This window comes from Kitasatospora sp. NPDC088861, assembly GCF_044750105.1.
GTDB lineage: Bacteria > Actinomycetota > Actinomycetes > Streptomycetales > Streptomycetaceae > Kitasatospora.
In genome coordinates this window covers 536,524-649,017 of the sequence record NZ_JBIVJF010000002.1, presented here as the reverse complement: position 1 = coordinate 649,017, position 112,494 = coordinate 536,524, and the positions used below count along the sequence as shown (strand labels likewise).

At 74.1% G+C, this 112,494-nt stretch carries 96 protein-coding genes and 1 pseudogene (1 of these 97 only partly in view); 53 read left to right on the top strand and 44 right to left on the bottom strand.

What is annotated here, in order from left to right; translation table 11 throughout:
* The 3 genes from ACIP37_RS06560 to ACIP37_RS06550 all read right to left on the bottom strand — a co-directional run.
* Window positions 1–228, bottom strand: partial view of a DUF6114 domain-containing protein gene (locus ACIP37_RS06560; protein WP_244293257.1) — the start only. 303 nt of this gene lie to the left of the window's left edge; only the first 228 of its 531 coding nucleotides appear in the window; the start codon lies at window positions 226–228; the stop codon falls past the left edge of the window.
* A 2-nt stretch (window positions 229–230) separates the two neighbouring features.
* Window positions 231–887 carry a DUF6230 family protein gene (locus ACIP37_RS06555; protein ID WP_363584787.1) on the bottom strand — a complete coding sequence of 219 codons (657 nt, stop codon included), beginning with the start codon at window positions 885–887 and terminating at the stop codon, window positions 231–233.
* A gap of 142 nt (window positions 888–1,029) precedes the next feature.
* Entirely contained in the window at window positions 1,030–1,782 is a 753-nt protein-coding gene (locus ACIP37_RS06550; protein ID WP_363584785.1) for a TetR/AcrR family transcriptional regulator, read from the bottom strand.
* A gap of 387 nt (window positions 1,783–2,169) precedes the next feature.
* On the opposite strand from ACIP37_RS06550, the gene ACIP37_RS06545 reads away from it, so the two are divergent.
* The 3 genes from ACIP37_RS06545 to ACIP37_RS06535 all read left to right on the top strand — a co-directional run bounded on the left by ACIP37_RS06545 (window position 2,170) and on the right by ACIP37_RS06535 (window position 5,409).
* Entirely contained in the window at window positions 2,170–2,841 is a 672-nt protein-coding gene (locus ACIP37_RS06545) for a Tat pathway signal sequence domain protein (protein WP_363584783.1), read from the top strand.
* Window positions 2,842–3,106: 265 nt separating this feature from the next.
* Window positions 3,107–3,985, top strand: coding sequence for a MoxR family ATPase (locus tag ACIP37_RS06540; RefSeq protein ID WP_363584781.1), 879 nt, complete (start codon window positions 3,107–3,109; stop codon window positions 3,983–3,985).
* Window positions 3,982–5,409 carry a VWA domain-containing protein gene (locus ACIP37_RS06535; RefSeq protein WP_400843395.1) on the top strand — a complete coding sequence of 476 codons (1,428 nt, stop codon included), beginning with the start codon at window positions 3,982–3,984 and terminating at the stop codon, window positions 5,407–5,409. Before ACIP37_RS06540 ends, ACIP37_RS06535 begins: the two co-directional genes overlap by 4 nt.
* Before the next feature lie 29 nt (window positions 5,410–5,438).
* On the opposite strand, the gene ACIP37_RS06530 is transcribed toward ACIP37_RS06535, so the two are convergent.
* Together ACIP37_RS06530 and ACIP37_RS06525 are read right to left on the bottom strand one after the other, a co-directional pair.
* A complete protein-coding gene (locus tag ACIP37_RS06530; protein ID WP_400843473.1) occupies window positions 5,439–6,113 on the bottom strand; it encodes a DUF4328 domain-containing protein in 675 nt (224 codons plus the stop codon).
* Between the two features lie 458 nt (window positions 6,114–6,571).
* Window positions 6,572–7,480 (bottom strand): MBL fold metallo-hydrolase, encoded by a 909-nt coding sequence (locus ACIP37_RS06525; RefSeq protein WP_400843392.1) that lies wholly within the window; start codon window positions 7,478–7,480, stop codon window positions 6,572–6,574.
* Between the two features lie 218 nt (window positions 7,481–7,698).
* On the opposite strand from ACIP37_RS06525, the pseudogene ACIP37_RS06520 reads away from it, so the two are divergent.
* The 4 genes and pseudogenes from ACIP37_RS06520 to ACIP37_RS06505 all read left to right on the top strand — a co-directional run.
* A pseudogene (locus ACIP37_RS06520) lies at window positions 7,699–7,920 on the top strand (hypothetical protein); the annotation flags it as partial.
* Entirely contained in the window at window positions 7,907–9,298 is a 1,392-nt protein-coding gene (locus tag ACIP37_RS06515; RefSeq protein ID WP_400843389.1) for an amidase, read from the top strand. The pseudogene ACIP37_RS06520 and the gene ACIP37_RS06515, both read left to right, overlap by 14 nt.
* A 121-nt stretch (window positions 9,299–9,419) precedes the next feature.
* Window positions 9,420–10,001, top strand: coding sequence for a TetR/AcrR family transcriptional regulator (locus ACIP37_RS06510; RefSeq protein ID WP_363625455.1), 582 nt, complete (start codon window positions 9,420–9,422; stop codon window positions 9,999–10,001).
* 118 nt (window positions 10,002–10,119) lie between these two features.
* Window positions 10,120–10,320: a hypothetical protein gene (locus ACIP37_RS06505; protein ID WP_063346158.1), complete on the top strand. Its 201-nt coding sequence runs from the start codon at window positions 10,120–10,122 to the stop codon at window positions 10,318–10,320.
* Between the two features lie 63 nt (window positions 10,321–10,383).
* Here ACIP37_RS06505 and ACIP37_RS06500 read toward each other — a convergent pair whose 3' ends face one another.
* The 3 genes from ACIP37_RS06500 to ACIP37_RS06490 all read right to left on the bottom strand — a co-directional run bounded on the left by ACIP37_RS06500 (window position 10,384) and on the right by ACIP37_RS06490 (window position 16,299).
* Entirely contained in the window at window positions 10,384–11,352 is a 969-nt protein-coding gene (locus ACIP37_RS06500; protein WP_363584761.1) for an alpha/beta hydrolase, read from the bottom strand.
* Window positions 11,353–11,511: 159 nt separating this feature from the next.
* Window positions 11,512–14,889, bottom strand: coding sequence for a S8 family serine peptidase (locus tag ACIP37_RS06495; RefSeq protein WP_400843386.1), 3,378 nt, complete (start codon window positions 14,887–14,889; stop codon window positions 11,512–11,514).
* 558 nt (window positions 14,890–15,447) lie between these two features.
* Window positions 15,448–16,299 (bottom strand): siderophore-interacting protein, encoded by an 852-nt coding sequence (locus ACIP37_RS06490; protein ID WP_400802734.1) that lies wholly within the window; start codon window positions 16,297–16,299, stop codon window positions 15,448–15,450.
* Window positions 16,300–16,381: 82 nt separating this feature from the next.
* Between ACIP37_RS06490 and ACIP37_RS06485 the strand changes: the two genes are divergently transcribed.
* Window positions 16,382–17,197, top strand: coding sequence for a TetR/AcrR family transcriptional regulator C-terminal domain-containing protein (locus ACIP37_RS06485; RefSeq protein WP_400843383.1), 816 nt, complete (start codon window positions 16,382–16,384; stop codon window positions 17,195–17,197).
* Between the two features lie 8 nt (window positions 17,198–17,205).
* Here ACIP37_RS06485 and ACIP37_RS06480 read toward each other — a convergent pair whose 3' ends face one another.
* Window positions 17,206–17,403 (bottom strand): hypothetical protein, encoded by a 198-nt coding sequence (locus ACIP37_RS06480; protein ID WP_363373336.1) that lies wholly within the window; start codon window positions 17,401–17,403, stop codon window positions 17,206–17,208.
* A 220-nt stretch (window positions 17,404–17,623) separates the two neighbouring features.
* Between ACIP37_RS06480 and ACIP37_RS06475 the strand changes: the two genes are divergently transcribed.
* The 3 genes from ACIP37_RS06475 (at window position 17,624) to ACIP37_RS06465 (ending at window position 19,818) form a co-directional block, all read left to right on the top strand.
* Window positions 17,624–18,913 (top strand): D-alanyl-D-alanine carboxypeptidase family protein, encoded by a 1,290-nt coding sequence (locus ACIP37_RS06475; protein ID WP_400803784.1) that lies wholly within the window; start codon window positions 17,624–17,626, stop codon window positions 18,911–18,913.
* A complete protein-coding gene (locus ACIP37_RS06470) occupies window positions 18,910–19,320 on the top strand; it encodes a PPOX class F420-dependent oxidoreductase (RefSeq protein WP_363625447.1) in 411 nt (136 codons plus the stop codon). The genes ACIP37_RS06475 and ACIP37_RS06470 overlap by 4 nt, the downstream gene beginning before the upstream one ends.
* Window positions 19,321–19,404: 84 nt before the next feature.
* On the top strand, window positions 19,405–19,818 hold the full coding sequence (locus ACIP37_RS06465; protein WP_363584751.1) for an NTP pyrophosphohydrolase: 414 nt from the start codon (window positions 19,405–19,407) through the stop codon (window positions 19,816–19,818).
* An 82-nt stretch (window positions 19,819–19,900) separates the two neighbouring features.
* On the opposite strand, the gene ACIP37_RS06460 is transcribed toward ACIP37_RS06465, so the two are convergent.
* Window positions 19,901–20,338: a hypothetical protein gene (locus ACIP37_RS06460; protein WP_363584749.1), complete on the bottom strand. Its 438-nt coding sequence runs from the start codon at window positions 20,336–20,338 to the stop codon at window positions 19,901–19,903.
* A gap of 467 nt (window positions 20,339–20,805) precedes the next feature.
* Between ACIP37_RS06460 and ACIP37_RS06455 the strand changes: the two genes are divergently transcribed.
* From ACIP37_RS06455 to ACIP37_RS06445, 3 genes are read left to right on the top strand one after another with little or no spacing between them, the layout of a single operon-like run.
* Window positions 20,806–20,970 carry a hypothetical protein gene (locus tag ACIP37_RS06455; protein ID WP_350879799.1) on the top strand — a complete coding sequence of 55 codons (165 nt, stop codon included), beginning with the start codon at window positions 20,806–20,808 and terminating at the stop codon, window positions 20,968–20,970.
* Window positions 20,967–23,270 (top strand): heavy metal translocating P-type ATPase, encoded by a 2,304-nt coding sequence (locus ACIP37_RS06450; RefSeq protein ID WP_400802742.1) that lies wholly within the window; start codon window positions 20,967–20,969, stop codon window positions 23,268–23,270. The genes ACIP37_RS06455 and ACIP37_RS06450 overlap by 4 nt, the downstream gene beginning before the upstream one ends.
* The gene (locus tag ACIP37_RS06445; protein WP_400802745.1) at window positions 23,267–23,773 is read left to right on the top strand and encodes a copper chaperone PCu(A)C; all 507 of its coding nucleotides are present in this window, start codon (window positions 23,267–23,269) and stop codon (window positions 23,771–23,773) included. The genes ACIP37_RS06450 and ACIP37_RS06445 overlap by 4 nt, the downstream gene beginning before the upstream one ends.
* A 152-nt stretch (window positions 23,774–23,925) precedes the next feature.
* Here the strand turns inward: ACIP37_RS06445 and ACIP37_RS06440 are convergent, their stop codons facing one another.
* The 3 genes from ACIP37_RS06440 to ACIP37_RS06430 all read right to left on the bottom strand — a co-directional run bounded on the left by ACIP37_RS06440 (window position 23,926) and on the right by ACIP37_RS06430 (window position 25,693).
* On the bottom strand, window positions 23,926–24,348 hold the full coding sequence (locus tag ACIP37_RS06440; RefSeq protein ID WP_363629833.1) for a PIN domain nuclease: 423 nt from the start codon (window positions 24,346–24,348) through the stop codon (window positions 23,926–23,928).
* Window positions 24,345–24,560 carry a type II toxin-antitoxin system VapB family antitoxin gene (locus tag ACIP37_RS06435; RefSeq protein WP_363584741.1) on the bottom strand — a complete coding sequence of 72 codons (216 nt, stop codon included), beginning with the start codon at window positions 24,558–24,560 and terminating at the stop codon, window positions 24,345–24,347. The genes ACIP37_RS06440 and ACIP37_RS06435 overlap by 4 nt, the downstream gene beginning before the upstream one ends.
* 266 nt (window positions 24,561–24,826) lie before the next feature.
* The gene (locus tag ACIP37_RS06430) at window positions 24,827–25,693 is read right to left on the bottom strand and encodes a universal stress protein (protein WP_363584739.1); all 867 of its coding nucleotides are present in this window, start codon (window positions 25,691–25,693) and stop codon (window positions 24,827–24,829) included.
* Window positions 25,694–26,032: 339 nt separating this feature from the next.
* Here ACIP37_RS06430 and ACIP37_RS06425 point away from each other — a divergent pair, with 339 nt between their 5' ends.
* From ACIP37_RS06425 to ACIP37_RS06375, 11 genes are all read left to right on the top strand, one after another.
* Window positions 26,033–27,730, top strand: a complete 1,698-nt coding sequence (locus ACIP37_RS06425) for a GAF domain-containing protein (protein WP_400803787.1) — start codon at window positions 26,033–26,035, stop codon at window positions 27,728–27,730.
* A 212-nt stretch (window positions 27,731–27,942) separates the two neighbouring features.
* On the top strand, window positions 27,943–29,511 hold the full coding sequence (locus ACIP37_RS06420) for an AMP-binding protein (protein ID WP_400802750.1): 1,569 nt from the start codon (window positions 27,943–27,945) through the stop codon (window positions 29,509–29,511).
* A complete protein-coding gene (locus ACIP37_RS06415) occupies window positions 29,501–29,743 on the top strand; it encodes an acyl carrier protein (RefSeq protein ID WP_363584735.1) in 243 nt (80 codons plus the stop codon). The genes ACIP37_RS06420 and ACIP37_RS06415 overlap by 11 nt, the downstream gene beginning before the upstream one ends.
* A complete protein-coding gene (locus ACIP37_RS06410; protein ID WP_400802754.1) occupies window positions 29,740–31,146 on the top strand; it encodes a flavin monoamine oxidase family protein in 1,407 nt (468 codons plus the stop codon). The genes ACIP37_RS06415 and ACIP37_RS06410 overlap by 4 nt, the downstream gene beginning before the upstream one ends.
* A 193-nt stretch (window positions 31,147–31,339) precedes the next feature.
* Window positions 31,340–33,127, top strand: a complete 1,788-nt coding sequence (locus tag ACIP37_RS06405) for a class I adenylate-forming enzyme family protein (protein ID WP_400802757.1) — start codon at window positions 31,340–31,342, stop codon at window positions 33,125–33,127.
* Between the two features lie 6 nt (window positions 33,128–33,133).
* Window positions 33,134–34,519, top strand: coding sequence for a KamA family radical SAM protein (locus ACIP37_RS06400; RefSeq protein WP_400802760.1), 1,386 nt, complete (start codon window positions 33,134–33,136; stop codon window positions 34,517–34,519).
* Window positions 34,516–35,667: a RimK family alpha-L-glutamate ligase gene (locus tag ACIP37_RS06395; protein ID WP_400802763.1), complete on the top strand. Its 1,152-nt coding sequence runs from the start codon at window positions 34,516–34,518 to the stop codon at window positions 35,665–35,667. The genes ACIP37_RS06400 and ACIP37_RS06395 overlap by 4 nt, the downstream gene beginning before the upstream one ends.
* Window positions 35,664–36,893: an AMP-binding protein gene (locus ACIP37_RS06390; RefSeq protein WP_400802766.1), complete on the top strand. Its 1,230-nt coding sequence runs from the start codon at window positions 35,664–35,666 to the stop codon at window positions 36,891–36,893. Before ACIP37_RS06395 ends, ACIP37_RS06390 begins: the two co-directional genes overlap by 4 nt.
* Window positions 36,890–38,224 (top strand): MFS transporter, encoded by a 1,335-nt coding sequence (locus ACIP37_RS06385; protein WP_400802769.1) that lies wholly within the window; start codon window positions 36,890–36,892, stop codon window positions 38,222–38,224. Before ACIP37_RS06390 ends, ACIP37_RS06385 begins: the two co-directional genes overlap by 4 nt.
* Entirely contained in the window at window positions 38,221–39,219 is a 999-nt protein-coding gene (locus ACIP37_RS06380) for an SDR family NAD(P)-dependent oxidoreductase (RefSeq protein WP_400802772.1), read from the top strand. The genes ACIP37_RS06385 and ACIP37_RS06380 overlap by 4 nt, the downstream gene beginning before the upstream one ends.
* An 18-nt stretch (window positions 39,220–39,237) precedes the next feature.
* Window positions 39,238–40,497 (top strand): phenylacetate--CoA ligase family protein, encoded by a 1,260-nt coding sequence (locus tag ACIP37_RS06375; RefSeq protein WP_363584719.1) that lies wholly within the window; start codon window positions 39,238–39,240, stop codon window positions 40,495–40,497.
* A gap of 64 nt (window positions 40,498–40,561) precedes the next feature.
* Here the strand turns inward: ACIP37_RS06375 and paaI are convergent, their stop codons facing one another.
* Window positions 40,562–40,972, bottom strand: a complete 411-nt coding sequence (gene paaI, locus ACIP37_RS06370; protein WP_363621705.1) for a hydroxyphenylacetyl-CoA thioesterase PaaI — start codon at window positions 40,970–40,972, stop codon at window positions 40,562–40,564.
* A 194-nt stretch (window positions 40,973–41,166) separates the two neighbouring features.
* On the opposite strand from paaI, the gene ACIP37_RS06365 reads away from it, so the two are divergent.
* Window positions 41,167–42,438, top strand: a complete 1,272-nt coding sequence (locus tag ACIP37_RS06365) for a hypothetical protein (RefSeq protein WP_400802777.1) — start codon at window positions 41,167–41,169, stop codon at window positions 42,436–42,438.
* Here the strand turns inward: ACIP37_RS06365 and ACIP37_RS06360 are convergent.
* From ACIP37_RS06360 to ctaD, 4 genes are all read right to left on the bottom strand, one after another.
* A complete protein-coding gene (locus ACIP37_RS06360; protein WP_363584713.1) occupies window positions 42,435–42,815 on the bottom strand; it encodes a pyridoxamine 5'-phosphate oxidase family protein in 381 nt (126 codons plus the stop codon). The genes ACIP37_RS06365 and ACIP37_RS06360 overlap by 4 nt on opposite strands.
* A 79-nt stretch (window positions 42,816–42,894) precedes the next feature.
* Window positions 42,895–43,614 carry a response regulator transcription factor gene (locus ACIP37_RS06355; protein WP_363584711.1) on the bottom strand — a complete coding sequence of 240 codons (720 nt, stop codon included), beginning with the start codon at window positions 43,612–43,614 and terminating at the stop codon, window positions 42,895–42,897.
* Window positions 43,615–43,775: 161 nt separating this feature from the next.
* Window positions 43,776–44,303, bottom strand: coding sequence for a hypothetical protein (locus tag ACIP37_RS06350; protein ID WP_363621700.1), 528 nt, complete (start codon window positions 44,301–44,303; stop codon window positions 43,776–43,778).
* A gap of 117 nt (window positions 44,304–44,420) precedes the next feature.
* Complete coding sequence (gene ctaD, locus ACIP37_RS06345; protein ID WP_400803790.1) at window positions 44,421–46,067, bottom strand: cytochrome c oxidase subunit I; 1,647 nt, start codon at window positions 46,065–46,067, stop codon at window positions 44,421–44,423.
* A 693-nt stretch (window positions 46,068–46,760) separates the two neighbouring features.
* Between ctaD and ACIP37_RS06340 the strand changes: the two genes are divergently transcribed.
* The gene (locus ACIP37_RS06340; protein WP_400329503.1) at window positions 46,761–48,587 is read left to right on the top strand and encodes a BTAD domain-containing putative transcriptional regulator; all 1,827 of its coding nucleotides are present in this window, start codon (window positions 46,761–46,763) and stop codon (window positions 48,585–48,587) included.
* Here ACIP37_RS06340 and lanKC read toward each other — a convergent pair.
* From lanKC to ACIP37_RS06325, 3 genes are all read right to left on the bottom strand, one after another.
* Complete coding sequence (gene lanKC / locus ACIP37_RS06335; RefSeq protein ID WP_400802782.1) at window positions 48,580–51,204, bottom strand: class III lanthionine synthetase LanKC; 2,625 nt, start codon at window positions 51,202–51,204, stop codon at window positions 48,580–48,582. The two genes, ACIP37_RS06340 and lanKC, sit on opposite strands and share 8 nt — an antisense overlap.
* 82 nt (window positions 51,205–51,286) lie before the next feature.
* Window positions 51,287–52,594: an MFS transporter gene (locus ACIP37_RS06330; protein ID WP_363584701.1), complete on the bottom strand. Its 1,308-nt coding sequence runs from the start codon at window positions 52,592–52,594 to the stop codon at window positions 51,287–51,289.
* A 141-nt stretch (window positions 52,595–52,735) separates the two neighbouring features.
* Window positions 52,736–52,909, bottom strand: a complete 174-nt coding sequence (locus tag ACIP37_RS06325; RefSeq protein WP_363584699.1) for a hypothetical protein — start codon at window positions 52,907–52,909, stop codon at window positions 52,736–52,738.
* A 427-nt stretch (window positions 52,910–53,336) separates the two neighbouring features.
* On the opposite strand from ACIP37_RS06325, the gene ACIP37_RS06320 reads away from it, so the two are divergent.
* Genes ACIP37_RS06320 through ACIP37_RS06310 form a run of 3 tightly spaced genes read left to right on the top strand, consistent with a single transcriptional unit; the run spans window position 53,337 to window position 57,941 of the window.
* Window positions 53,337–56,447, top strand: coding sequence for an adenylate/guanylate cyclase domain-containing protein (locus ACIP37_RS06320; protein WP_400843378.1), 3,111 nt, complete (start codon window positions 53,337–53,339; stop codon window positions 56,445–56,447).
* On the top strand, window positions 56,444–57,400 hold the full coding sequence (locus ACIP37_RS06315; RefSeq protein ID WP_400802789.1) for a S8 family peptidase: 957 nt from the start codon (window positions 56,444–56,446) through the stop codon (window positions 57,398–57,400). The genes ACIP37_RS06320 and ACIP37_RS06315 overlap by 4 nt, the downstream gene beginning before the upstream one ends.
* Window positions 57,384–57,941 carry a GAF domain-containing protein gene (locus ACIP37_RS06310; protein WP_350879761.1) on the top strand — a complete coding sequence of 186 codons (558 nt, stop codon included), beginning with the start codon at window positions 57,384–57,386 and terminating at the stop codon, window positions 57,939–57,941. Before ACIP37_RS06315 ends, ACIP37_RS06310 begins: the two co-directional genes overlap by 17 nt.
* Here ACIP37_RS06310 and ACIP37_RS06305 read toward each other — a convergent pair.
* The 5 genes from ACIP37_RS06305 to ACIP37_RS06285 all read right to left on the bottom strand — a co-directional run bounded on the left by ACIP37_RS06305 (window position 57,932) and on the right by ACIP37_RS06285 (window position 62,964).
* A complete protein-coding gene (locus tag ACIP37_RS06305; RefSeq protein ID WP_400802793.1) occupies window positions 57,932–58,825 on the bottom strand; it encodes a virginiamycin B lyase in 894 nt (297 codons plus the stop codon). The two genes, ACIP37_RS06310 and ACIP37_RS06305, sit on opposite strands and share 10 nt — an antisense overlap.
* A 78-nt stretch (window positions 58,826–58,903) precedes the next feature.
* The gene (locus ACIP37_RS06300) at window positions 58,904–60,046 is read right to left on the bottom strand and encodes an AI-2E family transporter (protein WP_363584691.1); all 1,143 of its coding nucleotides are present in this window, start codon (window positions 60,044–60,046) and stop codon (window positions 58,904–58,906) included.
* Between the two features lie 293 nt (window positions 60,047–60,339).
* The gene (locus tag ACIP37_RS06295; RefSeq protein WP_400843375.1) at window positions 60,340–61,101 is read right to left on the bottom strand and encodes a glycerophosphodiester phosphodiesterase; all 762 of its coding nucleotides are present in this window, start codon (window positions 61,099–61,101) and stop codon (window positions 60,340–60,342) included.
* Window positions 61,102–61,212: 111 nt separating this feature from the next.
* Window positions 61,213–61,629, bottom strand: coding sequence for a molybdopterin-binding protein (locus ACIP37_RS06290; RefSeq protein ID WP_208869038.1), 417 nt, complete (start codon window positions 61,627–61,629; stop codon window positions 61,213–61,215).
* A 141-nt stretch (window positions 61,630–61,770) separates the two neighbouring features.
* On the bottom strand, window positions 61,771–62,964 hold the full coding sequence (locus ACIP37_RS06285) for an ROK family transcriptional regulator (protein ID WP_363584687.1): 1,194 nt from the start codon (window positions 62,962–62,964) through the stop codon (window positions 61,771–61,773).
* Window positions 62,965–63,194: 230 nt separating this feature from the next.
* Between ACIP37_RS06285 and ACIP37_RS06280 the strand changes: the two genes are divergently transcribed.
* From ACIP37_RS06280 to ACIP37_RS06230, 11 genes are all read left to right on the top strand, one after another.
* The gene (locus tag ACIP37_RS06280) at window positions 63,195–64,442 is read left to right on the top strand and encodes an MFS transporter (RefSeq protein WP_363584685.1); all 1,248 of its coding nucleotides are present in this window, start codon (window positions 63,195–63,197) and stop codon (window positions 64,440–64,442) included.
* 91 nt (window positions 64,443–64,533) lie between these two features.
* Entirely contained in the window at window positions 64,534–65,331 is a 798-nt protein-coding gene (locus ACIP37_RS06275; protein ID WP_363629793.1) for a dienelactone hydrolase family protein, read from the top strand.
* Window positions 65,331–65,942 (top strand): RICIN domain-containing protein, encoded by a 612-nt coding sequence (locus ACIP37_RS06270; RefSeq protein ID WP_400802803.1) that lies wholly within the window; start codon window positions 65,331–65,333, stop codon window positions 65,940–65,942. Before ACIP37_RS06275 ends, ACIP37_RS06270 begins: the two co-directional genes overlap by 1 nt.
* Window positions 65,943–65,991: 49 nt before the next feature.
* Window positions 65,992–66,726, top strand: coding sequence for a VTT domain-containing protein (locus tag ACIP37_RS06265; protein ID WP_363629789.1), 735 nt, complete (start codon window positions 65,992–65,994; stop codon window positions 66,724–66,726).
* Window positions 66,727–66,847: 121 nt separating this feature from the next.
* Window positions 66,848–67,363: a DinB family protein gene (locus tag ACIP37_RS06260; protein ID WP_363584677.1), complete on the top strand. Its 516-nt coding sequence runs from the start codon at window positions 66,848–66,850 to the stop codon at window positions 67,361–67,363.
* Window positions 67,364–67,633: 270 nt separating this feature from the next.
* Window positions 67,634–68,026: a cell division protein SepF gene (locus ACIP37_RS06255; protein ID WP_363584675.1), complete on the top strand. Its 393-nt coding sequence runs from the start codon at window positions 67,634–67,636 to the stop codon at window positions 68,024–68,026.
* Window positions 68,027–68,217: 191 nt separating this feature from the next.
* Window positions 68,218–68,823: a helix-turn-helix domain-containing protein gene (locus ACIP37_RS06250; RefSeq protein WP_363584673.1), complete on the top strand. Its 606-nt coding sequence runs from the start codon at window positions 68,218–68,220 to the stop codon at window positions 68,821–68,823.
* A 73-nt stretch (window positions 68,824–68,896) separates the two neighbouring features.
* Window positions 68,897–70,504, top strand: coding sequence for an MFS transporter (locus tag ACIP37_RS06245; RefSeq protein ID WP_400843370.1), 1,608 nt, complete (start codon window positions 68,897–68,899; stop codon window positions 70,502–70,504).
* 145 nt (window positions 70,505–70,649) lie between these two features.
* On the top strand, window positions 70,650–71,360 hold the full coding sequence (locus ACIP37_RS06240; RefSeq protein WP_363584669.1) for an FCD domain-containing protein: 711 nt from the start codon (window positions 70,650–70,652) through the stop codon (window positions 71,358–71,360).
* A 183-nt stretch (window positions 71,361–71,543) separates the two neighbouring features.
* Window positions 71,544–75,083, top strand: coding sequence for a carboxylic acid reductase (gene car / locus ACIP37_RS06235; RefSeq protein WP_400802812.1), 3,540 nt, complete (start codon window positions 71,544–71,546; stop codon window positions 75,081–75,083).
* An 81-nt stretch (window positions 75,084–75,164) separates the two neighbouring features.
* Complete coding sequence (locus tag ACIP37_RS06230; RefSeq protein WP_400802815.1) at window positions 75,165–75,485, top strand: hypothetical protein; 321 nt, start codon at window positions 75,165–75,167, stop codon at window positions 75,483–75,485.
* A gap of 47 nt (window positions 75,486–75,532) precedes the next feature.
* On the opposite strand, the gene ACIP37_RS06225 is transcribed toward ACIP37_RS06230, so the two are convergent.
* A complete protein-coding gene (locus tag ACIP37_RS06225; RefSeq protein ID WP_400802818.1) occupies window positions 75,533–76,093 on the bottom strand; it encodes a TetR family transcriptional regulator in 561 nt (186 codons plus the stop codon).
* Between the two features lie 84 nt (window positions 76,094–76,177).
* On the opposite strand from ACIP37_RS06225, the gene ACIP37_RS06220 reads away from it, so the two are divergent.
* Together ACIP37_RS06220 and ACIP37_RS06215 are read left to right on the top strand one after the other, a co-directional pair.
* Window positions 76,178–77,026 carry a patatin-like phospholipase family protein gene (locus ACIP37_RS06220; RefSeq protein WP_363629782.1) on the top strand — a complete coding sequence of 283 codons (849 nt, stop codon included), beginning with the start codon at window positions 76,178–76,180 and terminating at the stop codon, window positions 77,024–77,026.
* Window positions 77,027–77,130: 104 nt separating this feature from the next.
* Window positions 77,131–77,343, top strand: a complete 213-nt coding sequence (locus ACIP37_RS06215; RefSeq protein ID WP_363584659.1) for a DUF397 domain-containing protein — start codon at window positions 77,131–77,133, stop codon at window positions 77,341–77,343.
* A 122-nt stretch (window positions 77,344–77,465) separates the two neighbouring features.
* Here the strand turns inward: ACIP37_RS06215 and ACIP37_RS06210 are convergent, their stop codons facing one another.
* The 4 genes from ACIP37_RS06210 to ACIP37_RS06195 all read right to left on the bottom strand — a co-directional run bounded on the left by ACIP37_RS06210 (window position 77,466) and on the right by ACIP37_RS06195 (window position 80,292).
* Window positions 77,466–78,431: a methyltransferase domain-containing protein gene (locus ACIP37_RS06210; protein WP_363629780.1), complete on the bottom strand. Its 966-nt coding sequence runs from the start codon at window positions 78,429–78,431 to the stop codon at window positions 77,466–77,468.
* Window positions 78,432–78,622: 191 nt separating this feature from the next.
* Window positions 78,623–79,555, bottom strand: a complete 933-nt coding sequence (locus ACIP37_RS06205; RefSeq protein WP_400843470.1) for a radical SAM/SPASM domain-containing protein — start codon at window positions 79,553–79,555, stop codon at window positions 78,623–78,625.
* 291 nt (window positions 79,556–79,846) lie between these two features.
* The gene (locus ACIP37_RS06200) at window positions 79,847–80,032 is read right to left on the bottom strand and encodes a hypothetical protein (RefSeq protein WP_400802822.1); all 186 of its coding nucleotides are present in this window, start codon (window positions 80,030–80,032) and stop codon (window positions 79,847–79,849) included.
* Window positions 80,029–80,292: a hypothetical protein gene (locus tag ACIP37_RS06195; RefSeq protein WP_363584647.1), complete on the bottom strand. Its 264-nt coding sequence runs from the start codon at window positions 80,290–80,292 to the stop codon at window positions 80,029–80,031. Before ACIP37_RS06195 ends, ACIP37_RS06200 begins: the two co-directional genes overlap by 4 nt.
* Before the next feature lie 133 nt (window positions 80,293–80,425).
* On the opposite strand from ACIP37_RS06195, the gene ACIP37_RS06190 reads away from it, so the two are divergent.
* The 3 genes from ACIP37_RS06190 to sph all read left to right on the top strand — a co-directional run bounded on the left by ACIP37_RS06190 (window position 80,426) and on the right by sph (window position 82,651).
* Window positions 80,426–81,244 carry a helix-turn-helix transcriptional regulator gene (locus tag ACIP37_RS06190; RefSeq protein ID WP_363584645.1) on the top strand — a complete coding sequence of 273 codons (819 nt, stop codon included), beginning with the start codon at window positions 80,426–80,428 and terminating at the stop codon, window positions 81,242–81,244.
* A 10-nt stretch (window positions 81,245–81,254) separates the two neighbouring features.
* Complete coding sequence (locus tag ACIP37_RS06185; protein ID WP_363584643.1) at window positions 81,255–81,467, top strand: DUF397 domain-containing protein; 213 nt, start codon at window positions 81,255–81,257, stop codon at window positions 81,465–81,467.
* A 188-nt stretch (window positions 81,468–81,655) separates the two neighbouring features.
* On the top strand, window positions 81,656–82,651 hold the full coding sequence (gene sph / locus ACIP37_RS06180; RefSeq protein ID WP_363584641.1) for a sphingomyelin phosphodiesterase: 996 nt from the start codon (window positions 81,656–81,658) through the stop codon (window positions 82,649–82,651).
* Window positions 82,652–82,696: 45 nt separating this feature from the next.
* Here the strand turns inward: sph and ACIP37_RS06175 are convergent, their stop codons facing one another.
* From ACIP37_RS06175 to ACIP37_RS06145, 7 genes are all read right to left on the bottom strand, one after another.
* Window positions 82,697–85,165, bottom strand: a complete 2,469-nt coding sequence (locus ACIP37_RS06175; RefSeq protein WP_363584639.1) for a SpoIIE family protein phosphatase — start codon at window positions 85,163–85,165, stop codon at window positions 82,697–82,699.
* A 146-nt stretch (window positions 85,166–85,311) separates the two neighbouring features.
* Entirely contained in the window at window positions 85,312–85,932 is a 621-nt protein-coding gene (locus tag ACIP37_RS06170) for a TetR/AcrR family transcriptional regulator (RefSeq protein WP_363584637.1), read from the bottom strand.
* 143 nt (window positions 85,933–86,075) lie between these two features.
* Complete coding sequence (locus tag ACIP37_RS06165; RefSeq protein WP_363584635.1) at window positions 86,076–87,716, bottom strand: AMP-binding protein; 1,641 nt, start codon at window positions 87,714–87,716, stop codon at window positions 86,076–86,078.
* A gap of 216 nt (window positions 87,717–87,932) precedes the next feature.
* Window positions 87,933–89,114, bottom strand: coding sequence for an acyl-CoA dehydrogenase family protein (locus ACIP37_RS06160; protein ID WP_363621641.1), 1,182 nt, complete (start codon window positions 89,112–89,114; stop codon window positions 87,933–87,935).
* A gap of 13 nt (window positions 89,115–89,127) precedes the next feature.
* The gene (locus ACIP37_RS06155; RefSeq protein ID WP_400802830.1) at window positions 89,128–91,164 is read right to left on the bottom strand and encodes an acetyl/propionyl/methylcrotonyl-CoA carboxylase subunit alpha; all 2,037 of its coding nucleotides are present in this window, start codon (window positions 91,162–91,164) and stop codon (window positions 89,128–89,130) included.
* A gap of 66 nt (window positions 91,165–91,230) precedes the next feature.
* Window positions 91,231–92,829 carry a carboxyl transferase domain-containing protein gene (locus tag ACIP37_RS06150; protein ID WP_363588887.1) on the bottom strand — a complete coding sequence of 533 codons (1,599 nt, stop codon included), beginning with the start codon at window positions 92,827–92,829 and terminating at the stop codon, window positions 91,231–91,233.
* A complete protein-coding gene (locus ACIP37_RS06145) occupies window positions 92,826–94,496 on the bottom strand; it encodes an acyclic terpene utilization AtuA family protein (RefSeq protein WP_400843467.1) in 1,671 nt (556 codons plus the stop codon). Before ACIP37_RS06145 ends, ACIP37_RS06150 begins: the two co-directional genes overlap by 4 nt.
* Before the next feature lie 301 nt (window positions 94,497–94,797).
* On the opposite strand from ACIP37_RS06145, the gene ACIP37_RS06140 reads away from it, so the two are divergent.
* Window positions 94,798–96,789, top strand: a complete 1,992-nt coding sequence (locus ACIP37_RS06140) for a S9 family peptidase (RefSeq protein WP_400802833.1) — start codon at window positions 94,798–94,800, stop codon at window positions 96,787–96,789.
* Window positions 96,790–96,846: 57 nt separating this feature from the next.
* Here the strand turns inward: ACIP37_RS06140 and pip are convergent, their stop codons facing one another.
* From pip to ACIP37_RS06115, 5 genes are all read right to left on the bottom strand, one after another.
* Window positions 96,847–97,806: a prolyl aminopeptidase gene (gene pip / locus ACIP37_RS06135; RefSeq protein ID WP_363588881.1), complete on the bottom strand. Its 960-nt coding sequence runs from the start codon at window positions 97,804–97,806 to the stop codon at window positions 96,847–96,849.
* A 95-nt stretch (window positions 97,807–97,901) separates the two neighbouring features.
* Window positions 97,902–98,513, bottom strand: a complete 612-nt coding sequence (locus ACIP37_RS06130; protein WP_400802838.1) for a GNAT family N-acetyltransferase — start codon at window positions 98,511–98,513, stop codon at window positions 97,902–97,904.
* A 10-nt stretch (window positions 98,514–98,523) separates the two neighbouring features.
* Window positions 98,524–100,350 carry an endonuclease/exonuclease/phosphatase family protein gene (locus ACIP37_RS06125; protein ID WP_400803796.1) on the bottom strand — a complete coding sequence of 609 codons (1,827 nt, stop codon included), beginning with the start codon at window positions 100,348–100,350 and terminating at the stop codon, window positions 98,524–98,526.
* Window positions 100,351–100,786: 436 nt separating this feature from the next.
* A complete protein-coding gene (locus ACIP37_RS06120) occupies window positions 100,787–101,716 on the bottom strand; it encodes a Gfo/Idh/MocA family oxidoreductase (protein ID WP_363588877.1) in 930 nt (309 codons plus the stop codon).
* 98 nt (window positions 101,717–101,814) lie between these two features.
* On the bottom strand, window positions 101,815–102,336 hold the full coding sequence (locus ACIP37_RS06115; RefSeq protein ID WP_363588875.1) for a hypothetical protein: 522 nt from the start codon (window positions 102,334–102,336) through the stop codon (window positions 101,815–101,817).
* A gap of 344 nt (window positions 102,337–102,680) precedes the next feature.
* Here ACIP37_RS06115 and ACIP37_RS06110 point away from each other — a divergent pair, with 344 nt between their 5' ends.
* The 4 genes from ACIP37_RS06110 (at window position 102,681) to ACIP37_RS06095 (ending at window position 108,044) form a co-directional block, all read left to right on the top strand.
* Window positions 102,681–103,826: a hypothetical protein gene (locus ACIP37_RS06110; protein WP_400802842.1), complete on the top strand. Its 1,146-nt coding sequence runs from the start codon at window positions 102,681–102,683 to the stop codon at window positions 103,824–103,826.
* Between the two features lie 145 nt (window positions 103,827–103,971).
* A complete protein-coding gene (locus ACIP37_RS06105; RefSeq protein ID WP_400802844.1) occupies window positions 103,972–105,708 on the top strand; it encodes a serine/threonine-protein kinase in 1,737 nt (578 codons plus the stop codon).
* A 431-nt stretch (window positions 105,709–106,139) separates the two neighbouring features.
* Entirely contained in the window at window positions 106,140–107,324 is a 1,185-nt protein-coding gene (locus tag ACIP37_RS06100; RefSeq protein WP_400802846.1) for an FAD-dependent oxidoreductase, read from the top strand.
* Between the two features lie 33 nt (window positions 107,325–107,357).
* Window positions 107,358–108,044: a TetR/AcrR family transcriptional regulator C-terminal domain-containing protein gene (locus ACIP37_RS06095; RefSeq protein WP_363588867.1), complete on the top strand. Its 687-nt coding sequence runs from the start codon at window positions 107,358–107,360 to the stop codon at window positions 108,042–108,044.
* A 54-nt stretch (window positions 108,045–108,098) separates the two neighbouring features.
* Here ACIP37_RS06095 and ACIP37_RS06090 read toward each other — a convergent pair whose 3' ends face one another.
* Window positions 108,099–109,010 carry a LysR family transcriptional regulator gene (locus ACIP37_RS06090; RefSeq protein WP_363629755.1) on the bottom strand — a complete coding sequence of 304 codons (912 nt, stop codon included), beginning with the start codon at window positions 109,008–109,010 and terminating at the stop codon, window positions 108,099–108,101.
* A gap of 219 nt (window positions 109,011–109,229) precedes the next feature.
* On the opposite strand from ACIP37_RS06090, the gene ACIP37_RS06085 reads away from it, so the two are divergent.
* Together ACIP37_RS06085 and ACIP37_RS06080 are read left to right on the top strand one after the other, a co-directional pair.
* Entirely contained in the window at window positions 109,230–110,624 is a 1,395-nt protein-coding gene (locus ACIP37_RS06085) for a TolB family protein (RefSeq protein WP_400802850.1), read from the top strand.
* Between the two features lie 153 nt (window positions 110,625–110,777).
* Window positions 110,778–112,352 carry a TolB family protein gene (locus ACIP37_RS06080; RefSeq protein ID WP_400802853.1) on the top strand — a complete coding sequence of 525 codons (1,575 nt, stop codon included), beginning with the start codon at window positions 110,778–110,780 and terminating at the stop codon, window positions 112,350–112,352.
* Window positions 112,353–112,494: the final 142 nt, after the last annotated feature.

Here is a 112,494-nt window from a genome sequence, read left to right as displayed (position 1 = left end):
CAGCCCCTGCATCCCGATGTGCAGGACGACGGGCAGCGGGGCACGCAGGGTGAACAGGATCTCGGCGCCGCCGAACAGCACCAGCAGCCCGCCCCAGAACGGCCGCTGGCCCCGCCAGTCGCGTTTGACCGGTCGGGTGGTGGCGGGAGCGGGGGCGGGAGCCGTCCCCACGGCCCCCTCCGCGACGCCCTCGCCGGAACCGGCCGGCTCCGGTACGGACTCCGTCATGGTCAGCAGCCCTGGGAGCTGAAGCTCAGCCGCAGGTTGGGCAGTTTGAACCCGACGGCGGTGCTCGCGTAGTTGTGCTGCTTGAGGTGCGTCAGCACGACGGTGTCGGCCTGCTGCCCGAAGACGCCCGGGTTGCCCTTGCCCGCGTTGCCGGCCTTGGTGTAGGTGCTGGCGTCGCCGCCGATCTCGATGTTGGTGAACTCCGCGTCACCGGACAGCATGTCGGAGTCGGTGGTGAGGTCGGTGGCGGAGACGGGGGTGCCGGCGTCGCCGGCGTGGATCACCAGGTTGACGCCACCGAGGTCCACGCTCTGGCACAGGTTGGTGATCTCGGCCTTCTTGATCGCCGAGACCGCGACCAGCACCTGACCGCCGGTGGAGCCCTGGTTGGGGCTGTCGGGGATCATCGAGTCCAGGCTGCCGAACTGGGCGAAGCCCTTGCCGTCGAGCTTGTCCGCGGTGATCGTGAACGGCATGCCGCTGATGGAGAACTGGGCGGCGAGTACGCCCTGGGCGGTGAGGGCCATCAGGACGGCGCCCGCCGCGACGGCCGGAACGGCCATCCAGGCGCTGCGCTTGAGCCGTACCCGCCCTCTCCTGGTGCCGGTCGGCGTCTCCGGGGTCTCGGCCGCGGCGGCGGCGTCCTCGGACATGGCCATGTGTGCTCCCTGTTGGGTGGGTGGGATGTGCAGGCACTGGCACGGTGCCCTGGCGCGGACAGCGTTCCACGGCCCGACCGGGCCGCCCGCCCCTCGGCAGCGGGGCGGGCACGGTCAGGCCGCGCTTTGAGTAACTGGGAAGCTACTGCCCGGTAGTGGCCGGGTCAATACGGGTGCACGAAGGATCTTCACCGATCGGCAACCCGAGCCGGACGGCCGCCTGCGCCGGGCCGAGGAAGGGCGCGAGACAGAACATGCTCAACACCGGCAGGAGTTCCGGAAGTTGAACCGTCCGACCGGAGTCGATCCGCCGGTAGAGCGCGCTGTAGACCCCGCCCACCACGGCATCCACCAGCTCCACAACCCGCACACCGCCCAGCGGTTGGGGCACCTCGGCGAAGAACGCCCGGAACCGGGTGAGGAGTTGGTCCCGCTCGCGGCGGCCGGCCGGTCCGACCGCCTCGATCTCGATCACCGCCATGGTCGCGAAGGCCGGTGTCCCCGCCAACAGATGGAGCATCGCGCCGAGCGCCTGCCGGATCCCGGCGCACCAGTCGGACTCCGCCGCGAAGGCCGCCGCCATCCGTCGGAGAACCACCCCGGTGCCGTGCCGGTGCGCGGCCAGGAAGGCGTCCTCCTTGCCGCTGAACAGCTCGTAGAAGACCGGCCTGGTCACCCCGGCCGCGCGGCAGATGTCGCTGACCGTGGCGTGCTGGTAGCCGCGCGCGGCCACCGTCTGGACCAGCCCGTCGAGCAGCCGCTCGCGCTGGGTCGCGGCCACCACGCCCGGGGGCAGCCGGCTCGGGCCGCGCTTGATGGACCGGGCTGGGTCACGACCGGCCCGCGCGCCCGGCAGCAGGATCACGTCGGCACTTCGGAGGTGTTTCCGTTCCATCACCAACTCCTGTTACCTGTATTGACATTGACGCAACATCGGGTTTACAACACTGACAGGTTTCCAACCGGTGGGCGACCCTGTCACCACCGGACAACCTCCAGGGGCTCCGGCGGCCCCGGGCGAGCAGCCCGGGCCACGGGACCACGAGCGGACGCAGGCCCGCGGCGGTGGCAGCCGCCGACGTGCACTCCTGCACTCGCAGCGCACGTCCGCACCTTCACACCGCTGTGCCGTACGAGCGGGCCCGTGGCGCCGGGCCCGCCGCACCACGGCCCCGCGAAGCCCCCGGCACGCCATGCCCACGCACCTCCCCCGCCGTGCACGCCACCACACCCGCACCGCGGGCCACCCCCACCCGTCTCCGCACGGAGAGAGGTCACCCTCATGCGCTTTCGCCGCACGCTCGGTACCGCGGCCCTCGCCGCCCTCGCCTTCACCTGCGCCGCCGTCGCACCCGCCCAGGCCGACGGCTCCGCGGTGCTGACCACCGGCAGCAGCAGCGGCCCGGACGTCGCCGTCGGCGACGTCCTCACCGCCAGTCTGGTCTCGGGCACCACCGCCACCTTCTACAGCAGCGCCAGCGGAACGAGCGGCATCAGCTGTGCCAACTCGGCCTTCTCCGCCACCGTGACGGCCAACCCGGCCGCCCCCGGCAGCGCGGTCGAGCAGCTCAACACCCAGACCTTCGGCTCCTGCTCCTCCAACGTCCTCGGCGTCACCGGCGTCAAGAGCATCACCGTCAACAACCTGCCGTTCACCAACACCGTCGGCGACGGCCCCGGCAACCCGGTCGCCCTCACCCCCGGCGCGGCCGGCGCGATGAAGACCACGGTCGTGCTCAGCACCATCCTCGGCAGCGTCAACTGCGTCTACCAGACCACCACCGGCATCTCCGGCACCACCTCGAACACCGGCAACACCATCGGCTTCACCTCCCAGCCGTTCAACCTGGTCTCCGGCTCGGGCCTGTGCTTCTCGACCGGCTACTTCAGCGCCACCTACGGCCCGGTCACCGACACCTCGGTGGCGGGCAGCCCGCTCATCTTCGTCAACTGACGACCCGAGGGGCCTTCGTCGACTGACGTCCGGTCAGACGTCGTCAACTGACGGCCGACCGGCGGGAACAGACGAGCGGCGTACGGCGACCGCGGTCGCCGTACGCCGCTCCGGCGCGCCCGCACGCCCGCCAGGTGATCCAGAAGCACGCCCCGCCGCCGGCCCGGCTCAGCCCTCGCCACCCGCCGAATCCCCCGAGACGGCGAAGTGACCGGCCGGTAGGGTGCTGCCGCACGGACACGGCCGACAGGAACGGGACGGGCAGATGAGCGGCAGCGGCGACGGCACGGGGTTCTTCGCATCGGTGGCGGACACCGCCGACCAGCTGGCCGCCACCGGCTACCTGGCCTCCACCGCCGTGGCCACCACCGTCTTCCTCGCCGACCGGCTCGGCAAGCCGCTGCTGGTCGAGGGCCCGGCCGGGGTCGGCAAGACCGAACTCGCCAAGGCGGTGGCCGCGATCGGCCGGGCCCGGCTGGTCCGGCTCCAGTGCTACGAGGGCATCGACGAGGCCCGCGCGCTCTACGAATGGAACCACGCCAAGCAACTGCTGCGGATCACCGCCGGCCGCGACGAGGGCTGGGACCAGGCCCGCACCGACATCTTCGGCGAGGAGTTCCTGCTCACCCGCCCGCTGCTCACCGCCATCCGCGGCGACGAGCCCACCGTGCTGCTGATCGACGAGATGGACAAGGCCGACGTCGAGGTGGAGGCGCTGCTGCTGGAGGTGCTCAGCGACTTCCAGGTCACCGTGCCCGAACTCGGCACCATCGCCGCGAGCCGCCGCCCCTTCGTGCTGCTCACCTCCAACGCCACCCGTGAACTGTCCGAGGCACTGCGTCGACGCTGCCTCTTCCTCCACCTCGACTACCCGGACGCCGAGTTGGAGCGGCAGATCGTCCGGCGCAAGGTGCCCGGCCTGGACGACACGCTGGCCGCCTCGCTGGTCCGGGTGGTCGGCGCGCTGCGCGCGATGGACCTGCGCAAGGCGCCGTCCGTCGCCGAGACCATCGACTGGGCCCGCACCCTGCTGGCCCTCGGCGCGGACACCCTCGACGAGGCGGTCGTCCAGGACACCCTCGGGGTGATCCTCAAGCACCAGGACGACATCCGGAAGGCCGCGCAGAAGCTCACCCCCGCATGACCACCGCCCCGCCCCCGGCCGACACCGCCGCCCGGCTCACCGGCCTGGTCCGCGCGCTGCGCGGGCACGGCCTGCGGATCGGCCCCGCCGAGACGGTCGACGCGGCCGCCGTCCTCGACGTCCTCGGATTCGCCGACCGCGAGCAGATGCGGGCCGGCCTGGCCGCCGCGCTGCTGCGCTCGGACACCCAACGGGCCCTCTTCGACGCCACGTTCGACCTGTTCTTCCCGCTCGGCGTCGGCACCCCCGAGGCCGTCCGCGCCGACCCGCCCGCACTCCCGGACGACCCCCGGCCACCGCGCCCCGGCCGCCCCGACCCGCTGCGCGACGACCTGCGCGAGCGCCTCGCCGCCGCCCTGGCCGCCGACGACCGGGCCGCCCAGGCCCGGCTGGCCGGCGAGGTGGTGGAGGCCTTCGGCCGGTACGGCGCCGGTGCCACGCCGGCCTCAGACGGCTGGTCGGCCCACCAGGCGCTCGGCCGGCTCGCCCCCGAGACCCTGCTCGCCCGGATCCTCGCCGCCCTGCGCGAGCAGGCCACCGCCCCGGACCTGTCCGACCGCGTCCTCGCCGACGAGATCCGCCGCCGCATCCAGGACTTCCGCGCCCTGGTCGCCACCGAGGCCCGCCGCCGGGTCGCCGAACTGCGCGGCGCCGAGCGGATCGCCGAACGCGCCGTCGCACCCACCGCGGACCGGATCGACTTCCTCGCCGCCGGCCGGGACCAGCTCGCCGAACTGCGCCGCACCGTCCACCCGTTGGCCCGCAAGCTGGCCACCAGGCTGGCCGCCCGGCGCCGCGCCGCACGCGGACGGATCGACCTGCGCCGCACCCTGCGCCGCTCGCTGTCCACCGGCGGGGTGCCGCTGCGCCCTGCCTACCGGCTGCGCCGCCCGGCCCGGCCGGAACTCGTGCTGCTGTGCGACGTCTCCGGCTCGGTGGCCGGATTCGCCGACTTCACCATGCTGCTGGTGCGGGCGATGAGCGAACAGTTCAGCAAGGTGCGGGTGTTCGCCTTCGTGAACCGCACCGCCGAGGTCACCGCCCTGCTGGCGCGCGGCGACGCCGACCCGGCCCGGCTCGCCGCCCGGATCCTCACCGAGGCCAAGGTGATGGGCCACCACGGCAACAGCGACTACGGCTCCGCCCTGGGCGAGTTCGCCGAACGGCACCTGGACACGGTCGGCCCGCGCACCAGCGTGCTGATCCTCGGCGACGCCCGCAACAACCACCGCGACCCGAACCTGGACGCGCTGCACCGGATCGCCGGCCGGGCCCGGCGGGTCCACTGGCTCAACCCCGAGCAGCCCGCCCTCTGGCGGACCGGCGACTCCGCCGCAGCCGCCTACGCGGGCGTCGTGGAGATGCACTCCTGCCGCAACGCCCGCCGCCTCGGCGAACTGATCGCCCGCCTGCTGCCGGTGTAGGGAGCTTCCGAGTCCGCCGCCGTGGCGGCCTAAGCCTGGGCCTGCGCCTGGGCCTGGGCCTGCGCCCGAGCTTCCTCGGCCGCCACCTGGGCGGCCCTGGCGGCCAGCGGGTTGATGTCGGCCCGGCGCGCCCACTGCATGGCCGTCAGCCGCTGGACCACCACGATCGCGGCGACGGCCGCGACCAGGCGCAGCGCCGAGCCGGCGGTCTCCACCCGGATGGTCTCGCGCAGGTCCTCCATGCCGTCGATCACCGTCACGTCCACGTACTTCATCATCGAGCTGGCGATCCGGTTGACGACCAGCGCGCCGATCCAGGTGGACCACCACAGGACCAGGACCTTCTCCGACACCGTGCGGCGCCGTCCCTCCGCGTCCAGCGGAGCGCTCGCCCGCCAGCAGTCCACCATCAGCTGCCAGGGGAACCAGAGCAGGACGAACGGGGTGACCCAGGCCCCGATGGTCCAGCCGCGTCCGCGCCGGTGCCCGTGCGGCAGCAGCAGGTCGGCGTTCTGGCGGATGCGGTAGAACCAGATGATGAACACCACGGCGGTGACCAGCGCCAACGGAAGGAAGACCCCGTTCAGCCCTTTCACCAGGGAGTCCACGGTATCGAAGTCGTCGAGGTCAGCCGACCCGTCCGCCAACTGGCCCAGCAGGACATCGGACCAGAGGCCGGCCACGACCGCCCCCGCCGCCAGCATCGCGTTCACCCCCAGCAGGACGTAGACCGCGATGGCAAGGCTGTTCGCCGGTCGGAGCGCCGCCGCCCAACCCGGCGCCGCCTCCGCGCAGCCGAAGCAGCGTCGGCTCTCGGTCCCCGCGGGACGCGCCCCACACGCCACACACACCATCAGATCGTCAACTCCTGGAATCGCCGCGTGCTCGGACTCGCACGCCGGTGCCGCCAACGCCCCGACCGGGGCGGGCGCGCCGACTCTAGGGGATCACCGACGTCCGCTGCCAGCGAGATTTCGCAGCTCAGCGGCGGTATCGCCAGATAAACGACAGATCACGCGGGAATCGAACCCCGGGGAGCCGACTCCGACTCACCACCCCTACCCCGCGCGCCCGTCCCGCTCGATCCGGGTGTGCGGTCGACGGACCTCGGGCGCAGGACTGGTGAAGGGGTGCGAGCGTCCCGGGGAGGTCGAACGCGGCGTCAGGCCGAGGGTACGGGCAGCAGCCGGTAGGCGTCCCCGTGCGTGAGCACGCGACCGGCGGTGGGCGGCGCGAAGTGGGTGCCGAGCAGGAGGGTGTCCGTGTCGGCGAGGGAGCCGAGGAGCTTGCGGCGCGAGGCCTCGGACTGCCGCGGGTCGATGTCGACGCAGGCGCCGATGGCGGGGTGGGCGAGCTGGACCGGGTGGTGGACGCAGTCACCGGTGATCAGCGCCGCCTCGCCCCGGCTGGTCAGTTCGACGGCGACGTGGCCGGGGGTGTGACCGGGGGTGGGGATCAGGCGCAGGCCCGGGGCGACCTCGACGCCCTCGGCCGGGACGTCGACGAGGTCCAGCATCCCGGCCCGCTCGACCGGGATCACGGAGTCGAGGAACATCTGCCTCCGCGCCTCCTCCAGGTCGTACCCGGCCCAGAACTCCCGCTCGGCGCGGGAGGTGAGGTAGCGGGCGTGGGGGAAGGTGGGGACCCACTCGTCGTTCACCTCCCGGGTGTTCCAGCCGACGTGGTCGGCGTGCAGGTGGGTGAGGATCACCAGGTCGACGGAGTCCGGGGGGAAGCCGGCGGCGGTGAGGCGCTCCAGGTAGTCGGTCCGCAGGTGGTGCCAGGCCGGGTTGGCCCGCTCCTTGCCGTTGCCTATGCCGGTGTCGACGAGGACGCGCAGCCCGCCCACGGCGAACGCGAAGCTGTGGCTGTCCAGGTGCAGGACACCCTCGTGGTCGGCGAAGTGGGGGTGCAGCCAGTCGTGGCCGGTCACCACCTCGGGGGTGGCCTCGGGCAGCAGCCACGGCCCGGTCGCGGGCGGCAGGAGGGTCTCGTCGATGCGATGGACGGTGACGCCTCCCACCGTCCAGGCGGGGATGGGGGCGGGGGCTTCGGACGTGGCGCCGGACATGGGGCTCCTCCCGTAAACGCAATCGGTTTGCGTTAAGCCATCGTAGGACCTACAGTCCGACTAACGCAAACAGTTAGCTTTTGGTGCGGGTGCCATCTCGCTCCAGCCCCGATCAGGAGAGAACGCCCATGTCCTCCGCCGAACCGCCCACCACCGAACACCCCTCCGCCGAACCTCCCGCCGAACCGCCCACCGGTCCGTCCGCCGCCGAACGGCCCGCCACCGACCTCACGCCGCCCGAGGCCGCCCGCTGGGCCGCCCGGGCCGGGCTCCCCCTGCCCGCCGACCGCCACGACCCGGTCGCGGCCACCGCCAACCAGCTGCTCTCCGTCGTCGCGGTCCTGCGGGAGCTGGACTTCGGGGACACCCCGCCCGCGAGCGCCTACTGCGCGGAAAGCGCCCACTACACGGACGAGGAGACGCACGATGCAGCCGTATGAGCTCTCCCTCGCCGCCGCCGCGGAGGAGATCCGGGCCCGGCGACTGTCCCCCGTCGAACTGGTGGACTCGGTCCTCGACCGCATCGAGCTGGTCGAACCGCACCTCGGCGCCTACGTCGCGGTCACCGCGGAGCGGGCGCGCCGGGCGGCCCGCGAGGCCGAGCAGGAAGCGGCGCGCGGCCTGCACCGGGGGCCGCTGCACGGCGTCCCGATGGGGCTCAAGGACCTGATCGACGTCGCCGGGCTGGCCACCACGGCCAGTTCCCGGGTCCGCGCCGACCACCGCGCGCAGGCCGACAGCACGGTCGCCGCCCGCCTGGCCGCGGCCGGCGCGATCCTGGTCGGCAAGACGCACACCCACGAGTTCGCCTACGGCCTGACCACCCCGCAGACCGGCAACGCCTGGGACCGCGGCCGGGTCGCCGGCGGCTCCAGCGGCGGATCCGCCGTCGCCGTCGCCGCGGGCGCCGCGACCTTCGCGCTGGGCACCGACACCGGCGGCTCGATCCGGGTGCCCGCCGCGCTCAACGGGGTCGTCGGCCTCAAGCCGACCTACGGCCTCGTCCCCCGCCACGGCGTCGCGTCCCTGTCCTGGTCGCTGGACCACGTCGGCCCGATCGCCCGGACCGTCGAGGACACGGCCCTCGTCCTGGACGCCCTCGCCGGGCACGACCCGCGCGACCCCGCCTCGCTGGCCACCCCCGCCGTCGGCCATCAGCCGGGCGCGGACACGGACCTGACGGGGCTGCGCGTCGGCGTGCCGCGCAGCTACTACTTCGACCGCGTCGACGTGGAGGTGGAGGCCGCCGTCCGGCGCGCCATCGAACACCTGGAGGCACTCGGCGCACGGCTCGTCGACGTCGACATCCCGATGACCCGCTACCTCCAGGCGACTCTGTGGGGGCTGGTGGCACCGGAGGCCACCGCCTACCACGAGCACTCCCTGCGGGCGGTGCCCGAGCTGTACCAGGCGGACGTCCGCGCCCTCCTGGAGGCCGGCGAGCTGATGACCGCCGGGGACTACCTGCGCGCCCAGCGCTCCCGGACGCTCATGCGGCAGGAGTGGGCCCGGATGCTGGAGGAGGTCGACGTGATCGCCGCCCCGACCGTCCCGGTCACCGCGGTACGGACCGACCAGGAGGCCGTCACCTGGCCCGACGGCACGGTCGAGAGCGTCCCCGACGCCTATGTGCGCCTGTCCGCCCCCGCCAACATCACCGGGGTGCCCGCCCTGTCCGTCCCGGTCGGCCGGGACGCGGCGGGCCTGCCGATCGGCATGCAGCTGCTCGGCCGGCCGCTCGGAGAGCGCACGCTGCTGCGGGTCGGCCACGCCTTCGAGCGGACGCAGCCCGCCCGGGCGCTCGCGCCGGCGGTCTGAGAACAGCAGGCGGGCCGGGCCGGACGGCGCCGGCCCGCCGTCCGGCTCCGAGGCGGGCCCCCCGGCACCCCGGCACCCCGGCACCCCGTAAACGCAAGGATTGTGCTTTAAGGTGTTTATCATGAGTCGCAAACAGATGGTGCGCCCCGGCGGGCGCAGCGCCCGGGTCCAGGCATCGGTGCACACCGCTGTGCGTGAACTCCTCGCCGAGGTGGGCCGCGACGCGCTGACGGTGCCGCTGGTCGCGCAGCGCGCGGGCGTCACCCCGTCGACGGTCTACCGCCGCTGGGGTGACCTCCAGGAGCTGCTGTCCGACGTCGCCGTGGAGCGCCTGCGGCCCGACACGGCGCCGGAGGACCTGGGCGACCTGCGGTCCGACCTGACGGCCTGGGCCGAACAGTTCCTCGACGAGATGGCCTCCCCCTCGGGCCGCGCCTACATCCGCGACGCCCTGCTCGGCGACCCGGACGGCGGCAACGCCGGCCAGTGCTCGGACTACGCGGCCGAACAGGTCGGCGCCGTGCTGAGCCGGGCGGGCGGCCGCGGGGAGGACACGCCCGGCGTCGAGGCGGTCATGGACGGCGTCGTCGCCCCCCTGATGTACCGCATCCTCTTCCGCCCGGCCGGCCTCGACCCCGCGTACGCGCGCCGGCTCGTGGCCGAACTCCTCGACCCGTACGGGGCCGGTCCTTCGGGCGGATGATCGTTCACCGGGCGAGGACGGGCAGCTCACGTTATCGACGGGCAGCTCAAGTTATAAGCTTCTGCGGGACGTTCACGAGCCCGGCCGCTGGCCGGGACCTCGCCTGGGAGGAAGCGTCGTGGGGAAGAAGATCCCGGTGCGGACCGGATGCCAGAACTGCTCGCGGTGCACCGGCTCGATCGGCGGCAACGCGGCCCGCAAGACGGTGCGGGGCACCGGGGTGGCGCTCGGCGCGGTGGTCACCGTCGGCCTGAGCCTCCTCTTCATCCGGAGGTGCCGCGCCTGCGACCACCCCATGGGCAGCCACCACCACCACTGATCGCGCCGCCGGACCTCCGCAACCCGGCTCCGACCCGGCATCCGGGCCGGAGCCGGGCGGGCGTCAGGCGTCCAGGTGCTTGAGGAAGTCGAGCAGCGCCTCGTTGACCTCCGCCGGGCGCTCCTGCTGCGTCCAGTGCCCGGTGTCCGGCAGCCGGACGTGGCGGTGCAGCTTGGGCACCCGGCTCAGCAGGTGGGCCAGCACCTCCGGTGGGACGAGCGCGTTCACCATGTCCTGTTCGCCGGCCACGTACAGCGCCGGCACGTCGATCGTCACGCCGTCGAAGGCGGCCATCAGTTCGGCGTTGCGGTCGATGTTCCGGTACCAGTTGAGCCCGCCCGTGAAGGCGTGCTCGCCGTGCAGGGCGTAGTCGGCCGCGAGGGCGTCGATGTCCGCCTCGGTGAGCCAGGCCGGCAGCTGCGCCGGCTCCGGGATGGTGTCCAGCAGGACCTTGCCCTCGGGGACGACCCATGGCTGCGGCTTCCCCCCACCGCGCGGGCCACCGCCCAGGATGCGGCGGAAGCTGGACTTCACGTCGGCCGCCAGTTCGGCGTCGGCGCGGCCCGGCTCCTGGAAGTAGTTCTGGTAGAAGCCCTCGCCGAAGTTCTCCCGGGACTCCCGCAGCGGCCGCGGCCCGCTGGGCAGCGGCGGCACGCTCAGCCCGGCGACCCCGCGCACCAGGTCCGGCCGAAGCGCGGCGGTGGCCCAGGCGACCGGCGCGCCCCAGTCGTGCCCGACCACGACGGCCCGCTCCTCGCCGAGCGCGCGGATCAGCGCCGTGACGTCGCCGACCAGGTGCAGCAGGGAGTACGCGTCCACCCGCTCGGGCTGCTCGCTGCGGGCGTAGCCGCGCTGGTCGGGGGCGACGACCCGGTAGCCGGCCGCGGCGAGCGGGGCGAACTGGTGGCGCCAGGAGTACCAGCTCTCCGGGAAGCCGTGCAGCAGCAGGACCAGCGGGCCCTCGCCCTGTTCCGCGACGTGCAGACGGACACCGTTCACCTCGACGTGGCTGTGCTTGATCGCGTCGTTCAAGTCCCGCTCCCGGTCCGGTGGAAGGGCCGGGGCATCCGTTTCGCCCCGGTCCTTCCCGGCGCAACACCGCCGGGGCGCGGGGCATTCCCGCCGCCCCCCGGGGAAAACGGCCGAGGCCGCCCCGGAACTCCGGGACGGCCTCGGTGTGGTGATGGAAGGTCAGTTCACCGTGTAGCTGTAGGGGATCGCCGCGAGCACCGAACCGGTGGTGCCCAGGGTGTTGTTGGCGGTCGCCACCGAGCTGGGGGCGGACACCAGGTACAGCACACCGTGGACGGTGCTGCCCTTCGCACCGGTCGGGGTCACGGTGACCTGGAGCGAGCCGCTGGCGCCCGGCTGGACGGTCACCGGGTTGGCGGCCGGGGCCGAGGCGTTGACCGCCAGGGCGTACGGGTCACCGGTGCTGGAGGTCAGCGCCGGGTCGAACGCCTGGGTGTGCGCGGTCGCGGTGATGGTGGCGGTGCCGGCCGGGGCACCGGCGGTGCCGAACGGGCCGACCTGCTGCAGGAAGGTGCCCCACACGCCGGGGAGGACCGGCTGCGACGCGCTGCCGTTGTCGGTCACGACCGAGATGGTCGAACCGTCCTGGGCCTTCTTCAGGTCGCCGAAGAGGTCCGGCGAGCCGGTGGTGCCGGACAGCTCCAGGTGGGCCGGCGTCGAGGAGGCCGCCACCGCCTTCAGCTGGTCGGTGCCCGGCGGGACGAGGAAGGACGGCACCGCGGAGGTGAGGCTCAGCGGCAGGGTGACCGTCGCGGAGGCGCCCTGCGGCACCAGCGGGATGTCGGTGCGGCGGTCCAGGCGGCCGTCGGCCGAGATCTTCTGGGTGGCGACGGTGTTGTTGGTGTAGTTCACCTGGACGGTGACCGGCTTGCCGGCCGCCAGCTTGGCGTGCGGGTCGTTCGGCAGGCCGGCGGTGGCGACGTTCTGGTTGAACGCGACGGTGCCGGCGAAGTCCTGGGCGAGCTCCTGGCCGCTGACCGGGCCGAGCACGTTCAGGACGAACCGCCAGCGGCCGGCGGCCGGGTTGACGGTGGTGGCCGAGACGCCGGCGGTGGTGCCGGTCAGGTTGCCCTGCGCGTCGAGCAGGCCGTTGCCCTCGATGTCGATCGGGGTGCCGTTCGGGCTGATCAGCGCGCCCTGCATGAGCAGCTTCGGATCCTTGGCGACGGTGACGCCGACCCGCAGGTCCTTCTGGCCCTTCGGGACGTCGAAGGCGTACGCGAAGCTCTGCGTCGGCGAGGCGTTGCGGCCGTTGCCACCGGTGATGGTGCCGGTGAAGGTGCCCTTGCCCTGGTTGACCGGGACGAGGCTGCGCAGCACGACCGGAACGCTGGTGGCGGTGCCGTTGGAGCTGGCGACGGTGATCGCCTGGCTGGAGTCGCCGCTGGTGCCCGGGGTGGTGAGCTGAACCTTGAGGGTCTTGGTCTCACCCGGCTTCAGGTCCGCGACGCTCGGGCTGACGGCGCCGGCCGGCACCGCGCGCTGGGTGGCGGTGCCCAGCTGGACCGGGCCGTTGTAGCCGGCCTTGCCCGCCGGGGTGTACAGGACGGCGGTCCACTCGCCGGCCACCGGGTGCGGGACGTCCACCAGGCCGAAGTCGGCCGGGGTGGCGCCGCCCTGCGGACGGGTGTTGGTCTCGAAGCGGCCCGACGGGTCGAGCAGCGTCATGCGGACCACGGAGCCGTTGGTGACCGGGCTGGCCGCACCCTGCCAGGCGATCGACGCCGCGAGGCGGTCGGCGCCGGCCGGGACGGTGAACTTGACCTGCTTCTGCACCCAGGTGGCGCCGTTGGTGGCGTACTTGAAGGTGTCGGTGGAGGCCGTGTCCAGCTGGACGGTCTGCTGGTTGCTCGACTGCGGCACGAAGGTGCGGGTCGCGCCGCTGACCGTCTGCGGGGCGGAGCTGGTGTTGGTGACGGTCACGTCGGCGGTGTGGGTCGAGCCGGGGTTGCCGGCGATGTCGACCTGACCGGTGGTGACGACGACGGTCTTGCTGTCCGACGCGCCGGAGCCGGCGTGGTAGCCGCGGGCGGCCTCGACGGCGGCGCGGACGTTCAGCAGGCCGGCGCCCTGCTCCTCGGCCGGGACGCCGAGGTCCTGGGCGGTGCCGGTGATGAACTTCTTCACCAGCGCCGGGGCGGGCGACTGGCCGTTGTGGGTGTCGCGGTAGGCCTGGATGACCAGGGCCGCGGCGCCGGTGACGAACGGCGCGGCCTGGCTGGTGCCGCCGAACGACTGGATCGGCGAACCCTGGCCGCTGTAGCCGGTGCAGTCGGTGTACTTGCTGGTGTCGGGCGAGCAGAGCGCCCAGTCCGACTCGCCCGGCGCGACCAGGTCGACCGTGCGGCCGGCCTGGGTGAAGCCGCCCGAGGAGAGCGCGGAGATGCGGTTGTTGCTCCAGGTCTTGTTGGAGAACTGGGCGGCCGCGTAGCCGGTCTGCTGGTAGTTCTGGTTGTCCGTCGAGGCGCCGACCGCGATCACGTTCGGGTCGGTGGCCGGGGTGCCGATGGTGCCGCTGATGCCCGCGTCGCCGGTGGAGACGGAGACGGTGACACCGGCCTTGACGGCCTGGTCGTTGAAGAGCGAGATGGTGTCGTGCGCGCCGCTGTCCGGGGTGACGTTGCCGCCGAAGGACTCGTTCAGCACGTCGACCTTGGCGACCGAGACCGCGTAGTCGATGGACTGCAGGATCGACGAGTTCGACATGATCTCGCCGCCGGCCCGCAGGGCGACCAGCGAGGCGTCCGGGGCGAGGCCGCGGATGCGGATGTTGCAGCCGGCCGGCAGACCGCGGGAGGCGTTCACGAACTTCGAGACGTCGTAGACCTGGCGGCCCTGGGCGATGACCGCCGAGGCGTCGCCGAAGGCCTCCGCGCCACCGGTCGGCGCGTCCACGCCGTCGCCCGCGAAGTCCTGGTAGTCGACGACCGCGTGCGAGCCGTCGGCCCGGATGAAGTCCGGGTTGTTCGGGTCGAGGCCGTCCGCGATGTAGGCGACCTTGACGCCCTTGCCGGTGGCCAGGTCGGCCGCGCCGGGCTTGCCGTCGGCGCCGACGGCGTGCGTCGAGTAGAGGCCCTCCGGCTCCAGCAGCGGCTGGGACGGGTCGGACGGGCAGATCGTGTTGGTCGCGTTCTGCTCGGCGCCCTGGCCGTTGCTGCCCGAAACGGCCTGCGGGGCGGCGGCCTTGGCCGACTTGGCACCGGACTTGGTGTCCGCGGCGTCCTTCGCGGCCGCGGCCTTGCCGGCGGCCGGCGGCGTGACGGTGACCTGCTCGTCCGCGACGACCGAGGCGACGGCCGGGTCGGCCAGCAGCGCGGCACGCAGCGCGGGGCTCACCGTGGCCGAGAACGCGTTCCCGACCACGAAGCTCTTGATGTTGGTGCCGCCGTTGGCCTTGACCTTGTCCAGCAGCGGCGCCTGGGCGTTCGCGGCCTTCTGCTTACGGGCGCCGAGGTGGCCGTTGTCGGCCGGGGCGTCCGCTATCTGGTCCTTGAGAATCACGATCACCGGCACCGGGGTCCCGTCCGCGGACGCCACGGGGGCGTTCTGCGGGTCCGGGAGCGGAGCTGCGTTGGCGCTGGACCCGAAGGTCAGGACCATGGACGCGGCGGTGACCGTGACGGCAGCTGCTAGCTGGGATTTCCGCCAGCCGATCAATGGACATCCTTTCGTCTGATGAGACGTCAGGTTGCGCGGCCCAGCGTACGCGGATCCAGGTCGGACGCGTGGTTGCTCCGGACCGCGCGTCCCGACAGCGGTCGCATTCCAGCGCATCCGACACGACCACGACAAGGGGGGAAATCCCCATTAGAAAGTAAAAAAGACCATCAGAAAGTAAAATTCACGGCAGAAATCGGGCCATGTCCGCCCCTTTTCGCTGACCAGACCCGGTCGGAACTGTCCGATCCCGGTCGGAAAAAATCGGTGGCGAACTCTGGACAGTGGCGGACCACCGCCACCTGGGACACACCGTCAGCACCGCCACACACCCTTCCCCCCGGACCCACTCTGAAACCGGACATGACAGAACGGGCGCGCGGTCACACCGACGCCCGGTGGCCGGAACCCCCCGGCCGCCGAGCGATCAGCACCCGATCAGCCGGCGGCCAATCGCTCCTGGGCGTCCGACAGATCCTCGGCGGTGGGCGCGTCGTCCTGGGTCAGCCGGTGGCGCCAGTACCCGGTGAAGTCGATCGACCGCTTCGGCACGCCGCGCTCCGCCACCAGGTGGCGGCGCAGCGCCCGCACCGCGCCCGCCTCCCCCGCGAGCCAGGCGAACGGCGCGCCGGCCGGCAGCGCGGCGGCCCGCACGGCCCCGGCCAGCACGACCCCGGGGGCCGCCCCGCCCCGGACCGACCAGTGCACGGCCAGCTCGGCACGGCTCTCCAGCGGCTGCCGCTCGGCCTCGTCCGCGACCTCGACGAACGCGAGGGCCCGCACCCCGGCGGGCAGCGCCTCGACCAGCGTCGCGATCGCCGGCAGCGCCGTCTCGTCCCCCGCCAGCAGCACCCAGTCGGCAACGGCGGCGGCCTCGGCGAGCGGGACCGGCGGGGCGTACAGCGCCGAGGGGCCGACCATCCCGAGCCGCTGCCCCGGCTCCGCGCGCTCCGCCCAGGCGGCGGCCGGACCGGTGTCGCCGTGCAGCACGAAGTCGATCTCGACCAGGCGGGTGCCGGGCCGCCGGCGCCGGAGGGTGAAGCTGCGCAGCAGCGGGCGCCCCGCCTCGGGGATCGCCAGGTACGCCTGGTACCAGCTCATCGGGTCGTCGCTCTGCGCGGGCAGCTCGGGCACCGCCTGGCCGGGACGGGGGAAGCACAGCTTCACCTGCTGGTCGGGCGCCGTGCCCACGGAGTCCGCCAGGGCCTCGGCCTCGAAGGTGACCCGGGCGGTGCGCGGCGTGATCCGGCGGACCTCGACGACCTCGGCGAAGGTGACGGGCAGTGTCATCGCAAAACCCCTTCGGTTGATAACCTTACGACATAAAGAGTTGTCGCGGCCGAGGATACTTTACGCCATAAGGAGTTGCTGCATGGTCGTCTACGCCGGACAGGGCGACGCCCACCGGTCCCTGTCCCTGCTCTGGGGCGCACCACCGCAACCGCGCACCGGGCGCAGCGGCCCCAAACCGGGCCTCAGCGTCGACGCGATCGTCTCCGCCGGCATCGCGGTCGCCGACGCGGACGGCATGGCCGCGCTCTCGATGCGCGCCGTCGGCGAACGGCTCGGCCGCACCGCCATGGCCCTCTACACCTACGTCCCGGGCAAGGCCGAACTCCTCGACCTGATGCACGACCGGGCACTCGGCGAACTGCGGCCTTCCGTCGCGGACTTGGAGGGCTGGCGCCCCGCCGTCACCGCCTGGGCCGAGGAACTGTACGCCTGCTACCTGCGCCACCCCTGGATCCTCCAGGTATCGCAGGCCCGCCCGGTGCTCGGACCGGCCGAACTCGCCGCCATGGAAAGCCTGTTGCGTGCCCTGCAATCGGCCGCCCTCGCACCCCCGCGGCTGCACGGCGTCGTCGCGGCGCTCTGGCAGTTCGTCCGCGGCACGGCCGCCGTGGCCGCCGAATCACGCGGCGCCGCCGCCGCGACCGGCATCGCCGACGAGGACTGGTGGACCGCCCGGTCCGCCCGACTCGCCGAACTGGCACCGGACTTCACCGAGCGCTTCCCTCTGCTGACCGCCCTCCAGGGCGCCTCCGACGGCACGCCGCAGGACCGCGACCGGGCGGCCTTCCGCACCGGGCTCGCCGTCCTGCTCGACGGCGTGGCGGCCTCGGGGGCGGGGGCTGATCAGAGTGCCGGTCGGGGTGCCGGTCGGGGCGCGGATCAGGGCTCGGGTTGAGCCGCTGATCAGCCTCGGCGGGCCGCCGGGATCGCCAGCAGGATGCCGAGCACCAGCAGGGTGGCGTACCCGGCGGTCTCATGGCCGTCCGGGACCAGGAAACGGACAAAGCCGAACAGCCGGAAGCCCCCCAGCCAGTCCGCCGCCAGGCCGGACCCGCCGCCGAGGATCAGCACGAAACCGAGATAGCCGAGCAGCGTCTTCATACCCCGAGCCTAGGCAGCTCCCGGCGCCCGGGAATCCGACTTTCGGCGCGACCCGGGGATGACCAAAGTCGTCCCGGCGGCTTCCGCCGGCCGTCCCGGAGCCGCCGGTCGCCGCCCGCCCGCCGCCCGGCCGTCCCGGTGCCGTACCGCCCGGGGTCCGGACGGAGCAGCAGGCGCGGCGGCCCGGCGGCGCCCCGGGTACGTTCGCCGTGTGCAGCAGATGCCACAGCATGTCAGCAGAGTGGCGGCGGCCGCCGCGGTGTCCGCCCTGATGCTCGCCGCCGGCGCCCCGACCGCCCCCGGGCAGGACGCCGCCGGTGCGATCGGCGGCGAACGGCTCGGCCGGTCCGCCGTCCAGGTCGCTCCGCTGGCCGGGGCGCCCGCGCTGCCGCCCACGTTGACCGGGCGGTCCTGGCTGGTCGCCGACGCCGGCACCGGCGAGGTCCTCGCGGCCCACAACGCCCACCTCCAGCTCCCCCCGGCCAGCACCCTGAAGATGCTCTTCGCGGACACCGTGCTGCCCAAGTTCGACCGCACGACGGAGCACAAGGTCACCACGGCCGAACTGGCCAACGTCGGCGCCGGCAGCAGCCTCGTCGGCGTCAAGGAGGACCTGCCGTACCGCGTCGAGGACCTCTGGCGGGGCGTCTTCCTCAGCTCCGGCAACGACGCCGTCCACGTCCTCGCGCACATGAACGGCGGCCTCCAGCAGACCGTCGCCGAGATGCAGGCCCGCGCCCAGGCCCTGCAAGCGCGCGACACCAAGGTGGTCTCCCCCGACGGCTACGACATGGACGGCCAGGTCTCCTCCGCCTACGACCTCACCCTGTTCGCCCGCGCCGGGCTGCGCAACGCCGACTTCCGCTCCTACTGCTCCACCCGCACCGCGCACTTCCCCGGCGGACTCGACAAGCTCACCGGGCAGCGCACCAGCTTCGACATCGCCAACACCGACCGGCTGCTCGGCAAGTACCAGGGCCTGATCGGCGTCAAGAACGGCTACACCACCAACGCGGGCGCCACCTTCACCGGCGCCGCCCAGCGCGGCGGCCGAACCCTGCTGGTGACGGTGATGCACCCGGACACCCAGACCCGGGTCTACGACGAGGCGGCCGAGCTGCTCGACTGGGGCTTCGCGGCGGCCGACAAGGTCCAGCCGGTCGGGCAACTGGTGGAGGACACCGCCGCCGCCCGCCCGGCCACCATCACCGGCCGGGCCGGCGCTGCCTCCTCCGCCGCCCCCGCCGCCATCGCCGGTCAGGCGCACCCGCAGGCCGTCCGGGGCAACGACCCCGGCCTCGCCCCGGCCGCCTGGACGGCCATCGCACTCGGCGCCGTCCTCGCCCTGTGGGCCGCCGGGCGCACCGCCGCCCGCCGCCGCGCCGCACTCGCCGCCGACCCGGCCGCGCTCCCCGACCCGGGCGCCACCGCCCTCGGCGGGCACGGCCACCGCGGGCTGGCCCGCCGGGCCCGGGCCCTGGTCAGGCACGCCCTAGACTTCCGGCCATGACCACGCCCGACCCCGTTTCCTCCGACCGGCTCGCCCGGATCGTCAGCCTCTCCTCCGGGAGCTACCTGCTCGTCACCACCTACAAGAAGGACGGCACCACCGTGCCGACCCCGGTGTGGGTGGTGCGCGACGGCGAGGCGCTCGGCGTCTGGACCGTCGCCGACTCCTGGAAGGTCAAGCGGATCCGCAACCGCGCGGACGTTCTGGTGGGCCCCTGCGACGTCAAGGGCCGGCCGACCGGCGAGCAGTACCCCGCCACCGCCGAGATCCTCAGCCCCGAACGCACCGCCGCCTACCGCACCCTGCTGCGCCAGAAGTACGGCCTGCTCGGCGTGCTCACCCTGCTCGGCAGCCGCCTGCGCCGCGGCGAGCGCGGCACCGTCGGCATCCGGATCACCCTCACCTGACGCACCACCCGGCTGGCAGGGCCCCCGGTCACTCGCCGGGCCGGCCCGGGGAAAGGCGTGACGAGGAAGGGCGTGGGAGAGGCCATGGAGGACAGGGACGCGGACGGGGCCCGGGGCGGGCTGCCGCTGCTGGTGGTGGACGCGGCCAACGTGGTCGGGTCGGTGCCCGACGGGTGGTGGCGGGATCGACGGGGCGCCGCCGAGCGGCTGCGGGACGCGCTGGTCGCCGTCGCCGGGCAGGGCCTGCCGGAGCGGCCCGGGCCGCTGGAGGTGGTGCTGGTCGTGGAGGGCGCGGCCCGAGGTGTGGACGGACTGCCCGAGGTACGGGTGGTCGCGGCGGCCGGCAGCGGTGACGACCGGATCGTCGAGCTGGTCCGGGCGGCCAGAGCCGAACAGCCGGACCGGGACTGCCTGGTCGTCACCGCCGACCGCGAACTGCGGGCCCGGGTCGGCGCGCTGGGCGCGGCGGTCACCGGGCCGCGCAGCGTGCGGCGTTAGGGCCGGTCCCGTTCAGTCCCGTTCGGTCCTGTCGCGCGCGCGGCAGGACCGAACGGGACCCGTTCCGGGACGCGCGGCGGGGTCAGTCCGCCTGGGTGGCGTACATGCCCCAGTGGATCGCCTGGTCGGAGGCGGTCACCGTGAACAGGAGGTCCCGGCCGGGCCGGGCGGGGATCTCCACCGAGCCGATGCCGGTCGCGCCGACCGGGCACTGGACCGTGAAGTCGGCCGGCGCCAGGCCGGCGACGTGGACCTGGACCGAGCCGCCGCCCTGGCAGCCCACCGTCACGGTGAAGGGCTGAGAGGGGTTGACGGAGGCCGTCACCGCGCCACCGTCGCCGATCCAGTCCGGGATCCAGATCAGGCCCGTCTCCCCCGGGTGCGGCAGGATCTCCCCCGTCCCCATACCGCTCTGGACCGCAGCCGGGCCCGGCTGCGCCGAGGCCGTCCCGGCGACCGCCAGTACCGCCGCCAGCGCGGCCGCGCTGGCGGCCAGCATCCGCTTCCCCGTACGTGTCATCGCTACTCCCCGCTGCGTTGACCATCCGTCCGGCCGCACGAGCGCGCGCGGCCGGGCCGGGTGCCGACCCTCGGCACACGAAGGGATCTTATGACGATCAGATTTCGCCGAGGGCGGATTCGCCTGACCCCGGCCCTCGAACCACGCCCCCGCGCGGCGGGCTGAAGCGACCCCGGGGCTGAACGCGTATGGGCGCCTCCCGGAACCCGACCACGGGCACCGGCATCTAGTTGACGGGTAGTAGCCGGGGCCCAGCGCATCGGGAGGCGCCGTCCCGGACGCTACCTGGTCACACCGGGTGCGTCATCCGAATTAATCCGGGCCCGAGGCCCGCCGTACGGGTCTCGCCGGGCCCGCGACGCCAGGGCGCTCCCACCGGTCCCCACCGGTTCGGACCGTACGGGAACCAACCGTGCCCGTCGTCCGACTGCTGGGGGGTGAGTGCGAAGTCGCCGGGTGTCCGGCCCTTGAGTGTGCTGGCGGGGTTCGCCCTGCTGCTGGTGGTGGTGTTCGTGGTGGCGTACGCGGTGGGACGGCAGGCGGGCCCGGTGTCCCCGGGGCTGACGCCCGGGGGCGGCGCGTCGCCCGGGGCACCCGGGATGGGCGGGCACGACATGGGCGGGATGCGATGAGCCCGGTCGCGGGGGCCGACGCCGGGGCCCTGGTGAGCACCGATCTGGCGGTCGGCGGGATGACCTGCGCGGCCTGCGTGGGCCGGGTGGAGAAGCGGCTGGCCCGGATCGACGGAGTGACGGCCGGGGTGAACCTGGCGACCGGTCGGGCCCGGGTGCTGCACCCGGCCGGGGTGCCGGTCGCAGAGCTGGTGGCGGCCGTCGAACGAGCGGGATACACCGCCGAGTTGGCGCCCGCCGGGGCGGGCGTCGGGCTGCCGGACGAGGAGCCGGCGGAGCGCTGGCGGCTGCTGGTGACGACGCTGCTGGCCGTCCCGGTGGTGGTGCTGTCGATGGTGCCGTCACTACAGTTCCCCGCCTGGCAGTGGGTCTGCTTCGCGCTGGCCGTCCCGGTGGTGACCTGGGGGTCGGTCGGGTTCCACCGCCGGGCCTGGCAGGGGCTGCGGCACGCGGCGGCCACCATGGACACCCTGGTCAGCCTGGGGGTGGTGGCGTCCTTCGGCTGGTCCGCGTACGCGCTGGTGTTCGGCGGCGCCGGGGAGGTCGGCATGCGGATGCCGTTCTCGCTGACCGCGGACGGCGGCGGCGCGGCGCACGTCTACCTGGAGGCGGCGGTCGGGGTGCCGCTGTTCGTGCTGGCCGGGCGGCTGCTGGAGGGCCGGGTGCGGCGGCGCAGCGGTTCCGCGCTGCGGGCGCTGGCCGAACTGGGCGCGAAGCAGGTGTGCGTCCGGGACGGCGGGACCGGCGAGGAGCGCCTGGTACCGATCGAACTGCTGCTGCCCGGGCAGGAGTTCGTGGTGCGGCCGGGTGAACGGGTGGCCACCGACGGGGTGGTGGTCGAAGGCGGTTCGGCGCTCGACCTGAGCCTGCTGACCGGGGAGAGCGTGCCCGTGGAGGTCGGCCCCGGGGACGCGGTGGCCGGCGCGACCGTCAACGTCGGCGGCGCGCTGGTGGTACGGGCGACGGCCGTCGGCGCCGACACCCAACTCGCCCGGATCACCACGCTGGTGGCGGACGCCCAGGCCGGCAAGGCCCGGGCGCAGCGCCTCGCCGACGCGGTGGCCGGGGTGTTCGTGCCGTGCGTGCTGGCGGGCGCGGTGTGCGTGCTGGGCTTCTGGCTCGGCGCGGGCGCGGCCCCGCAGGCGGCGGTGACGGCGGCGGTCGCCGTGCTGGTGGTCGCCTGCCCGTGCGCCCTGGGCCTGGCCACCCCGACGGCGCTGCTGGCGGCGACCGGGCGGGGCGCGGAACTGGGCGTGCTGGTGCGCGGCCCGGAGGTACTGGAGAGCCTGCGCCGGGTCGACACCGTGGTGCTGGACAAGACCGGGACGCTGACCACCGGGCGGATGGAACTGGCGGCGGTGACGGTCGCCCAGGGCTTCGACTCGGGGCTCGGCGAAGGTCTCGACGAAGGTCTCGACGAGGGTGCGGTGCTGCGGCTGGCCGGCGCGGTGGAACACCGCTCGGAGCACCCGATCGGGCGGGCCGTGGCGGCGGCCGCGCGGGAGCGCTGCGGTCCGCTCCCCGCGGTGGACGGCTTCGCGGCCGCCACCGGGGTCGGGGTGTCCGGGGTGGTCGAGGGCCGGAGCATACGGGTGGTCCGCCCGGACGGCACGGCGCAGCCGCTGCCCGCCGACCTCGCGGACGCGGTCACCGCCGCCTCGGACACCGGCCGCACGGCCGTGGTGGTCGAACTGGACGGGCGGGCCGCGGCCGTGCTCGCCGTCGGCGACACGCTGCGCTCGGGCAGCTGGCGGGCGCTCCACCGGCTGCGCGGGATGGGACTGGACACCGTCCTGCTGACCGGCGACGGCCCGGGCGCGGCCCGGGCGGTGGCGCGCGAGCTGGGCATCGAACGGGTGCACGCCGCGGCCTCGCCGGAGGGCAAGGCCGCGGTGGTGGCCGAGCTGCGGGGCGCCGGGCGGACGGTCGCGGTGGTCGGCGACGGCGTCAACGACGCGGTGGCACTGGCCTCGGCGGACCTCGGGGTGGCGCTGGCCTCGGGCAGCGACGCCGCGATCGGCGCGGCCGGACTCACCCTGGTGCGCGGCGACATCGAGGCGGTGGTGGACGCCGTCCGGTTGGCCCGGCGCACCCTCGGCACGATCCGGGCCAATCTGCTGTGGGCCTTCGGCTACAACGTGGTGCTGATCCCGCTGGCGGCCGTCGGCCTGCTCAACCCGATGCTGGCGGCGGTGGCGATGTCGCTCAGCTCGCTGCTGGTGGTCGGCAACAGCCTGCGGCTGCGCACCTGGCAGCCCGGGCGCGGCGCCTCGGCGGCCCGGAAGGGGGTACGGCGATGAGCGCGATCGGACGGCTGCGGGTGGTCGGCCCGCCGGTGGGCGCGGCGGCGCTGACGCTGGTGCTGCTGACCGGGTGGACGGCGGTCGGCGGGGCCGGGCGGCCCCGGCCGGTGGAGGCCGGCCCGGGCTGGCTGCTACTGCCGACGGCGGGCGCGGCCCCGGCCACGGCGGCGTTCTTCACGATCCGCAACCCGGGCGACGTACCGGACGAACTGACCTCCGCCAGCTGGGAGTTCGGCGGCAGGATCACGATCAAGCGGCACCTCCACCAGGGCGCCGCAGGCCGCTGGGAGCCGGTGGCCGCCCTCCCGATCCCGGGCCGCGGCGAGCTGGCGATGGCCCCGGAGGACGCCGACCTGATGATCGCCGACCCCCCACCCCTACGGGCCGGCCAGTGGGTGGACTTCACCCTCGGCTTCCGCCACAGCCCGGACCTCCACCTCAAGGCCCAAGTCCTCCCCCCGGGCACCCGCCCCCGCCCGACCGAACCCCCGGCAACCTGACACTCCCCGGCCGGATCACGCCCCGCCCCCGTCGAGGCGTGATCCGGCCCGGCCGATGGCCTGTCGGGCGGAGGCAGAGAACACGAGATTGCGGTTCGAACAGGATCAGGCCCCTTTCCCGGCTCCCAGTCCTGGACCGGAACGGACCGGATTCATTTGCCGGCCTCCGGCCCGTACCACTGGAGGGCCTGTCCGGTGACGCTCGCGATGCACTCGAAGTCGCGGTCCCGGTGCAGAAGGGTCAGGCCTTGCAGTTCCGCTGTGGCCGCGACGACCAGGTCCACGGCTCCGGCGCTGCGGTGCTGACCTCGTTTGGTCAGCATGCCCTGGACGTACCAGGCGCGGTCGTAGGCGCGGTCATCGACCGGCACCCAGCCGAACAGCAGCCGCATGTCCTCGATCCCCTGAGCGCGGTCGGCCGCTGTCCGCGCGCTGTAGAAGAACTCAAGTTCGGTGATGGGACAGGTTGCGACCAAGCCCGCCGCTGCGGCTTGGTCCCAGCCGTACTGCTCGGCGTCGCCGCGCATGAAGCGCGCGAGCGCGCTGGTGTCGATCAGGAATTGCGCCGCGTTCACCGGCGGTAGTTCCTCTTGTCCTCGAAGATCTCCAGGTCGAAGGCCCCCGCATCCGCCGCGGCACGCAGCCGCGTGAGGGCGAGCGCTCGCCGCCTGTTCTCCAGCACCTCACGCAGAGCGGTGTTGACCGTCTCCCTCTTGGTGCTGGTGCCGAGAGCCTGAGCCACGTCGGCGAGCAGCTCGTCGTCCAGGTCGATCACGGTCCGGCTCATGTGATGCACCTCCTGATATCAACTCGCATCTGAAGTATATCTCGACATGTTCCAGGCGGAAGGGATGCGTGGACGGCGATGCCCAGCACTGCCGGAACGCCTGCGACGCCTCGCACGTTGGCGCCCCCCTGGGTTCCTCGGACGGGATACGCCGATGGCCCGGACCGCTGTGCGGTCCGGGCCATCGGCCGGCCGAGGAGGTGAGATTCGAACTCGTGAGGGGTTGCCTGGGCCCGCTTTCCGAGCGTGCGCCGCCGGGGTGTCGGTCAGGGGTGGGGGATGACGGCGACCGGGGACTGGGCGTGGTGCAGGGCGGCGTGGGCGACGCGGCCGAGGCGGGGGCCGAAGTCGAGGGAACGGTGGCGGCGGCCGACGACCAGGAGGGCGGCACCGGCGGAGGCTTCGACCAGGCCGCGGGCGGAGCCGAGCCGGACGTCCTCGATCACCACGGTGTCCGGGTGCCGCTCGCGCTGGCCGGCCAGGGCGAGGGTGAGCAGCTTGGCCTCCAGCGCCTCCAGTTGGGCGATCTCGGTCGGCGGCACGGCCCCGCCGGCGTAGCCGAAGACCGGCGGGAGGTCCCAGCCGTGCACGGCCCGCAGCCGGGCGCCGCGCAGGGCGGCCTCCTGGAAGGCGAAGGCGAGCACCTCCTCCTCCGGGGCGTGCGCGTCGACGCCGACCAGCACCTCGGGCCCGTCATCGCCGGCCCCGTCGGGCGCGCCCGGCTCGCGCACCACGACCACCGGCACCGTGCTGCGGGCGGCCGCGGCCATGCCGACCGAGCCGAGCAGCAGCCCGGTGAAGCCGCCGAGGCCGCGCGAGCCGAGCACCAGGAGGGCGGCGTCCGCGGCAGCGGCGACCAGGCCGTCCACCGGCGCGTCCAGGACGGCGTCGGTGTGCACCACCAGGTCGGGGTGGCGCTCGCGGATCGCGTCGGCGGCCGAGGCCAGCACCCGCTGTGCGGCGGCCGGCAGGTCGTCGGGCTCGGCGAAGGTGGCCACACCGTCGGTCAGCCACGGCCAGGCGTGCACCAGGCGCAGCGGGGCGCCCCGGAGCACCGCCTCGTCGGCGGCCCAGAGGGCGGCGGTGGTGCTCTCCGGCGAGCCGTCGACCCCGGCCAGGACGGATGGCGTCATGAGGGTTCCTCCACTGTGTCGGCGCTTGGCGGGGCGGCGCGGGGACGGTGTGCGCACTGACGGCCCGTCCGCTCCTCCCCCACCCTGGCGGTCCGCCAGGGCCTCGCGACAGAGGCCGCAGGCCCCTCGGTGACGGGACGAAAGGCCCGCCCGTGGGAGCGTACGGCGCACCCCGGCGTGCGGGGTGCCGACACCCGGGCACTACCGTGAATCCGGCAATCGCCCTGATCGGGCGGCACCTGGCGCCCTCCGGCGGCGGGTGGAGGACGGGCCAGGGCGAGTACGAGGAGGACAGCGGTGGGCGGAGCGGACGGCAGCGCGGCGGTCGGCGGCGCGCGGATGCCCCGGCTGCGCCTGGACGAGCTGCTGGAGGAGCTCCAGTGGCGGATCGACGCGGCGCGCGGCACCCAGAACCGGGTGCACAGCCTGCTGGAGGCGGTGCTCGCGGTCGGCCGGGAGCTGGACCTCGCCCAGGCGCTGCACCGGATCGTCGAGGCCGCCGCCGACCTGGTGGACGCCCGCTACGCCGCGCTCGGAGTGATCGGCCCGGACGGGCACTCGCTGTCGCAGTTCCTGACGGTGGGACTGTCCGAGGAGGAGATCGCCGAGATCGGCCCGCCGCCGTCCGGCCGGGGCATCCTCGGGGAGTTGATCCGCGACCCGCAGCCGCTGCGCTGCCCGGTGCTGTCCGAGCACCCGGCCTCGGCGGGCTTCCCGCCGAACCATCCGCCGATGCACACCTTCCTCGGGGTGCCGGTGCGGGTGCACGGCGAGGTGTTCGGGAACCTGTACCTCACCGACAAGCGCGGCGGGCTGGACTTCGACACCGACGACGAGGCGGTGATCTCCACCCTGGCTGTCGCGGCCGGGGTGGCGATCGACAACGCCCGGCTGTACGAGGAGGCGCAGTTGCGCCAGCGCTGGCTGCGGGCCAGCGCGGAGATCAGCCGCAGCCTGCTGTCGGGCGCGCCCCGGCTGGAGGTGGTGGAGCTGATCGCCCGCCGGGCCGGGGAGATCGCCGGCGCCGAGCTGGCCGACGTCTCGGTGGCGCTGGACGGTCCGCAGGAGCGGGCGGAGGAGCTGACGGTGGAGGTCGCGCTGGGCGGGGCGCCCGCCGCGCGGCTGGGGGTGACGGTGCCGGTGGACGGCACGCTGTCGGGCGCCGCGTACGCCTCCGGTTCACCGGTGACCAGCGACGACCTGGCCTGCGACGCCCGCTACCCGGCGGGCCCGGCGGGGCGCTTCGACGGGCTGGGCCCGGCGGTTGCGGTGCCGCTGGGCACCGGGGCGGGGTACGGGCGGGGCGTGCTGCTGCTGGCCCGCGCCGCCGGACAGCCGGCCTTCGGGCCGGACGAGACCGGGCCGCTGCTGGGCTTCGCGGACCAGGCGGCGCTGGCCCTGGAGCTGGCCGAGCGGCGGCGCGACGCCGAGCAGCTGACGCTGCTGGAGGACCGTGACCGGATCGCCCGGGACCTGCACGACCTGGCGATCCAGCGGCTGTTCGCGACCGGGATGACGTTGCAGAGCGCGGGCCGGCTGATCGACAGCCCGGCCGCCGCCGACCGGGTCGCCCGCGCGGTGGCGGACCTGGACGAGACCATCAAGATCATCCGGTCGACGATCTTCGGGCTGCGCGCCCACAGCGAGCCCGACCGGGGCCTGCGCGCCCGCGCCACCCGCGTCGTCGCCGAGGCGCAGGGGACGCTCGGCTTCGCGCCCCGGCTGAGCATGGAGGGCCTGCTGGACACCGACGTGCCGCAGGAACTGGCCGACCACGTGGTGGCCGTCCTCGGCGAGGCGCTCAGCAACGCCGCCCGGCACGCGCGGGCGGGCCGGGTGGAGGTGACGCTGCGAGCGCTCGCCGGGCGGCTGTCCCTGGTGGTGGCCGACGACGGGGTGGGCGTTCCCGAGGGCGGCCGGCGCAGCGGGCTGCGCAACCTCGCCGAGCGGGCCGAGCGGGTGGGCGGCGCCTTCACGGTCGGGCCCGCCGAGGGCGGCGGCACCCGGCTCTCCTGGGAGGCCCCGCTCAGCTCCTGACGTGCCGTCACCGGGCCTTCGCCCACGTCGCTCCGCCCCCTTGCGCACGCCGTCCCTACTCGAACGACCGAACGTCCTCGGGCGGGTTCACACGTCAAGCACGCCCCCTTCGAAGAACGCTCTCAACATCCATTGTCGCCACGCATGTTCGACGGTAGAGTCGCCGTTCGCCGAGCACGGATGAGCATTCGACGGCATCATTTGGGGCGGCCATGTCAATTAATCAGGACACCCTCCAGGTCGTTCCCGACCTGATCCACGCGTTCACGGAAATGGCACGCCGCAATCCCCGGCACCCCGCGATCGTCCAGCGGGGGCGCACCCTCGACTACGGCCGGCTCGCAGAGCTGGCGAACACCCTGGCCAGGCGCCTGGGACCGGACCCCGGCACGGTCTCCGTGCCGGCCGTCCACACGGCCGAAACGGTGGTCGCACTTCTCGGCGTGCTGACCGCCGGGGGCGTGTACTGCCCGATCGATCCGGCATTCCCGGCGGCCCGTCGACACGCCATGGCGACGGCCGCGAACTGCCGCACGGCGATACTCGGCGAAGCCGGCGCGGACCACCAACTCGACGCTCGATTAGTAGAGTTACCCGCCCTCTCGGAATTCCCCGGAGAACCGCCCGGAACCCCTCCGGCGGACCGTGCCGCAAGCGGCCCGGAACATCCGGCCTACATTCTCTTCACGTCGGGTTCGACCGGGCAGCCGAAACCCGTCGCCACTCCCCGCCGGGCCGTCGCGGCCACGGCCCACGCACTGCGCGACCTCTTCCACCTCACCCCCCAGGACCGGGTGCTCCAGTTCGCCTCGCTCAACTGGGACACCTGCTTCGAGGAGATCCTCCCGGCACTCACCGCGGGCGCCACCCTCGTCCTCGACCCCGACGCGCACTGCGGGTCGTTCCCGCGCTTCCTGCGGATGGTCGAGCGCGAGCGGATCACCGTCCTGGACCTGCCGACCGCCTTCTGGCACGAACTCGTCCACCACCTGGTCGACGACCGGGCCGAACTGCCGCCCCGCGTCAGGCTCCTGGTGATCGGCGGGGAGGCCGTCCAACCGGCCCGGCTGGACGACTGGGCCCGGCTGGACACCGGGCGGATCCGGCTGCTGAACACCTACGGCTGCACCGAGACCACCCAGATCACCCACGCCGTCGACCTGTCCGGACCGCTCGCCCGCGAACCGGCCCGGCCCGGCGCCGACCGCGCACCGGCCGCCCGCGCACCGATCGGCCACGCCCTGCCGCACGTCATCGAACGCCTCGGCGATCAGGGCGAGTTGCTGATCGGCGGGCCCGGCCTCGCGCTCGGCTACCCCGGCCTGCCCGAGGCGACGGCGGCCCGGTTCACCACCGTCGACGGCGAGCGGTACTTCCGCACCGGCGACCGGGTGAGCCGCAGCCCGGACGGCCTGCTCACCCACCAGGGCCGCCTGGACGGCGAATTGAAGGTGCGCGGCGTCCGGGTGGACCCGGCGGAGGTCGAGGCGCACCTCACCGGCCACCCCGAGGTGAACGCGGCCGCCGTCACCGGCGCCGCCCTGGCCGGCCGCACCACGCTGCTCGCGTACGTCGTGGCGCGGCGGCACACCTCCCCGCCGGACCTGGCCGGCGAGTTGCTGTCCTACCTGCGGGCCCGGGTACCCGGCCACCTCGTGCCCGGGCGGATCACCGTCGTCCCCCGGCTCGTGCACACCCCCAGCGGCAAGGTCGACCGGGCCGGCTGCCACCTGCGCTACGGCGCCCACGACAGGTCGAAGGAGACCTCCGTTGAGCACTGACCTCACCACCCCCGCCACCCCGCAGGACCTGGTGGCCGTCTTCCGGCGCGTGCTGGAACGCGACGACGTGGCGCCCGACTCCGACTTCTTCGACCTCGGCGGCGACTCGCTGATCGCCACCCGGGTGCTGAGCGCCGTCGCGCGCGGCTACGCCGTCGAGCTCACCTTCGACGAGTTCCTGCTCGGGCCCACTCCCACCGCGCTCGCGCGCAGAATCACGGCCGCGAGATGAACGGCCACCCGTTCAACGGCCGGCAGTTCAACGCGCATCAGCCAGGAGGAACCGCCGTCGTGGTCGGCGCCGGACTGGCCGGGCTCACCGCCGCCACCGGGCTGGCGGCGCACGGCTTCGAGGTGACCGTCCTGGAGGCCCGGGACCGGGTCGGCGGGCGCACCCACGGCATCGAGGCCGCCCCCGGTGTCCTGGTCGACGCCGGAGCCGCCTACCTGGGCGACCGGCACACCGAACTACTCGCCACGATAGACGAGTTGGGGCTCAAGACCACCCCCACCACGATGTCCGGTGCCAGCCGGTTCGCGCTCGGCAGCGGCAACGACAACCACAACGGCAGCAGCGCCGACGCCACGACCCGCGACGGCCGGTTCCCGCCGCTCGACGGCGTCGCGCTCGGCGACCTGTTCGACCGGCTGTCCGAACTCACCGCCGCCGTAAGGCCGGAGGCGCCCTGGCTCACCCCGGATGCCGAACGCCTGGACGCCCTCACCGCCGCCGAGTGGGCCGAGCAGCACCTCACCCACCCCGACGCCCGGCTGTTCTTCCCGTTGTTCCTGGGTGAGATGACGGCCGCCAACCCGGCCGACATCTCCGTCCTCCACCTCGCCTTCTACCTGCGCTCCGGCGGCGGCCTGCGCTACCTCAACGCCTTCGCCGGCGGCGCCCAGCAGGACCGGATCTCCGGCGGCGCCCACCAGGTGTGCGAGCGGCTGGCCGAGCGCCTGGGCCGCCGGGTACGGCTGGGCGAGCCGGTCCGGGCCGTCCACCAGGACGCCGACGCCGACGCCGTCACCGTCCACACCGACCGCGGCGAACACCGCGCGGACGTCGCCGTCATGGCGCTGCCGCCGCTGCTCGCCGACGCGATCGACTACCGGCCCGGCCTGCCGGTGCGCCGGGCCGGCGAGCGCACCGCGCGCGGCTGCGCGGTCAAGGTCCACCTGGTCTACCCGGCGCCGCTGTGGCGCGACCACGGCCTGTCCGGCTGGTCGGTCAACGCCCGGGGGCCACTGCTCTCCACCGTGGACGACTCCCCCGCCGAGGCCGGCATCGGCGTCCTGACCGGCTTCGTCACCGGCACCGAGGCGCACCGCTTCGCCGCCCTCACTCCGCGGCAGCAACGCGCCGCGGCCGTCGGGCAGGCCGCGCAGCTCTTCCCGATGCTCCCCGAGCCGACCGCCTGCCACGTCACCGACTGGCTCAACGACCCGTACAGCCAGGGCTGTTACGCCGCCCTGCTGGGGCCCGGCGACTGGCCGCGGCTCGGCCCGGCGCTGACCGCGCCGCACCACCGGGTGCACTGGGCCGGCACCGAGACGAGCACCGCGTACTTCGGGCTGATGGAGGGCGCGATCCGCTCCGGCCACCGGGTCGTCGCCGACATCCTCGCCCGCACCTGAGACCCGCGCCGGACGTCCGGGTCCGACGCCCGCACCTGAGACCCGCGCCCGACGTCCGGGTCCGACGCCCACTCCTGACGCCCGCGCCCCGAACCCACGCCTGACGCCCCACCCCCGTCCTTCCCCGGCCCTTCCCCCTCCCCGGCGCCGATTCCACGAGAACCCGCGCCCGGCCCCCCTTCGGGAGACCCCCATGAGCGACCGCAGTTCCATCGCGCCCCTCGCCGCCAGACAGCGGCTGATGAACGAACCCGCCCTGGGCGCGGGCAACTTCCTCGACCACGCCCTCGCGGCCAACCCGCACCGCGCCGTCCCGTCCGTCTTCACCCACCGCACCGACCACCGCGGCGAGGTGGTGCTGCGCGGCCACAGCCTGCTCGACCTGGCCGCGCTGCGCGACCGCTACGCCGCCTGGTACCACGCCAACGGGGTGCGCCCCGGCGAGCCGGTGGGCGTCGTGGTCGGCGAGGGGCTGGAACCGCTACTGCACTTCCTCGCGCTGACCTCGCTGGGCGCCGTCCCCGCGATGGTCAACGACGCGATGCGGCACGACGTGCTGGTCCGCTACCTGGACCACGTCGGCGTGGTCGGCGTGGTCGCCGACGACCCCACCCGGCTGGCCGCCGCCTACCGCGAGGACCCGGGCCGCCGCCCGCGCTTCCTCGCCCTGGCCGCCGAGGTGCAGGCCTTCGACGCCGACACCGTCGAGCTGCCCGCCGGCCACCCGTACCGGCACGCCCCGGACGACGTGGTGGCGCTGATCCACTCCTCCGGCACCACCGGCACCCCCAAGTCCACGATGCTGGCGCACCGCCAGTTCTGGGACGGCAAGCAGCCGCGGATGGAGCGCTTCCCCGCCGAGCCGTACGACCGGCTGATGTCGCTGATGCCGCACACCCACGCCGGCGGGCTCAGCTACTTCCTCACCGCGACGCTGCTCGGTCTGCCCACCGTGGTGATGTCCGACTGGCGGCGCGCCGTCGTCGAGCCGGTGATGGAGGCCTTCCAGCCGACCATGGTCGCCTCCTTCCCCCGGACCTTCGTCGAGCTGGCCACCGGCGAACTCCCGGTCCGCGGCGCGGCCCGGGTGCACTCCTGGTTCAACACCGGTGACAGCGCGCACCACGGGCACATCCGCCGCCTGGTGACGCTCGGCGAGCGGCCGGCCGGGCTGATCCGCCCCTGGCTGCTGCCGCAGGACCGGGCCGACCAACCCGCTCTTCCCGGTTCGCAGTTCGTCGACGGCCTGGGCTCCTCCGAGATGGGCATGGCGCTCTTCGGCCAGGTGACCACCCCGGAGAGCGCCCGCGACGACCGCTGCGTCGGCAGGCCGCTGGAGGTGGTCCTGAAGGCCGCCGTGCTCGACCAGGACGGCACCGAACTCCCGGACGGCACGGTCGGGTTGCTCGGCGTGGTCAGCCCCTCCCGGACCCCGGGCTACTGGCACGACCGGCGGCTGACCGAGAGCTTCGAGCTGGCCGGCTACTGGCTCACCGGCGACGTCGCCCGCCGCTCGCCGGACGGCCGGTTCTACCACCTCGACCGCACGGTGGACGTCATCGACACCGCCGACGGCCCGGTCTACAGCCTGCCGATCGAGGAGGTGCTGCTCGCCGACTGCGCCGACCTGGTGCAGGACTGCTCGGTGGTCGGCGTGCCCGGGGCGCCCGGTGAGGGACAACGCCCGGTCGCCGTCGTCCGGTTGCAGGCAGGGGCCGGAGGGGCCGCCGGGGCCGGCGCCGAGGAGGTACAGGACGCGGCGAACAAGGCGCTGGCCGCGGCCGGGCTGGCCGCACTCGCCGCCGTCCGGATCGCCCGCACACCTCAGGACTTCCCGCTCGGACCGACCGGCAAGGTGCTCAAGCGCGAGCTGCGCACCCGCTTCGCGGGCCTCTTCACCGACGTCCGAGCCGACCCCCAGGCAAGCCCTCGAACAGACCCCCTGGTCGGCCCCTCCACCGCCCCCTCCACCGGCCAGTAGCCGGCCGTGGACCACCCCGTGATCCGCCAGCCGTACACGTACGCGCGGACGGCGCTGGTCGAGCCGGACTGGCGGCGGCTGCCGGGCTGGCGCCGCGTCACCGAGGCGCAGTGGCGCGACGCCCAGTGGCAGCGGGCCCACTCGGTGAAGACCGCCCGGCAGCTGCGGGCCGTCGTCGGCGACCGGCTCGCCGACCACTTCTACCGCGAACTCGCCGCCGACCAGGCCGGGTTCGCCACCATGCCGATGCTGCTGCCGCCGCAGCTGCTGAACACCATGGCCCCGGACGCCCCGGCCGACCCGCAGGCCTTCACCGAGGCGTTCCTGGCCGACCCGGTGCGCCGCTACATGCTGCCGGTGCGCACCGACCGGCACCCGCACTGGCCCAGCCACCCCCGGGCCGAGCGGGACTCGCTGCACGAGGCGGACATGTGGGCCGTCGAGGGCCTGACGCACCGTTACCCCACCAAGGTGCTGGCCGAGTTGACCGCCACCTGCCCGCAGTACTGCGGCCAGTGCACCCGGATGGACCTGGTCGGCACCTCGACGCCCCAGGTGGCCAAGACCCGGTTGCTGCTGCGCCCCGCCGACCGGCAGGAGCAGATGCTCGACTACCTCAAGCGCACCCCCGCCGTGCGCGACGTGGTGCTGTCCGGCGGCGACCTCGCCAACGTCCCCTGGCCCCGGCTGGAGTCCTTCCTGCTGAGGCTGCTGGACCTCGGCACCGTCCGGGACATCCGGCTGGCCAGCAAGGCCGTGGTCGGCCTGCCCCAGCACTGGCTGCAACCGCAGCTGCTGGACGGCCTGGCCCGGGTCGCCGAACTGGCCGCCCGCCGCGCGGTCAACCTGGCCGTGCACACCCACGCCAACCACGTGCGCTCGATCACCCCGCTGGTCGCCGAGGCGGCCCGGGCCCTGCTGGACGCGGGCGTGCGGGACGTCCGCAACCAGGGCGTGCTGATGCGGGGCGTCAACGACACCGCCGAGGACCTGCTCGACCTCTGCTTCGCCCTCCAGGGCGAGGCGAACATCCTGCCGTACTACTTCTACCTCTGCGACGTGATCCCGGGCGCCGAGCACTGGCGGACGCCGCTGCACCAGGCGCAGCGCCTCCAGGAGGCGATCATGGGCTACCTGCCCGGCTACGCGACCCCGCGCCTGGTCTGCGACGTCCCGCACGTCGGCAAGCGCTGGGTGCACCAGGCGGTGGCCTACGACCGCGAGCTCGGCATCTCGTACTGGACCAAGAACTACCGCACCGGCCTGGAGAGCGGCGGCGGCCAGGACGCCCCGCTCGACCGGCGCCACCCCTACTACGACCCGGTGGACACCCTCCCGGAGACCGGCCGCCGCTGGTGGTCCGAGCCGTCCACCGCACGAGGAGCGCGATGAGCACCCCCGGCCCGAGCCCCGACCCAAGCCCCGACCCGAGCCCCGACCCGAGCCCCGCCCCTCCCCGGGACGGCGAACTGCGCCGCCTGTGCTGGATCTTCCCCGACCGGGAGTCCTCCCGGATGGCCGCGATGTGGCACGGCTTCTTCTGGGACCTCTACGCCGAGAGCGCCGCCGACCTCGGCCTGCGCTGGACCAGGCACGCGCCGGAGGCCGTCACGGTGGACGCCACCGGGCCCGGCCGCCCCCGGGTCTACGTGGACGACGAGCCGGTCACCCCCGAGGACACCCTGTTCATCACCGCGCTCTACTCGCTGCCGTACCAGTCGATGGACGTCTTCAACCAGTACGCGCTGTACGCGGTGCTCGAACAGGCCGGGTTCTACCTGCCGTTCCCGCCGCAGGTCTCGCTGATCGGCAACGACAAGCTGGCCACCCTGCTGTTCCTGGGCGGCTCCCCGGTGCCGACCATCCCGACGGTGCGGATCGGCACCGGCCGGGACATCAGCAAGCACGGCTACGAGGTGGGCCTGCGGAACATGACCTACCCCGCGATCGTCAAACCCGCCGGCTGGTGCGGCGGCGGCGGGATCAACCTGGCCCGCGGCCCCGAGGACGTCCGGGGCCTGGCCAGCCTCGCCCAGGGCGGCGACACCACGCTGGTGGTCCAGCCCTACCTGGGCGACGGCACGATCGACTACCGGGTGTACGTCGTCGACGGCGAGCCGTACGCGGTGATGAAGCGGACCCCGGAGCCCGGCTCCCCGGTCGCCAACGCCAGCCGGGGTGGCGCCATGGAGTTCCCGCCGGTGCCGCCCGAACTCGCCGCCGCCACGGCCTGGTTCGCCGAGCGGCTGCCGATCCCGTTCTTCTGCGTCGACTTCCTGTACGACGGCGAGCGGTACTGGTTCTCCGAACTGGAACCGGACGGCGTGATCGCCCCCGACCTCACCGACCCGGACCGCACCCTCCAACGGGACGTCACCCGCGCCCGCTTCGCCGCCTACCGCGACGGCCACGCCAGGTGGCTCGCGGACGGCGCCCGCCCGCTCACCCTCGACCCCGCCCGAGGCCCCGCCCCCACACCCACACCCACACCCACCTCCAACCGCGACCTCGACCTCGCCCCCCGGACGGACTCCCGATGACCGCCTCCTTCTCCCTGCCCCCCGAGGCCGCCGAGCCCCGCCTGCACGTGGCCCGGCGCACCCTGGAGCGGCTGCGCAGCGTCCCCGACCTGGCCCCGCGCTACGCCAGCCACGTCAACGTCCACACCCTCGACCGGCTCGCCACGCTCCCGCCCCTGGCGAAGGACGACCTCAACACCGCCCTCGCCCACCTGGAGCCCGCCGCCGACCAGGCCGCCACCTGGCTGTTCCAGAGCGGCGGCAGCACCGGCGCCCCCCAGGTCGGCTACGCCCCCACCGGCTTCTACATGGCCGGCGTGCACGCCCACTGGCAGCCGCTCGACCGGACGGACGTCTTCGTCAACGCCTGGGGCGCCGGCCGGATGTGGGGCGCGCACTTCCTCGCCGCCGCGCTCGCCGACCTCTCCGGCTGCCGGATCATCGCGCTCGGCTCGGTCGCCGCCGAGGAGTACGGCGACTGGCTGGCCTTCCTGGCCGCGCGCCGGGTGACGGCCATCGGCGGGACGCCCAGCGTGCTGCGGCTCTGGTTCGCGCACGCCCGCGCCGCCGGCATCCGACTCCCCTCCCTGCGCAAGGTGTTGTGGCTCGGCGAGGCCTGGCAGCCCCAACTCGACGAGGACCTCGCCGTGGTGGCGCCCGAGGCGCGGCGCTGGGGCATGTTCGGCAGCACCGAGACCTGGGTGGTGGCCACCAACACCCCCGACTGCCCGGCCGACACCTTCCACCCGCTGCCCGACCAGCTGGTCCACGCCGACGCCGGCGGCCTGCTCGACTTCACCACCCTCAACCCCGAGATGCTCAACCCCGTGCTGCGCTACCGCACCGGCGACGCGGGCGAGTTGACCGACTGCCCGTGCGGGCGACCGGGCCCGGCGATGCGGGTGCTGGGCCGACGCGACAACGTCGTCCAGGTCCGCGGCCTCGGACTGGACGTGGCCGAACTGATCGCCCGGGCCGAGCGCGACCCGGGCGTGGCCCGGGCCCAGGTGGTGCTGACCGAACAGCGCGGCCGGGCCACCGGGGTGGAGGTCCTGCTGCTCACCGGCGGGCCGGGCGCCACGCCCGACGCCGAGCGGCTGCGCAAGGAGCTGTTCACCGCCACTTTCACGCTCAGCACCGCCTTCCAGCACGACCCGGAGTCCTTCCGGGTACGGCCGGTCGAGGAGCTGATCAGCAACGGCCGCACCGGCAAGACCGCCGGGCTGGTCCTGCGGGAGGGTGCGTGAAGTCCGACCGGACGGGCGAGGGCGTGACGTCCGACCCGGTGGGAGGCGGGACGGCGCCCGAGCGGCCGGCGCCGCTGGGCCGGGGCTTCGACCTGTTCTGGGCCGGGCAGACCGTCAGCCTGGTCGGCGACAAGGTCACCGTGTTCGTCGTCCCGACCCTGATGATCTTCGTTCTGCACGCCTCCGCCCTCCAGGTCGGCGTGGTGGCGATGGCCCAGTACCTCGGCATCCCGCTGCTCGGGCCGGTCGCCGGGGTGCTGGTCGACCGCTGGGACAAGCGCCGCACCATGCTCGGCTGCGACCTGGTCCGGCTGGCGGCGGTGGCCGCGATCCCGCTCGCGTACTGGCTCGACGTGCTGTCCACCCCGCTGCTGTTCGGCTGCGTGGCGGTGATCAGCGGCGCGACGATCTTCTTCAATGTCGGCTACCTGGTCGCCGTCCCCGCCGTGGTGCCCGAGGACGGCATGGTCCGCGCGTACTCCCGGCTGGAGGGCAGCGGCTCGGTCGCCGAGGTCGCCGGCCCCTCCATCGCCGCCGCCCTGTACAGCGCGCTCGGGGTGGCCGCCCTGCTGGTGGACGCGGCCAGCTACCTGGTCTCGGCCGTCTGCTTCCGGTACATGAGCCCGTGGGGCGAGCGGACGGTCGAACCCGGCTCGATCCGGGAGCGGCTGACCCTCGGCTTCCGGCTCAACTGGGCGGACCCGGTGCTGCGCCGGGTGGTGCTGGCGGCCGTCACGCTCAACTGCGGCGGGCCGGTCTTCGTCACCGTCCTGCCCGTCCTCGCCTACCGGGGCCTGGGCGTGACGGTCGGCGCCTTCGGCGCGGCCATGTCGGTGGCCGCGCTCGGAGCGCTGATCGGCGCCCTGGTCGCCCCGCGGCTCAGCCGGCGGTTCGGCCTGGGGCGGACGATGGCCTGGTCGCTGCTGCTGCACTGCCTGGCCGGCCTCGGCCTGCTCGCCGCGCCCGCACTGCCGCCCGGGCCGGTGATCGCGGTGACCATGGGCTGCTACGGGTTCTTCATGTCCTGCATCAACGTGTGCAGCGCGCCCACCCGGCAGGCCCGGATGACCGCCCGCAACCAGGGCGTCATGCACGCCGCCTTCCGGACCGTCACCTGGGGCGTGATCCCGCTCGCCGCGCTGGTCGGCGGCCTGGCCGTCACCCTGCTCACCGGCCCGCTGGGCATCCTGGACGCGGCCCGGGCGGTGATGGCGGGCGGCACCCTGCTGGCCGCCTGCTCCTTCCTCCCCGCCCTCGGCCTCCAGCCGCTGCTGGACACCGCCGGGCGCGAGGCCGCCGCCCCCGGGGAGCTCGCGGAGAGCGCGTCATGAGCGGCGGGAGCGCCGGGAGCGCTGGGAGCGCTGGGAGCGCTGGGGGCGGCGCGAAGGCCGGGAGCGCCGACGGGAAGGTCCTGCTGATCACCGGGACGTCCTCCGGCATCGGCCTGGCCACCGCCGTCGCGGCGGCCCGGGCCGGGTACCGCACGGTGGCCACCCTGCGCGAACCCGGCCGCGCCGGGGAGCTCCGGCGGGCCGCCGAGGCCGCCGGCGTCACCGTGGACGTCCGCCGCCTCGACGTCACCGACCCCGGCTCGATCGCCGCCTGCCTGGACGGCGTGGCCCGGACGTACGGGCGGCTGGACGCCGTGGTCAACAACGCGGGCGTCTCCAACTCCGACCCGACCCTGGAGATGTCCACCGACGCGGCGCTGCGGGCCAACCTGGAGGTCAACTTCTTCGGGGTGGCCGCGGTCAGCCGGGCCGCGCTGCCGCTGCTGCGGGCCGCCGCAGGCCGCCTGGTCGCCGTCGGCAGCGTGCACGGCGTGGTCGGTCAGCCGTTCAACGAGGCCTACTGCGCCGCCAAGTTCGCCGTCGAGGGGTTCCTGGAGGCGCTCGCCCCGGTCGCGGCGGCGCACGGCGTCCAGGTCTCGGTGGTCGTCCCCGGCTACGTCCCGGACACCCGGTTCGGGGTCTTTCCGGACATCGACCGCGGCACCGTCCAGGCCGCCTCCGGCCCGTACGCGCCCACCTTCGCCGGCTACCTGGACTGGATCGGCGGCCAGGGCTGGGAGTCGGCCGGCCAGCCCGCCCGGGAGGTCGCCGAGGTCGTCGTGCGGACCCTGCTCTCCGACCGGCCGCCCTTCCGGGTGCCCGCCAACCAGTGGGCCGCCGACTACCTGGCCGCCAAACTCGCCGACCCGGACGGCTCCACCGTCCAGTCCCTCGCCCGGACCTGGCTCGGGCAGCCCGAAGCACGCCTCCAAGCGCGAGTCGAAGCACCCCCCGCAGCACCCGCCGAAGCACCCCCCGCCGCACCCTCCTCCTGAGCAAGGGACCCGACCACCATGCCCGCCAAGCCCCTGGCCGAGCTGATCGCCTTCGCCCGCGCCAACTCGCCGTTCTACGCCGAGCTGTACCGCGACCTGCCCCCCGCCGCCGAGCGCCTCGACCAGCTCCCCGTCATCGACCAGGCCGCCTTCTGGGCCGCCAACACCTGGCCCGACAACCGCGTCCTGACCGGCCCGCTCAGCGACGCCGGCATCTACAAGACCGGCGGCACCACCGGCGTCCCCAAGTTCTCGCCCTGGACCCGCACCGAGCACGCCGACTCGGTCACCGCCTTCGGCGCCGGACTCGTCCGGGCCGGCCTGCGGCCCGGGCACCGGGTCGCCAACCTGTTCACGGCCGGCGAACTCTACGGCGGCTTCCTCTACATCGAGGGCGCCCTGCACCACGCCCCCGTGGACAACGTCCGCCTGGGCGTCGGCGGCGCCGCCCCCGACCCGTACATCGCCGACCTCATCACCGGCTTCGGCGTCCACGTGCTGGCCGGCGAGCCGATGAAGCTCAGCGCCGTCGCCGAGTGCCTGGTCCAGCGCGGGGAGACGGCCGACGGGGTCGAACTGCTGCTGTTCGGCGGCGACCTGCTCTTCGCCGACCTGCGGCCGATCCTCGCCCGGGCCTTCCCCCACGCCGCCGTCGCCTCCGTCGGCTACGCCTCCAACGACGCCGGGCTGGTCGGCTCGCCCGTCCCCGGCGACGACGTCCGGGTGCACGAGGCCTTCGCGCACCGCACGGTGGTGGAGCTCGTCGACGACGTCACCGGCAAGACGATCACCACGCCCAGGACTCCCGGCCGGGTCGTCGTCACCAACCTGTTCCGCACCCTGATGCCGATCCTGCGCTACCCGACCGGCGACCGCGCCGAGTGGACCGACGCCCGCTGCCGCCGCTTCCGCCTGCTCGGCCGCTCCACCGAGGGCGCCCGGGTCGGCACCGTCGCCATGCCCACCGAGGAGATCCGCGCCGTCCTGCTCGCCGCCGACCCGGAGCGCCACATCACCGGCATGCAGCTCGTGCAGCGCCGCTGGGCCGGGCGCGACGGCCTGATCCTGCGCCTCGGCTACACCGGGCAGCGGCCGGCCCCCGAGCTCGCCGACCGGCTCGTCGAGGCCGTGTACACGGCCCGGCCGCTCTACCCCGACGAGGTCGCGCTGGGCAGCATCCACGACCTCGCGGTCGAGTGGGTGCCGCGCTCCGAACTGGTCACCAACCCGCGCACCGGCAAGCTCCAGCAGGTACTGGACGAGCGTCCACGGTCCTGACCGGGAGGTGACGACGGGGGCCGGGCAGCGGTGAGGGGCCGGACAGAAGTGAGGGCCCGGGCGCTCAGTCGGTCTGCGGCCGGCCCCCGATCACCACGCTCTGCCCGCGGAACTCGGCGATGACCTTCCCGTCCGCCCGCCGGACCGTCACGTCGTAGACCCCGCCGCGCCCGGCCCGCGACCGCTCCACCGCCTCCGCCACCAGTTCGTCCCCGACCGCCGCCGGGGCCAGGAAGACGACCTGCGCCGCCTGCGCGACCGTCACCGGGCCGTGGCTGTTGCAGGCGAACGCGAACGCGGCGTCGGCGAGCAGGAACAGGAAGCCGCCGTGCGCCGTCCCGTGGCCGTTCACCATCGTCGCGGCCACCGTCATCCGCGTCACCGCGCGACCGGCGGACACCTCGTCCAGCGCGATGCCCAGCAGCCGGCAGGTCTCGTCCCGCGCGTAGAGGGCGGCGGTCCCGGGGTCGAGCATGGCGTCCTGTTTCCCTCCGTCGACGGCGTCCCGGGCCAGCCTAGGGCACGGCGACCGCCCGCCGTCCGGGGGAACTCGGCCACGCCGCCCCGCCGTTCGGCCCGCCCCGCCGCCCGCCGACTCTAAGGTCTGTCCGGCAAGATCCGCCGGACAGGCCCTGGCCTGCTCAGGTTCCCCGAGCGCAAGGACGGCTGATGGCCCAGAAGTCACCCGCGACCGCCACCCCACCGGGCCCCGCCGAGCTCCCGTCGGCGCAGCCGCCCAGCGGATCCGTGACGGCCCTGCGGATCGGGGCCGCCGTGGCCGGCGCGCTGCCCTCCGTGGTGCTGCGGCTGGCCGGGGTGCACCCGGCGCCCGTGCCGGGCATGGTGGTCTTCGGCCTCGGCGTCCTGGCGGCGGCGCTCCTGCTGATGTGGGCCGCGGAGACCGCCCGGGCCGACATCTCCGGCCCGCTCGCCCTGGCCCTGCTGGCGTTCATCGCCGTCCTGCCCGAGTACGCCGTCGACCTCTACTTCGCGTACGCGGCCGGCACCCGGCCCGAGTACGCCGCCTACGCGGCCGCCAACATGACCGGCGCCAACCGGCTGCTGGTCGGCGTCGGCTGGCCACTGGTCGCCCTCGCCTCCTCCTTCGCCGCCCGGCGCCGCGGCGCCGCCCCCGGGATCACCCTGCGGGAGCACCGCCGGATCGACACCGCCTTCCTCGGCGCCGCCGCCCTGGTGGCCTTCGTGATGCCGCTGACCCGGCAGATCTCCTGGGTGCTCGCGGTCGTCCTGATCGCCTGGTACGGCTACTACCTCTTCCGGGTCAGCCGCTGTAGCGAGGACGACGAGGAGGAACTCATCGGCGTTCCGGCCCGGTTGGCCGCCCTCCCCCGGCAGCGCCGCCGGGCGACCACCGTCCTGGTGTTCGCGGTCGCGGCCGGGGTGATCTTCGCCTGCGCCGAGCCCTTCGCCACCTCGCTGGTCGACGCCGGCGCCTCGCTCGGCATCGACCGCTTCCTGCTGGTGCAGTGGCTGGCCCCGCTCGCCTCCGAGGCGCCCGAGCTGATCGTCGCGGTCGTCTTCGCCTGGCGGCTGCGCGGGGACGACGGCCTCGGCGCGCTGCTCTCCAGCAAGGTCAACCAGTGGACCCTGCTGATCGGCTGCCTCCCGCTCGCCTACCTGGCCGGCGGCGGCGCGGCCTCCCTCCCGCTGGTCGAACGCCAGGTGGACGAGGTACTGCTGACCGCCGCGCAGACCGTCCTGGCCGTGGTGCTCCTGCTCGACCTTCGGTTCCTGCCCTGGAAGGCCGGGCTGCTGTTCGCCCTGTTCGCCGTCCAGTTCGCCCTCCCCGGCGAGTCCGCCCGGGTCGCCCTCAGCTGGGTCTACCTCGCCCTGGCCGTCCCGCTCCTCGCCGTACACCTGCGCCAACTCCCGCCGACCGTCCGCGCCTTGGCGGGCCGCATCGAGGGCGATCCGCACTAGTCGGTGCGCGGGGGCAGGCGGCGGCCGACGACGAGTTCCGGGCGGATGCGGATCCGGACGGCCCCGGGGGCGCGGCCGGCGGCGGGGCCGACCTGGGCGCGGCCGAGGACGGTCACGTACCAGCCGGAGCCGTCCACGCCGTCCACCTCGTCGGCCTCGAAGGCGATCACGGCGTCGTCCACGGCCCGGGCGAGTTCGGAGCCGGCCGGGGCCGAGAGCAGCACTCCGCCGCCGTCCGACAGGTCGAGCCGGAAGGACACCGGCAGCACCGCCGGGAGGGCGCGGATGGTGTAGACCACCCGGCCGACCGCGGCCCTGGCCAGCAGTTCCAGCGCCCGCTCCCGGTCCAGTTCGAGCAGGTCGTGATCACCGTTCATGCTCTCGATGCTCGCCCCGGCGGTGGCGGCGCCGCGAGGGCCGATGGTCCCGCCGGGGGTCCCGGGCCCGGACGTCGCGTCAGCCCCGCAGGGAGCGCAGGTGCGCCGGCTGCGCGGCGGCGGCCGCCTGGCGCAGCTCGGTGGAGATCAGCGCGGCCTGCACCCGCCGCTCCACACCCAGCTTGGCGAGCAGCCGCGACACGTGGTTCTTCACCGTCTTCTCGGCGAGGTAGAGCCGTTCGCCGATCTGCCGGTTGGTCAGGCCCTCCCCGATCAGCGCCAGCACCTCCTGCTCGCGCACGGTCAGCGCGGGCCCGGTGGTGACGGGCTGCGCGGGCTCGGCGTCGCTGCGCAGGCGGTTGAGCAGCCGGGTGGCGGCGCCCGGGTCCAGCATCGAGCGGCCGGAGGCGACGGTCCGCACGGCGGCCACCAGGTCGGTGCCGCTGATCTGCTTGAGCACGTACCCGGCGGCACCCGCCATCACGGCGTCCAGCAGCGCCTCCTCGTCGTCGAAGGAGGTCAGCATCAGGCAGGCCAGGCCGGGCATCCGGGAGCGCAGTTCACGGCAGACCGACACCCCGTCGCCGTCGCCCAGCCGGACGTCCAGCACCGCCACGTCGGGCCGCAGCGCGGGCACCCGGACGAGCGCCTGCTCGGCGGTGGCGGCCTCGCCGACCACCTCCAGATCGGGCTCGCCGTCCAGCAGGTCGTGCACCCCGCGGCGCACCACCTCGTGGTCGTCCAGCAGGAACACCCGCACCGGCGCCGGTGCCCCGGCGCCCGCCGTCTTGGTCGCCATCACGCGGCTCCACCTTCGTCACCCCCGCACACTCCCGGCAGGGCCCAGGGCATCATCGCCCACCGACCGCCGCAGGACCCAGGGCCCAACGACCCCATTCGGGCGAGCACACGGGCGGCGCGGCCCCCGGAGGAGCCGCGCCGCCCGTACCGGAGGGGCCGTCAGCGCCGCCGCGCGCTGCCGAGGCCCGCCAGCAGGAAGGCCAGCGCCACCCCGGCCCCGCTGACCGCCGCGAGCACCACCCGGGAGCCGACGGCGCCCTCGTCCGACAGCAGGATCGCCACCGCCCCCAGCGAGGCGACGGCGGCGCCGACGACCAGCCACCCCGCGAGGGTGACGGCGGCGGGGCGGCCGGAGCGCGGCGCCGGCCGGGCGCCCAGGGCCGCCCAGCGGGCGGCGGCCTCGTGCTGCTCCCCGCGCCGGTCCCACCGGGCGCGGACCCGCAGCGCCACGCCGCCGACCAGCCCGGCGAGGGCGATCTGCGCGGCGGGCCGCCAGTCGGGCACGGCGAGCAGCAGCCCGCCGGCCATGGCGAGGGCGGCCCACCACAGGACGCAGGCCGCCGCGGCCGTGCGGGTGGAGCGGGGCCGGTCGGCGCCGGCCTGGAGGTCGGCGATGGCGGGCAGGTACCAGACGCAGCCGCTCGCGGTGAGCGCGGCGGTGCCGATGGCGAGGACGGTGTGGGTCATGGGGCCGGCCTTCCAGGTCGCGAGGGGAGGGAGCCGTCCCCGCCCGTGACGGGGGCGCGGGCGGAGACGGCGGTCGGAGGGTTCGGAGCGGGTGGCCGGGGCGCGCCCGGCCTCGGGTCAGCTGTCCACGGCGGACCGCGCCCGCTCCGCCCTGGTCTGTGGCAGGTCGTACTTGGCCGGGCTCACGTCGCCCAGGTGGGTGGCGGGCTTGCCGGTGTTCTCCAGGACGTCCAGGGCCGCGATGTCGGGGTGGTGGAGGTCGAAGGCCGGGGATTCGGAGCGGATCCTCGGCAGCCGGACGAAGTTGTGCCGGGGCGGCGGGCAGGAGGTGGCCCACTCCAGCGAGCGGCCGTAGCCCCACGGGTCGTCGGCTTCGACCTTCTCGCCGTACTTGGCCGTCTTCCAGATGTTGTAGAGGAACGGCAGGATCGACAGTCCGAGCAGGAAGGAGAAGATGGTGGACAGGGTGTTGAGCGTGGTGAAGCCGTCCGAGGCCAGGTAGTCGGCGTAGCGGCGGGGCATGCCCTCGGCGCCGAGCCAGTGCTGGACCAGGAAGGTGCCGTGGAAGCCGACGGTGAGCGTCCAGAAGGTGATCCGGCCGAGCCGTTCGTCGAGCTTCTTGCCGGTCATCTTGGGCCACCAGAAGTGGAAGCCGGCGAACATCGCGTAGACCACGGTGCCGAACAGCGTGTAGTGGAAGTGGGCGACGACGAAGTACGAGTCGGAGACGTGGAAGTCGATCGGCGGGGCGGCGAGCAGCACGCCGGTGAGGCCGCCGAAGAGGAAGGTGACCAGGAAGCCGACCGTCCAGAGCATCGGTGTCTCGAAACTGAGCGAGCCCTTCCACATGGTGCCGACCCAGTTGAAGAACTTGACCCCGGTCGGGACGGCGATGAGGAAGGTCATGAAGGAGAAGAACGGCAGCAGCACCTGCCCGGTGACGTACATGTGGTGCGCCCACACCGTCACCGACAGGCCGGCGATGGCGACGGTGGCGGCGATCAGCCCCGCGTAGCCGAACATCGGCTTGCGGCTGAAGACCGGGATGATCTCGGAGATGATCCCGAAGAACGGCAGCGCCAGGATGTACACCTCGGGGTGGCCGAAGAACCAGAACAGGTGTTGCCAGAGCATCGCCCCGCCGTTGGCCGGGTCGAAGACGTGCGAGCCGAACTTGCGGTCGCATTCGAGGGCGAGCAGGGCGGCGGCGAGGACGGGGAAGACCAGCAGCACCAGCACCGAGGTGAGCAGCACGTTCCAGCAGAAGATGGACATCCGGAACATGGTCAGCCCGGGTGCGCGCATGCAGATGATCGTGGTGATGAAGTTGACGGCGCCGAGGATGCTGCCGAAGCCGGAGAGCGTCACGCCCATGATCCACATGTCGGCGCCGACGCTGGGCGAGTGGACGGCGTCGGACAGCGGCGCGTAGAGGAACCAGCCGAAGTCGGCGGCGCCCTGCGGGGTCGCGAAGCCGGCGGCGGCGATCAGCGAGCCGAACATGAACAGCCAGAAGGACAGCATGTTCAGGCGCGGGAAGGCGACGTCCGGGGCGCCGATCTGCAGCGGCATGATCCAGTTGGCGAAGCCGGTGAACAGCGGCATCGCGAAGAGCAGCAGCATCACCGAGCCGTGCATGGTGAAGGCCTGGTTGAACTGCTCGTTGGAGAGGATCTGCGTTCCGGGCCGGGCGAGTTCGGCGCGCATGACCAGCGCCAGGACACCGCCGATCAGGAAGAACCCGAACGCCGACACCAGGTACATGGAGCCGATCGTCTTGTGGTCGGTGGTGGTCAGCAGTCTGACCACGGCCGAACCGGGCCGTTTCGGCCGAACCGACGGCTGCGGTACGGAGGTTGGCGGTGGCGTGGGGTCGCCCTGTGCCGGGGTGGCGCTCAAGGACGCACTCCTTAGGAACGTCGTGCGAATGGCTGGCGATCCATGATCCGAACGCACCGCCCCCGCCCCCTAGGGCCGTTCGGCCCGCGCCCCCGGGGCCGCACGGCCCGCGTTCCGGCACCCGGACCGGGACCTCCGGTGGCCGTCGGTCCCTCCCCGGCCCCTCGGGCGGCGCTCACCGCGCCGACGAGCACCGCTGGAGGAACGCCGGAACCGCCCCGGCGCCCGCGCCCCGGACCTCGCCCGCCCGTCCCCGTCCGCCCCGGGGCCCGCACCCCCGGCCCCGGCCCTCCGCCGCACCCCGCCGGCCTCTCCCACCCCACCCCACCGGCCACGACACCGCGCCCGCCGGCCGCCACCGCCCCCGGCCGCCCCCTCCCCCGGATGCCCCCTCCCCCAGGTGCCCGAAGTGTGAGGGTCGCGTGACCGAAACAGGCCGATTCCGTGCCCTACAGATCGGATCGGCCGTCAAGTAGCCTGCGCCCACGCCCGCACCGCACCGGTCACGCCCCCGCTCGGACACGCCCTGGCCCCCACCCACGCCCCGGAGGTACGCCGATGCCCCTGGCCCAGCCCGCCGCCCCCACCCGGCCGCGCTTCTCCGTCCTCGGCCCGCTGACCGGCGAAGCGGACGGCCGCCCGCTCGCCCTCGGTCCGCTGAAGCAGCGGCTGGTGCTGGCCGTCCTGCTGAGCCGCGCCAACACGGCCGTCCCGGTCGACCTGCTCACCGACGCGGTCTGGCCCGAGGAGCCGCCGCGCACCGCCCGCAAGAACCTCCAGGTCTACATCTGCACCCTGCGCACCCTGCTCGGCCGCGACCCCGGGCCCGAACGGCTGGTCCACACCGCCGGCGGCTACCTGCTGCGGGTCGCCGAACCCGAGCTCGACGTCCTGCAGTTCCGCGCCCTCGCCCGGGCCGGCCGGGCCGCCGCCGACAGCGGCGCGCTCGCCCCCGCCGCCCGGCTGCTGCGCCAGGCCCTCGACCTGTGGCAGGGCCCGCCGCTCGCCGACCTGCGCTGCTCGCCCGCCGTCCAGGCCGAGGCCGATCGGCTGGAGGCCCGCTGCCTGGGCGTCCACGAGGACTGGGCGGAGACCGAGTTGGAGCTCGGCAACGCCACCGCCGTCGCCGAGGAACTCGCCGACCCGGCCGAGCGCCACCCGCTGCGCGAACGCCTCCAGGCCGCCCGGATGAACGCCCTGCACCTGTCCGGCCGGCAGGCCGAGGCGCTGGCCGTCTACGACACCCACCGCCAGCTGCTCGCCCGCGAGTTGGGCCTCGAACCCAGCCCCGCCCTGACCGCCCGCTACCGGCAGCTGCTCGCCCACGGCCCGGCCCGCCCCGCCACCGCCCGGCCGGCGCAGCACCCCGGCCCGAGCGGCGCGCTGCTGCCCGCCGACACCACCGACTTCACCGGCCGAAGCCACGAACTGCGGGAGCTGATCGACGCGTTGGCGGAGGGCGGCGAGCGCGTCGCGGTCCTCTCCGGCCCGGCCGGCGTCGGCAAGACCGCCCTCGCCGTGCACGCCGGACACCTGCTCGCCGACCGCTTCCCCGACGGCCGGCTGCTGCTCCGGCTGCGCACCGAGGACGGCGCCCCGCGCCCGCTCGCCGACATCCTCGCCGAACTCGCCGCCCTCACCGGCCGATCCGGCCCGAGACCGGCCGACCCGGCCCAGGCCGCCGCCCTCTGGCGCGCCTCCCTGGCCGGACGCCGGATGCTGCTGATCCTCGACGACGCCCCCGGCGAGGCCGTGGTCCGCGAACTGCTGCCGGGCTTCGGCCCGAGCGCCACCCTCGTCACCTCGCGCAGCCAGCTCGCCGGACTGGCCTCGGTGCACCGGGTCACCGTGCCGCCCTTCGCCCCCGCCGAGGCGCTCGACCTGCTCGGCCGGATCGTCGGCACCGGCCGGACCGGCACCGACCGCGCGGCCGCCGCCCGGATCGTCGAGGCCTGCGGGCTGCTGCCGCTCGCCGTCCGGGTCGCCGGCACCCGGCTCGCCGTCCTGCGCCACCTGCCGCTCGCCGAGTACGCGGCCCGCCTCGCCGATCCGGCCGGCGCCCTGGACGAACTCGTCGCCGGGGACGTCACCGTCCGCGCCCGCCTCGACTCCGGCTGGCGCGACCTCACCGACCAGGGCCGCCTCGCCCTCGGCCGGCTCGCCGCCCTCCCGCTCTCCCTGCTGTTCACCCTCCCCGAGGCCGCCGCCGCCCTCGGCCGCCCCGAACGCCTCGCCCTGCGCACCCTGGAGGCCCTCACCGACACCGGCGCCGTCACCTCCCCCACCGGCGAGGTCACCGCCCACGCCGCCCTCTACGCCCTCCCCCGCCTCACCCACCTGCACGCCCGCGAGCACGCCACTGCTTTGGCCGACAACCTCAGCTGAGCCCGCCGCGCCGGCCGGCACCCCTCGGGCCGAGCGTCAGCACGTCCAGCAACTCCCCGCCCTCCGAGCCCTGTTCGACGGCCCGCAGGGCCAGCAGGACGCCCGCCGCCCCGGTGTGCAGGTCCGCCGAGAACCGCCGCAGCCGCATCCCGGGGACGAGCAGGCCCTCCGGCCGCGCGACCAGGTGCCACTGGAGCTTGCGGACCTGCTCGCGGACGGCGTCCCGGGCCGCCGCCCCGCCCAGCCGGTCCAGCGCCAGCAGCAGCCCGGCGCGGCCCCGGAACAGCCCGGGCTCGCGCACGAATCCGGGTGCGCACACCCGCCGCACGTCGGCGAGGAACTCCCCGAACTCCCCGAACCCGCCGAACTCCCCGGGCCCGCCGAACTCCTCGGACCCGCTGCCGCCGAGCGCCTGGTACTCCCGGGCGACGAGCGCGATCCCGCTGCTGCCACGGTCGAGGTAGGCGAGCCGCCGCCCCCGGTCGAGGACCTGGACCGACCCGTCGGGCACCCGCACGCACTGCGCCACGGCCCGCCCCAGCGCCTCGCGCCCGGAGGCCAGCAGCCAGTCCTCACCGGTCCGCTGGTACAGCCGCAGCTGGACGAGGGCGATCCCGGCCAGGCCGTACAGCAGTCCGGCCGCCGTCGGCGCGCCGAGCCCCGGGACGGTCTGCCCGCGCAGCACCGCGTCGAGCGCCCGCGCGTCGGCGAGGGCGTCCGCGAGTTCGCGCCGGCTGCCGAGGGCGTCGGCGAGCCGCAGCCGGGCGAGCGCGGCGCCGGCCCGGCCGCCGTGGAGGGCGACGGTGGGCGCGGGCCGGGCCTGCCGGGCCTGGGCGGCCAGTTCGGCGGCCTCGTCGCCGCGGCCGACCCGGGCGAGCACGGCCGCCACGCCGAGCGGCCCGTCGAAGAGCCCTCCGGCGCCCGGTCTCGGGCCGCGCCGCCGCATCGCCGCGATCAGCCAGTCCGCGTACTCGTCGGGGCAGGGCGCCCCGGCGCGGTGCAGCGCGTACAGCACGCCGGCGGCGCCGTGGGCGACGCCGGTGCCGCCGTCGGCGAATCCGGCCGGGTCGCCGGGGAAGAGCCGGTCCGGCCGGTCGGGGGTGGCCCCGGCGTGGATGCCGGCGACGAGTTCGTTCCTGGCGGCGTCGAGGGTGGGCCCGGCGAGGAGTTCACGGACCCGCCGTTCGCCGACCGGTTCCACCCGCGCCACCGGTGCCACGGCGCCCGGCCGCACCGGCCCCTCCTCCGGCCCGAGGCCGAACCACTGCCGTGCCCGCCGTTCCAGCGCGGGCAGTTTGCCGGGATCGCGTTCGGCCAGCTCCATCACGGGCATCAGCAGCATCAGCCAGGTGGCCCAGAGCATGTGGCGGTCGGCGTCGGCCCCGTCGAGCCCGGGCGGGGGCTGCAGCGCGCCCGCGCCGGCGAGCGGGACACGGCGGCCGGTGAGTTCCTCCGCGTACTCGAAGTCGACGAGCACCACCGAACCGTCCGGACGGACGATCACATTGGCCGGGTGCAGGTCGCCGAACCGGACGCCCCGCTCGTGCAGGGCACCGAGCGCCTTCTCCAGTCCGGCCACGACCCCGGCTACCCAGTGCGCGTACTCGGCGCGCTGTCCGGCGGTGCAGTTCTGGTGCACCAGCGGGTAACGGCGGATCGCCTCGGCGAACAGCTGGACGCCCTCGATGTGCTCCTGGACCAGGAAGGTGTGCTCCCAGACCGTCCGGACCTCGTGCAGCCGGGGCACGCAGTCCAGGCCGGCGAGCCGTTCCAGCGCCCACTGCTCGCGCCGCAGCCGGGTGACGGCGTCGTCCCCGGCGGCGTCCAGCCCGGCGTGCGGGCGGGCCTCGCGCAGCACCACCCGCTCCCCGGTGGTCCGGTGCTCGGCGAGGTAGATCCCGCCGGCGTTGGAGAACTGCAGCACCTCGACGATCCGGTACGGCAGGTCGCCGCCGGCCGCCTCCCGGGCGGCCAGGTGCGGGCGCAGTTCCTCGGGCGGTTCGACCCAGGCGGGCAGCTGGAACACCGGGTCGCGCCGGTCGGGGACCAGCTCGCCGGACGGGTCGCGCAGCGCGGGCACGGGCCGCCCGTCCTCGTCCTGGCACCACAGCTCGACGAACGCGCCGTAGCGCACGTACACGGGGGCCGTCCCGATCCGCAGGTCGGTGAGCACGTACGGCCCCCGGCGGCCCGCCAGCACCTCGGCCAACTCCGCCGCCACGGCCAGGAACTCCGCCTCCGACCCCGGGTAGACGGTGACGAACTTGCCGCTGCTGCCGCGCCCCATGTACTTGCCGTTCGCGACCCGCAGCGCCTCGTCGCTGCGCAGGAACTTGAACGTCGTGCGGCGCGCCATGCAGACCCGCGCGACGGCCCGCAGAGTCGCCTCGGCCTCCTCCGGCACGGTCGAGACGTGGATCTTCCAGCCCTGCTCCGGCAGCCGGGCGCCGTCCGGCCGCAGCGCCGTCCACAGCCCGCGCCGCTCGCGCCGCCACCCGGCGGGCGGTGCGCCGAGCCCCAGCTGGTACCGGCCGGCCCGGTCGCGGAGCCGGCCGGGGGTGTCGTAGTACGTCGGATCGGCGAGGCAGTACAGCTGGGTCTCCTGGGCGCCGGCCATGGCGCGCCTCCTCTTCCGGGTCGTCTTCCGGGTCGTCTTCCGGGCTCTTCCGGGTCGCTCGTCTCCCGGGCCGCCGAACGGTTCAGCCTGCGGGTGCGGGTAGCGGTGCGGGGGCCGGGGCAGGCGCCGGACCGCGCCGGACCGGCGGCGCCCAGGTGACGACGGCCGCGCAGAGCGAGATGGCGAGCGCCAGCAGGGCGAAGGTCCGGGTGCCGCCGAGAGCGCCGAGCAGCGCGCCGCCCACCAGCGGGCCGAACGGCTGGACCAGGGTGGACAGGAAACCGGCGGCGCTCTGCACCCGGCCGATCCGGTCGGGCGGCGCGGCGAGCAGCATGCCGGAGACGAAGCCGATGCTGGCGACCGTGGACAGGCACATGCACACCGCGCACAGCAGCCCGATCAGCAGCGGGATCCGGGTGAGCACCAGCACCCCGGCGGTGGCCGCGGCCGCCCAGCAGCTGAGCGCCACCAGCCTGCCGTCGCGCACCCCGGGGCGCGCCTCAGGGCGTGTCTGACAATTCCCGTCGGGCGCGTGAATTGTCAGACGCGCCCTGGCCTCCAGCCTCGGGGCGAGCAGCGCGCCGGCCAGGGCGCCGGCCGCGGTGCAGGAGACCACGGTGCCGCCGCCGATCCCGGAGTGGCCGCCGTCGGAGGCCACGGCCAGGGTGGTGAACATCAGCGCGCTGAACGCGAAGTTCATCCCGAGCCCGAAGATCAGCAGCAGGGTGCGCAGGTAGGGCTGGCGCCAGATGAAGCTGAGCCCGGCGGTCAGTTCGCCGCGGCTGAACGCCGCGCCGCTCCTGGCGGCGGGCACCGAGCGGGTCCGCATCAGCGCGACGCAGACGGTGGAGAGCAGCAGCCCGACGCCCTCCGCGAGGAACGGCAGCACCGGGTGCCAGGCGAACAGCGCGCCGCCGGCGATCGGCCCGACCAGCCGGGCGGCGGCGCCGCGTGCCTGCATCCGGGACGAGGCCGCGCGGACCTGCTCGCGCGGCACCACCGCGCGCAGCAGGCCGCCGGCGGCGGGCCCGTAGGCGCTGGTGATGAGCGCCCCGGCGGCGGCCACCAGCAGCACCAGCGGCAGCGGGGTGTGGCCGCGCAGGACGGCGATCACCAGCGCGGTGACGGCGAGCAGGCTGCCGACGTCGCACACCCGCATCAGCCGGCGCCGCTCGATCCGGTCGGCGATGACGCCGCCGGGCAGCATGGTGAGCAGCAGCGCGCCGATCGAGACGGTGCCGATGGCGCCCGCCTGGGCGGCCGATCCGGTCTCCCGCAGGACGAGCAACGGCAGGGCGATCGAGGCGAGTTGGGAGCCGAGCGAGGCCATCAGGCCGCCGACCCAGAGCAGCCGGAAGTCCCGGTTGCGGGAGAGCGAGGTGGGCTCCATGGCCGTCCTCCGGGGTGGGGGGTGGAATCGGGCCGGGGCGGTCCCGCACCGGCGGGACCGCCCCGGAAGCCAATCACTGCCCGGCGGCCGGGGGCGGTGGTGCGCCCGCCCCCGCGCCGGACACCGCTGACCTGCCGCTGGTCAGGCGGAGGTCTCGGCGGAGCTGACGTAGCTGATCAGGCTGAAGCAGCTGCCGTCGGAGGCCTCCTGAAGGACCTTCATCGCCTGGAGGTCCAGGACGTTGGCGGCGTGCGCCTCGACCTCGGGGGCCTCCTCGCTGTCCTCGCCGACGATCGGGTCGATGTTCTCGGCCATGGCTGAACTCCCTTCACTGGGTTGATCGGTGGGGGTTCGACGGGTGGTGGCCCGCCGTGGTGAAGACGGTAGGCAGGCGGGGCTTCGCACGGCCTGCGAACCGGTACGGCACCGGTATGGCCGCAGGTCGGGGCGCCGGCGGCGGCGCCTCCCGGCCCGCCGAGCCCGCCCGGCGGCCCTGCGCACCCGCTCCGGGCTGCGGCCATACCGCCGGCAAGGCGGCCGCGAACCGGGCCCGAAGCCGGGCCGGGGAGCCTGGCCCGGCACGCCCGCACGCCCGGCTCCGACCACGCCCACCCCGGCTCCATGCGCACCCCGACCCCGCGCACTCTCCAGCCTCATGCACCCCCCCCCACGCACTCCCCCGACTCCACGCACACCCCGATGCACTCCCCGCACCGCGAAGGACTAGCGAAGGACTGCCACCATGCCCTGCCCGCTCTGCGCCCAACTCGCCAGCACGAACGACCAGTTCTGCCCCGCCTGCGGCACCCCCCGGGCCGCCGCCCTCGACCTGGCCGCCGAGGAGCGCAAGCTGGTGACGGTGGTCTTCTGCGACCTAGTCGACTCCACCGCCCTGTCCGGCGCGCTCGACCCGGAGACGCTGCGCGAGGTGATCCTGCGCTACTTCGAACGGATGCACCGTCAGATCGAGGCGCACGGCGGCACCTTGGAGAAGTTCATCGGGGACGCGGTGATGGCGGTGTTCGGCGTCCCGGTGATCCGCGAGGACGACGCCCACCGGGCGCTGGCCGCCGCGCTCGCCATGCTGGAGGACCTGGAGGACCTCAACACCGAGCTGGACGCCACCCTCGGGGTCCGCCTGGACGTCCGGATCGGTGTCAACACCGGCCAGGTGGTGGCGGGTTCGGACGCCTCCGCGCGCCAGGCCCTGATCTCCGGCGAGACCGTGAACATCGCCGCCCGGCTCCAGACCCAGGCCGCCCCCGGCCAGGTGCTGATCGGCCCGCAGACCCTGCGCGCGGCGGGGCCGGCCGCCCAGGTGCACGAGGTCGGCCCGCTGCGGCTCAAGGGCAAGGCCGAGCCCGTCACCGCGTACCGCCTGGTCGGGCTGGACGAGGACGACCCCGAGCTGCTGCGCCGCTTCGACGTCCCGCTGGTCGGGCGGGAGCGTGAACTCGCCCAGCTGGACGCCGCACTGGCCCGGGTGGCCGGCGGTCAGGGCGCCGAACTGCTGCTGGTCGTCGGCGAGGCCGGGATCGGCAAGACCCGGCTGGTGCGCGAGTGGCAGGAGCGGACGGGCCGGCACACCGCGCGCTGCGGCACCGGCCGCTGCCGCAGCTACGGCGAGCAGGGCGTCCTGACCCCGCTCGCGGAGGCCGTCGGGGCCCTGCTCGGCGGCCCGGGGACGCCCGCGCCCGCCGAGGCGCTGGACCGGCTGGCGCAGGCCACCGCGCCCGGGGTGAGCGCCGAACAGTCCCTGGACCGGCTGGCCGCGATCCTGCGCGGGCGGACCGTCGAGCGCCCGGCCGTGCTGGTCCTGGACGACTGCCAGTGGGCCGGCCCGGTGCTGCTGGACGCCGTCGAGCGGCTGGTCGCCGCCCTCGGCCAGGCCCCGGTGCTGCTGCTGTGCCTGGCCCGGCCGGAGCTGCCGGCCTCCCGCCCGGAGCTGCCGGGGCTGCCGGTCGGCGGCCTGTCCTGGGACGAATCGGCGCTTCTGGCCGCTCAGTTGACGGAGCTGAGTGCCCACCAGGACGCGGTGCCGACCCGGCTGCTGGAGCGCGCCGAGGGCAACCCGCTGCACCTGGAGGAGCTGCTGGCCGCCCTCACCGAGGCGGACGGCCCCGCGCTCGCCGACGAACTCCCGCCCACGGGCCGGGCGCTGCTCAGCGCGCGGATCGACGACCTGGAGCGCGACGAGCGCACCACCCTGGACCTGGCCGCCGTGCTCGGCCGTGCCTTCTCCGCCGCCGAACTCGCCCAGCTCGCCCACGGCGGCGCCGACCACGACGCCTTCGCCGACCCGGAGGACGACGTCTTCACCGGCCCGTTCGACGGCCTCCCCGGCCTGCCCGCGGGCGACGACACCCCGCCTCGGCTGCACGCCGCGCTGGCCCGGCTGACCGAGCGCCGCCTGGTCGAACCGGCCGGCACCAGCTTCCGGTTCAGCAGCGGCCTGGTCCAGGAGTCGGTCTACCAGTCGATGTCCAAGCGGGCCCGCGCCGAGCGCCACGAACGCGCCGCCGACCTGCCGGCCGTCCGCGCCGCCGGGGACGCCGCCGTCGGCGGCCACCTGGAGCGCGCCCACCGCTACCGGCTCGAACTCGGCCTGCTGGACGCCCGGACGGACGCCCTGCGCACCCGCGCGGCCGCCGCCCTCGGCGTGGCCGGCGCCCAGGCGCTCGCCCACGCCGACCTGCCCGCCGCCACCGACCTGCTGGAGCGCGCCGTCCGGCTGCACTACCCGAACGAGCGCACCGCCGGCCCGGCGCTGCGCCGCCTCGGCGAGGCCCGGCTGGCGCTCGGCCGGGCCGACGAGGCCCTGCCCGTCCTGGCGCAGGTCCGCGACTCGGCCGCCGATCCGCTGGACGCCGCGCACGCCCGGCTCGCGCTGGCCGCGCGCGGTCTGCCGCCCGGCCCGGAGCAACCTGCCGCCACCGCCCGCGCCGTCCTCCCGCTCTTCATCGACCTGCGGGACGACCTCGGCCAGGCCCGGGCCGGGCTGCGCCTGGCCGAGGAGCACCTGCTGGCGGGCCGGCACACCGAGGCGGAACGGCTGCTGGACGACGCCCTCGACCACGCCGCCCGCACCGACGCCGAGCTGGACCGGGCCGCCGTGCTGGCCGCGCTGGCCGCCTCGCTGCTGGCGGGCCCCGAGCCCGTCCCGAACGCCGTCTTCCGGCTGCGGGCCCTGCTGGCCGGGCACGGCGCCGGCCACCGGACGGTGCGGGTCGCGCTCAACGGCCCGCTGGCCGTCCTGCTCGCCCTGCGCGACCGGCCCGGCGAGGCCGAACTGCTGCTGGCCGAGGCCAACGGCCTGGCGGGCGAGCTGTCGCTGGCCGACGCGATGATCTCGCTGCCGGCCCTGACCGCCCAGGCCGCGGCGGCCACCGGCCAGACCGCGCAGGCGCTGGACCTGCTCGCCGACGCCGCCGAGGTCGCCCGTCGGCTGGGCAACTCCGCCCCGCTGCCCCGGCTCGCCCTCACCACCGCCCGCGCCCTGCTGGACGCCGACCGCCCGGGGCCGGCCGCCCGCCACCTGGACGGCGTCGACGCCACGGCCGCGCTGCCGCCGGTGCTGGCGATCGAGCTGGACGCGCTGCGCGGCCGGCTCGCCGCCTCCCGGGGCGAGGCCGACCCGGCGCTGGAGCTGACCGCGGCCGCCGCACAGGCCGCCGAGGCCACCGAGTCGCTGCTGCTCCAGGCGCTCACCGCGCTGGACCGCGCCCACGCGCTGCTGCTGCTCGACCGGCGGGCCGAGGCCGCCGTGGCGGCCGGCACCGCCCGGGACCGCTTCGCCGCCAAGGGCCACCTGCCGGGCGTGCGCCGGGCCGAGCGGCTCGGGGGCGCCCGGTGAGCGGCCCGGCCGGCCTCACCTGGAGCCTGCGCGGCCGGACCGCCGCGGACCTGCCGGTGCTCGCCGACACCACCGCCCACGACACCACCGCCCACGGCAGCGCCGGCCCCGACGGCGCCCTCGACGGCGGGGGCACCGGCGGCGGGGGCACCGGCAAGGGCGTGCGGGTGTGCGTCGTGGACTCCGGCATCGAGCCGGACCACCCGCTGGTCGGCCCGCTGAACGGCTCCTGGGTGGTCGTCAAGGACCCGACGACCCGGGAGCTGGTGGTCCGCCCCGACCGCACCGGCGACACCTGCGGCCACGGCACCGCCTGCGCGGGCATCATCCGCCGTACCGCCCCGGACTGCGAGCTGTACAGCGTCCGGGTGCTCGGCGAACGCTTCACCGGCACCGGCGACATGCTGATCACCGGGCTGCGCTGGGCCGTCGAGCAGGGCTTCGACGTCGTCAACCTCAGCCTCTCCACCACCCGGACCCGCTTCCTGGAGGAGCTGCACGCGATCGCCGACGACGCCTTCTTCGCCCGCACCGCGATCGTCGCCTCCGCCCACAACACCCCGGTGGAGAGCTACCCCTGGCGGTTCTCCTCGGTCATCTCGGTCGGCAGCCACCAGGAGGACGACCCGGCCCTGCACCTGTACAACCCGGCGCCGCCGGTCGAGTTCTTCGCCCCCGGCCAGAACGTCCGGGTCCCCTGGCTCGGCGGCTCCACCATCCGCACCACCGGCAACAGCTTCGCCACCCCGTACGTCGCCGGGCTGTGCGCCCGCATCCTGTCCGGCCACCCGAGGCTGACGACCTTCCAGCTGAAGAGCGCGCTCTACCTCACCGCAGCCAACGTCCAGGTCGGCCCCGGTGCCGGTCCTCACCGTCCCCCAGGCGGGAGTTCGACGACCGAGCCCACCCCGTCCACCCCCATCACGGAGGCGCCCGATGACCCTCAGCACTGATCCCGCCGTCGACCCGCTGGCCCGCGAGCTGCTGCAGTCCGTGGTGGACGTGGCCCGCGCGATCTTCGGCGCCGAGGCCGGCTCGGTCTGCCTGCTCGACGAGGCGGCCGGGGAACTGGTGTTCCAGGCCGTCTCGGGGCGCGGCGAGGAGTCCCTGGTGGGCCGCCGCTTCCCGGCGGGCAGCGGCATCGCGGGCTGGGTCGCCGCCTCGGGCGAGCCGATGGTGGTCGACGACCTGGGTGCGAACCGCACTTTCGACCGGGCCTTCGCCGAGTCCACCGCGTACGTCCCGAACGCGCTGATGGCGGCGCCGCTGACGCACGGCAGCCGGGTGCTGGGCGTCCTGGAGGTACTGGACCCGGCCCCGCAGGCCCGGTCCAGCCTGCCCGAGCTGGACCTGCTCGCCCTGTTCGCCCGCCAGGCCGCCGCCGCCCTGCGGGTCATCGCCGAGCGTTCCCCGGCCCCGGCGGCGGTGCCCGACCGCGCCGCCGCCCTCGACCTGCTGGCCGACCTGGAGGAGCTGCTGCGCCGTCAGCCCTGACGCGGCGCCAACCTCGCGATCGATCCGCGCTCCAGCGCCGCGTACACCGCGCCGTCCGGGCCGACGGCGATGCCGTGCGGCTCGGCGGCCGGGCCGGGCAGTTGGTAGCCGTCGAGCAGCCCGTCCGGGCCGAGCACCCCGATCCGGCCGGCGCCCCACTCGGTGAACCAGAGCCGGCCGTCCGGGCCGCAGGTGATCGCGTGCGGCCGGGCCGCCCGGTCGGCCAGCGGGTACTCGGTGACCTCGCCGTCCACGGTGATCCGGCCGACCAGCCCGCCGCCGATGCCGACGTACCAGAGCGCGCCGTCCGCCCCGGCGGTGATCCCGACCGGGGCGGTGCCCCCGGTCGGCAGCGGGTGGACGGCCACCTCGCCCCCGACGGTGATCCGGGCGACGGCGTCCGCCTGGTTGAGCGTGCACCAGAGCGCGCCGTCCGGGCCGGCCGTGATGAGCGACGGGAAGGCCCCGGCCCGCGGCAGCGGGTACTCCGTCACCTCGCCCTCGACGGTGATCCGCCCGATCCGGTCGGCGTTCAGCTCGGTGAACCAGAGCGCCCCGTCGGGCCCCGCCGCGATCCCGTACGGCCCGGCGCCCGCCGTCGGGACGGCGAAGGAGCACGCCTTCCCGTCGGTGTCGATCCGCCCGATCCGGTGGTCGCGCATCCGGGTGAACCAGAGCGCGCCGTCCGGGCCGACGGTGAGCACCGCGGGCCCGCACTCCGGCGCCCCGAGGCCGTACCGCTCGACCGTGCCGTCCGCCGCCAGCCGTCCGATCTCCCCGGCGTGCACCAGCGTGAACCACACGCCCCCGTCCGGCCCCACGGCGACCCCGTACGGTCCGGCCCCCTCCTCGGCGACCTCGATCAGCTCCGCGATCCGTGCCATGCGAACCCCCGTCCTCACTATTGCGACTTCCGTCGCATTAGTGATCCTCGCACGCCCTCCCCTCTCCCGGCAACCGGGTTACACCTCGTTCCCCGCGCGGCGGGCGGCCCGCGGGGCGGGGACGCCGCGCAGGACGGAGACGATGCCCACGCCGGCGGCGCACACCGGGACGGCGAGCAGGGCCCCGAGGATGCCGGCGATCCCGGAGCCGGCCACCACCGCGACCATGATGGTGGCCGGGTGCAGCTCCACCGTCCGGCTCTGGATGAGGGGTTGGAGGACGTTGCCCTCGAACAGCTGGACCGCCATCACCACGCCGAGCGCCCACAGCGCCGTCCCGATCCCGCCGTCGGCGAGCGCGACCAGCACGGACACCGCCCCGGACAGGAAGGCCCCGACGAACGGGATGTAGGCGCCCATGAACACCAGCGCGCCCAGCCCCGGCGCGCCGGGCACGCCGAGCGCCACCAGGCCGATGGTGATGAAGGTCGCGTCGATCAGCGCGATCAGCGAGGTGCCGCGCATGAAGCCGGCCATCGCGTCGAAGGCCCGCTCGGCGCAGGCGATCACGGTCTCGGCGCTGCGCTCGGGCAGGTAGGAGCGGATCGTGTCGCCGGTGCGGTGGCCGTCGCGGAGGAAGAAGAACACCAGGGCGAGCGCCAGCACGCCGCCGGCGATCAGCTGGGTGGCCAGGCCCAGCCCGGACAGCACGCCGTTGGTGACGGTCGAGACCAGCGAGTTGGTCTCCCCCTTGGCGTTGTCCAGCGCGTGCCGGATCTTCTCCCCGGTCGGGCCGAGCCACGCGGCGAGCTGGTTGCCCGCCTGCTGGAGGGACTCGGCGATCTGCGGGGCGCTGTGCACCAGCGCGTTGACCAGCAGCGCGATCACCCCGCAGACGGCCGCGACCAGCAGCACGCAGGTGAGCCCGGCGGCCAGCCCCCGACTCACGCCCCGCCGGACCATCCACGGCACCGCCGGGTAGAGCAGCGAGGCCCCCAGCAGCGCCAGCACCACCGGCACGGTCGCGGCCCGCAGCTCGACCAGCGCGAAGACCAGCAGCGAGGCGAGGGCGAGCAGCAGGATCACCGCCGCCGACCAGGCGGCCGCCTGCCGGACCACCGGCGGCAGCATCAGGTACGGCCTGCGGGGGTCCGGCGCGGCCCCGCCCACGAACCGGGGTTCCACCGCCGGGCCCTCCCCGGCCGGGTGCTCCTCGGGCACGGCCACCTCCGCCTGGCTCGTCGACGAGTCCGAATCACCCCGTCCCGGCGGACGGTGCGTCAGCGTGCCCGTGCCGCCGGGCTGCCCGGCGAACCCGCCACGCCGCCGTCCGGCCGATCAAGGGTGGAGCCGATTCAATCCGCCCCCGTCCGTCGCGTACAGAGCAGCCGGTGGAGCTCACCTCATCGGACGAAGCGCCCTGGCGGACACGTTCGAGTGCCGGACCTCAGTTCGCCTCGAAGCGGCCGCCCCGTCCACCCGGAGCGGTCGCCCCCGTCCAGCGGTCGGCACGCTCAGCGGCGGCCGTCCAGGACGGCGCGCAGCACGCCGATCCGGTTGCTGGTGATGGAGGCGACCCCGCTGTCGCGCAGCCGGCGCATGGTGCGGCGCAGGTCGGCGGTCCAGGTGGAGACGGCGAGCCCGGCGTCCGCGGCGGCGGCGGTGAACTCGGGGGTGACCAGGCCGAACGGCGGGTTGAGGTAGCGCGGGCGCAGGTCGTCGAGCAGGGCGCGGACGGGCAGCCGGGGCTCCTTCCAGGTGAGAGCGATCTCGGCGCCGGGCGCCAGCGCGCGGACGGCGAGCATGGCGGTGGCGGGGCCGCAGAAGGAGACCAGCCCGTCGGCGTCGAGGTCGCTGACGACGGACCAGGTGGCGGCGACGGGGCCGGGGTCGTCGAGGTCGATGAGCAGCCGGGGGCCTCCGGCGGCAGCGACGACCTTGATCGTCTCGGCGAGGGTCGGGACGGCGAGCGGCCCCCGGCGCAGTTCGTCGAGCTGCGCGGTGGTGACCCGGCCGATCGACCGCGGGTCGCCCCAGAGGCGCTCCAGGGTGCGATCGTGCAGCAGGACGGGCACCCGGTCGCGGGTGAGCTGGACGTCCACCTCGACGGCGTCGGCACCGGCGGCGAGCGCGGACTCGACGGAGGGCAGGGTGTTCTCGCGGTGGCGGTACGGGTCGCCGCGGTGCGCGACGGCGAGCACCCGGCGGCGGTCGGCGGCCGGTTCCCCGACCGCGCGGACGGCGCTCTGGGTGGTCGGCAGATGCGGGTGGGACATCCCGGGCGGGGCCTCTCGTTCGGAACCGGTTCGGGCGGGGCTCGACGCGCCGTCGGCGCGCGGCACCCGGTGGAGCGTGCCGTGGGGCGTGCCGTGCGGGTCAGGCCGGACCTAACGCCGCTCGATCATCACATTGGTGGACTTGATGACCGCGGTGGCGGGGGCGCCGGGGACGAGGTTCAGCTCCTCCGCCGACTCCCGGCTGATCAGCGACACCACCCGGAAGGGCCCTGCCTGGACCTCCACCTGGGCCGCGACGTCGCCGAGCACCACGTGGGTGACGATCCCGGGGAAGCGGTTGCGGGCCGAGGACGGACGGCCCTCGGCCTCGGCGTTCTCCGGGCGGGCCAGCTCACGGGCGAAGGCGGCGAGGTCGACGCCGGGGATGATCCGGTGGCCGTGCTCGTCCCGCTCGGCCGCGACCCGCCCCGCGTCCACCCAGCGCCGCATGGTGTCGGCACTGACCCCGAGCAGCGCCGCGGCTTCGCCGATGCGGTACGGGTTGACCGGCGCCTCGGACTGGCCCATGTGCGACTCCTGACACTGACTCGGGGACTGCCCCGGGGACTGGCTCGGGGAACGTGGGACGGGAACGGGGACGCCGCACGCGCGGCGGGCCGTCGCCGTCATCCTGCCGTACCGGCGGCCGGGGCCGCCAAGCGAGGCGGGTCAGGACTCGCCGAAGAGGTCGCGGCGCACCGCGTCCCCGGCGGTGAGGACGGCCCCGGCCAGCACCGCGCCGCCGCCCGCCGTGCCGGGCCGGACCTCGGTGCGCAGCGGGGACAGCTCGGCCAGCCGCCGTTCGACCCGGCCGGCCAGTTCGGCGCCGCCGGCCCGGCCGAGCTCGCCGCCGAGCACCACGCAGCCCGGGTCGAGGACGACGCAGATGCTGGCGGCGCCGACCGCGATCCGCGCGGCCAGCTCGTCCAGGAACGGCCCGCCGGGCCCGTCCGGGCCGAGTGCGTCCAGCGCGGCGCGGACGGCCGCCTCGGCGGCGGGGGCGTCCCCGGCCGCGCCGGCGGGCAGTCCGTGGGCGCGGGCGAGCTCGCAGACGGCGGCGCTGCCGGCCAGGCTGTGGAAGCCGCCGTCGCAGCCGGTGGCGCTGGGCAGGCCGCCGGTGCCGGGGACGGGCAGGAAGCCGATCTCGCCGGTGCCGCCGGAGAAGCCCCGGCGCAGCCGGCCGTCCAGGACGACGGCGGCGCCGACGCCGTGGCCGAGCCAGAGCAGCACGAAGGTGTCGCGGTCGCGGGCGGCGCCGATCCGGTACTCGGCCCGGCCGGCCAGGTTGACCTCGTTCTCCAGGATCACCTCGGTGCCGGGCAGCCCGCGCAGCTCGGCGAGCAGTTCGGCGTGCCAGGCGGGGAGCTTCCCGGTGCTGTTGAGGCGCCCGGTGGCGGGGTCGACCAGTCCGGGGGCGCCGACGGCGACGGTGTGCAGCCGGTCGACGCCGACGCCGCGCGCGGTGTCCAGCAGGGTGCGCACCAGGTGCCCGGCGGTGTCGGGCGTTCCGTCGCCGTGGACCGGGATCTCGGCGCTGGCGAGGGTGCGCCCGGTGAGGTCGGCGACGACCAGGCTGACGCCGCCGGAGCGCACGTCGAAGGCGGCGAGGTGGGCGCGGGAGGCGACCAGCGCGTAGAGCCGGGCGTTGGGGCCGCGCCGCTGTTCGCCCCGTTCGCCGACGACGGCGACCAGGCCGGTGCGCTGGAGGCGGTCGAGCAGGTCGGCGACGGTCGGCCGGGAGAGGCCGGTGAGGTCGCGCAGCTCGGTCGCGGTCAGGGGGCCCTGTTCGAGGAGCAGGTTGAGGGCCAGCCGGTCGTTGATCGCCCGGGCGGTGCTCGGCGTGGCCGTGCGCGCGGTGGTCATGGCGGCTCATCCTTCCAGAGTGTTTCTATCAGGTTCCCTTCCTGATAATTTTATCGAACCATCCGCCGGACGGCCGTCGCCGCCGCGCGGACCGAACGGCCTGCACGTAGACCACCCTCAGGCACGTCAGAACCACCGCCGGGCACGTCAGACCACCCACCAGCACGTCAACCACCCACACAGGGCACCGTCGCGCCGCCCCACCTGCGCGACCCGGGAGGGAACGCCGGATGAGCACGACCGCACACTCACTGGAGCCGCTGGCCTCCCCACGCCGGGCCAGGGCCGGCATCGCCCTGGTCTTCGGCGTGCACGGCGCCGTCAGCGGCAGTTTCGTCACCCGCATCCCGTGGATCCAGGACCGCCTCGACCTCTCCCCCGGCCAGCTCGGCCTGGCCCTGGTGATGCCCGCCATCGGCTCCTCCCTCGCGATGCCGCTGGCCGGCCGGTTCGTCCACCGCTACGGCGGGCGGGCGGCGGTCCGCGGACTGATCTCGCTCTGGTGCCTGGCCCTCGCCCTGCCCGCGCTCGCCCCCTCGCTGCCGGTGCTGTGCGTGGCGCTGCTCGCGTACGGCGCCTCGGCCGGGATGGCGGACGTCGCGATGAACGCGCAGGGCGTGGAGATCGAACAGCGGCTCGGCCGCTCGATCATGTCCGGACTGCACGGGATGTGGAGCGCGGGCGGGCTGCTGGCCTCCGGCTTCGGCATCCTGGCCGCCCACCTCGACCTCGACGCCCGGCTCCAGCTGGCCGTCACCGCGCTCGTGCTGCTCGTCCTCGCGCAGCCCGTCTGCCGGAACCTGCCCGACCTGCGGGCGCCGGAGGGGGCGGAGGAGCCGCCGCGGTTCGCACTGCCGCCGCGCAGTTCGCTGGTGATCGGACTGGTCGGCTTCTGCGCCGTCTTCGCCGAAGGCGCCTCGATGGACTGGAGCGGCGTCTACCTGCGGGACGTCACCGGCGCCTCTGCCACCGTCGCGGCCGCCTCCTACACCGCCTTCTCGCTCACCATGGCCGTCAGCCGCCTGTGCGGGGACGCGGTGGTCCGCCGGCTCGGCGCCGTGCGCACCACCCGTCTCGGCGGCGCCGTCGCCACCGTCGGCGGCCTGCTGGTGGTGGCCGCCGACAGTCCGGCGCTCGCCATCCCGGGCTTCGCCCTGATCGGCATCGGCATCGCGGTCACCGTCCCGCTGGCCTTCGCGGCGGCCGGGCGGATCGGCAGCAACCCCAGCCAGGCCATCGCGGGCGTCGCCACCGTCACCTACACCTCCGGCCTGGTCGCGCCCGCGATCATCGGCGCCCTCGCCCAGGCGACCTCGCTGACCGTCTCCTTCGGCCTGGTCACCGCGCTCGCCTTCGCGCTGCTGCTGAGCGCCGGGGCGCTGCGCCGGGCCGAACGGAATTCCCCCGGATCCGGCGCCGAAAATGTGACCGCAACGTCACCGGAAAGCACTTCGAAAAAAGATCTCTCTGCGATATGATCTAGAAAATTCCGGGGAATTCCTCGCTAATATCGCCGACCGCCGGGCGCATTCCGCACCCGGCGGTTTCGCGATCCGTGAGGTGGACCCCGTGTGCTACGACCCCGACGCCGCCCCGCCCGCCGTCACCCCCGCACTCTGGCCCCTGGCCGAGGCTGCGGCGCTCACCCTGACCTCGGCGGACGGCACCGAGTTCGCCGCCTTCCTGGCCCGCCCCGAGGTGGCCACCGGCGTCGGCGTCCTCGTCCTGCCGGACAACAAGGGCCTTTCCGGCTTCTACCGGCAGACCGCCGCCCGGCTCGCCGAACAGGGCCACCCCGCGCTCGTCGTCGACTATTACGGCCGCACCGCCGGAGCCGATCCGGAAAGCCGCCCGAAGGAATTCGGCGACCTGCCCGGCCTGCTCCGCCACCTGCTCGCCCTCACCCCCGAAGGCCTGGACGCCGACCTCGCCGCCGGCCTCGCCCGGCTGCGCGCAAGCGGGCCGGCCGAGGTGGTCGCGCTCGGCTTCTGCTTCGGCGGCCGGCAGGCCTTCCGCGCCGCCGCGCCCTGGTTCGGGCTGGCCGGCGCGGTCGGCTTCTACGGATACCCCGACGCGATCAACGGCTCCCCGGGGCCCACTCAGCTCGCGGCCGACCTCAGCGCGCCGATCCTCGCCTTCTGGGGCGGCGCGGACGAGCACATCCCGCCCACCGCCGTCGACGCCTTCGACGCGGCCCTGACCGCCGCCGGCAACCCGCACGAGTTCGTCACCTACCCGGGCGCGCCGCACAACTTCTTCGAGCTCTCCGCCGTCGAATATTCGGACGCGGCCCGGGACTCCTGGCGACGTCTGCTGGGATTCCTCGCCGACCGCTCCGCATCCGCGACCCCCCGGAGGACGCTCTGATGTCCCGCCTGTCCCACCCGTCCCGCATTTCCCGGCTGGCCCGCCTGTCCCGTCGTGCGCGGCTCGCCGCCGCCACGGCCGCCCTCGCCGCCGCCGCGGTGGCGCTCACCGCCCCGCCGGCCCCCGCGGCCACCCCCACGACCACCCCCGCGGCCACCCCCGCCGCCGACTTCGGGCCCGCCGAGATCCGCACCGGCATGTACGCGGGCCCGAACGACCTGTGCCTGGAGGTCGCCGACTGGCGCACCGACGACGGCGCCCCGGTCCGGATCTGGACCTGTACCGGCGGCGCCAACCAGCAGTGGACCCAGAGCGCCCGCGGCTGGGTGAACCTGAACAGCGGCAAGTGCCTGGACATCCCGGCCTTCAGCACCACCTGGGGCACCCAGGCCGACCAGTGGACCTGCGACGGCGGCGCCAACCAGAGCTGGAGCGACCCCCCGGCCAGCCACCCCGGAACGCCCCGCCGGATCGTGAACGGCTACAGCGGCCTCGTCCTGGACGTCTCGGGCGGCGCGCTGACCGACGGCACCCCGGTGATCCAGTGGGAGTTCCACAGCGGCGACAACCAGTTCTGGCACTACAACCCGGAAAAGCCCCCGTACAGCTGACCGCGACCGCCCTCGACGGTCGCGACCGGGCACCGGTTAGGCTCGGCCGGTGCCCGCACCCGTCTCGCCCCTGCCCGCACCCGCAACGCCCCCGCCCGCCGTCGAGCTGCCGCCGTCCGGCCCCGTGCCGCGTTCGCCGTGGTGGCGGTTCGCGCTGCTGGTGGTGCTGCTCGGCGCCGCGGCCGGGTCGCTGCTGCTGTGGAGCCCGACGGCGCTGCTGAACGGCGGCCTCGCCGACCGGATGCCCGGGTACTGGTTCGCGCCGCTGTTCGCCACCGTGTACGCGGTCGGCACGCTCGCCTTCGTCCCCCGGCCGGCACTGAACGCCGCCGCCGGGCTGCTGCTGGGCATCCAGCAGGGCGTGCTGCTGTCGGTGCTCGGCACCACGCTGGGCGCGGCCATGGCCTTCGGGCTCGGCCGGGGCCTCGGGCGCGAGGCGCTGCGGCCGTACCTGCGCGGGCGGGTGCTCGGCACGCTGGACCGGCGCTTCACCGAGCAGGGCTTCCGCAGCGTGCTGGTGCTGCGGCTGCTGCCGGGCATGCCGTTCCAGGCGGCCAACTACGGCGCGGCCTTCTCTGGGGTCCGCTTCGCGCCCTTCCTGTTCGCCACCGCGATCGGCGTGGTGCCGACCACCGCGGTGTACGTGACGGCGGCGGCCAGCGCGGGCGAGCCGGGCTCGGCGGCCTTCCTGGTGTCGGCCGGGATGATCGTGCTGCTCGTGCTGGGCAGTGTGGTCGGGCTGTGGCGGGCCGCGGTCGCCCGGCGCCGCACACCGGCCGCCTGAGCGCCTGACCGCCTGACCGCCTGACCGCCTGACCGCCTGACCGGCCGAGATTCCGAGGCACTCGGGGGGCGCTCGACAATTCGCTCGCGCCCGCCCGTCGTCGGACGTCAGGATGGCCCGCATGACCGAACCCTCCCCGCGGGTCGACCCGCCGATGGCGGCCGACGAGACCGCCATGCTCACCGCCTGGCTCGACTACCACCGCAGTACCCTCGCGCTCAAGTGCGAGGGCCTGACCGACGACCAGCTGCGGCTGCGCTCCGCCCCGCCGTCCACCCTCTCGCTGCTCGGCCTCGTCCGGCACATGGCCGAGGTGGAGCAGTACTGGTTCCAGAGCATCCTGCGCGGCGACGAGTACACCGAGAACCACTACTGGACCGAGGCCGACGAGGACGGCGACTTCAACGGCGTGGACACCGCCGACGTCGCGGCGGACTTCGCCACCTGGCGCGCCGAGGTCGAGACCGCCCGCCGCGCGAGCGCCGGCCTGTCGCTGGACACCGTCGGCAAGCGGCTGCGCCGCGGCGAGGAGGTGACGCTGCGCTGGATCCTGGTCCACATGGTCGAGGAGTACGCGCGGCACAACGGCCACGCCGATCTTCTGCGCGAACTGGTGGACGGCACTACCGGCGAGTGAAATCGTTTCCGCATTGTTGACAGAAGGTCAATTGCGCGGTGACCACGACCGATATGGTCTACGCGCGCAACCGTACGGCTCACCGCCGCGTCGCTGATGTTGCCCGGGTTCGCCCGGGTTTCCGTCGCGGCGCGACTCGTACGGGGGCCGCGAGCGGGCACGGGACCGGTGAACAGTGCGATACTCGGACAGTTCCGACGAGTGGATGACGTGTCAAAAAGGACACGCGACCCCGGGGGACCAGGACGGGACGAGGCAGGGAGGCGCGGCATGGGAGCACTTCGCGACGAGCACCACAACGGGTGGCTGATGCCCTCGGGAAACTACCCGGCCGCGGTGTACGAGGACGAGTGGGTCGATCAGGAGACGATGCCGGCCGCCCCCGCGCCCGCGAAGATCGTCTCCTTGCGGCCGACCGGTTTCGAGGCGGCCCGCACGGTGGGCGAGCACATCCGGGCGAGCATCCCGGTGGTCATGGACCTCACCGAGATGAACGAAGCCGAGGCCAAGCGGATGGTGGACTTCGCCTCCGGGCTGATCTTCGGCACCCAGGGCGGCATCGAGCGGATCGCCCGCCGGGTGTTCCTGCTCACCCCGGCCGACGTCGAGGTCATGGTGATCGACCGCCCGCTCGACGAGACCGGGTTCTACAACCAGAGCTGATCCGGGCGGCGCACGGCCCGACCGGGCTGAACCGACCGAGTTGAACCGGCCGCACGACAGCGGCACCCCGACCGGGGACGGCACCCGCCGTTCCCGGTTTTTGCTGTCCCGGCCGTGACGATCAACGCCTCATTCGAGACCCCCACCATAATTTTGAGACATCCATGTCTCACGTGACCTACACTCGATTCATGGCCACCGATCGCGACACCGTCCTGGAAGCCGCCGTCGGCGTGCTCTCCCGCCGCCCGACCGCCCACCTGGACGAGATCGCGCGCGCCGCCGGGATCAGCCGCGCCACCCTGCACCGGCTCTTCCCCGGGCGCGAGGCCCTGATCCGCGAGGTCGGCCTGCTCGGCCTGCGCCGGTTCGCCGCCGCCCTGGACACCGCCGCCGTCGAGGACGGCGACGCCGAGGCCGCGCTGCGCCGCCTGGTCGACGCCGCCGTCCCGGACGCCACGCTCTGCGCCTTCCTGGCCGGCGAGAACCAGCTCTACGACGACGACAGCGTCAACGACCTCTGGGAGCTCCAGATCGTTCGACTGCACGCGCTCTTCCTGCGCGGCCAGCAGCAGGGCACGTTCCGCATCGAGCTGAGCGCCGCCTGGCTGAGCGAGGCCTTCTTCGACCTGGTGGCCGGCGTCGGCTGGGCCATCCAGGACGGCCGCCTCGCCCCGCGCGACGCCGCCTTCTCGCTCGCCGAGCTGTTCCTCGGCGGCGCGCTGCGCCGACCGGACGCCGCCACTCCCCCGCCCACAGCACCTTCGGCCCGCACACCGGAAACCGATATCCCATGAGCAAGCGAAGCGAACGAATCATCAGCGGGTGCGCATTGCGCGAAGCGCCTGCCGAGCGAAGCGAGGCGGGCGCATGAGCAGTACCGTTTCTGCCAGCCCCCGTCAGCGCTGGACCGGCCTCGCCGTCCTCGTCCTGGCCGTCACCGTGGTCGCCCTCGACGCGACCGTCCTCTCCCTCGCCATCCCCTCCATCAGCGAGACGCTGGAGCCCAGCGGCACCCAGCTGCTCTGGATCGGCGACTCCTACTCGTTCGTCCTGGCCGGCCTGCTGGTCAGCATGGGCTCGCTCAGCGACCGGATCGGCCGCAAGAAGCTGCTGCTGATCGGCGCGGCCGCCTTCGGCGCGGCCTCGCTGCTCGCCGCCTACGCGCCCAGCGCCGGCTGGCTGATCCTGGCCCGCGCGCTGCTCGGCGTCGCCGGCGCGACGATCATGCCCTCGACCCTGTCGCTGATCCGCGGCCTCTTCCCGGACGACCGGGAGCGGGCCACCGCGATCGGCATCTGGGGCGCGGCCGCCACCGCCGGCGCCGCGCTCGGGCCGGTGGTCGGCGGGGTGCTGCTGGAGCACTTCTGGTGGGGTTCGGTGTTCCTGCTGAACATCCCGATCCTGCTCCTGCTGCTGGTGCTCGGCGCCTGGCTGCTGCCGGAGTCCAAGGACCCGAACCCGGGCCGCTGGGACGTGCTGAGCGTCGCCCTGTCGATGGCCGGGGTGATCGGCACGGTCTACGCGATCAAGGAGGCCGCCGCGCACGGCGTGGCGCGCTGGGACGTCCCGGTCGCCTTCGTGCTGGGCGTCACCGCGCTGACCGTCTTCGTCCGCCGCCAGCTGCGGCTGGAGACCCCGCTGCTGGACGTGCGGCTGTTCCGCGACCGGCGGTTCACCGCCGCCGTGCTGGCCTCGCTGATCGCCCTGATCGGCCTGTCCGGGGTGGTCTTCGTGACCTCGCAGTACCTCCAGCTGGTCCGCGGCTACGAGCCGCTGCGGGCCGGCCTGGCCGAGCTGCCGGCCTTCGTCGGCGCCGTCGTCGGCGGTCTGCTGACGGCCCGGCTGGTGCGGCGCACCGGCGCCCGGGCGGCGCTGACCGGCTGCCTGCTCGCCATGGGCCTCGGCGTGGGCGTGCTCGGCTGGCTCCAGCAGGACACCACCTACCTGTTGCTGGCCACCTCCTTCCTGCTGGTCGGGACGGCGGAGGGCGTGGTCTACACGCTCGGCGCCGACCTGGTGCTGAGCGCCTCACCCGCCGACAAGGCCGGCGCGGCCTCGGCGGTCTCGGAGACCGCGTACGAGCTGGGCACCGCACTCGGCATCGCGCTGGTCGGCTCGGTGGTCGGCTCGATCTACGCCGGCGGGCTCGTCGTCCCGGCCGGGACGGATCCGGCGGCCGCGGCGCGGGCCGGCGAGTCGCTGGGCGCGGCGGTCGAGACGGCGCACGGACTGCCGCAGGGCGTCGCGGAGCCGCTGGTGGCGAGCGCCCGGGAGTCCTTCACGCACGGCATGAACAGTGCCGGCCTGCTGGCCGCCGTCCTGCTGATCGGCGCGGCCGCGATGGCCTGGCGGCTGCTGCGGGGCCTGGACGCCCCGACCAGCGCGGCCACCCCGGTCACCCCGGCCACTGCGGTCACTGCGGTCGAGGCGCCCGCTCCGGAGAAGCCGCAGAAGCCGGAGAAGGTCGGCGCGTAAGCACGCCCGACTCCCCTGTCACCGGCGGGAACGGCCACGGCCGTTCCCGCCGGTGGCGTATCGCGGGCCGGGCGGCTGGAACCGGGGCGGCCAGACCCAGAAACATGCGATGTTCAAATGTCTGATGTTTGTATAGGCTGCCTCCATGAACCGCATCAGTACACCGCGCAGGACGGCAAGCCTGTCCGCGCAGCTCGTGGACAGCCTCCGCTCGCACATCGAGGCGGGCGGCTGGCCGGTGGGGACGCGGATCCCGCCGGAGCAGGTCCTCGTCGAGGAGCTCGGGGTCGGACGCAGCACGCTGCGCGAGGCGATCGGCGCGCTCGTGCACCTCGGCCTGCTGGAACCCCGGGCCGGGGACGGCACCTACGTCCGCGCGTCGAGCGAGCTCCAGTCGGTCATGGTGCGGCGGGCGAGTTCCGCCCGGCGGGACAACGTCCTCGAACTGCGCACCGTCCTCGAGGAGTACGCCTCGGGGGCCGCCGCCCTGCGGCGCAGCGAGGACCAGCTGCACCAGCTCAGGGAGCTGCTGACCGACGCCGACGCGGCCTGCGCCGGCGAGGACAGGTCCGCGGCCATGAGTGTCGACGCGCTGTTCCACCGGGCCGTCGTCCGGGCGAGCGGGAACGACCTCCTGATCGAGGTCTACGACTACCTCGGCACGGCCCTCACCTCCGCCCTGGGAGGCCTGCCCTGGGACGCCACCGCCGCCGAGGAGCACGCCGACCTGCACCGGCGACTCGTCGACGCGATCGAGGCCCAGGACGAGAACGGCGCCCGCACCGCGGCGGCGGCGATCGTCCGGCTCACCCACGACCACGGGGTCCAGGCACCAGCCGCGACGGAGGAGCGATGAGTCCGTAGCTGTCCTCGGCACCGCCATGGCGGGCGCCGGATACGGTGCGGGGCAGGACCGCCACGTACGGAGTCCCCGCACGCCGACGAGCGCTCAACTCACTTCCACCGAACGGGCCTTCGGCGAAAAATGAAGACCGCCAACCCCTTGCACAGGCCTTCGAGGCCGTAGAGGAGAACACCGATGTCCGTCTTACCGCCCCCGGCCGACGACCTCGACGCACGCACCGCCCAGCGCACCGCCCACCTGTACGCGACGGATCCGCAGTTCCGTGCCGCCGCACCCCTGGACGCCGTCAGCGAGGCGATCCGGCGGCCGGGCCTACCGCTCGCCGACCTCGTGGCCACGGTGATGGAAGGGTACGCGGACCGCCCCGCCCTGGGCGAGCGCGCCACCGAGCCGGTGACCGACCCGGACACCGGCCGCACCACCCTGCGCCTCCTGGACCGGTTCGACACCGTCACCTACGGCGAACTGTGGGAACGCGTCGGCGCGGTGGCCTCCGAGTGGCGCCACCACCCCGACCACGCCGTGGGCCCGGGCGACTTCGTCGCCGTCCTCGGCTCCACCAGCCCCGAGTACGCCGTGCTGGATCTGGCCTGCGTCCGCTCCGGCGCGGTGAGCGTCCCCCTCCAGGCCGGCGCCTCGGCGGAACACCTGGCCCCCGTCGTCGCGCAGACCGGACCACGCCTGATGGCGGTGGACGTGGCGCACCTGGACGTCGCGCTCCAGATCGCGGCGGACGCCCCGTCACTGGGCAGGATCGTCGTGCTCGGCCACCGCCCGGAGGTCACCGACCACCAGGAGGCGCTGGACGCCGCGCGCGGACGGCTCGCGGCGCAGGGCCGGGGCGTCACCCTGGACACGCTGGCCTCGGTCATCGAGCGGGGCAGGAGCCTGCCACCGCTCCCCCGGGTCCCCGAGGGCTCGACGGCCGACACGCTCAGCGCGCTGATCTACACCTCGGGGAGCACCGGCACCCCCAAGGGCGCCGTGTACACCGAGCGTCTCGTCAAGCACTTCTGGATCGACTTCGTGCCCGGCCAGGGGACGCAGCCGTCCATCGTGCTCAACTACCTGCCCCTGAGCCACATGATGGGACGGGGCGTGCTGTTCGGCACGCTCGCCAAGGGGGGCACCGCCCACTTCGTGGCGTCGAGCGACCTGTCGACCCTCTTCGTGGACCTCTCCCTGGTCCGGCCCACCGAGTTCATCCTGGTGCCCCGCATCTGCGACATGCTCTTCCAGCGCTACCGGAGCGAGTCGGCCCGCCGGAACGAGCCGGACGAGGTCGGGGGCGACACCGCCGGGCAGGCGGACCGCGCGAAGGAGGAGCTGCGGGAGAAGACCCTGGGCGGCCGCCTCCTGTGGGCCACCTACGGCTCGGCCCCGATGAGCGCGGAGCTGGCGGCGTTCCTGGAGAGCTGCCTGCAGATCAGGGTGTTCAACGGCTACGGGTCGACGGAAGCCGGGCTGGTCTCGCTCGACGGCCGGGTGCTGCGCCCGCCGGTGACCGACCACCGGCTGGCGGACGTGCCCGGGCTGGGGTACTTCCGCACCGATTCCCCGCACCCCAGGGGCGAACTCCTGGTCAAGTCGGAACGCCTCGTTCCCGGCTACTTCCAGCAGCCGGACGCCACCGCCCAGGTCTTCGACGAGGACGGCTTCTACCGCACGGGCGACATCGTGGCCCTCACCGGCCCCGACGAGTTCGTCTACGTCGACCGCCGCTCCAACGTCCTCAAACTGTCGCAGGGCGAGTTCGTGGCCACCTCCCGGTTGGAAGCCCTCTTCACCGACAGTCCGCTCGTCCGGCAGGTCTTCGTGTACGGCAACAGCGCCCGCGCCTACCTGCTCGCGGTCATCGTGCCCACCCAGGAGGCGCTCGACCTCGCCGCCGAGGACGGTCCGCGTCTCAGGTCGCTCCTGCGCGAGTCCCTACACCGCCTCGCCACCGAGGCGGGCCTCAACTCGTACGAGATCCCACGGGACTTCCTCATCGAGACCGAGCCGTTCAGCCAGCAGAACGGGTTGCTCTCCGGCGTGCGCAAGCTGCTGCGCCCCGCGCTGGCGAAGCGCTACGGCGAGCGCCTCGAAGCCCTGTACGCCGAGCTGACCGAGCGCGAGAGCGACGAACTCCGGGCACTGCGCCAGGTCGGCCCGTCCCGGCCCGTACCGGAGACCGTGTGCCAGGCCGCCCGCGCGCTGCTCGGACACCGGCAGGACGACGTCCACCCCGGGACGCGTTTCCTCGAACTCGGCGGCGACAGCCTCTCCGCGCTGTCGTTCTCCCAACTGCTCAAGGAGGTCTACCGCGTCGACGTCCCCGTCGACGTCGTCATCAACCCGGTCAACACGCTCCAGCGGGTGGCCGACCACATCGAGAACGCCCTCGCGTCGGGCGACCGGCGCCCGACCGCCGACCAGGTCCACGGACCGGGCGCGACGCGGCTCGTGGCGGGCGACCTGACACTGGACGCGTTCCTCGACACGGGGACCCCGACGCGGACCGGCAGGCCGAGGGGCCCGCTGCCCGAGGCGCGGACCGTCCTGCTGACCGGCGCCAACGGCTACCTGGGCCGCTTCCTGTGCCTCGAATGGCTGGAGCGCGTCGCGCAGCGCGGCGGCACACTGGTCTGCGTGGTCCGCGGCGCCACCGACGAGTCGGCCCGGGCGCGGCTCGACGCGGCCTTCGACAGCGGCGACCCGGAGCTCCTCCGGCGCTACCACGGCCTGGCCGCCGAGCACCTGGAGGTGGTCGCCGGCGACGTCGGGGAGCGCGACCTCGGACTCGACCGGGAGACCTGGCAGCGGCTGGCCGACACCGTGGACCTGATCGTCCACCCGGCGGCACTCGTCAACCACGTCCTGCCCTACGACCAGTTGTTCGGCCCCAACGTGCTGGGCACGGCCGAACTGATCAGGCTCGCGGTCACCTCCAGGGCCAAACAGTTCACCTACCTGTCGACGGTCGCCGTCGTCTTCGATTCCGAGGCCGCGGCCGACGAGGACGCGGACATCCGCACGGCCTGCGGGACGCGCGACCTCGGCAGCGGCTACGCGAACGGCTACGCGGCCAGCAAGTGGGCGGGCGAGGTGCTGCTGCGCGAGGCGCACGACACGTTCGGCCTCCCGGTCGCCGTGTTCCGCTCGAACCTGATCCTCGCCCACCCGCGCTACCGGGGGCAGCTGAACGTCCCGGACGTGTTCACCCGCCTCCTGCTGAGCCTGCTGGCGACCGGCATCGCCCCCGGCAGCTTCTACGCCCGGGGCACCGGTGACGTCGACGGGCACTACGACGCGCTGCCCGTGGACTTCACCGCGCAGGCCGTCGCCGCGCTGGGCGACGACACCCGGGAGGGGTACCGGACCTTCAACATCGTGAACCCGCACGAGGACGGAATCTCCCTCGACACCTTCGTCGACTGGCTGGCGGCGGCCGGACACCCCCTGACGCGCATCGACGACTACGACGAGTGGCTCGACCGCTTCGAGAGCGCCATACGCGCTCTGCCCGACCGCCAGCGGCAGCACTCGCTGCTCCCCCTGCTGCACGCCTTCTCCACGCCGTCGGAGCCGCTGCCCGGATCCGCCCTGCCGGCGGACCGGTTCCGCGAGGCGGTCCGGGCCGCCGCCCTCAACGAGGAGAACGACATCCCGCACCTGTCGCAGGACCTGATCACCAAGTACGTGGCGGACCTCCGGGCGCAGCACCTGCTGTAGCCGGTCCGCCCTCCTCCTCCGCACCCACCTCCGCACCCGCTGGCGGGAACGGCCACGGCCGTTCCCGCCGGTGGCTTCACCGTGCTGGTGTCCGCCCCCGCGCTGTCCGTCGTGGCGTGCCCCCTGCTCGGGCTGGGCGGCGGCGCCTGCCTCGTCCTCGCGCTGACCTTCCAGAGCGGACGCGCCGGCAGCTCCGGCGAAGCCGCCGCGCCGGCCGGCAAGACGCAGTCCATCGGCTACCTCGTGGCGGCGGCCGGGCCCCTCCTCCTCGGGATCCTGCACGACACCACGGGCAGCTGGACGCTTCCGCTCACGGTCCTGGCCGTCCTCGGCATCGCCATGGCGGCTGCCGGATACGGCGCGGGGCAGGACCGGCACGTGCACCTACCTCGGCCGCGCTGACGTCACCGTCACCACACGCAGCCCCGTCCGTCACGCCTCTCGCGCGTTCACCGCCCGAGGAGTTCAGCGAAGCGGTCCAGCGCACGATCGGTGCGCCGGCGGTCGCCGGTGGTCGTGAGGTCGAACAGCAGACCCCGGATGACGGCCATGACCAACGTGGGCGTGACGGTGTCGTCAGGGCCGGTGGAGACGTCCCGGAAGGTGGCGCCGAGAGTGTCGAACCAGTCCGTGATCGCCTCGGCCTGGTCGGGGTAGTTCTCGGGGTGGACCAGGCCATCGGCGTGCACCTCGAAGAACAGCCGGACGAACGGCGCGCGTTCGTCCGCGCTGATCCACCCCCAGATGCCCCGCAGCCGCTCCTGCACGGAGCCCTTCATCGGCGGAGGGTGTCCGGCCAGACGCACCGCGCCTCGGCGGCGGGCCTCGGCGAGGACCGCCGCGACCAACTCCTGTTTGCTGCCGAAGTCGTAGAGCAGCATCCGTGGACTGGTGTCGAGGGCTGCGGCCAGTGGTCGCAGGCTCAGTCCGGCCAGGCCGTGCGCCAGCACGTAGTCGGTCGCCCGCGCCAACGTGCGCTCACGACGGGCGGGGTCGGCGGGTCGCCCCACGGTGGATCTCCCTTCGGCGCATCGGAGTTGAAACGGCATTGGCGAGTATATGGTACGACTGTTTCAATAACGAGGGGAGACCACATGCACACCGTCGACCGAGCGCTCGTCCTGGGCCCCGGAAGTCACGTCGGCACGGCCTGGACAGCCGGACTGGCCTACGGATTGCGCCGCAACGGCGTGGATCTGGGCGAGGCCGACCTGATCGTCGGCACGTCAGCCGGCTCGATCGTCGGAACGCTGCTCGCCACCGGACAGGACCCGGGGCGGCTCGCTTCCTCCGCTCGCCAGGCCGCTCACCGGGTCAAGCCTGACCCCGAGCGGATGGGCGCGGTGTTCGCCGTACTCGGCGACCGCGGCTTGGAACCCGGCGAGGCGAGGCGTCGCGTCGGCCGCCTCGCGCTCGACGGCACCGACCCCCGAGCCGAGGAGGCGCTGATCGCGGGGCGCGCCGCCCTGATCGGTGCGGACGCGTGGCCGGAGCGACGACTGCTGATCGCCGCCGTCTGTGCCACCACCGGTGAGCCCGTGGTGTGGGACCGCGACAGCGGCGTGCCGCTGGTGCACGCGGTGGCGGCGAGCAGCGCCTTCCCCGGAGCCGCACCGCCCGTCGCCATCGACGGCCGGCGGTACATGGACGGTGCGCTGCGTGCGGGCCCCAACGCCGACCTCGCCGCTGGAGCCCGCACGCTGGTCGTGGTCGAGCCGATGGCTCACCTGTTCCCCCGGGAACCGCTCAACCAGCAGCTGGCGGCAGTGGGGGCGGACGCCGTGGTGACCATCGGCCCCGATCCGGCCTCGGTGCGCGCTTTCGGCTCGGACACGGGCGACCTGGCGGCCTGGGAACCGGCCTACCAGGCGGGCCTCCGCCAGGCCGGCGACGTCGAGGCGCAACTCCGCACCATGTGGAGGGCGGAAGTCGACGCGGGCTGAGCGCCGATCAGGTCGGCGCGATCACCAGCATCTGCCTGCCTGACTTCCGGGGTAGCCCTATGACACCTGACAGTTCATCATCGGGCCCGAAGGGAATTCCAGTCATGACCGACCGCGTAGACCTGTCCGGCGCTTCCTGGATCACATCCTCGTACTCCAACAACGGTGGCAACTGCGTGGAGGTCGCCACCGACGTCCCCAACCTCGCTCCCGTCCGCGACTCCAAGGACCCCGAGGGTCCTGCCCTCGTCTTCCCCGCCGACACCTGGTCATCGTTCATCGCCACGATCCGGACCGGCGAGTTCGGCGAGGTCTGACGCGCACCTTGTCCGAGCCCCACTGCCCACGGCGGGCAGTGGCGATCGCGCATCGCCGCCGATGACACCGTTCCAGGCAGGGCCCCGCCCTGGAGAAGCCGGACGGGGCCGTCCGGTTACGGTCAGCCGATGGTGGCCGACCACCGGCCCCGGGACAGGTGGATCGCGCCGTCCGGGGTGACGACGGCGCGGCAGCCGTAGAGCGGCAGGCCGCCTTCGACCTCCCGCCAGTTCCGGATGGATTCGAGTTCCGACCACAGGCGACGGGGGCCGCTCTGGTGGACGGTCGGCGGCTCGAACTTCGTTGCCTCGGCCCGTGCCCACGACCCGTCCGGATGGGCGAGCCAGGCCGTACGGCCCTCGGGGGTCTCCTCGAAGTCGACTTCGATGCCCGGGATGCTGATCGTGAGCATCGACCAGACTTCCCAGTTGTTGCGGATGTCGGTGACCGGGTACCGGAAGAGCTTGACGTTCTCCCCGTCGGCTTCGCGGGCGGTCTCGAACAGCTCGTCCAGGCCGGGCGGGTAGGCGGAGCCGTGGCGCGTGGTCATGAAGCCCGCCCAGTCGCGCTCGATCACTCCGGTCGCTCCGCCGTCCGGGGTCTTCCAGGCCGTCAGGATCAGCGCCGTGTCCGCGATGGTGGTGACGAGCCGTCCTCCGCGCCGAAGCGCCTGGAGCCACGAGACCGGAACGGGGCGGGCGGACACGGTGGCCACGATCCGGTCGTAGTCACCCGGGAGGGCGTCGGTGGCGTCCTGAGTGACGAAGTGGGGGCTCAGCCCCATGCCTGCGAGGCGGTCCCGCGCGGCGTCGACCAGGTACCCGTCGATGTCCACGCTCGTCACGCGGTCCGAACCGAGCCGCGTGGCGGCAATGGCGGTCAACCCGCCCGCGCCGGTGCCGATGTCCAGCAGGTCGTGCTCGGCGGCGATCCGGCCGTGCCGCAGCATCTTGACCACGAGCGGCGTGAGCGTGGCCGACGACGTGGGCAGCCCGGTCGGGCGGTCATCCGGCTTCGCATGGTCCGCGTGCAACCCGCCCACGCTGGTCACCAGGGACTCGTTCCCGTAGGCCTGCTGGAGCCACAAGTCCGGGTTCGCTTCCCCTACCTGAAGCTGCCAAGTGCCGTCCTCGACAGGCTCCCACCACCTGGGGACCAGTTCGTGCCGGGGGATGCCAGCCACCGGGTTCCGCCATCGGGAGTCCGGATCGGTCGCCCGAGCGGCCAGATCGGCGGCCCGTCCTTGCCATGGGATGTTTGTCATGCCTCGGGAGCCTTTCAGAACTTCGGCGCGCACGCCTCGGTGTTGGCGGGGTTGCAGTCGTTGCTGTCGTTCGGCGGACAGCCACCGAGCGACACGGGGACGAGCTCGTACTTCGGCGCGCACGCCTCCGTGTTGGCCGGGTTGCAGTCGTTGGAGTCATTCGGCGGACAACCCATGGCGGCCTTGCGCGGGATGCTCGCGGTGATCTCCGCCCACCGGGGGCCGGTGAGGACGCTCCGGAGCCCGCCCGGATCCTGCACGTTGCCGGTCGGCAGAAACCTTCCGAGCACACACGGGACAACGGCGCCGTCGGGGAGAACGGCCAGCCGCCCCAGCGCGCACCTACCGCACAGGGCATCCATGGTCGGCGCAGTACCGCCGCTGCCTCGTCCAACCGCGCGTGCGTTGTCCAGGGTGACGGTTTCGACGCCCAGCGCCCGCAGCTCGTCCACGGCCAGCTTCTCCAGCTGCCCGTCGTGACAGCGGACGACGCCGGCCCGGATCGGAATACCGAGGCGGACGGCCTTGACGATGTTGGTCCGAGTCTTCTCGTGGGAGCCCGGCTTGTTCGTCACCTTGTCGTGCTCCCCGGAGTTGACGGAGTAGTACGAGGTGGCCAGCCGGACGCCCGGCTTCGAGAAGACCGCCCAACCCTTGTCCGTGACGTGAAAGAGGTTGGAGAAGACCTCGACGCCGAGTCCGTGACTCAGCGCGTGGTCGACGAGGTCCGCCCAGCCCGGAAAGGTCGTGGGCTCTCCGCCGATCAGCTGGACGACCTTGACGCCAAGTTCGGCGCACTCACCGATCACCGCCTTCCAGTCGTCCAGGGTCATCGCGCCGTGCGGCACGGTCGGGCCGGAGTCACTGAGACAGTGCCCGCACGACATCTGACACTTGTCGGTCAGCTCCAGCTCTACGGTGCCGGGCACGTCCAGCGCCAACGTCATGATGGTGTTCACGTTGTGCTCCCTTCCAGTTCGGTGGTGCGGATGGGCTGGTTCAAACTGGCTGCCCGCCCCGGGCAGCCGGCTGACTGGGCAACGGTTCACTGTCCCTGGGGCAGGGGTTCCGACCAGGGGAGATCTGGGCTCCACTGACCGGTGATTGAGGCGGCCGCTCCCCGTCGGCGGAGTGGCCGACGGGGAGCGGTGTGGCTCGGCGAGGGTCTGGCGCCAACGTGCCCTCGGAGCCGGCCGGCAGGGGAGGTAGGCCTGCCGGCGCCCGTCCGTGATTGCCTGTCACGGACGGGCGTTGAACCCCGCCACCGCGCGGGATGAGCACTCGCGGCGCGGTGGCGGGAGCTTGTCGGTCCGGTTCGCGGTTCGGCCGACAGCGGCGCGGCAGCCGTTGACCACAGCGGTGAAGCCGCCGGCCGCCAACGAGCTGAGGTGCAGCCCGGCGAGCAGCATCTCCCCCGAGGTCACGCCGGCTCCGGGAACATCGGCCGACGCTGCGGGCTGCTCCCTGTACCCGGCGCGATCTCCCTGGGGTCGCACCGTCGCAGCTGATCGGGCCTGGTCGTCCACTCGCACCCCCCGCCGAGCGGCCTCAGGAAGGCCGCCCCGCAGAGGATCTCCATGAAGACCCCCTCCTTCGGCTTGCCGTCGTCGTCTCGGTGCTTCAGGTCCCGCACCACCTCGTTGCGGACGAAGTCGGGCAGCGCGGATTTCGGGTTTTCGGGCATGGGGTCTCCGTAGCGCTTCGCTCTTGGCGTGTCACTTGGTGTAGCCATGGTGGCGCGACAGCCTCTACGATCGGAAGGGTTCTCCACTTGACGAAATCCCCTGTGGGATAAGGAATGCAACGGAGGTCTGATCATGCGCGAGACCGAGCTGGACCCGTCCGCATCACCCCTCAAGGCCTTCGGCGCACAACTCCGCAGGCTGCGCAAGGCGGCGGGGCTCACACAGACCGACCTCGGGGCGATGACGAACTTGAGTGACAGTCAGATCTCCAACCTCGAACGAGGGACACGCAGTCCCACACTCGACTGGGTCGTACAAGCCGACCGGGCCCTTGGTGCCGGTGGAACACTAGAACTGACGTACTGGAGTCTCAGCGGCTCATCGTTGCTGGAAGGGTTTCCCGAGTACGCCCAGCAAGAAGCGAAGGCCCTGAGCATCAACCACTTCGAACTGGGCATCGTGCCTGGCCTGGCGCAGACAATGGAGTACGCCGCAGCCTTCGCCTCGGCCGCCGTGCGGCGCGGCAGCGTCACCGAGGAGCAGGCTGCGGATCGGCTCGACTTCCTTGCCACGCGCCAGAAGCTACTTGACCGGCAGCCTGCGCCCCGGCTCCACTTCGTCCTGGACGAGGGCGCCCTTCTACGACCGGTGGGCGGGCGCAAGGTCATGGCTCGGCAGCTTGCGCACCTTGAAGACCTCGCCACTCGTCCGAACATCACGATCCAAGTGGCGCCGCTTTCTCTTGCAGAAGAGCTGCCGTTCACCATGATGGTCACGCTGCTGACCCTGGCGGATCGAAAACTCCTGGCATACTCGGAGTGCCAGTTGCGCGGCTTCCTCTCGCGGGACGCCGAGACTGCTCAAGCCTGGGAGCGGGACTGCCACCAGCTCCAGGTTGAAGCGCTCTCGAAGGCTGCGTCACTGGAGCTGATCCGAAAGTGCAAGGCGTGAGAGGAACGTCATGATCACTCCTGTAGACCTATCCGACGCCGCGTGGGTCAAGGCCAGTTACAGCAACAATGGCGGGTCTTGCGTTGAGGTGGCCCCCGGCTTCCCGGGTGTACTGCCCGTCCGTGACTCCAAGGACCCCGAGGGTCCTGCCCTCGTCTTCCCCGCCGAGGCCTGGTCGTCGTTCGTCGCCGCCGTCCAAGCCGGCGAGTTCGGCGAGGTCTGACGCGCACAACTCTCGCGAACCCCACCACCCTCAGCGGGTGGTGGGGTTCGCGCGTTCTTGGCGGTGACAGTGTTTCAACTGCGTTCACCGAATGCTCTTGCGCGGTCTTGTGCACCGTGCGGGCGGCGACGTTGGATGTACACCATCCACTGACCGTCGCGTTCACGTCATACCCTCACGGAGCCCCAATGCCGCTGTCGTCCCTCCGCAAGGCCGCCGCCGCCTGCGCTGCCGCCGCCGTGCTCGGCGCGCTCGCCACCGCCCCCGCCACGGCCGCCACCGGCGCCACGACCGAGAGCGCCCCGGTCACCGCGCCCGCGCTGGACGTCCTCACGTACAACACGTTCCTGATGAGCACGACCCTCTACCCCAACTGGGGCCAGGAGCACCGGGCGCAGGCGATCGCCTCGGCGGACTTCTTCCAGGGCCACGACGTGGTCGTCCTGGAGGAGGCCTTCGACAACGCGGCCTCCGACGCCCTGACCGCCAAGGCCTCGGCCGCCTACCCGTACCACACCCCGGTCGTCGGCCGCTCCACCAGCGGCTGGGACGCGACCTCCGGCAGCTACAGCTCCACCACCCCCGAGGACGGCGGCGTGACGCTGCTCAGCAAGTGGCCGATCCTGCGCAAGGAGCAGTACGTCTACAAGGACGCCTGCGGCTCGGACTACTTCTCGAACAAGGGCTTCGTCTACGCCGTCCTGAACGTGAACGGCCAGCGCACCCACGTGGTCGGCACCCACCTGCAGTCCACCGACTCGGGCTGCTCCAACGGCCAGCCGGCCGCCATCCGGGCCAAGCAGCTCACGGCCATGCGCGGCTTCCTGGACGCCAAGCAGATCCCGGCGAACGAGCCGATCCTGCTCGCCGGTGACCTCAACATCGACTCGCACGGCTCCGAGTACCAGGCCCTGCTGGACAACGCCAACCTGGCGCCGGCCTCCGCCCGCACGGGCTGGCCGTACTCCTTCGACACCGCCGACAACTCCATCGCCGCCTACCGCTACCCGGGCGAGCCCAAGGAGGACCTGGACTACGTGCTCTACCGGGCCGACCACGCCCGCCCGCAGCAGTACACCAACCAGGTCCTGCGCACGCACAGCGCGCCGTGGACGGTGAGCAGTTGGGGCAAGAGCTACACCTACACCGACCTCTCCGACCACTACCCGCTCGCCGCGCACTGACCGGGGAAGCGCACTGACCGGGGACTGACCCGCGCTGACGGGGAACTAAGCAGCCCCGAAGGGCAGTTCCAGCTCGGCCCAGACCACCTTGCCGTCCCTGGTCAGCCGGCTGCCCCAGCGCTGGGCCAGCTCGCTGACCAGGAACATGCCGCGCCCGCCCTCGTCCTGCTCGGCGAAGGGGCGCAGCTGCGGGGCCGCCCCGCCGGCGTCGGAGACCTCCAGGGTGAGCACCCGGTCGCGGAACAGCCGCAGCCGCCGCGGGGCGTCGGCGTGCAGCAGGGCGTTCGTGACCAGCTCGCTGACCAGCAGTTCGGCGTAGTCGGAGAGGGCGGTCAGGCCCCAGGCGTCCAGGGTGGCGCGGGTGAAGCGGCGGGCCTTGCCGGGCAGCCGGCCGCCGCCGGTGAGCGGGAGGGTGGCGATCCGGTCGGCGGGCAGCGGCAGCACCCGCGCCATGATCATCGCGATGTCGTCCTCGGTGCCGTCGGTGACCAGTGCGCCGAGGACGGCGTCGCAGTTCTCCTCCAGGGTCCGGCCGGGCCCGGCGAGGGTGTCGGCCAGCAGGTCGATGCCGTCGTCGAGGTCCTGGCCGCGCCGCTCGACCAGGCCGTCGGTGTAGAGGGTGACCATGCCGCCCTCGGGCAGGGTGAACTCGATCGACTCGAAGGCCACCCCGCCGACGCCCAGCGGCACGCCGGGTGGCACCTCGACCCTGCTGGCGGTGCCGTCGGGGGCGACCCAGATCGGCGGCAGGTGGCCGGCCGAGGCGACCTGGACGGTGCGCTCCAGCGGGTCGTATACCGCGCAGATGCAGGTGGCGAACTGGCCCTCGCCGATGCCCGAGGCGGTCTCGTCCAGGCGTGTGAGGACCTGCTCGGGCGGCATGTCGAGGGTGGCGAGCGTGCGGGCGACGGTGCGCAGCTGGCCCATGGTGGCGGCGGCCCGGATACCGTGGCCCATCACGTCGCCGACCACCAGGGCGACCCGGCCGCAGGACAGCGGCACGACGTCGAACCAGTCGCCGCCGACCTCGCTGACCACGCTGCTGGGCAGGTAGCGGTAGGCGATCTCCAGGCCCAGGGTGCGGTGGATCTCCTGCGGCAGCAGGCTGCGCTGGAGGGTGAGCGCCGTCTCCCGCTCGCGCCGGTAGAGCCGGGCGTTGTCGATGGCCAGCGCGGTGCGGGCGACCAGTTCCTCGGCGAGCGCCACGTCGGCGTCGCTGAACGGCTCGGAGTTGCGCATCCGGATGAACTCGGAGCCGCCGAGCACCATGCCCCGGGCGGTGAGCGGCACCATCAGGTACGAGTGGATGCCCGCCGCGATGCCGGGCTCGACCCGGTCCTCGCTGGCGACCAGGCCGCGCAGCACCTCGGCGTCCACGTGGGCGCGCAGCAGGGGGCGTCCGCTGCGCAGGCACTGGGTGTAGCTGCGGTCGGGGGCGTACTCGGAGGTCTCGCCGACGGTGTCCACGGCGTGCGCGAGGCCCGACTCGTAGGACTCGCCGACGGCGACGGCACGCAGGGTGACCGTCCGGTCGGAGGGGATGGGGGTGGGTTCGGCGCCGCGCAGCACCGGTTCCAGCAGGTCGACGGTGGCGAAGTCGGCGAACCGGGGGACGACGGCCTCGATCAGCTCCTCCGCGGTGCGCTGGAGGTCGAGGGTGGTGCCGATCCGGGCCGTCGCCTCCGCGATGGTGGCGAGCCGCTCCTGGGCGCGGGCGGCGCGGGCCTCGGCCTGGAAGCGCTCGGTGACGTCGATGATCGAGGAACAGACGCCGAAGACCCGGCCGGTGGAGTCCTCCAGCCGGAAGTAGGAGGCGGACCAGGCGCGGTCGCGCTTGGGGTCCCCGGGCACCCGGCCGTGGGAGCGGGCGTCCACCACGGGCTTGCCGCTCCTGAGCACCTGCCTCATGGTCTGCTCGATCTCGACGCTGTTGATGCCCGGCAGCACCGCGGGTATCCGGCGGCCGAGGTGGGCGGCGACGGGGACGCCGTTCATCCGGGCGAGCGCCTCGTTGAGCCGGACGTAGCGCAGCTCGGTGTCGTACACGGCCATGCCGATCGGTGAGCGGTCGAAGACGCCGTCGAGGACGGCGAGGTCGGCCTCGACCGCCTGGAGGGCGCGGATGTCGGAGGCGGTGGCGAGCAGCAGCAGGGTGCCGGCCGGGCCGGCGATCGGGTAGGTGCGGAACTCCAGGTCGACCTTGTGGCCGTCGCGGTGGCGGACGGGGAAGACGCCGGACCAGCCGGTGGAGCCGCCCATGATGTGGGAGAACAGGGACAGCACCTCGGGGCGGTCGGTGCCGTCGGTGAGCAGCTGGGCGGCGTAGCTGCCGACGGCCTCCTCGGCGGAGTAGCCGAGCAGCGCCTCGGCGTCCTCGCTCCAGTGCAGGATCAGGCCGTCGCCCTGGAGCAGGGCCGTCGCGAGCGGGACGAGTCGGTGGCCTTCGGGGCGTACGGGGGTGCCGCCCGGTGCGGGGCCGGCGGCGGAGGTCACGTCCCACTCGTTTCCGTGCATGATCAGGCAGCACCCCGGTTCGGCTCGTGCCCGGCCGGGGGCCTCACGGTCCGTGTCGGCCGGGATTCTTCTCCAGACTGCACGGACATCGGCCGCCCGGCGACCCCTTGGTCAGGGGTCGTCCGGTCGCTCCGGTAGTACGGGAGTCATGGGCGTACCGGCCGCAGCGTACTCTCCAGAACGCCGGTCCACTGCCGGATCACCCCGGATCGTCGGACGCTGTCGTCGGTGAGCAGGTTGGCCAGGCCCAGCCCGCGGGCGAGGTCGAGGGTGGCCTGCACGGACTCGCGCACGCCGGGGCGGGTCTCGTCGGCGTCCAGGAACTCGACGGCGGCCCGGTGGGCCTCCCGGCCGACGTGCCCCTCCAGGGCGATGATCCGCTCGCGCAGCGGCTCCTCGGTGGCGGCGGCCGTCCACAGGTGCAGGGCGGCGCGGAACAGGGGACCGGTGTAGAGGCGCACGATCATGTCGACGACGGCCCGGGTGCGGTCGGGGCCGGCGGCCGGCAGCTCGTCCGTGTGGGCGCGGACGGCGGCCAGCCGCTCGGCGGTGACGTGTTCGACGGCCGCGGTGAACAGGTCCTCGCGGGTCGGGAAGTGGTGCTGGGCGGCGCCCCGGGACACTCCGGCGCGCTCGGCGACCACGGTGACGGTGGAGCCGTGCCAGCCGAGCTCGGCCAGGCAGTTCACGGCCGCCGCGAGCAGCCGGGCCCGGGTGGCACGGCTGCGGTCCTGCTGGGGGGTGCGGACGGCGGGGTGGCTGGTCATGGCTGGCGGCGGTTCCTGTTCCGGTGGGGGCTCGGCGGGCCGGTCGTGCCCGACGGGCCCGTCGCGGTCGGCGGGCCCGCCGTGCTCGGCGGGTCGATCCTCACAGACGGGCGCCGGTCTTCGGCCGCCGGGGGCCCGGCCGCTCAGCGGGAGGCCTCGGGGGCGGTGGGCGCGGCGGCTGCGGTCGCGGACGCCGCACGGCGCTCGGCCTCGCGGGCCCGCAGCTCGCGGCGGAGGATCTTGCCGGCCGCGGACTTGGGGACGGCCTCGACGAACTCCACCGCGCGGACCTTCTTGTAGGGGGCCACCAGCCCGGCCACGAAGCCGGTGACGTCCTCCGCGCTCAGGCCGCTGCCCGGAGCACGGACCACGAAGGCCTTGGGGCACTCGGTGCCGTCGGCGTCCGGGACGCCGATCACGGCGGCGTCGACGATCTGCGGGTGGCCGAGCAGCACGGCCTCCAGTTCGGCCGGGGCCACCTGGTGGCCCTTGTACTTGATCAGCTCCTTCACCCGGTCGACGATGTACAGGTACCCCCGGTCGTCGACGAAGCCGACGTCGCCGGTGTGCAGCCAGCCCTCGGAGTCGACCACCGCGGCGGTGTCGGAGGGCCGGCCGAAGTACCCCTTCATCACCTGCGGGCCCCGGATCAGCAGCTCGCCCGGCTCGCCGGGCCCGAGGTCCTCGCCGGCCCCGTCCAGGGCGGCGACCCGCAGCTCGGTGGAGGGAATCAGCCGCCCCACCGAGCCGGGCGAGGGGTCGCGCTCCAGCGGGGAGACCACATGGGTGACCGGGGACAGCTCGGTCATGCCGTAGCCCTGGAGCAGGTGCGGCAGGCCCAGGCGGCGGGCGCAGGCGGCGGCGAGCTCCGGATCCAGCGGAGCGGCCGCGCACAGCAGGTACTCGACGGAGGAGAGGTCGAAGCGGTCCACGACCGGGTGCCTGGCCAGGGCGAGCGCGATCGGCGGGGCGACCACCAGCGCCTGCACCCGCTGCTCCTCGATGGTGCGGCAGAACTGCTCCAGGTCGAAGCGGGGCAGCACCACCACGGTGGCGCCGCAGCGCAGCGGCTGGTTGAGCAGCGCGGTCAGGCCGTAGATGTGGAAGAAGGGCAGCACGGCTAGCACCCGCTCGCCCACGGCGGGCCGGTAGAGGGCGTCGCACTGGGCGAGGTTGGTGGCGATCGAGCGGTGGGTGAGCATCACCCCCTTGGGCAGTCCGGTGGTGCCGCTGGAGTAGGGCAGTACGGCGACGTCCCGGCCCGGGTCGATGGCGATCCCGGGGGCGGGGCCGGTGGTGGTCAGCAGGTCGGCGAGCGAGCGGTGGCCCTCCGCGCCGTCCAGGACGAGGATCTCGGCCAGTGGGCCGCCCTGCTCGGCGAGCAGGGCGGCGGCCTTGCTGGCGGTCGGCAGGAGCGGGGAGACGGTCACCAGCCAGCGGGCGCCGCTGTCGCCGAGCTGCCCGGCCAGGTCGGCGGGCGTGGCCATCGAGGACACCGTGGTCACGGTGGCGCCGGCCCGGGTGGCACCGTAGAAGGCCGTCGGGTAGCCAAGCGTGTTGGGGCTGAACAGGGCCACCACGTCGCCCTGGCGCACCCCGGCCGCGGCCAGTCCGGCGGCCACCCGCTCGACGCCGGCGGCGAGCCGCGCGTAGCTCACGCGCTCCCCGGTGACGCCGTCGATCAGGGCCGGCCGGTCACCGTACGCCGCCGCGCCGCCGAGCACCGCCTCATGGATCGGCAGGTCCACCGTCGGCACGTCCGGGAATTCGCTGCGGAACACCAAAGTAAGCCTCCAGAAAGGTAGTTGACGCATCGGCTGGCGCGGCGAAAGGTCGACCGAGGGTACGAACAGGAGCATACGGACCATGACGTCCGCCACTGCAAAGTTCGCCGAGATGTCCCTCTGGTGACCCACCGGGGGCACGCCGGGCGGGTGCGTCCGGTGGGTGCGTCCGGTGGGTCCGGTAGGTGCTTCCGGTGCGCCCTGGAAGGAGGCGGACTAATAGGACTTCGGGAGGCCGAGGGTGTGCTGGGCGACGTAGTTGAGCACCATCTCGCGGCTGACCGGGGCGACCCGGCCGACCCGGGTGGCGGCCAGCAGCGCGCCCAGCCCGTACTCCTGGGTGAGGCCGTTGCCGCCCAGCGTCTGCACCGCCTGATCGACGGTACGGGCGGCGGCCTCGCCGGCCGCGTACTTGGCCATGTTGGCGGCCTCCCCGGCGGCCAGGTCCTCCCCCGCGTCGTAGAGCAGCCCGGCCTTCTGGGTCATCAGCCGGGCCAGCTCGATCTCCACCGCGCACTGGGCCAGCGGGTGAGCCAGGCCCTGGTGGGCGCCGATCGGGGTGGACCAGACGGTGCGGGTCTTCGCGTACTCGACGGCCTTGCCGAGGGCCTGGCGGGCCAGGCCGAGGGAGAACGCGGCGGTCAGCACGCGCTCGGGGTTGAGGCCCGCGAACAGTTGCAACAGGCCGGCGTCCTCGTCGCCGACCAGGGCGTCGGCGGGCAGCCGGACGTCGTCCAGGAAGACCTGGAACTGCTTCTCGGGGGCGACGAGTTCCATCGGTATCGCCCGGTACTCGAAGCCGGCGGCGTCGCGCGGGACGATGAACAGACAGGGCTTGAGCCTGCGGCCCCCGCCGGTGTCCGCGGTCTCGGTGCGGGCGACGAACAGCACGGCGTCGCAGTGGTCGATGCCGGAGACGAACACCTTGCGGCCGGTCAGCAGCCAGTCCCCGCCGTCCCGGCGGGCGACGGTGGAGATCCGGTGCGCGTTGGAGCCGGCGTCCGGCTCGGTGATGCCGAAGGCCATCTTGCGGCTGCCGTCGGCGAGTCCGGGCAGCCAGCGCTGCTTCTGCTCCTCGGTGCCGAAGCGGGCGATCACGGTGCCGCAGATCGCCGGGGAGACGATGAGCAGCAGCAGCGGACAGCCGGCCGAGCCCAACTCCTCCAGCACGATGGCCAGATCGGTGATGCCGCCGCCCCCGCCGCCGTACTCGGCGGGCAGGTTCACGCCGAGGTAGCCGGCCTTGCCCGCGTCCGCCCACAGCTCGTCGGCGGGCTCGCCGGCCCGGGCCTTGGCCATGTAGTAGGCGGAGCCGTAGCGGCGGCCGAGGTCGCCGACGGCCTGGCGCAGGGCCCGGCGTTCTGTGGTCTCGATGAGCTGACTGCCGATGGTGGACATGCGGGGTCCTTCCTCAGGCTTCTGCGGTGGGCTGGACGGCGGCTGGTGCGGTCGGCTCGGCGGCGGGCTGGACGGCGGCTGGTGCGGTCGGCTCGGCGGCGGGACCGGCGGCGGGATCGGCCTCGGGCTGTACGACGGCGAGCAGGGTGCCGAGTTCGACCTGCCGGCCGGGGGCGGCGTGGAGTTCGACCAGGACGCCGTCGGCGGGGGCGGTGACGCGGTGCTCCATCTTCATCGCCTCCAGGACGAGCAGCGGCTGACCGGCGGTGACGGTGTCGCCGACGGCGGCGGTGGTGCGCACGACGGTGCCGGGCATCGGGGCGAGCAGCGCGCCCGGGTCCGCCCGGGCGGCGGGGTCGGGGAAGCGCGGCAGGGCGGTGAGCGCGATGCCGCCGTTCGGGGTGTCGACGTACACCCGGTCGCCGTAGCGCGCGACGCGGTGGCCGCGCCGGACGGCGCCCTCGCGCAGCGTGACCTGCTCGGGCGAGGCGTCCAGGAGCTCCGTCCGCGGGTGGTCGTCGGCCCGCAGGCCGTCCCGGGTGAGGCGGTAGCGGACCTCCAACTCGGCGCCGTCGTCGGTGCGGTAGCGCTTGGACTGCGACTGCGAGGGCAGGTTGCGCCAGCCCGACGGCAGTGCGCCGTGCGGCCCGGTGCGCCGGGCGGCGGCGTCGGCGAGGGCGGCGGCCAGGGCGGCGCGCGCGGTCTCCCTGCCGTCCGGGGCGGTGAGCTCGGCCGCGTGCTCGGCCAGGAAGCCGGTGTGCAGGCGCGCGGCCAGGAAGGCCGGGTGCCGAAGCGCCCGGACCAGCAACTCCCGGTTGGTGGCGGGCCCGTGGACCTCTGCGCGGGCGAGCGCGTCGGCCAGCCGGCGGGCGGCGGCGGCGCGGGTCGGCGCCCAGGCGATCACCTTGGCGAGCATCGCGTCGTAGTGCGGGGTGATCTCGTCGCCGGCCGCCACGCCGGAGTCCAGCCGGACGCCCCGGCCGCCGAACTCCTGGTACGGCACGGTGAGTTCGAGGCGGTGCAGGGTGCCGGTGGCGGGCTGCCAGTCCTTCGCCGGGTCCTCCGCGTACAGCCGGGCCTCGATCGCGCAGCCGGTGGCGGGCGGCGGGACCGGCCCGGGCAGCCGCTCCCCCTCGGCGACGGCGAGTTGGAGCGCCACCAGGTCCAGTCCGGTGACCGCCTCGGTGACCGGGTGCTCGACCTGGAGGCGGGTGTTCATCTCCAGGAAGTGGAACCGGCCGTCCTCGCCGAGCATGAACTCGGCCGTACCGGCACCGGTGTAGCCGATCGCCCGGGCGGCGCTGACGGCCGCCGCGTGCAGCCCGGCGCGCACCGCCTCGGGCAGGCCGGGGGCCGGGGCCTCCTCGATCACCTTCTGGTGCCGCCGCTGGAGCGAGCAGTCGCGGTCGCCGACCGCCCAGACCGTGCCGTGCGCGTCGGCCAGCAGCTGGACCTCGACGTGCCGCCCGGCGGGCAGGTAGCGCTCGCAGAACACCTCGTCCGAGCCGAAGGCCTTCGCCGCCTCGGCGCGGGCGGCGGCCAGTTCGCCGGGGAGCTCCGCGAGCGCGCGCACCACCCGCATGCCGCGTCCGCCGCCACCCGCCGCCGCCTTGACCAGGAGCGGCAGGTCGGCCTCGGTGGGGTCGGTCAGGGCGTCCAGCACGGGCACCCCGGCCTCGGCCATCAGCCGCTTGGCGGCCGTCTTGGAGCCCATCGCGGCGATCGCGGCCGGCGGCGGGCCGACCCAGACCAGCCCGGCGTCCAGCACGGCCTGCGCGAACCCGGCGTCCTCCGACAGGAATCCGTACCCGGGGTGGACGGCGTCCGCGCCCGCCGCCAGCGCGGCGCGGACGATCAGGTCGGCGCGCAGGTAGGTGTCGGCGGGCGCGGCGCCGGGCAGCCGCACGGCCGCGTCGGCCTCACGGACGTGCGCGGCCCCGGCGTCCGGGTCGGAGTGGACGGCGGTGGTCGCGACGCCCAGGGCCCGGCAGGTGCGGAAGACCCGGCGGGCGATCTCGCCACGGTTGGCGACCAGCAGGTTGGTGATCATGTCTCGGGTGCCCCTCACAGCTCCGTCTCGCAGCTCGGTCTCGCAGCTCGGTCGAACAGTTCGGTCTCACATCCGGAAGACGCCGTAGCCGCGCGCGCCCTCGACCGGCGCGTTGTGGATCGCGGACAGGCACAGGCCGAGCACCGTACGGGTGTCGCGCGGGTCGATCACGCCGTCGTCGTACAGCCGCCCGGACAGGAAGACCGGCAGCGACTCGGCCTCGATCTGCTGCTCGACCATGGCGCGGATCGCCGCGTCCGCGTCCTCGTCGTACGGCTGCCCCTTCGCGGCGGCCGACTGCCGGGCGACGATCGACAGCACCCCGGCGAGCTGCTGCGGGCCCATCACCGCGGACTTGGCGCTCGGCCAGGCGAACAGGAAGCGCGGCTCGTACGCCCGCCCGCACATGCCGTAGTGGCCGGCGCCGTAGGACGCGCCGATCAGCACCGACAGGTGCGGCACCCGGGAGTTGGCGACGGCGTTGATCATCATCGCGCCGTGCTTGATGATGCCGCCCTGCTCGTACGCCCGGCCGACCATGTAGCCGGTGGTGTTGTGCAGGAACAGCAGCGGGATGTCCCGCTGGTTCGCCAACTGGATGAACTGGGCGGCCTTCTGGGACTCCGGGCTGAACAGCACGCCCTGCGCGTTGGCCAGCACGCCGACCGGGTAGCCGTGCAGCCGGGCCCAGCCGGTGGCCAGGCTGGTGCCGTAGAGCGGCTTGAACTCGTCGAAGTCGGAGCCGTCGACGATCCGGGCGATCACCTCGCGCGGGTCGAAGGGCACCTTGAGGTCGCCCGGGACGATGCCCAGCAGCTCCTCCTCGTCGTACTTCGGCGGCTCGGCGAGCCGGTCCGGCGACGGGCCCGGCTTGCGGTGGTCCAGCCGGGCGACGATCCGGCGGGCCAGCCGCAGCGCGTCCGCCTCGTCCGCCGCGAAGTGGTCGGCCAGGCCGGAGGTGCGGGCGTGCATCTCGGCGCCGCCGAGCGACTCGTCGTCGGCCTCCTCACCGGTGGCCATCCTGACCAGCGGCGGGCCGCCGAGGAACACCTTGGCGCGCTCCCTGACCAGCACGGTGTGGTCCGACATGCCGGGGACGTAGGCGCCGCCGGCCGTCGAATTGCCGAACACCACGGCCACGGTGGGGATTCCGGCGGCGGAGAGCCGGGTGAGGTCGCGGAACAGCGCGCCGCCGGGGATGAAGATCTCCTTCTGGCTGGGCAGGTCGGCCCCGCCGGACTCGACCAGGTTCACCACCGGGAGGCGGTTGTCGAACGCGATCTCGTTGGCGCGCAGGGCCTTGCGCAGGGTCCACGGGTTGCTGGCGCCGCCGCGCACGGTCGGGTCGTTGGCGGTGATCAGGCACTCCACGCCCTCGATCACGCCGATGCCGGTGACCAGCGCCGCGCCCACCGGGTAGTCGCTGCCCCAGGCGGCCAGCGGCGAGAGCTCCAGGAACGGCGAGTCCGGGTCGACCAGCAGCTCGATCCGCTCGCGCGGCAGCAGCTTGCCGCGGGCGCGGTGGCGGTCCACGTACTTGGGGCCGCCGCCGGCCAGCGCCTTGGCGTGCTCGGCGTCCAGCCCGGCGAGCTTGGCGAGCATCGCGGCGCGGTACTCGGCGTACTCGGGCCCGGCCGGGTCGACGCGGGTGGGCAGCACGGTCACAGCAGGGCCTCCGGGATGTCGAGGTGGCGGGAGCGCAGCCACTCCCCGAGGGCCTTGGCCTGCGGGTCGAAGCGGTGCTGGGCGGCGACGCCTTCGCCGAGCAGGCCGGTGAGGGTGAAGTTGACCGCGCGCAGGTTCGGGAGCAGGTGCCGGGTGACGGGCAAGTCGGCGGTCTCGGGCAGGAGTTCGCGCAGCTTGTCGACGGTGAGGGTGTGGGCGAGCCAGCGCCATCCCGCCTCGGAGCGGGCCCAGACGCCGAGGTTGGCGTCGCCGCCCTTGTCGCCGCTGCGGGCGCCGGCCACCAGGCCGAGCGGGGCGCGGCGACGCGGGCCGGCGGGGGGTTCTGCGGGGAGTGCAGCTGGGAGTCCAGTTGGGAGTGCTGCGGGGAGCGTCGGCTCTTCGGAGGTCTCGGCCGGCCGGCTCGTCACCGGGGCCGGCGGGACGGCGAGCCGGCGGCCGTCCGGTAGCACGGCGGTGTGCTCGACGGCCTCGGCGTCGACGTACGCGGCGGCGAACACCCCGTACGGCGCGCCGGGGCCTGGCGGCGCGGTGAGGTGGAAGCCCGGGTAACCGGCCAACCCCAACTCCACGGCGGCCTTGCCCAGTTCGCGCCCGACCTTGGCCTGGTCCGGGTCGCGGGCGGTGAGCCGGAGCAGGGCGGAGGCGGCCTCCTCGGTGCCGGCGTCCGGGTGGTCGGTCCGGGCGAGCGTCCAGCGCAGTTCGGCGGGCCGGGCGGCGGGCGGCAGGGCGTCCAGGAACTGCCGCCGCACCAGGTCGGCCTTGGCTTCGATGTCGAGGCCGGTGAGGACGAACACCACCTCGTTGCGGTGGCCGCCGAGCCGGTTCAGGCCCACCTTCAACATGGGCGGCGGCGCCTCGCCGCGTACCCCGTCGATCCGGACCCGGTCCGGCCCCTCCTCGGCGAGCCGCACGGTGTCCAGCCGGGCGGTGACGTCCGGGCCCAGGTAGCGCGCACCGCCCGTCTCGTACAGGAGTTGGGCGGTGACGGTGCCCGCGGTGACGGCGCCGCCGGTGCCCGGGTGCTTGGTGATCACGCTGGAGCCGTCGGCGTGCAGTACGGCGATCGGGAAGCCCGGGCGGGTGACGTCGTGCTCGCGGAAGAACGCGTAGTTCCCGCCCGTCGCCTGGGCGCCGCACTCCAGCACGTGCCCGGCGACCACCGCCCCGGCGAGGGCGTCGAAGTCCGCCGCCGTCCAGCCGAAGTGGGCGATCGCGGGCCCGGCGACCAGCGCCGCGTCGGTGACCCGCCCGGTGACCACCACCTCGGCGCCCGCGGCCAGGCAGGCCGCCACCCCGAAGCCGCCGAGGTAGGCGTTCGCGGCCAACAGGCCGTCAGGCAAGCCGAGTTCGCTCCTGCGCGGCAGCAGGTCGTCCCCCTCGACGTGGGCGACGGCCACCGCGAGGCCCTGGCGCTGCGCCAGGTTCCGCAGTTCCGCGGCGAGCCGGGCCGGATTCAGCCCGCCCGCGTTCACCACGATTCGCACCCCGCGCTCCTGCGCCAGGCCGAGGCACTCCTCCATCTGCCGCAGGAACGTCCGGGCGTAGCCGAGGGACGGGTCCTTCAGGCGGTCCCGGGCCAGGATGAGCATGGTCAGCTCCGCCAGGTAGTCCCCGGTGAGCACGTCCAGCGGCCCGCCGGTGAGCATCTCCCGCACCGCCGCGAAGCGGTCCCCGTAGAACCCCGAGGCGTTGCCGACCCGCAGTACCGAGCGTTCGCGCGCCAAAGCGCCTCCCCTGCCGACGGGTTGGCGACGCCCCCACACGAGCGCCGCCGGGCAGCAGCGTGGCACCGGGCGCGAAAAAAAGCAATCACGCCTGCTTGTTTCGAGCCGGTGGCCGCACTCGACAGGGCCGCGTACGGCCCGATTCTCCGAAACCCGACTGACACCGGCCCGTCGGTGCGACACGATGTCCGTCCGTCGTACTGGCGAGTGAAAGGCAGCCCGCATGCCGCATCCCGCACCGCGACCGACTCCCGAGTCGACCGACCCGCTCACCGCGGAACTGGTGGTGGACATGGCCGCCCCCGCGGCGCCGGCCATCTCGCCGGACGGTCGCCTGGTCGCCTACGGCGTGGTCGCGAACAGTGGAAGGGACGGACGCCCGCACAGCTCCGTCTGGGTCGCCGCCGCCGATGGCAGCGCCGCCCCGCGCGGGCTGACCGACGGCACGGCCCGCGCCGCCGCCCCGAAGTGGGCGCCGGACTCGGCTTCTCTGTTTCTCACCTCCGACCGCGAGGAGCGGGGCACCGCTCAACTCCGGCGGATCCTTCTGGACGGCAGCGGGGACATCGCCCGGGCGGAGCCCCTGACCAGGTGGCGCGGGGGCATCTGCGACCACTACCCGCTCGCCGACGGCCGCACCGTGGCGCTGCTCGCCGAGGACGAGCCCACCCCGGAGGACGAACTCCGGGAGGCCGAGGGTGACGACGCGAAGGTCTGGGGCCGGCACCTCCCCGCCACCCGGCTGCGCCTGCTCGACCTGGCGACCGGCGTGGTCCGCACCGTGGACGGCCTCGGAGACCGCCATGTCGTGGAGGTGGCCCAGCGTCCGGACGGCGGCCCGCTGGCCGTACTGAGCTGGGCCACCCCCGAGCTCGACCCCGGCGTCACGACGGCAGGACTGCACCTGGTCGCCCCGGAGACGGGAGCCGTCCAGGACCTGGGCCCGGTCGGATTCGAGGCCCGGTCCCCGGTCTGGTGGCACCACGACGGTGAATGGCATCTGGCCCACCTGGCGGTGACCCCCGGGCACTTGGTCGGCGCGCTCGCCGTGATCGACACCGTGCCGCCGGCGACCGGCCCGACCGTCGAACAGCGCGATCTCACGGTCGGCATGTCCGCCTGCCCCACCGAGCTGGTGCAGGTCGCCGACGGGCCGCCGCTGGCGCTGTTCGCCGACGGGCTGGACACCGCGCTGTACCGGCTCGATCCGCAGTCGCTGCGGTTCCACCGGTTGTCCTGCGCGCCCGGCACGCCAGGCACGTTCGGCACGCCCGGCACGCTCGCCGGGCTCACTGCGAGTCGCTCCGGAGCGACCCTCGCCGTGCTGCTGAGCACCGCGCGCGAGCCCAGGAACGTCCACGCGGGCCCCACGGGCGGGCCACTGCTCCGGCTCAGCGACACCAGCCCCGAACTGCGCGGGATCCGCTGGGGTACCCAGGAACGGCTCGGCTACCAGGCGTCCGACGGACTCCAGTTGGACGGCCTGCTGATCCTGCCGGCCGGCCGGACTCGGGGCCAGGGCCCGTTCCCGCTCGTCACCATGGTCCACGGCGGCCCCTACTTCCGCCATGCCGACGAGTTCACGCTCACCGCGGTCGACTGCGGCCAGTGGCTGGCGACCGCCGGATACGCGGTCTTCCTGCCCAATCCCCGGGGCGGGTCGGGCCACGGCCATGAATTCGCCGCCGTCGTGGCGGGAGCGGTGGGCGGCGACGAGTGGACCGACATCCTCGCCGGGATCGACCTGCTGGTCGCCGAGGGAGTCGCCGATCCCGAACGCCTGGGCATCTCCGGCTGGAGCCACGGCGGTTTCATGGCGGCCTGGGCCATCGGCCAGACCGGGCGGTTCAAGGCCGCCATGATGGGCGCGGGCATCACCGACTGGGGCATGCAGGCCGGGACCGGCGAGTGGGGAGCCATGGACGCGGCGCTCGGCGGCAGCACCGGCTGGAACGGGCCGGGACCGCACCTCCACGACCGGAACAGCCCGATCTCCTACGCGTCCCGGATCCGCACCCCGGTCCTGATCCTGCACGGCGAGCAGGACACCAACGTCCCCCTCGGCCAGGCCGTCCACTTCCATCGCGCACTGCGCCACTTCGGCGTCGAGCACGAGTTCGTCGTCTACCCCCGGGAGGGCCACGGGCTGCACGAGCGCGCCCATCAACTCGACGCCCTCCGGCGCATCCGCGCCTGGTACGACCGCTGGCTGTGAGCCCGTACCCGGGAGGGCATCGAGTCGTGATCGACGAGTGGCGGAACCCGAGCAGGATCAGCGGTGCTTGAACTCCTCGATGGCCTCCCGGACGGTGTTCTTCATCTCCTCGCTGCCGATGTGCCCCGAGTCCTCGGAGATGTGCAGCCGCGCGCCCGGCCACGCCTTCGCCAGCTCCCAGGCCGTCTGCACCGGGCAGCCCATGTCGTGCCGGCCGTGCACCAGCACCGCCGGGATCCCGGCCAGCCTGTGGGCGTTGCGCAGCAGTTGGTCCTCCTCCAGCCAGGCGCCGTTGCTGAAGAAGTGGGCGCAGATCCGGACGAACGCGATCTGCTCGTCGACCTCCCGGGCGCTGTACATGCCGGGCGAGCCGTTGGGCTCGTTCGAGATGACCGCGTCCTCCCAGGCGAGCCAGCCGGCGGCGGCCTTCGCCCGGACCGCCCGGTCGGGGTTCTCCATCAGCCGCGCGTAGGCGGCGAGCAGGTCGCCGTCCCGCTCGTCCTCGGGCACGCCCTCGCGGAACCGGTCCCACGCCTCGGGGTAGAAGGACCCGGCGCCCCGGTAGAGCCAGTCGGTCTCGGCCCGGCGGGTCGTCGTCACCGCCTGGATGATGATCTCGCTGACCCGCTCGGGGTGCTGCTGCGCGTAGGCCAGCAGGAGGGTCGAACCCCAGGAGGCACCGTTCAGCAACCACCGCTCGATGCCGAGGTGTTCGCGCAGCCGCTCCATGTCGTCGATCAGGTGCTGCGTGGTGTTCAGGCTCATGTCCGCCGCCGGGTCGCCGGCGTGCGGGGTGCTGCGGCCGCAGTTGCGCTGGTCGTAGCGGATCACGCGGTAGCACTCCGGATCCCACGCCCGGGTGGGCCGGTCCGGCGTCCCCGCGCCGGGGCCGCCGTGGACGTACAGGACGGGCTTGCCCTCGGGGTTGCCGAGCTGCTCGTAGTAGACCCGGTTGCCGTCTCCGGTGTCGAGGAAACCGTGGCCGTAGGGACTCGTCGGAGGATAGAGATCAACCATGACCGTCGATCCTAGGGCGCGGGCGCGCTCGGGGCCCGCGCTTTTCCGCCCAACCCGCTTCGTGGGAAAGGCCGTTCGGCCGGCCTCAGGGCGTTTCAGTCCAGCGGGAGGGCCATCTCCAGGATGCGGGCCCGCGGGTCGAGCCCGTACGGGGTCTCCCCGCCGGTGTAGGTGAAGCCCCGGCGCAGGTAGAAGGCGGCGGCGCGGGCGTTCGCCTCGTGCACGCCGAGCAGCATCCGCTTGGCGCCGCCCTCGGTGCGGGCCCAGTCGGTGGCGGCGTCCAACAGGGCGTCCGTCACGCCGCGTTCGCGGCCGCGGTGTTCCGGGGCCACCCAGACGCCGATCAGGACGGCGGTCGCGGCCTGGTCCCGGTCGGGGACGGAGAGCATCGTGCCGACCCATTCGCCGTCCGGGTCGACGGCCACCAGGCCGACGCTGCCCGGCTCGTTCACCCGCGCCGTCCGGGCCCGCCAGTCGGCCTCGCCCAGGGCCTGCGCCGCGGCGTGGGTCTCGCCGAAGGCCATCGGGAAGTCGAGGAGCTGGGCCAGCCGCACCTTCCGCAGGCGCTGCCAGTCCTCGGTCCCCATCCGCTCGATCCGGTACCGCATGCTCTCCGACCCCCACTGCCGCAGCCGCCTTCGCCGGCGGTGGTCACCTCCGGCGAAGGCAGCATAGCCGCAGGTCAGGGCCTGATGCAGACCGGTCACGGCTTGACGCTCAGGGCTTGATGCGGACCACCTGCGGGTCGTGGTCGCTGGCCTGCTGGGCGAACTCGGCGTTGATGTGCACCACGTCGTACTTGGCGTAGCCGACCTCGGGGCTGACCAGGATGTGGTCCAGCACCTGCGAGTTGCCCTGGTAGACGTACGAGTACTGCTCGGTCTCCGGCAGTTCGTTCACCAGGTCGCGCAGCACGCCGTCCTTGGTGAGCGCGGCCAGCGCGGGCGAGAACTGGTAGTCGTTGAAGTCGCCGAGCGAGACGACGCGCGCCTCCTTGTCGGCGGCCAGCAGCTTGGCGACGAAGGCCTGCTCGATGGTGGCCTGCTTGACCCGCTGCACCTCGGAGCTGCGGGTGGGGGCCTGGAAGCGGCTGTCGATGCCCTGGTCGCCGCCCTTGCTGTTGAAGTGGTTGGCGATGACGAAGACCTTCTTGCCGCGGAAGGAGAACTGCCCGACCAGCGGCTTGCGGCTGTTGGTCCACGCGTCGTCGGCCGGGGCGATCCGGCCGGGCGAGGCGGTCAGCGCGGTGGTGGCGCCGCTGCCGGCGACGTCCACGGCGCTGGTGGCGGCGCCGCCGGGGATGTCGGTGAAGGAGACCCGCTGCGGGTTGAACAGGAACACCTGCCGGATGTTGCCGCCCGGCTCGCCGCCGTCCTTGCCGTCCTGCGGGTCGATCGAGCGCCAGTCGTACGCCGGGCCGCCGGCCGCCTTGATCGCGGCGATGAACTTGGCGACGGTCTGGCTCGCGTCGACCGTGCCGTCGTTCTTGGCGCCGTTGTTGTCCTGGATCTCCTCCAGGGCGACGATGTCGGGCGAGCGCAGGTTGGTGACGATGCCCTGGGCCAGCTCGGCGAACTTGGCGTCCGGGTTGCCGGGGGCCAGGTTCTCCACGTTGTACGTGGCGATGGCGAGTTCGCGGTCGGCCGCCTTGGCGGTGACCTCGCGCTGGAGGTGGTTGTCCTGGAGCGTGCCCAGGGTGCCGGCGACGAGGGTGTAGCCGCCGAACTGGTTGTAGTCCAGCGGGCCGGTGGTGGTGCCGGTCAGCACGTCGCCCACGTTGGCCACCGGGAACGGCTGCTGCGGGGTGACCGCCGCCTGCTGCTGCACCATCAGGCGGCCCACGTTGGGCTCCGCGTACGACTCGTACAGCACGCCGCCGCGCTTGCTGCGCTGGTCCTGCCGGTCGGCGGCGACCCACAGCTCGTTGTACTTGTCCGTCGCCTGTATCACCCGGACGTCCTTGACCTGGACGAGCATGCCCTCCAGCGACTCGTAGAAGTCCAGGGCGTACTTCTCCGGGTCGAGCGGCAGCGCGTCGATGCTGCCGCCCTCGGGCGCCGGCGGGGCGTAGGTGCCGGGGATGTTGCGGGTGTCCACGACCACCGGGGCCGGCAGCGGGTTGCCGGAGGACAGCACGGTGACGGCGGGGCCGGTGAGCTCGGTGACGGACTGCGAGCCGCCCGCGAAGTTCGGGTAGTACTCGGTGACCTTGCCGCTGACCAGGACCGAGTCGCCGGCCTTCACGGTCGGGTTGCCGCCGGTGTAGACGAAGATGCCCTCGCTGGTGGCCGGGTCGGCGTCGGGGTTCGGGTCCTGCATCCAGAAGCCCTTGGCGCTGCCGTAGGCGCGCACGCCGGTGACGACGCCGGGCACGCCGGTGACGGGCTTCCCGGCCTGCGGGGAGATCCGGGTGGTGCCCTGGATGTCGTGGATGCGCAGCGGTCCGGCCTCGGTCGGCCCGGCCGGGGCGGCGGCGTTCGCGGCGGTGGGCGCGGCGTTCGCGGCGGTGGGCGCGGCGTTCGCGGCCGGCAGCGGGACGAGCACCAGCGAGGCGGCCAGTCCGGCCGGGAGGATCGCGGCGCGCAGCAGGGCCCGGCGGGGGCGGGGAGCGGGGGCGGTGGTCACCGGGGCATGACTCCTAGCTCCACCGTGCGGCACGGTCGTGGCACGGCGGTCGAGGGTGGAGCGGGGCACAGGGCGCGTCGTCCACCCGGCGGGTCTGCGGCCGCCGGGCCGTGACGCATGGTCAGGCGGCGTGCCCATGGCACGCGCTACCCGCGTAGATGAAGCGGAAGCCGGTCACCCGTCCCCCGCGGCGACCCCAAGATACGCGCGTAGAAAATGACGCGACAAGACCCCGTCAGTGAACTTCTGGTTCCGCTTCGGCGTCCGCCCCTGCCCCTGCTCCTACCCCCGCTCCTATCCCCGTCCCTTCAGCCCGGTCCTTCAGCCCGCTCCTTCAACCTGCCTCGACGTCCCCTCAGCCCGCCTCGATCCGCTCCACGATCAGCTCGCACAGCTCGTGGGTGCGCAGCGCGTCGTGCGCGTCCAGGGTCTTGCCGGCCCGGACGGCGTCCAGGAAGGACAGCACGCACTGCTCGATGCCGCGCTGGCGGGCGACGGACACCCAGTCACCACGCCGGCGGACGGTGGGCTGGCCGCGGTGGTCGATCACCTCGGCGAGGTTGTGCACCGCCCGCTTGGAGTCGGCGCCGGAGACCTCCAGGATCTCCTCCGTCGAGCCGGAGAGCCGGTTCATGATGCCGAGCGCCGTGAAGCCGTCCCCGCCGAGGGTCAGGACGACGTGCTCGACCAGCCCGTCCCGGACGCGGGCGCGGACGTCGACGTGCTCGATCTCGCCGGGGGCCAGGAAGCGCAGGGTGTCGACGACGTGGATGAAGTCGTCGAACACCAGGGAGCGGGCGGCCTCGGCGAGGCCCTCGCGGTTCTTCTGCAGGACGATCAGGTCGCGGGGGCGCTCCTTGGCCTGGGCGTAGCCGGGCGCGTGCCGGCGGTTGAAGCCGACCATCAGCGAGCGGCCCGTCCGGTCGGCGAGGTCGACGAGCCGGCGGGCACCGTCGACGGTGTAGTCGAGCGGCTTGTCGACGTAGACGTCGACACCGGCCGTCAGCAGCTGCTCCACGATCGGAACGTGCTGGCTGGTCGCGGCGTGCACGAACGCCGCCCGGATCCCGCTCCCGATCAACTCCCCGAGATCGGTGAAGCGATTCTCCGGCGCAATCCGGTGCGCGTCACCGATCCGGTCCAGCTTCGCCCCGTCCCTGGTCATCAACCGCAGGTCCAGCGCCGGCAACCCGCCCAGGACCGGCAGATACGCCTTCTGCGCAATGTCACCGAGACCGATCACCCCGACCGGGAGCAGGCCGTCAGGAACAGAGGTCGAGCTCATACGAATCTCCATACTCATGCGCCGAAAACCATCCGCCCCACCCTATTCGCCCGCTCCCGCGCAACGGCGCCGGGCCGGCGAGCGACCGGCCCGGCGGCTCAGGGGATGAGGGCGGCGACCCCTTCGACCACCAGCATCCAGGTGGGCTGCCCGCCCGTGCCGAAGGCGGAGGCGAGGACGTACCCGATCGCGGCGTCGGCGGGGCGGGCGGGGGCGCCGTCCCGCCACTCCACGATGACGATCTGGTCGCCGTCGCAGGAGAAGTCGCCGAGGCGCTTGCCGTCGCGCATGAGCCGGCTGCTGGGGATGGAGTCCGGGACGAGGACGTGGACGGCGCCGTCGTACGTGGTCTCGACCCGGTAGGACTTCCGGCGGAGCTTGCCCCGGCCCGGCCGCAGCGGCACCGGCGAGCCGTCGACGGTCAGCGTCAGGTGGGCGGTGTCGCGGGTGCCGATGGCGATCTGCGGGTCCGGCTCGCTGCCCGGGTCGCGCTCCAGGACGGCGGTGGGGATCCGATCCCCGGAGACGGTCACCCGGTGCTGGCCTTCGATGCGGACGGTGATCTCGCCGAACAGGGTGTCCTCGGTGGTGAAGGGAGCGGGCGCCGGCAGGTCGGTCATCTGCGATTCCTTTGGTGGGTCGTAACTCCGGCCGCATGGAATGGAATTCGCGGGCCGGAATTCGCGGGCCGGGGTGATTCTCTCATTCGACGGAGACGGACTCACCCGGTGGTGGTCGCCAGTTGACCTCCCGCCGGCTCGCGGTGGAAGCACGGCGGTCGAACGGTTTCCGGTGGGCACGACGGTCCCGGCAGGCCGGCGCCGCACACCCCACCAGCCACTGCCGGATCTTCCAACCCTCCTTCACCACTTAATAGTTGTCCCATTCGATGGCAATGGAATCACCTAGGCTTCGATCCATCCGGTGCCCGGCGCGGCGCACCGGCCGACAAGGGGAGGACATGATGAGGACCTCGGCAAGCGCGCTACGGCGCGGATCCCGCTGGGCCGTCTCGGCGGCGACGGCGGTGGCGCTGCTGCTCGGTGGGGCGGGCGTCTCGGGGGCCTCGGGGGCGGCCCCCTCCGGCGTTCCCGACGGCCCCGTCGTCGGCGTGCCGGGGGCCGTCCGGATCGCGGAATTCACCTGGGAGAAGGTCACCGAGGCGGTCAGTCCGGACGGCCGAACGGTCTACCTCGTGCTGACGGACGTGGTCGGCGGGCGCCAGGGCGTGTACCTGTCCACCGTCGACACGCAGACCGGCACGGTGACGGCCCGCCTCCCGCTCGGCGACCCGGCACCCTACGGGCGGCCTGCCCTCAGCCCGGACGGCCACCGGCTGTACGTCGGAGTCGGCTCCGCCGTCTACGTCATCGACACCGCGACCAACACGGTCAAGGCCCGCGTCGCCGCGCCGGAGCAGCAGCTCCCGGCGGGCTGGACCCCGGGCGCGGCGACCAGTCTGGCCACCGACCCGGACGGCGAGACCCTCTACGTCGGGCAGTCCGGTCCCTCAGGCCCCGCCGGGCAGGAGGAGCCGGGCCGGATCCTGGAATTCTCCACCGGCGACCAGGAGTTCATCGACCAGACGGCGGTCACCGGCCACACGGTCAACGATCTCGCCGTCCTGCCCGACGGCAACTACCTCTACGCGGGCACCAACCTCGACCTGCTGCGCCTCGACATCGGGACCGGACTCGGCACCACCACGGTCGTCGACCCCGGGGCCAAGGACGAGCTGGCGCTCTCCCCGGACGGCTCCTTCCTGCTCGCGCTCGGGTCGGTCCGCACCTACTCCGTGGGCATCGGGCTCGACACGGGCACGGACAAGGTGCGCTACCTCATGAAGTACGGCTCCGGCTACTTCGAGTACCACCACCCGGCGATGAACGCCGACGGCAGTCGCGTCTACCTGCTCGGCGGCCCCGAGTACAGGCTCCCCACCCCGCTGTACACGTTCGTGCCGGGCGAGAACCGGTTCGACCAGAGCGTGTCCCTCTCCGTCCCCGAGTGGCGTGTGCACGCCCTCTCCGTCGGGCCGGACGGCCACTCGCTCTACGTCACCGGCTGCGACTCGGCCACGGGCTGCTTCCTGCGGACCCTGCGCATCTGACGCCGCGCGCCGGGGCGCCGGTCGCCGAGTGTTCGGCGGCCGGCATTGACAGCCCCGCGCGCGACGCGCTGGGATGAGGCGAGGGTTCGTCACGGGGGTCCGGTCGACGGGACCGGCTGCTGCGCGGTGGCCCACCGGGGGTGTCGTGGAGGCGTTACGAGCCACTGACCCGACGACGGTCGGCGGCCGGTACCGGCTGCTCGGGCGCCTGGGCAGCGGCGGGATGGGCGTGGTGTACCTCGGGCGTTCGCCGGGCGGTCGGCTGGTCGCCGTCAAGTGCGTGCACCGGGAGCTCGCCGCCGACCCGGAGTTCCGGCGGCGCTTCGCCCACGAGCTGGAGGCCGTACGGCGGGTCGGCGGGTTCCACACCGCCCAGGTCGTCGACGCCGACCCGGACGGCGACCCGCCGTGGCTGGTCACCGCCTACGTTCCGGGGCCGTCCCTGGCCGAGGCGGTCGCCGCCCACGGCCCGCTGCCGGAAGCGTCGTTGCGCGTCCTCGGGGCGGGGCTGGCCGAGGCGCTGGACGCCATCCACGCCGTCGGCCTGATCCACCGGGACCTCAAGCCGTCGAACGTGCTGCTCGCCGACGACGGGCCGCGCGTCATCGACTTCGGGATCGCCCGCGCGCTGGACGGGACCGCGATCACCCGGACCCAGGTCGTCGTCGGCACGCCCGGCTACATGGCGCCTGAGCAGATCGCGGGCGGCGCGATCGGGCCGGCCTGTGACGTGTTCAGCCTCGGCCACGTGCTCTGCCACGCTGCCGGGTGCGCGCCGTTCGGCCACGGTGCAGCGCAGGTGATGCTCTACCGGGTCCTGCACACCGAGCCGGATCTCGGCGGCGTCCCGCAGGCCCTGCGCCCGGCGATCGCCGCCTGTCTGGCGCGCGATCCCGCCGACCGGCCCACCCCCGCCGAGTTGCTGGACCTGTTCGGGCCGGCCGCGCACGACGCACCCGCCGGGGCGTGGCTTCCGGCGCAGCGGCGGGCGGCTCCGGCCCACCCCGGACCCCCGCCGATCGGGCCACCGAACGGCCCGAACGACCGCACCCGTACGGCGGTCACCGAGCTCCGGCAGGCTCCCGACGCCCCGCCGCCCGGTGGCGGGAAGCACCGGCTCCGCTGGCTGCCGGTGCCGCTCGCCCTCGTGCTCGTCGCCGCCGCCGTCTGCGTCCGCCTCTTCGTGATGACCGGCGGCTCCGGGCCGCCGGACTGCTTCCCGTCCGGCGGCGCCCCGGCCGACTCCTCGCCCCCGGCCAGGGTGACCAGCGTGCCCGCGGGGACTCCGCACCCGCCCGAGCCCACCGGGCCCGCCGACCGGACGGTCATCGAGCTCGGCCAGTCGGTCACGCTCAGCTGGGACCACGCCGCCGCGGTGTCGCGCGTCTTCACCGGGCTGGGCGACGACGCCCCCCGCTACACCGCCTGGCTGAGCTCCGCCGCCTGCACGTTCACTCCCACCGCCGCCGGGCTGTACCGGTGGGAGGCGAGCACCGCGAACGCCGCCGAAGGACAGACCGGCAGCGCGTGGTCCGAGGACCGGTTCCTGTTCGTCAGGGCGAAGGGCTCCTCCACGCCCGACCCCGGGCACGACACCCCGGCCGTCCCCCGCCTGCTGGCCCCGGCGGACCAGACCGTGGCCAAGGCCGGCCGGCCGGTCTCGCTGAGCTGGACGGCGAGCGGCTTCTCCTCCCACGCCTCGGTGCTGTCGCCCGACGGGACCTGGCAGAACATGCCCTGGCAGGACGCGTCGACCTACCTGTACACCCCGCCCTCGCCCGGGATCTACGTCTGGAGCGCGTTCACCGAGGCCAAGGGCGGCTGCGACGGCGGGACCTGCGCCAGCGGGGCGAGCGCGCAGCGGTACCTGATCGTGGAGTGAGGTCCCCACGGCCTTCGGCCACTACTTGAGGAACGCCGCCCCGGCGAAGAGCCGGGCGGAGTTGGTGCGGTCGATGGCGGCGCGGGTGGTGTCGGGGAGCGGGTGGTCGGCGACGTACGCGGGCACGCCGGGCACGCCGGGGACGCCGGGGACGCCGGGGCCGGGCAGTTGCGAGGGGTGGACCAGGGCGACGGCCTCCCGTCAGCTGGTTCTCCGGCACCGAGGCTGCCCGCCTCGTCTCGCGGCGCGCCAGTGATCCCGCCACGTCCGGATCGTGAAGTTCTCACGCTCCCGTCCGGGGGGATCCCGGTTGTCCGGTAGGCCGCTCCAGGAGACGAACTTGTTCGTTACGAACATGTTCGTTACCGTGGAGGAACGGGAGGCGAACCCACGCCGACCGACACGGACCGACACCGACCCAAGGAGTGGCCATGACCGTCCAGCACGTTCCCGTCGCCGTCATCGGAGCCGGGCTCGGGGGCCTCGTGCTCGCCCGGGTCCTGCACGTCCACGGCATCCGGGCCGCCGTCTTCGACCTGGAGCCCTCACCCGAGGCCCGCACCCAGGGCGGCCTGCTCGACATCCACGACGACTCCGGCCAGCAGGCCCTGCGCGACGCCGGGCTGCACGACCGGTTCCTGGCCCTGGTCCACGCGGGCGGCGAGGCCCTGCGGGTGGTGGGACCGGACGGCGCCGTCCGGTTGGAGCAGGAGGACGACGGCACCGGCGGCCGCCCCGAGGTCGACCGGGGCCGCCTGCGCGACCTGCTGCTGGACTCCCTGCCCGCCGGCACCGTCCGCTGGGGCCGGAAGGTGGTCCGCGCCCACGCGCTGGGCGACGGCCGCCACCAGGTCGCCTTCGCCGACGGCACGGCCGTCACCACGGACCTGCTGGTCGGGGCGGACGGCGCGTGGTCCCGGATCCGGCCACTGCTGTCCGACGCCCGGCCCGCCTACACCGGGATCTCCTTCGTCGAGGCCGACCTGCACGACGCGGACACCCGGCACCCCGAGGCGGCCGCCCTGGTCGGCGGCGGGTTCTTCCTCTCCGTGGCCGAGGGTCGCGGCTTCCTCGCCCACCGCGAGGGCGACGGCAGCATCCACGTCTACACCGCCGTCCGGGCCGGCGAGGACTGGCTGGACGGCATCGACACCACCGCCCCCGACACCGCCAAGGCGGCCGTGCTGGCCGGCTTCGACGGCTGGGCCGACGGCCTGCGGGCCCTGCTCGCCGATGCCGACGGCGACCTGGTCCCGCGCCGGATCCACGCCCTGCCCGTCGGCCACCGCTGGGACCGCACCCCCGGCGTCACCCTGCTCGGCGACGCCGCCCACCTGATGTCCCCGTTCGCCGGCGAGGGCGCCAACCTCGCCATGCTCGACGGCGCCGAACTCGGCAAGGCCCTCGCCCACCACCCCGGCGACCCCGAGGCCGCCCTGACCACCTACGAGCGCGCCCTCTTCCCGCGCAGCGAGGCCTCGGCCGCCGCCTCCGCCGCCAGCCTGGAGCTGATGTTCGGCCCCGACGGCCTCCAGGGCCTGCTCGACCAGTTCGCCGCCCCGAACCAGCCCGCCCCGCCGGCCGGGCGGCACGGCGGCGCCGTTTCGGCGAACTAGTTCGTCACGAACACGGTCGCTAGGCTGGCCGGTATGACGAGCTCCCCCTCCCGACCCCGCAGCCGCCGCGAGCGACCGGCGAAGCCCGCGCTGAGCCACGAGGCGATCGTCGCCGCCGCCGTACGGGTGCTGGAGGCGGAGGGCCTGCCACGGGTGACCATGCGGCGGCTGGCCCAGGAGCTGGACACCGGGCCGGCCTCGCTGTACGTATACGTGGCCAACGCCGCGGAACTGCACGCCGCGATCCTGGAGGAGTACCTCGGGGAGGTGGACCTGAGCCCGGTGACGGCGGCCGGGGACTGGCGCGAGCGGTTGGCCGCCGTCCTCGACTCCTGCACCGGGGTGCTGCTCCGGCACCCGGCGCTCGCCCACGCCGCACTGGTGGCGAGGCCGTCCGGGCCGCACTACCTGGCCCTGGTGGAGGCGGTCCTGGCACTGCTGCACGAGGGCGGGGTGCCGGACGGGCAGGCGGCCTGGGGCGTGGACGTGCTGCTCCAGGTGGCCACCGCCACCGCCGCCGAGCAGTCCGCCCGGCAGGGCGAGCAGGCGGAGCGGGAACAGGCCGCGCTCACCGACGCGCTCCGCGCGGCGCCCGCCGCCACCTACCCGAGGATCGCCGCGCTCGGGGACGACCTGGTCTCCGGGGCGCCGGAGGACCGGCTGTCCTGGATGTTCCGGGCGGTCGTCAACGGCACGCGCACGACGCCCCGACCCGCCTGACCCCAGCCGCCCACCGCGCCCCGCCCGAGCTCGGACCCACTCGACCTCGGACCCTCAGGCGCCCGCCGCGGCCGCCTCGGCGAGGGCGTCCAGCACCGGGCGGATCAGCGGGTGCCCGTCGGCGCCGGCCCGGACGGCAGCGAAGACCCGGCGGGTGGCGAGTTCGCTGTCCACCGGCCGGACGGCGATCCGGCCGAGGTCGACGCCGCGCAGCGCCGAGCGCGGCACGAGGGCGACGCCGGCGCCCGCCGAGGCGAGGGCGACGACGGCCCGGAAGTCGTCGGAGGAGTGCACCAGGCGCGGCTGGAAGCCGGCGTGCTCGCAGGCGAGCAGGACGACGTCGTGGCAGGGGTTGCCCGGGTAGGGGCCGATCCACCGTTCGTCGGCCAGGGCCGCGACGGCGAGCGGAGCGCCGTCGGCGGCCAGCGGGTGGCCGAGCGGCAGCACCGCCTCGAACGGCTCGGCGTACAGCGGGACGCGGGTGAGCCGGGCGTCGTCGGCGCGCGGGGCGCCCCGGTACTCGACGGCCACCGCGAGGTCGGCCCGGCCGTCGAGGACCATCGGCAGGCTGGCGTCGCCCTCCGCGTCCAGCACCTTGAGCCGCACCCCGGGCGCCTGCGCGGCCAGCAGCCCGATCGCCGGGGCGAGGACGAGCGCGATGCCGGTGGCGAAGGAGGCGACGGTCACCTCGCCGGAGACGCCCGCGCTGTAGGCGGCGAGGTCGGCCTCGGCGCGCTCCAGCTGGGCGAGCACGGCGTCGGCGTGGCCGAGCAGGATCTCCCCGGCGGCGGTCAGCCGCACCCCCCGGCCCTCGCGGGCGAGCAGGTGGTGGCCGGTCTCCTGTTCCAGGGCGGCCAGCTGCTGGGAGACGGCGGAAGGGGTCAGGTAGAGGGCAGCCGCCGCGGCGGTCACGGTGCGGTGGTCCGCCACGGCCCGCAGGGTCCGCAGCCGTCGGGCGTCGATCACAGGCCAATTCTGCCAGCGTGCCGGAGTCAGCCGGACCGGGCCCGGAGCCGGGGCGGGGTCCGGACCCGGTTCCGCGTAAGGGGCGATACGACCGGTGGCGTATTTCCGGACGAGATCGCTTCGCCCGGTTGACCACCCGGCCCGGGCGACGATTGGCTCTTCCCGAGCCGGGCCACGGGGGTGACGAGGGCCCGGTGCCGTCATCAGGGGAGGATGTCCATGACCACTGCACGAACCCGCCGTTGGCTGGCCCGCACCGCCGGCGTCCTGGTGGCCGCCGCCGTGGCCGGGGCCGCGATGCCCGCCGCCGAGGCCCGGCCGCTCAAGGGCGACACCTCCCGGGTGAGCGAGGGGCCCAAGGGCGAGCAGCTCGACGGCACCTCGTCCGCGCTCGGGCTGAGCGCCGACGGCCGCTCCGCGCTGTTCACCTCGACCGCGACCAACCTGCTGCCCGGGGCCGGCACCCCGAACTCGGACGAGGTCTACGTGCGGGACCTGCGCAACGGGCACGTCGAGCGGGTCAGCGTCGCCGCCGACGGCTCCAAGCTGGACGCCGCCACCAACCAGGCCGCGATCAGCGGCGACGGCCGGTACGTGGCGTTCAGCACCGCCGCCACCAACGTGCTGCCCGGCCAGCCGAAGCACGGCAACGACGTCTTCGTCCGCGACCGCTGGACCGGCCGCACCGAGCTGATCACCGCCCCCGGCTCGGCGAGCACCGACGACCAGAGCATCCGCACCGCCGACAGCCCCACCCTCAGCTGGGACGGCCGCTTCGTCGCCTACGCCTCCAGCCGCACCGACCTCGCCCCGGGCGTGAAGCGCGGCAAGAACAACATCTACGTCACCGACCGCTGGACGCACACCACCCGGCTGGTCACCTCCGGCACGGAGGGCGAGGGCGCCGACAACAACTCCTTCAGTCCGACGATCAGTGCGGACGGCTCGACCGTCGGCTTCGGCTCCCGGGCGGGGAACCTGCTCCCGGGCACTCCGGCCCCGGCCACCGGCGCCGATTCCGCCCCCGGCGCCGGGTCACCCCAGCTGGCCGGGCCCAAGTTCTACCCGTACTACGTCTGGAAGGCCGGCACCGGCAAGATCGCCGGCGCCAGCCTGGACGGCACCGGGGCGCTGAGCGACGGCGGACGCGACGGCCGGATCAGCCCGGACGGCCGCTACGCGATCTACAGCCTCCCGGTGTTCATCGGCGGGGCGCCCGCCCCGGCCCACGGCATCCGGATGGACGTGTACGTCCACGAGCTGGCCACCGGCAAGATCACCAAGGTCAACACCGACCTGCCGGGCACCACCGCGAAGTGGTCCTCCTCCGGTGGCGTCATGACGCTCGACGACCGCTGGGTCTACTTCGACTCCGCCGCCGAGAACCTCGTCCCCGACGACACCAACTCCGCCAGCGACATCTTCCGCCGCGACCTGTGGACCGGGCGGATCGAGCGGATCAGCCTCACCCGGAGCGGTGGGCAGAGCACCGCCTCCTCCTACGGCCCGTACGTGGACGCCACCGGCGACACGGTGATCTTCGACGCCTCGGACGGCGACCTGGTGCCGGGTGACACCAACACCTTCCTGGACGTCTTCCTGCGCCGCCTGTGACGTCCTGACTCCCCTGCCGCATACGTCCGTTGACGTATTTTCGGCCGAGATCACCCGTGGGCGTTGACCACCGGCCCTCCCGACGATTGGCTCTCCCGAAAGCCCGTCGCCGGGAGGGAGCCCGGCCGGGCGACCCCCGGGGAGGCAGACGTCATGACACGCAGCACCCGTACCACCCGCAACCGGTGGCTGGCCGGCGGCGGCAGCATTCTCGCGGCCACCGCCGTACTCGCCGTGACCGCCGCACCCGCCCAGGCCGACCGGGCCCACCGGGCGCCGCGCGGCACCGTCCAGGTCAGCGTGGGGGTGAACGGCGCCGCGCCGGACAACCAGTCGTGGAGCCAGGCGATCAGCGCCGACGGCCGCTACGCCCTGTTCACCTCCTGGGCCACGAACCTGGTGTCCCAGCCCGCGAAGAGCGCCCGCGACGCCTACGTCCGCGACCTGAGGACCGGCCGCACCGAGCGGATCAACCTGGCCGCCGACGGCAGCGCGCTGAACGGCTTCACCGACAACGTCGCGATCAACGCCGACGGCCGCTACGTCGCCTTCGACAGCGACGCCGAGAACGTGGTGCCCGGCATGCAGGTCCAGGGGCGCGACGAGGTGTACGTCCGCGACCGGAGGACCGGCCGCACCGAGCTGATCAGCGGCGGGCTCACCGGCACCGACACCGACAAGTTCCACGCCTCCTACGCGCCCTCGATCAGCGCGAACGGCCGCTACGTGGTCTTCGGCTCCAGCCGGAAGGACCTCGTCCCCGACCTCCAGGGCGACGCCCCCTCGCTGGCCAGGCCCTACACCTGGGACTACAACATCTACGTCACCGACCGCTGGACGGGGAAGACCAAGCTGGTGACCCGCGGCGTGGACGGCAAGCCGGGCGACGGCATGTCCCTCCACCCGACGATCAGCGCGGACGGCCGCACCATCGGCTTCACCTCCATGGCCGGCAACCTGCTGCCCGCCGACCAGACCCCCGCCCCGGCCGCCGGGGGCGCCGCCGCCCCCGCCGACGTGGAGCTGGCCCCGGGCATCGCCCCGGCCCTGCCCCACAGCGCGCAGAAGGGCCTGGCCCAGCCGAACCTGGCCCGGCCGGTGACCGCCCCCTACTACACCTACGACGTGGAGTCCGGCCGGATCTCCGCCGCCAGCCTCGACCTCGACGGCAAGCTCGGCGCCCCGAGCTTCGACGCGACGATCAGCCCCGACGGGCGGCGCGCGATCTACGCCCTGCCCGAGCCCGGCGGGTCGACCGGCGGCCACCGGTTCCACACCGTGCTGTACGTCCGGGACCTCAGGAAGGGCACCGTGACGAAGATCAGCGGCGGCCTGCCCGGCACCACCTCGGTCGGCTCCTCCGACCACGCCCGGATCACCGCCGACAACCGCTGGGTCTACTTCGCCTCCGCCGCCGACAACCTGGTGGCGGGCCCGCAGCACCCGGGCTGGGACGTCTACCGCCACGACCTGCGCACCGGCCGCACCGAGCGGGTCGCCACCGCCGCGGACGGCTCGCTCGGCAACGGCTCCTCGACCGACCCGGTCGTGGACGCCCGCGGCCGCACGGTGGTGTTCAGCTCGACCAGCGGCAACCTGCTCGCCGGCCCCGGCGGCCCGGCTAGCACCGACTCCCAGGTCTTCGCCCGCGCCACCGCGCACCACGGCCACGGCGACGACCAGGGCGACGACCAGGACCAAGGCCAGGACCAGGACAGCGACGACTGACCGTCAACCGCCGCTCGCACCGTGAACCGCGAACGGGGGCGGGACGTCGGCCGGGCCGGCATCCCGCCCCCGAAGCGGGAGGGTGGGGCAGATGGTTGGTGGGCCGTGCGGTGGGGGCGGATCGATGCGCCCCCACCGCACG

What these genes read in the sequence shown, in the direction of transcription:
- ACIP37_RS06100 (WP_400802846.1), top strand. Translation starts at nt 106,140, where the DNA reads ATGACCGTCCAGCACGTTCCCGTCGCCGTCATCGGAGCCGGGCTCGGG.
- ACIP37_RS06140 (WP_400802833.1), top strand. Translation starts at nt 94,798, where the DNA reads ATGCCGCATCCCGCACCGCGACCGACTCCCGAGTCGACCGACCCGCTC.
- ACIP37_RS06550 (WP_363584785.1), bottom strand. Translation starts at nt 1,782, where the DNA reads ATGGAACGGAAACACCTCCGAAGTGCCGACGTGATCCTGCTGCCGGGC.
- ACIP37_RS06540 (WP_363584781.1), top strand. Translation starts at nt 3,107, where the DNA reads ATGAGCGGCAGCGGCGACGGCACGGGGTTCTTCGCATCGGTGGCGGAC.
- ACIP37_RS06330 (WP_363584701.1), bottom strand. Translation starts at nt 52,594, where the DNA reads ATGGAGCCCACCTCGCTCTCCCGCAACCGGGACTTCCGGCTGCTCTGG.
- ACIP37_RS06395 (WP_400802763.1), top strand. Translation starts at nt 34,516, where the DNA reads ATGAGCACCCCCGGCCCGAGCCCCGACCCAAGCCCCGACCCGAGCCCC.
- ACIP37_RS06310 (WP_350879761.1), top strand. Translation starts at nt 57,384, where the DNA reads ATGACCCTCAGCACTGATCCCGCCGTCGACCCGCTGGCCCGCGAGCTG.
- ACIP37_RS06525 (WP_400843392.1), bottom strand. Translation starts at nt 7,480, where the DNA reads ATGTCCGGCGCCACGTCCGAAGCCCCCGCCCCCATCCCCGCCTGGACG.
- ACIP37_RS06390 (WP_400802766.1), top strand. Translation starts at nt 35,664, where the DNA reads ATGACCGCCTCCTTCTCCCTGCCCCCCGAGGCCGCCGAGCCCCGCCTG.
- ACIP37_RS06245 (WP_400843370.1), top strand. Translation starts at nt 68,897, where the DNA reads ATGAGCAGTACCGTTTCTGCCAGCCCCCGTCAGCGCTGGACCGGCCTC.
- ACIP37_RS06480 (WP_363373336.1), bottom strand. Translation starts at nt 17,403, where the DNA reads ATGAAGACGCTGCTCGGCTATCTCGGTTTCGTGCTGATCCTCGGCGGC.
- ACIP37_RS06445 (WP_400802745.1), top strand. Translation starts at nt 23,267, where the DNA reads ATGAGCGCGATCGGACGGCTGCGGGTGGTCGGCCCGCCGGTGGGCGCG.
- ACIP37_RS06295 (WP_400843375.1), bottom strand. Translation starts at nt 61,101, where the DNA reads ATGTCCCACCCGCATCTGCCGACCACCCAGAGCGCCGTCCGCGCGGTC.
- ACIP37_RS06405 (WP_400802757.1), top strand. Translation starts at nt 31,340, where the DNA reads ATGAGCGACCGCAGTTCCATCGCGCCCCTCGCCGCCAGACAGCGGCTG.
- ACIP37_RS06195 (WP_363584647.1), bottom strand. Translation starts at nt 80,292, where the DNA reads ATGCCCGAAAACCCGAAATCCGCGCTGCCCGACTTCGTCCGCAACGAG.
- ACIP37_RS06510 (WP_363625455.1), top strand. Translation starts at nt 9,420, where the DNA reads ATGAGTCGCAAACAGATGGTGCGCCCCGGCGGGCGCAGCGCCCGGGTC.
- pip (WP_363588881.1), bottom strand. Translation starts at nt 97,806, where the DNA reads ATGGTTGATCTCTATCCTCCGACGAGTCCCTACGGCCACGGTTTCCTC.
- ACIP37_RS06360 (WP_363584713.1), bottom strand. Translation starts at nt 42,815, where the DNA reads ATGAACGGTGATCACGACCTGCTCGAACTGGACCGGGAGCGGGCGCTG.
- ACIP37_RS06115 (WP_363588875.1), bottom strand. Translation starts at nt 102,336, where the DNA reads ATGACCGACCTGCCGGCGCCCGCTCCCTTCACCACCGAGGACACCCTG.
- ACIP37_RS06485 (WP_400843383.1), top strand. Translation starts at nt 16,382, where the DNA reads ATGGTCGTCTACGCCGGACAGGGCGACGCCCACCGGTCCCTGTCCCTG.
- ACIP37_RS06155 (WP_400802830.1), bottom strand. Translation starts at nt 91,164, where the DNA reads ATGATCACCAACCTGCTGGTCGCCAACCGTGGCGAGATCGCCCGCCGG.
- ACIP37_RS06190 (WP_363584645.1), top strand. Translation starts at nt 80,426, where the DNA reads ATGCGCGAGACCGAGCTGGACCCGTCCGCATCACCCCTCAAGGCCTTC.
- ACIP37_RS06250 (WP_363584673.1), top strand. Translation starts at nt 68,218, where the DNA reads ATGGCCACCGATCGCGACACCGTCCTGGAAGCCGCCGTCGGCGTGCTC.
- ACIP37_RS06465 (WP_363584751.1), top strand. Translation starts at nt 19,405, where the DNA reads ATGGAGGACAGGGACGCGGACGGGGCCCGGGGCGGGCTGCCGCTGCTG.
- ACIP37_RS06120 (WP_363588877.1), bottom strand. Translation starts at nt 101,716, where the DNA reads ATGAGCTCGACCTCTGTTCCTGACGGCCTGCTCCCGGTCGGGGTGATC.
- ACIP37_RS06515 (WP_400843389.1), top strand. Translation starts at nt 7,907, where the DNA reads ATGCAGCCGTATGAGCTCTCCCTCGCCGCCGCCGCGGAGGAGATCCGG.
- ACIP37_RS06305 (WP_400802793.1), bottom strand. Translation starts at nt 58,825, where the DNA reads ATGGCACGGATCGCGGAGCTGATCGAGGTCGCCGAGGAGGGGGCCGGA.
- ACIP37_RS06220 (WP_363629782.1), top strand. Translation starts at nt 76,178, where the DNA reads ATGCACACCGTCGACCGAGCGCTCGTCCTGGGCCCCGGAAGTCACGTC.
- ACIP37_RS06545 (WP_363584783.1), top strand. Translation starts at nt 2,170, where the DNA reads ATGCGCTTTCGCCGCACGCTCGGTACCGCGGCCCTCGCCGCCCTCGCC.
- ACIP37_RS06470 (WP_363625447.1), top strand. Translation starts at nt 18,910, where the DNA reads ATGACCACGCCCGACCCCGTTTCCTCCGACCGGCTCGCCCGGATCGTC.
- ACIP37_RS06290 (WP_208869038.1), bottom strand. Translation starts at nt 61,629, where the DNA reads ATGGGCCAGTCCGAGGCGCCGGTCAACCCGTACCGCATCGGCGAAGCC.
- paaI (WP_363621705.1), bottom strand. Translation starts at nt 40,972, where the DNA reads ATGCTCGACCCCGGGACCGCCGCCCTCTACGCGCGGGACGAGACCTGC.
- ACIP37_RS06110 (WP_400802842.1), top strand. Translation starts at nt 102,681, where the DNA reads ATGAGGACCTCGGCAAGCGCGCTACGGCGCGGATCCCGCTGGGCCGTC.
- ACIP37_RS06255 (WP_363584675.1), top strand. Translation starts at nt 67,634, where the DNA reads ATGGGAGCACTTCGCGACGAGCACCACAACGGGTGGCTGATGCCCTCG.
- ACIP37_RS06260 (WP_363584677.1), top strand. Translation starts at nt 66,848, where the DNA reads ATGACCGAACCCTCCCCGCGGGTCGACCCGCCGATGGCGGCCGACGAG.
- ACIP37_RS06325 (WP_363584699.1), bottom strand. Translation starts at nt 52,909, where the DNA reads ATGGCCGAGAACATCGACCCGATCGTCGGCGAGGACAGCGAGGAGGCC.
- ACIP37_RS06535 (WP_400843395.1), top strand. Translation starts at nt 3,982, where the DNA reads ATGACCACCGCCCCGCCCCCGGCCGACACCGCCGCCCGGCTCACCGGC.
- ACIP37_RS06490 (WP_400802734.1), bottom strand. Translation starts at nt 16,299, where the DNA reads ATGACACTGCCCGTCACCTTCGCCGAGGTCGTCGAGGTCCGCCGGATC.
- ACIP37_RS06205 (WP_400843470.1), bottom strand. Translation starts at nt 79,555, where the DNA reads ATGACGTTGGCGCTGGACGTGCCCGGCACCGTAGAGCTGGAGCTGACC.
- ACIP37_RS06085 (WP_400802850.1), top strand. Translation starts at nt 109,230, where the DNA reads ATGACCACTGCACGAACCCGCCGTTGGCTGGCCCGCACCGCCGGCGTC.
- ACIP37_RS06435 (WP_363584741.1), bottom strand. Translation starts at nt 24,560, where the DNA reads ATGAGCCGGACCGTGATCGACCTGGACGACGAGCTGCTCGCCGACGTG.
- ACIP37_RS06280 (WP_363584685.1), top strand. Translation starts at nt 63,195, where the DNA reads ATGAGCACGACCGCACACTCACTGGAGCCGCTGGCCTCCCCACGCCGG.
- ACIP37_RS06340 (WP_400329503.1), top strand. Translation starts at nt 46,761, where the DNA reads ATGCCCCTGGCCCAGCCCGCCGCCCCCACCCGGCCGCGCTTCTCCGTC.
- ACIP37_RS06145 (WP_400843467.1), bottom strand. Translation starts at nt 94,496, where the DNA reads ATGCTCACCGGCGGGCCGCTGGACGTGCTCACCGGGGACTACCTGGCG.
- ACIP37_RS06215 (WP_363584659.1), top strand. Translation starts at nt 77,131, where the DNA reads ATGACCGACCGCGTAGACCTGTCCGGCGCTTCCTGGATCACATCCTCG.
- ACIP37_RS06530 (WP_400843473.1), bottom strand. Translation starts at nt 6,113, where the DNA reads ATGCTGGCGGCGGGGGCGGTCGTGGCCGGCCTCTGGTCCGATGTCCTG.
- ctaD (WP_400803790.1), bottom strand. Translation starts at nt 46,067, where the DNA reads ATGTACCTGGTGTCGGCGTTCGGGTTCTTCCTGATCGGCGGTGTCCTG.
- ACIP37_RS06175 (WP_363584639.1), bottom strand. Translation starts at nt 85,165, where the DNA reads ATGCACGGAAACGAGTGGGACGTGACCTCCGCCGCCGGCCCCGCACCG.
- ACIP37_RS06460 (WP_363584749.1), bottom strand. Translation starts at nt 20,338, where the DNA reads ATGACACGTACGGGGAAGCGGATGCTGGCCGCCAGCGCGGCCGCGCTG.
- ACIP37_RS06380 (WP_400802772.1), top strand. Translation starts at nt 38,221, where the DNA reads ATGAGCGGCGGGAGCGCCGGGAGCGCTGGGAGCGCTGGGAGCGCTGGG.
- ACIP37_RS06410 (WP_400802754.1), top strand. Translation starts at nt 29,740, where the DNA reads ATGAACGGCCACCCGTTCAACGGCCGGCAGTTCAACGCGCATCAGCCA.
- ACIP37_RS06185 (WP_363584643.1), top strand. Translation starts at nt 81,255, where the DNA reads ATGATCACTCCTGTAGACCTATCCGACGCCGCGTGGGTCAAGGCCAGT.
- ACIP37_RS06555 (WP_363584787.1), bottom strand. Translation starts at nt 887, where the DNA reads ATGGCCATGTCCGAGGACGCCGCCGCCGCGGCCGAGACCCCGGAGACG.
- ACIP37_RS06285 (WP_363584687.1), bottom strand. Translation starts at nt 62,964, where the DNA reads ATGACCACCGCGCGCACGGCCACGCCGAGCACCGCCCGGGCGATCAAC.
- ACIP37_RS06080 (WP_400802853.1), top strand. Translation starts at nt 110,778, where the DNA reads ATGACACGCAGCACCCGTACCACCCGCAACCGGTGGCTGGCCGGCGGC.
- car (WP_400802812.1), top strand. Translation starts at nt 71,544, where the DNA reads ATGTCCGTCTTACCGCCCCCGGCCGACGACCTCGACGCACGCACCGCC.
- ACIP37_RS06420 (WP_400802750.1), top strand. Translation starts at nt 27,943, where the DNA reads ATGTCAATTAATCAGGACACCCTCCAGGTCGTTCCCGACCTGATCCAC.
- ACIP37_RS06170 (WP_363584637.1), bottom strand. Translation starts at nt 85,932, where the DNA reads ATGACCAGCCACCCCGCCGTCCGCACCCCCCAGCAGGACCGCAGCCGT.
- ACIP37_RS06475 (WP_400803784.1), top strand. Translation starts at nt 17,624, where the DNA reads ATGCCACAGCATGTCAGCAGAGTGGCGGCGGCCGCCGCGGTGTCCGCC.
- lanKC (WP_400802782.1), bottom strand. Translation starts at nt 51,204, where the DNA reads ATGGCCGGCGCCCAGGAGACCCAGCTGTACTGCCTCGCCGATCCGACG.
- sph (WP_363584641.1), top strand. Translation starts at nt 81,656, where the DNA reads ATGCCGCTGTCGTCCCTCCGCAAGGCCGCCGCCGCCTGCGCTGCCGCC.
- ACIP37_RS06350 (WP_363621700.1), bottom strand. Translation starts at nt 44,303, where the DNA reads ATGACCCACACCGTCCTCGCCATCGGCACCGCCGCGCTCACCGCGAGC.
- ACIP37_RS06375 (WP_363584719.1), top strand. Translation starts at nt 39,238, where the DNA reads ATGCCCGCCAAGCCCCTGGCCGAGCTGATCGCCTTCGCCCGCGCCAAC.
- ACIP37_RS06365 (WP_400802777.1), top strand. Translation starts at nt 41,167, where the DNA reads ATGGCCCAGAAGTCACCCGCGACCGCCACCCCACCGGGCCCCGCCGAG.
- ACIP37_RS06425 (WP_400803787.1), top strand. Translation starts at nt 26,033, where the DNA reads ATGCCCCGGCTGCGCCTGGACGAGCTGCTGGAGGAGCTCCAGTGGCGG.
- ACIP37_RS06240 (WP_363584669.1), top strand. Translation starts at nt 70,650, where the DNA reads ATGAACCGCATCAGTACACCGCGCAGGACGGCAAGCCTGTCCGCGCAG.
- ACIP37_RS06320 (WP_400843378.1), top strand. Translation starts at nt 53,337, where the DNA reads ATGCCCTGCCCGCTCTGCGCCCAACTCGCCAGCACGAACGACCAGTTC.
- ACIP37_RS06160 (WP_363621641.1), bottom strand. Translation starts at nt 89,114, where the DNA reads ATGTCCACCATCGGCAGTCAGCTCATCGAGACCACAGAACGCCGGGCC.
- ACIP37_RS06355 (WP_363584711.1), bottom strand. Translation starts at nt 43,614, where the DNA reads ATGGCGACCAAGACGGCGGGCGCCGGGGCACCGGCGCCGGTGCGGGTG.
- ACIP37_RS06450 (WP_400802742.1), top strand. Translation starts at nt 20,967, where the DNA reads ATGAGCCCGGTCGCGGGGGCCGACGCCGGGGCCCTGGTGAGCACCGAT.
- ACIP37_RS06270 (WP_400802803.1), top strand. Translation starts at nt 65,331, where the DNA reads ATGTCCCGCCTGTCCCACCCGTCCCGCATTTCCCGGCTGGCCCGCCTG.
- ACIP37_RS06430 (WP_363584739.1), bottom strand. Translation starts at nt 25,693, where the DNA reads ATGACGCCATCCGTCCTGGCCGGGGTCGACGGCTCGCCGGAGAGCACC.
- ACIP37_RS06095 (WP_363588867.1), top strand. Translation starts at nt 107,358, where the DNA reads ATGACGAGCTCCCCCTCCCGACCCCGCAGCCGCCGCGAGCGACCGGCG.